Annotated in this window: 99 protein-coding genes, 1 tRNA gene, 1 pseudogene and 1 riboswitch (1 of these 102 running past the window's edge); of the genes and pseudogenes, 55 read left to right on the plus strand and 46 right to left on the minus strand. The window is 66.8% G+C overall.

Going from position 1 to position 101,100, the window contains the following annotated elements; all coding sequences use genetic code 11:
• Positions 1-1,168, minus strand: the 5' portion of a protein-coding gene (sucT, locus tag FBY28_RS25185) for an acetyltransferase SucT (RefSeq protein WP_174241748.1). 998 nt of this gene lie to the left of the window's left edge; only the first 1,168 of its 2,166 coding nucleotides appear in the window; it begins with the start codon at positions 1,166-1,168; its stop codon lies off the left edge, out of view.
• A gap of 92 nt (positions 1,169-1,260) precedes the next feature.
• On the opposite strand from sucT, the gene FBY28_RS25190 reads away from it, so the two are divergent.
• From FBY28_RS25190 to FBY28_RS25205, 4 genes are read left to right on the plus strand one after another with little or no spacing between them, the layout of a single operon-like run.
• The gene (locus FBY28_RS25190) at positions 1,261-2,553 is read left to right on the plus strand and encodes an adenosylmethionine--8-amino-7-oxononanoate transaminase (RefSeq protein ID WP_141869866.1); all 1,293 of its coding nucleotides are present in this window, start codon (positions 1,261-1,263) and stop codon (positions 2,551-2,553) included.
• A gap of 29 nt (positions 2,554-2,582) precedes the next feature.
• Positions 2,583-3,719 (plus strand): 8-amino-7-oxononanoate synthase, encoded by a 1,137-nt coding sequence (locus FBY28_RS25195; RefSeq protein ID WP_141869867.1) that lies wholly within the window; start codon positions 2,583-2,585, stop codon positions 3,717-3,719.
• Positions 3,720-3,729: 10 nt separating this feature from the next.
• A complete protein-coding gene (gene bioD, locus FBY28_RS25200) occupies positions 3,730-4,407 on the plus strand; it encodes a dethiobiotin synthase (RefSeq protein WP_141869868.1) in 678 nt (225 codons plus the stop codon).
• A gap of 15 nt (positions 4,408-4,422) precedes the next feature.
• A complete protein-coding gene (locus tag FBY28_RS25205) occupies positions 4,423-4,935 on the plus strand; it encodes a 2'-5' RNA ligase family protein (RefSeq protein WP_216847949.1) in 513 nt (170 codons plus the stop codon).
• Here the strand turns inward: FBY28_RS25205 and FBY28_RS25210 are convergent.
• Positions 4,925-5,509 (minus strand): TetR family transcriptional regulator, encoded by a 585-nt coding sequence (locus FBY28_RS25210; protein ID WP_141869870.1) that lies wholly within the window; start codon positions 5,507-5,509, stop codon positions 4,925-4,927. The genes FBY28_RS25205 and FBY28_RS25210 overlap by 11 nt on opposite strands.
• Positions 5,510-5,579: 70 nt before the next feature.
• On the opposite strand from FBY28_RS25210, the gene bioB reads away from it, so the two are divergent.
• Genes bioB through FBY28_RS25225 form a run of 3 tightly spaced genes read left to right on the plus strand, consistent with a single transcriptional unit; the run spans position 5,580 to position 7,526 of the window.
• Positions 5,580-6,575, plus strand: coding sequence for a biotin synthase BioB (gene bioB, locus FBY28_RS25215; RefSeq protein WP_141869871.1), 996 nt, complete (start codon positions 5,580-5,582; stop codon positions 6,573-6,575).
• A 25-nt stretch (positions 6,576-6,600) separates the two neighbouring features.
• Entirely contained in the window at positions 6,601-6,849 is a 249-nt protein-coding gene (gene bsaP / locus FBY28_RS25220) for a biotin synthase auxiliary protein BsaP (protein ID WP_141869872.1), read from the plus strand.
• Positions 6,846-7,526 carry a DUF2567 domain-containing protein gene (locus FBY28_RS25225; RefSeq protein ID WP_141869873.1) on the plus strand — a complete coding sequence of 227 codons (681 nt, stop codon included), beginning with the start codon at positions 6,846-6,848 and terminating at the stop codon, positions 7,524-7,526. Before bsaP ends, FBY28_RS25225 begins: the two co-directional genes overlap by 4 nt.
• Here the strand turns inward: FBY28_RS25225 and FBY28_RS25230 are convergent.
• Positions 7,462-8,811, minus strand: coding sequence for a lipase family protein (locus FBY28_RS25230; protein ID WP_141869874.1), 1,350 nt, complete (start codon positions 8,809-8,811; stop codon positions 7,462-7,464). The genes FBY28_RS25225 and FBY28_RS25230 overlap by 65 nt on opposite strands.
• 43 nt (positions 8,812-8,854) lie before the next feature.
• Positions 8,855-9,547 (minus strand): NUDIX hydrolase, encoded by a 693-nt coding sequence (locus FBY28_RS25235; RefSeq protein WP_141869875.1) that lies wholly within the window; start codon positions 9,545-9,547, stop codon positions 8,855-8,857.
• Positions 9,548-9,594: 47 nt separating this feature from the next.
• Here FBY28_RS25235 and nadA point away from each other — a divergent pair, with 47 nt between their 5' ends.
• From nadA to nadC, 3 genes are read left to right on the plus strand one after another with little or no spacing between them, the layout of a single operon-like run.
• A complete protein-coding gene (gene nadA / locus FBY28_RS25240; protein ID WP_141869876.1) occupies positions 9,595-10,644 on the plus strand; it encodes a quinolinate synthase NadA in 1,050 nt (349 codons plus the stop codon).
• Positions 10,641-12,251, plus strand: coding sequence for an L-aspartate oxidase (locus tag FBY28_RS25245; RefSeq protein WP_141869877.1), 1,611 nt, complete (start codon positions 10,641-10,643; stop codon positions 12,249-12,251). The genes nadA and FBY28_RS25245 overlap by 4 nt, the downstream gene beginning before the upstream one ends.
• Entirely contained in the window at positions 12,251-13,126 is an 876-nt protein-coding gene (gene nadC, locus FBY28_RS25250) for a carboxylating nicotinate-nucleotide diphosphorylase (RefSeq protein WP_174241749.1), read from the plus strand. The genes FBY28_RS25245 and nadC overlap by 1 nt, the downstream gene beginning before the upstream one ends.
• A gap of 76 nt (positions 13,127-13,202) precedes the next feature.
• Here nadC and FBY28_RS25255 read toward each other — a convergent pair whose 3' ends face one another.
• The 15 genes from FBY28_RS25255 to FBY28_RS25325 form a co-directional block, all read right to left on the minus strand.
• Positions 13,203-13,889, minus strand: coding sequence for a hypothetical protein (locus tag FBY28_RS25255; protein WP_141869878.1), 687 nt, complete (start codon positions 13,887-13,889; stop codon positions 13,203-13,205).
• A gap of 260 nt (positions 13,890-14,149) precedes the next feature.
• On the minus strand, positions 14,150-14,419 hold the full coding sequence (locus FBY28_RS25260; protein ID WP_216847950.1) for a 2Fe-2S iron-sulfur cluster-binding protein: 270 nt from the start codon (positions 14,417-14,419) through the stop codon (positions 14,150-14,152).
• Positions 14,420-14,475: 56 nt separating this feature from the next.
• Positions 14,476-15,825 (minus strand): oxygenase MpaB family protein, encoded by a 1,350-nt coding sequence (locus FBY28_RS25265; protein ID WP_141869880.1) that lies wholly within the window; start codon positions 15,823-15,825, stop codon positions 14,476-14,478.
• Between the two features lie 9 nt (positions 15,826-15,834).
• Positions 15,835-16,725, minus strand: coding sequence for an oxygenase MpaB family protein (locus tag FBY28_RS25270; RefSeq protein WP_141869881.1), 891 nt, complete (start codon positions 16,723-16,725; stop codon positions 15,835-15,837).
• Positions 16,722-17,519, minus strand: coding sequence for a DUF3298 domain-containing protein (locus tag FBY28_RS25275; RefSeq protein ID WP_141869882.1), 798 nt, complete (start codon positions 17,517-17,519; stop codon positions 16,722-16,724). The genes FBY28_RS25270 and FBY28_RS25275 overlap by 4 nt, the downstream gene beginning before the upstream one ends.
• The gene (locus tag FBY28_RS25280) at positions 17,516-18,178 is read right to left on the minus strand and encodes an Rv1363c family protein (RefSeq protein ID WP_141869883.1); all 663 of its coding nucleotides are present in this window, start codon (positions 18,176-18,178) and stop codon (positions 17,516-17,518) included. Before FBY28_RS25280 ends, FBY28_RS25275 begins: the two co-directional genes overlap by 4 nt.
• The gene (locus tag FBY28_RS25285) at positions 18,175-18,804 is read right to left on the minus strand and encodes an Rv1363c family protein (protein WP_216847951.1); all 630 of its coding nucleotides are present in this window, start codon (positions 18,802-18,804) and stop codon (positions 18,175-18,177) included. Before FBY28_RS25285 ends, FBY28_RS25280 begins: the two co-directional genes overlap by 4 nt.
• A gap of 16 nt (positions 18,805-18,820) precedes the next feature.
• Positions 18,821-20,050, minus strand: a complete 1,230-nt coding sequence (locus FBY28_RS25290) for an MlaD family protein (protein ID WP_141869884.1) — start codon at positions 20,048-20,050, stop codon at positions 18,821-18,823.
• Positions 20,047-21,147 carry an MlaD family protein gene (locus FBY28_RS25295; RefSeq protein ID WP_141869885.1) on the minus strand — a complete coding sequence of 367 codons (1,101 nt, stop codon included), beginning with the start codon at positions 21,145-21,147 and terminating at the stop codon, positions 20,047-20,049. Before FBY28_RS25295 ends, FBY28_RS25290 begins: the two co-directional genes overlap by 4 nt.
• Positions 21,144-22,259, minus strand: coding sequence for an MlaD family protein (locus FBY28_RS25300; RefSeq protein ID WP_141869886.1), 1,116 nt, complete (start codon positions 22,257-22,259; stop codon positions 21,144-21,146). Before FBY28_RS25300 ends, FBY28_RS25295 begins: the two co-directional genes overlap by 4 nt.
• Positions 22,256-23,311 carry an MCE family protein gene (locus tag FBY28_RS25305; protein WP_216847952.1) on the minus strand — a complete coding sequence of 352 codons (1,056 nt, stop codon included), beginning with the start codon at positions 23,309-23,311 and terminating at the stop codon, positions 22,256-22,258. The genes FBY28_RS25300 and FBY28_RS25305 overlap by 4 nt, the downstream gene beginning before the upstream one ends.
• A complete protein-coding gene (locus tag FBY28_RS25310) occupies positions 23,308-24,348 on the minus strand; it encodes an MlaD family protein (protein WP_141869887.1) in 1,041 nt (346 codons plus the stop codon). Before FBY28_RS25310 ends, FBY28_RS25305 begins: the two co-directional genes overlap by 4 nt.
• On the minus strand, positions 24,345-25,775 hold the full coding sequence (locus FBY28_RS25315; protein WP_141869888.1) for an MlaD family protein: 1,431 nt from the start codon (positions 25,773-25,775) through the stop codon (positions 24,345-24,347). The genes FBY28_RS25310 and FBY28_RS25315 overlap by 4 nt, the downstream gene beginning before the upstream one ends.
• 3 nt (positions 25,776-25,778) lie before the next feature.
• The gene (locus FBY28_RS25320; RefSeq protein ID WP_216847953.1) at positions 25,779-26,642 is read right to left on the minus strand and encodes an ABC transporter permease; all 864 of its coding nucleotides are present in this window, start codon (positions 26,640-26,642) and stop codon (positions 25,779-25,781) included.
• On the minus strand, positions 26,639-27,478 hold the full coding sequence (locus tag FBY28_RS25325; protein ID WP_216847954.1) for an MlaE family ABC transporter permease: 840 nt from the start codon (positions 27,476-27,478) through the stop codon (positions 26,639-26,641). The genes FBY28_RS25320 and FBY28_RS25325 overlap by 4 nt, the downstream gene beginning before the upstream one ends.
• Before the next feature lie 353 nt (positions 27,479-27,831).
• On the opposite strand from FBY28_RS25325, the gene FBY28_RS25330 reads away from it, so the two are divergent.
• Together FBY28_RS25330 and FBY28_RS25335 are read left to right on the plus strand one after the other, a co-directional pair.
• Positions 27,832-28,446, plus strand: coding sequence for a TetR/AcrR family transcriptional regulator (locus FBY28_RS25330; RefSeq protein ID WP_141869889.1), 615 nt, complete (start codon positions 27,832-27,834; stop codon positions 28,444-28,446).
• Between the two features lie 219 nt (positions 28,447-28,665).
• Entirely contained in the window at positions 28,666-29,886 is a 1,221-nt protein-coding gene (locus FBY28_RS25335; protein WP_216847955.1) for an ABC1 kinase family protein, read from the plus strand.
• Between the two features lie 64 nt (positions 29,887-29,950).
• On the opposite strand, the gene FBY28_RS25340 is transcribed toward FBY28_RS25335, so the two are convergent.
• Positions 29,951-30,634: a hypothetical protein gene (locus tag FBY28_RS25340; RefSeq protein WP_141869891.1), complete on the minus strand. Its 684-nt coding sequence runs from the start codon at positions 30,632-30,634 to the stop codon at positions 29,951-29,953.
• A gap of 52 nt (positions 30,635-30,686) precedes the next feature.
• Positions 30,687-32,063 carry a cytochrome P450 gene (locus FBY28_RS25345; RefSeq protein WP_216847956.1) on the minus strand — a complete coding sequence of 459 codons (1,377 nt, stop codon included), beginning with the start codon at positions 32,061-32,063 and terminating at the stop codon, positions 30,687-30,689.
• Between the two features lie 901 nt (positions 32,064-32,964).
• Here FBY28_RS25345 and FBY28_RS25350 point away from each other — a divergent pair.
• Both FBY28_RS25350 and FBY28_RS26460 read left to right on the plus strand, forming a co-directional pair.
• Complete coding sequence (locus FBY28_RS25350; protein ID WP_141869892.1) at positions 32,965-33,726, plus strand: nuclear transport factor 2-like protein; 762 nt, start codon at positions 32,965-32,967, stop codon at positions 33,724-33,726.
• 129 nt (positions 33,727-33,855) lie between these two features.
• Positions 33,856-34,074, plus strand: coding sequence for a ferredoxin (locus FBY28_RS26460; protein WP_141869893.1), 219 nt, complete (start codon positions 33,856-33,858; stop codon positions 34,072-34,074).
• Positions 34,075-34,306: 232 nt separating this feature from the next.
• On the opposite strand, the gene FBY28_RS25360 is transcribed toward FBY28_RS26460, so the two are convergent.
• From FBY28_RS25360 to FBY28_RS25380, 5 genes are all read right to left on the minus strand, one after another.
• A complete protein-coding gene (locus tag FBY28_RS25360) occupies positions 34,307-34,990 on the minus strand; it encodes a DDE-type integrase/transposase/recombinase (RefSeq protein ID WP_141869894.1) in 684 nt (227 codons plus the stop codon).
• A 283-nt stretch (positions 34,991-35,273) separates the two neighbouring features.
• Positions 35,274-36,368: a PrsW family intramembrane metalloprotease gene (locus tag FBY28_RS25365; protein WP_141869895.1), complete on the minus strand. Its 1,095-nt coding sequence runs from the start codon at positions 36,366-36,368 to the stop codon at positions 35,274-35,276.
• Positions 36,365-36,934 carry a hypothetical protein gene (locus FBY28_RS25370; protein ID WP_141869896.1) on the minus strand — a complete coding sequence of 190 codons (570 nt, stop codon included), beginning with the start codon at positions 36,932-36,934 and terminating at the stop codon, positions 36,365-36,367. Before FBY28_RS25370 ends, FBY28_RS25365 begins: the two co-directional genes overlap by 4 nt.
• A 162-nt stretch (positions 36,935-37,096) precedes the next feature.
• On the minus strand, positions 37,097-37,732 hold the full coding sequence (locus FBY28_RS25375) for a LysE family transporter (protein ID WP_141869897.1): 636 nt from the start codon (positions 37,730-37,732) through the stop codon (positions 37,097-37,099).
• A gap of 48 nt (positions 37,733-37,780) precedes the next feature.
• Positions 37,781-38,203 (minus strand): nitroreductase family deazaflavin-dependent oxidoreductase, encoded by a 423-nt coding sequence (locus tag FBY28_RS25380; protein ID WP_141869898.1) that lies wholly within the window; start codon positions 38,201-38,203, stop codon positions 37,781-37,783.
• A 66-nt stretch (positions 38,204-38,269) separates the two neighbouring features.
• On the opposite strand from FBY28_RS25380, the gene hisD reads away from it, so the two are divergent.
• The 10 genes from hisD to FBY28_RS25430 are packed head-to-tail and all read left to right on the plus strand — an operon-like array spanning position 38,270 to position 47,371.
• The gene (hisD, locus tag FBY28_RS25385; protein WP_141869899.1) at positions 38,270-39,625 is read left to right on the plus strand and encodes a histidinol dehydrogenase; all 1,356 of its coding nucleotides are present in this window, start codon (positions 38,270-38,272) and stop codon (positions 39,623-39,625) included.
• Entirely contained in the window at positions 39,622-40,752 is a 1,131-nt protein-coding gene (locus tag FBY28_RS25390; RefSeq protein WP_141869900.1) for a histidinol-phosphate transaminase, read from the plus strand. Before hisD ends, FBY28_RS25390 begins: the two co-directional genes overlap by 4 nt.
• Complete coding sequence (hisB, locus tag FBY28_RS25395) at positions 40,749-41,369, plus strand: imidazoleglycerol-phosphate dehydratase HisB (RefSeq protein WP_141869901.1); 621 nt, start codon at positions 40,749-40,751, stop codon at positions 41,367-41,369. The genes FBY28_RS25390 and hisB overlap by 4 nt, the downstream gene beginning before the upstream one ends.
• 2 nt (positions 41,370-41,371) lie before the next feature.
• Positions 41,372-41,998, plus strand: a complete 627-nt coding sequence (hisH, locus tag FBY28_RS25400; protein ID WP_141869902.1) for an imidazole glycerol phosphate synthase subunit HisH — start codon at positions 41,372-41,374, stop codon at positions 41,996-41,998.
• A 23-nt stretch (positions 41,999-42,021) separates the two neighbouring features.
• Positions 42,022-42,756 (plus strand): bifunctional 1-(5-phosphoribosyl)-5-((5-phosphoribosylamino)methylideneamino)imidazole-4-carboxamide isomerase/phosphoribosylanthranilate isomerase PriA, encoded by a 735-nt coding sequence (priA, locus tag FBY28_RS25405; RefSeq protein ID WP_141869903.1) that lies wholly within the window; start codon positions 42,022-42,024, stop codon positions 42,754-42,756.
• On the plus strand, positions 42,756-43,568 hold the full coding sequence (locus FBY28_RS25410; RefSeq protein ID WP_141869904.1) for an inositol monophosphatase family protein: 813 nt from the start codon (positions 42,756-42,758) through the stop codon (positions 43,566-43,568). Before priA ends, FBY28_RS25410 begins: the two co-directional genes overlap by 1 nt.
• Before the next feature lies 1 nt (position 43,569).
• Entirely contained in the window at positions 43,570-44,343 is a 774-nt protein-coding gene (gene hisF, locus FBY28_RS25415; RefSeq protein ID WP_141869905.1) for an imidazole glycerol phosphate synthase subunit HisF, read from the plus strand.
• Positions 44,344-44,374: 31 nt separating this feature from the next.
• Positions 44,375-44,719 (plus strand): phosphoribosyl-AMP cyclohydrolase, encoded by a 345-nt coding sequence (hisI, locus tag FBY28_RS25420; RefSeq protein ID WP_141869906.1) that lies wholly within the window; start codon positions 44,375-44,377, stop codon positions 44,717-44,719.
• A gap of 35 nt (positions 44,720-44,754) precedes the next feature.
• A complete protein-coding gene (locus FBY28_RS25425; RefSeq protein ID WP_174241750.1) occupies positions 44,755-46,374 on the plus strand; it encodes an N-6 DNA methylase in 1,620 nt (539 codons plus the stop codon).
• Positions 46,364-47,371, plus strand: a complete 1,008-nt coding sequence (locus FBY28_RS25430) for a hypothetical protein (protein ID WP_141869908.1) — start codon at positions 46,364-46,366, stop codon at positions 47,369-47,371. The genes FBY28_RS25425 and FBY28_RS25430 overlap by 11 nt, the downstream gene beginning before the upstream one ends.
• On the opposite strand, the gene FBY28_RS25435 is transcribed toward FBY28_RS25430, so the two are convergent.
• Positions 47,368-48,165: an ABC transporter ATP-binding protein gene (locus tag FBY28_RS25435; RefSeq protein WP_141869909.1), complete on the minus strand. Its 798-nt coding sequence runs from the start codon at positions 48,163-48,165 to the stop codon at positions 47,368-47,370. The two genes, FBY28_RS25430 and FBY28_RS25435, sit on opposite strands and share 4 nt — an antisense overlap.
• Positions 48,162-48,836 (minus strand): FadR/GntR family transcriptional regulator, encoded by a 675-nt coding sequence (locus FBY28_RS25440; RefSeq protein WP_286178473.1) that lies wholly within the window; start codon positions 48,834-48,836, stop codon positions 48,162-48,164. The genes FBY28_RS25435 and FBY28_RS25440 overlap by 4 nt, the downstream gene beginning before the upstream one ends.
• A gap of 189 nt (positions 48,837-49,025) precedes the next feature.
• Here FBY28_RS25440 and FBY28_RS25445 point away from each other — a divergent pair, with 189 nt between their 5' ends.
• Positions 49,026-50,663, plus strand: coding sequence for a 2-isopropylmalate synthase (locus tag FBY28_RS25445; protein ID WP_141870461.1), 1,638 nt, complete (start codon positions 49,026-49,028; stop codon positions 50,661-50,663).
• On the opposite strand, the gene FBY28_RS25450 is transcribed toward FBY28_RS25445, so the two are convergent.
• On the minus strand, positions 50,650-51,114 hold the full coding sequence (locus tag FBY28_RS25450) for a peroxiredoxin (RefSeq protein WP_141869910.1): 465 nt from the start codon (positions 51,112-51,114) through the stop codon (positions 50,650-50,652). The genes FBY28_RS25445 and FBY28_RS25450 overlap by 14 nt on opposite strands.
• A 52-nt stretch (positions 51,115-51,166) precedes the next feature.
• Between FBY28_RS25450 and FBY28_RS25455 the strand changes: the two genes are divergently transcribed.
• The 6 genes from FBY28_RS25455 (at position 51,167) to lgt (ending at position 58,480) form a co-directional block, all read left to right on the plus strand.
• Positions 51,167-52,720, plus strand: coding sequence for an anthranilate synthase component I (locus FBY28_RS25455; RefSeq protein WP_141869911.1), 1,554 nt, complete (start codon positions 51,167-51,169; stop codon positions 52,718-52,720).
• Positions 52,717-53,364 (plus strand): TIGR02234 family membrane protein, encoded by a 648-nt coding sequence (locus FBY28_RS25460; protein ID WP_141869912.1) that lies wholly within the window; start codon positions 52,717-52,719, stop codon positions 53,362-53,364. The genes FBY28_RS25455 and FBY28_RS25460 overlap by 4 nt, the downstream gene beginning before the upstream one ends.
• A gap of 68 nt (positions 53,365-53,432) precedes the next feature.
• Positions 53,433-54,248 (plus strand): indole-3-glycerol phosphate synthase TrpC, encoded by an 816-nt coding sequence (trpC, locus tag FBY28_RS25465; protein ID WP_141869913.1) that lies wholly within the window; start codon positions 53,433-53,435, stop codon positions 54,246-54,248.
• Positions 54,249-54,288: 40 nt separating this feature from the next.
• Complete coding sequence (gene trpB / locus FBY28_RS25470) at positions 54,289-55,542, plus strand: tryptophan synthase subunit beta (RefSeq protein WP_019512063.1); 1,254 nt, start codon at positions 54,289-54,291, stop codon at positions 55,540-55,542.
• Positions 55,539-56,327, plus strand: a complete 789-nt coding sequence (gene trpA / locus FBY28_RS25475; protein ID WP_141869914.1) for a tryptophan synthase subunit alpha — start codon at positions 55,539-55,541, stop codon at positions 56,325-56,327. The genes trpB and trpA overlap by 4 nt, the downstream gene beginning before the upstream one ends.
• The gene (gene lgt / locus FBY28_RS25480) at positions 56,324-58,480 is read left to right on the plus strand and encodes a prolipoprotein diacylglyceryl transferase (protein WP_141869915.1); all 2,157 of its coding nucleotides are present in this window, start codon (positions 56,324-56,326) and stop codon (positions 58,478-58,480) included. Before trpA ends, lgt begins: the two co-directional genes overlap by 4 nt.
• 6 nt (positions 58,481-58,486) lie before the next feature.
• Here the strand turns inward: lgt and FBY28_RS25485 are convergent, their stop codons facing one another.
• The gene (locus FBY28_RS25485) at positions 58,487-60,076 is read right to left on the minus strand and encodes a DUF222 domain-containing protein (protein ID WP_141869916.1); all 1,590 of its coding nucleotides are present in this window, start codon (positions 60,074-60,076) and stop codon (positions 58,487-58,489) included.
• A 348-nt stretch (positions 60,077-60,424) separates the two neighbouring features.
• Between FBY28_RS25485 and FBY28_RS25490 the strand changes: the two genes are divergently transcribed.
• From FBY28_RS25490 to FBY28_RS25500, 3 genes are all read left to right on the plus strand, one after another.
• A complete protein-coding gene (locus FBY28_RS25490) occupies positions 60,425-61,843 on the plus strand; it encodes a nitrate/nitrite transporter (protein ID WP_141869917.1) in 1,419 nt (472 codons plus the stop codon).
• Between the two features lie 120 nt (positions 61,844-61,963).
• Positions 61,964-65,920, plus strand: coding sequence for a bifunctional nitrate reductase/sulfite reductase flavoprotein subunit alpha (locus FBY28_RS25495; RefSeq protein ID WP_141869918.1), 3,957 nt, complete (start codon positions 61,964-61,966; stop codon positions 65,918-65,920).
• 80 nt (positions 65,921-66,000) lie between these two features.
• Entirely contained in the window at positions 66,001-66,210 is a 210-nt protein-coding gene (locus tag FBY28_RS25500) for a hypothetical protein (protein ID WP_019512056.1), read from the plus strand.
• A 7-nt stretch (positions 66,211-66,217) separates the two neighbouring features.
• Here FBY28_RS25500 and FBY28_RS25505 read toward each other — a convergent pair whose 3' ends face one another.
• The 3 genes from FBY28_RS25505 to ilvD all read right to left on the minus strand — a co-directional run bounded on the left by FBY28_RS25505 (position 66,218) and on the right by ilvD (position 70,102).
• Complete coding sequence (locus FBY28_RS25505) at positions 66,218-67,225, minus strand: ABC transporter substrate-binding protein (RefSeq protein WP_141869919.1); 1,008 nt, start codon at positions 67,223-67,225, stop codon at positions 66,218-66,220.
• Positions 67,225-68,007: a methyltransferase domain-containing protein gene (locus FBY28_RS25510; protein WP_216847957.1), complete on the minus strand. Its 783-nt coding sequence runs from the start codon at positions 68,005-68,007 to the stop codon at positions 67,225-67,227. Before FBY28_RS25510 ends, FBY28_RS25505 begins: the two co-directional genes overlap by 1 nt.
• Positions 68,008-68,064: 57 nt before the next feature.
• Positions 68,065-68,250, minus strand: a riboswitch (cobalamin riboswitch).
• 7 nt (positions 68,251-68,257) lie between these two features.
• Positions 68,258-70,102 (minus strand): dihydroxy-acid dehydratase, encoded by a 1,845-nt coding sequence (ilvD, locus tag FBY28_RS25515; RefSeq protein WP_141869921.1) that lies wholly within the window; start codon positions 70,100-70,102, stop codon positions 68,258-68,260.
• 88 nt (positions 70,103-70,190) lie between these two features.
• Here ilvD and FBY28_RS25520 point away from each other — a divergent pair, with 88 nt between their 5' ends.
• Positions 70,191-71,021 carry a helix-turn-helix transcriptional regulator gene (locus FBY28_RS25520; protein ID WP_141869922.1) on the plus strand — a complete coding sequence of 277 codons (831 nt, stop codon included), beginning with the start codon at positions 70,191-70,193 and terminating at the stop codon, positions 71,019-71,021.
• Positions 71,022-71,070: 49 nt separating this feature from the next.
• Here FBY28_RS25520 and FBY28_RS25525 read toward each other — a convergent pair.
• Positions 71,071-71,156 (minus strand) — tRNA-Leu (locus tag FBY28_RS25525).
• A 127-nt stretch (positions 71,157-71,283) separates the two neighbouring features.
• On the opposite strand from FBY28_RS25525, the gene FBY28_RS25530 reads away from it, so the two are divergent.
• Positions 71,284-72,615 carry a M20/M25/M40 family metallo-hydrolase gene (locus FBY28_RS25530; RefSeq protein ID WP_141869923.1) on the plus strand — a complete coding sequence of 444 codons (1,332 nt, stop codon included), beginning with the start codon at positions 71,284-71,286 and terminating at the stop codon, positions 72,613-72,615.
• A 16-nt stretch (positions 72,616-72,631) separates the two neighbouring features.
• Positions 72,632-73,165, plus strand: a complete 534-nt coding sequence (locus tag FBY28_RS25535; RefSeq protein ID WP_141869924.1) for a YbhB/YbcL family Raf kinase inhibitor-like protein — start codon at positions 72,632-72,634, stop codon at positions 73,163-73,165.
• A 12-nt stretch (positions 73,166-73,177) separates the two neighbouring features.
• Here the strand turns inward: FBY28_RS25535 and FBY28_RS25540 are convergent, their stop codons facing one another.
• The 3 genes from FBY28_RS25540 to FBY28_RS25550 are packed head-to-tail and all read right to left on the minus strand — an operon-like array spanning position 73,178 to position 75,494.
• Positions 73,178-74,230, minus strand: coding sequence for a quinone-dependent dihydroorotate dehydrogenase (locus tag FBY28_RS25540; protein WP_141870462.1), 1,053 nt, complete (start codon positions 74,228-74,230; stop codon positions 73,178-73,180).
• A gap of 11 nt (positions 74,231-74,241) precedes the next feature.
• Positions 74,242-74,484 (minus strand): DUF5703 family protein, encoded by a 243-nt coding sequence (locus FBY28_RS25545; protein ID WP_141869925.1) that lies wholly within the window; start codon positions 74,482-74,484, stop codon positions 74,242-74,244.
• The gene (locus FBY28_RS25550) at positions 74,481-75,494 is read right to left on the minus strand and encodes a YncE family protein (protein WP_141869926.1); all 1,014 of its coding nucleotides are present in this window, start codon (positions 75,492-75,494) and stop codon (positions 74,481-74,483) included. Before FBY28_RS25550 ends, FBY28_RS25545 begins: the two co-directional genes overlap by 4 nt.
• 108 nt (positions 75,495-75,602) lie before the next feature.
• On the opposite strand from FBY28_RS25550, the gene FBY28_RS25555 reads away from it, so the two are divergent.
• The 8 genes from FBY28_RS25555 to FBY28_RS25590 all read left to right on the plus strand — a co-directional run bounded on the left by FBY28_RS25555 (position 75,603) and on the right by FBY28_RS25590 (position 82,041).
• On the plus strand, positions 75,603-75,914 hold the full coding sequence (locus FBY28_RS25555) for a hypothetical protein (RefSeq protein ID WP_141869927.1): 312 nt from the start codon (positions 75,603-75,605) through the stop codon (positions 75,912-75,914).
• Between the two features lie 52 nt (positions 75,915-75,966).
• Positions 75,967-76,797, plus strand: coding sequence for an undecaprenyl-diphosphate phosphatase (locus FBY28_RS25560; RefSeq protein WP_141870463.1), 831 nt, complete (start codon positions 75,967-75,969; stop codon positions 76,795-76,797).
• Between the two features lie 25 nt (positions 76,798-76,822).
• Positions 76,823-77,506 (plus strand): histidine phosphatase family protein, encoded by a 684-nt coding sequence (locus tag FBY28_RS25565; protein ID WP_141869928.1) that lies wholly within the window; start codon positions 76,823-76,825, stop codon positions 77,504-77,506.
• A 33-nt stretch (positions 77,507-77,539) separates the two neighbouring features.
• A complete protein-coding gene (locus FBY28_RS25570) occupies positions 77,540-78,127 on the plus strand; it encodes an Rv2134c family protein (protein ID WP_141869929.1) in 588 nt (195 codons plus the stop codon).
• Positions 78,111-78,947 carry an Rv2133c family protein gene (locus tag FBY28_RS25575; RefSeq protein WP_174241751.1) on the plus strand — a complete coding sequence of 279 codons (837 nt, stop codon included), beginning with the start codon at positions 78,111-78,113 and terminating at the stop codon, positions 78,945-78,947. Before FBY28_RS25570 ends, FBY28_RS25575 begins: the two co-directional genes overlap by 17 nt.
• Positions 78,948-78,998: 51 nt before the next feature.
• Complete coding sequence (locus tag FBY28_RS25580) at positions 78,999-79,796, plus strand: 3'(2'),5'-bisphosphate nucleotidase CysQ (protein ID WP_286178474.1); 798 nt, start codon at positions 78,999-79,001, stop codon at positions 79,794-79,796.
• A 103-nt stretch (positions 79,797-79,899) separates the two neighbouring features.
• Positions 79,900-81,138 (plus strand): cysteine--1-D-myo-inosityl 2-amino-2-deoxy-alpha-D-glucopyranoside ligase, encoded by a 1,239-nt coding sequence (mshC, locus tag FBY28_RS25585; protein WP_141869930.1) that lies wholly within the window; start codon positions 79,900-79,902, stop codon positions 81,136-81,138.
• A 21-nt stretch (positions 81,139-81,159) separates the two neighbouring features.
• Positions 81,160-82,041 carry an SDR family oxidoreductase gene (locus tag FBY28_RS25590; protein ID WP_141869931.1) on the plus strand — a complete coding sequence of 294 codons (882 nt, stop codon included), beginning with the start codon at positions 81,160-81,162 and terminating at the stop codon, positions 82,039-82,041.
• An 87-nt stretch (positions 82,042-82,128) separates the two neighbouring features.
• Here the strand turns inward: FBY28_RS25590 and FBY28_RS25595 are convergent, their stop codons facing one another.
• Entirely contained in the window at positions 82,129-82,998 is an 870-nt protein-coding gene (locus FBY28_RS25595; RefSeq protein WP_141869932.1) for a PAC2 family protein, read from the minus strand.
• A 529-nt stretch (positions 82,999-83,527) separates the two neighbouring features.
• Here FBY28_RS25595 and metH point away from each other — a divergent pair.
• Positions 83,528-87,190, plus strand: a complete 3,663-nt coding sequence (metH, locus tag FBY28_RS25600; RefSeq protein WP_524912050.1) for a methionine synthase — start codon at positions 83,528-83,530, stop codon at positions 87,188-87,190.
• 319 nt (positions 87,191-87,509) lie between these two features.
• The gene (locus tag FBY28_RS25610; RefSeq protein ID WP_141869933.1) at positions 87,510-88,193 is read left to right on the plus strand and encodes an HAD family hydrolase; all 684 of its coding nucleotides are present in this window, start codon (positions 87,510-87,512) and stop codon (positions 88,191-88,193) included.
• Here the strand turns inward: FBY28_RS25610 and FBY28_RS25615 are convergent, their stop codons facing one another.
• On the minus strand, positions 88,194-88,997 hold the full coding sequence (locus tag FBY28_RS25615) for a serine hydrolase (protein WP_141869934.1): 804 nt from the start codon (positions 88,995-88,997) through the stop codon (positions 88,194-88,196).
• Positions 88,998-89,214: 217 nt separating this feature from the next.
• On the opposite strand from FBY28_RS25615, the gene FBY28_RS25620 reads away from it, so the two are divergent.
• From FBY28_RS25620 to FBY28_RS25640, 5 genes are all read left to right on the plus strand, one after another.
• Entirely contained in the window at positions 89,215-90,684 is a 1,470-nt protein-coding gene (locus FBY28_RS25620; RefSeq protein WP_141869935.1) for a sugar porter family MFS transporter, read from the plus strand.
• Positions 90,685-90,755: 71 nt separating this feature from the next.
• A complete protein-coding gene (locus tag FBY28_RS25625; protein WP_019512899.1) occupies positions 90,756-91,037 on the plus strand; it encodes a phosphoribosyl-ATP diphosphatase in 282 nt (93 codons plus the stop codon).
• A gap of 2 nt (positions 91,038-91,039) precedes the next feature.
• Positions 91,040-91,885 carry an ATP phosphoribosyltransferase gene (gene hisG / locus FBY28_RS25630; RefSeq protein WP_141869936.1) on the plus strand — a complete coding sequence of 282 codons (846 nt, stop codon included), beginning with the start codon at positions 91,040-91,042 and terminating at the stop codon, positions 91,883-91,885.
• A 79-nt stretch (positions 91,886-91,964) separates the two neighbouring features.
• The gene (locus FBY28_RS25635) at positions 91,965-92,465 is read left to right on the plus strand and encodes a DUF4126 family protein (protein ID WP_141869937.1); all 501 of its coding nucleotides are present in this window, start codon (positions 91,965-91,967) and stop codon (positions 92,463-92,465) included.
• On the plus strand, positions 92,465-93,841 hold the full coding sequence (locus FBY28_RS25640; protein ID WP_141869938.1) for an FAD-containing oxidoreductase: 1,377 nt from the start codon (positions 92,465-92,467) through the stop codon (positions 93,839-93,841). The genes FBY28_RS25635 and FBY28_RS25640 overlap by 1 nt, the downstream gene beginning before the upstream one ends.
• Positions 93,842-93,864: 23 nt before the next feature.
• Here the strand turns inward: FBY28_RS25640 and FBY28_RS25645 are convergent, their stop codons facing one another.
• Positions 93,865-94,476, minus strand: coding sequence for a TetR family transcriptional regulator (locus FBY28_RS25645; protein WP_141869939.1), 612 nt, complete (start codon positions 94,474-94,476; stop codon positions 93,865-93,867).
• Positions 94,477-94,602: 126 nt separating this feature from the next.
• Between FBY28_RS25645 and FBY28_RS25650 the strand changes: the two genes are divergently transcribed.
• Positions 94,603-95,673, plus strand: a complete 1,071-nt coding sequence (locus FBY28_RS25650; protein ID WP_160145529.1) for a phosphotransferase — start codon at positions 94,603-94,605, stop codon at positions 95,671-95,673.
• On the plus strand, positions 95,670-96,206 hold the full coding sequence (locus FBY28_RS25655; RefSeq protein WP_141869941.1) for a nuclear transport factor 2 family protein: 537 nt from the start codon (positions 95,670-95,672) through the stop codon (positions 96,204-96,206). Before FBY28_RS25650 ends, FBY28_RS25655 begins: the two co-directional genes overlap by 4 nt.
• A 457-nt stretch (positions 96,207-96,663) precedes the next feature.
• On the opposite strand, the pseudogene FBY28_RS26465 reads toward FBY28_RS25655, so the two are convergent.
• Positions 96,664-97,248, minus strand: a pseudogene (locus tag FBY28_RS26465) (lysophospholipid acyltransferase family protein); the annotation flags it as partial.
• Between the two features lie 135 nt (positions 97,249-97,383).
• Here FBY28_RS26465 and FBY28_RS25665 point away from each other — a divergent pair.
• Positions 97,384-98,130 carry a TetR/AcrR family transcriptional regulator gene (locus FBY28_RS25665; RefSeq protein WP_141869942.1) on the plus strand — a complete coding sequence of 249 codons (747 nt, stop codon included), beginning with the start codon at positions 97,384-97,386 and terminating at the stop codon, positions 98,128-98,130.
• 77 nt (positions 98,131-98,207) lie between these two features.
• Here FBY28_RS25665 and FBY28_RS25670 read toward each other — a convergent pair whose 3' ends face one another.
• The 5 genes from FBY28_RS25670 to FBY28_RS25690 all read right to left on the minus strand — a co-directional run.
• The gene (locus FBY28_RS25670; protein WP_216847960.1) at positions 98,208-98,810 is read right to left on the minus strand and encodes a flavodoxin family protein; all 603 of its coding nucleotides are present in this window, start codon (positions 98,808-98,810) and stop codon (positions 98,208-98,210) included.
• Positions 98,800-99,315: an SRPBCC family protein gene (locus FBY28_RS25675; RefSeq protein ID WP_141869943.1), complete on the minus strand. Its 516-nt coding sequence runs from the start codon at positions 99,313-99,315 to the stop codon at positions 98,800-98,802. The genes FBY28_RS25670 and FBY28_RS25675 overlap by 11 nt, the downstream gene beginning before the upstream one ends.
• Positions 99,312-99,623, minus strand: a complete 312-nt coding sequence (locus tag FBY28_RS25680) for a metalloregulator ArsR/SmtB family transcription factor (protein WP_141869944.1) — start codon at positions 99,621-99,623, stop codon at positions 99,312-99,314. Before FBY28_RS25680 ends, FBY28_RS25675 begins: the two co-directional genes overlap by 4 nt.
• A 50-nt stretch (positions 99,624-99,673) precedes the next feature.
• Positions 99,674-100,492, minus strand: coding sequence for a thioesterase family protein (locus FBY28_RS25685; protein ID WP_141869945.1), 819 nt, complete (start codon positions 100,490-100,492; stop codon positions 99,674-99,676).
• Positions 100,489-101,100, minus strand: a 612-nt coding sequence (locus FBY28_RS25690; RefSeq protein WP_141869946.1) for a RecB family exonuclease, incomplete at its 5' end; no start/stop codon positions are given. The genes FBY28_RS25685 and FBY28_RS25690, both read right to left, overlap by 4 nt.

Below are 101,100 nucleotides of genomic sequence, written 5' to 3' on the forward strand. Positions count from 1 at the left end.
CGGCAGTCGATCGCGCCGGTGCCCGGTAGCGCAGCGGGGTCTCGACATAGCGCATCGTCAGCCAGGCCAGCACACCGGAGACCAACAGCACCACGGCGCCGTCGACGAAATCGACGCGTTCCTTGCCGCTGTAGGCCAGCCAGAAGATCAGCAGCGGCCAGTGCCACAGGTACAGCGAATAGGCGATGGAGCCCAGCCAGACGAACGGCCGGGTCGCCAGCAGCCGGTTCGGCGCAGGCAGCGCGCCGTCGGTGCGCGGGTCGGCGGCGCGGTTGGCCGCCGACAGGATGAACAGCACGGTCGCGCCGACCGGCACCAGCGTCCACGGTCCGGGGAACTCGCGTACACCGTCGATGAGCCAACCGCAGGACAGGATGGCCGCCAGTGCGAGGGTCGCGATGATGGTCCGCAGCCACATCGGCCACCGGACGTAGGGGACCAGGGCACCGATCAACGCCCCGAGCGTCAACTCCCAGGCCCTGGCGAAGCTGTTGTAGTAGGCGATGGCCTGGTCGGTGTTGTGAGCGTGGATCGCGTACACGAACGAGGCGATGGTGACGGCGGCGAGCACCACGATGAACACGGTCCGCAGATGCCTGCCCAGCCTGCCGCGCAGCGCATAGGCCAGCGTCAGAATCAGGGCGAGGAAGGCGATGTAGAACTGGCCCTGCACCGACATCGACCAGATGTGCTGCAGCGGGCTGACGGTCTCACCCGCGCGCAGATAGTCGGCAGCGGTGTTGGCCAGTTCCCAGTTCTGGTAGTAACCGAGGCTCGCCAGGCTCTGGTCGGCGAACGTCTCCCAGCGAGTCTCGGGTTGGATCAGGATGGTCAGTACCGCGGCGGCGGCAAGCACCACGATGAGCGCGGGCAACAGCCGTCGGACCAGCCGGATGACCTCGGGCACCGGCCGGATGGCGGTCGCCTCGTCCAATGCCGAGCGCAGCAGCCGTCCGCCGAAGAAGAACCCCGACAGCGCCAGGAAGACGTCCACGCCGCCGGAGACCCGTCCGAACCAGACATGGAACACCGCGACGAGTGCGATGGCGACACCGCGAAGTCCGTCGAGGTCATGCCGATAGAAGCCCGAGGTGCGGGTGCCGGTCGTGGTGCCGGTGGGCACCGGGCCGTCGGTACGCGCAGGTCGGGCTGGAGCGAGGGTCATCATGGTCGGGGAGTCAATCTACCCAATTATTCTGGGTGCCTCAGGCCACGGGCGCGGCGTCACACCTGCCGGGCGAGGCGATAGTGTCCGGATCCATGCCCGCGTTGACGCCGGCCGAGATCGGCGCGATCGACTCCGCGCACATCTGGCACCCCTACAGCACCATGGGCCCCGCGGCGATGCCGCCGGTGGTGGCGACCGCCGCCCGCGGCGCCTGGCTCGAACTGCATCACCGCGGACGGCGTATCGACGCGTTGGACGCGATGAGCTCGTGGTGGACCGCGGTGCACGGGCACGGACACCCCCGCCTGGACGCGGCGCTGAGTGCGCAACTGGCCACCATGAACCACGTCATGTTCGGCGGTCTGACCCACGAGCCCGCCGCCCGGCTGGCCCGATTGCTCGTCGACATCACCCCGGCCGGGTTGGAGACGGTGTTCTTCAGCGATTCGGGCTCGGTCTCGGTGGAGGTGGCCGCCAAGATGGCGTTGCAGTACTGGCGCAGCCGCGGCCGCCCAGGCAAGCACCGGCTGATGACCTGGCGGGGCGGGTATCACGGTGACACCTTCACTCCGATGAGCGTGTGCGATCCCGCGGGCGGTATGCACGCCATCTGGAGCGATGTGCTGGTCCGGCAGGTCTTCGCGCCCGCGGTGCCCGGTCCGTTCGATACCTCCTATGTCGCCGCGTTCGAGGCACAGTTGACCGAACATGCCGACGAGCTCGCCGCGGTGATCGTCGAACCGGTGGTGCAGGGCGCCGGCGGGATGCGCTTCCACGATCCGCGCTACCTGGTCGAACTGCGTCGGATCTGCGACGAGAACGACGTCCTGCTGATCTTCGACGAGATCGCCACCGGATTCGGCCGCACCGGGGAGATGTTCGCCGCCGACCACGCCGGTGTCAGCCCCGACATCATGTGTGTCGGTAAGGCGTTGACCGGCGGTTATGTCACCTTGGCCGCGACATTGTGCACCGCCGAGATCGCCACGACGATCAGCAGCGGTGACCCGGGCGCGTTGATGCACGGACCGACATTCATGGCCAACGCCCTGGCCTGTGCGGTGTCGGTGGCCGCCGTCGAGCTGCTGCTGGAGGGGGACTGGCGCGGCGCGGTCGGTGGGATCGAGGCGGGACTGCGGGCCGGCCTGGAAGCGGCGCGCGAGCTGGCCTCGGTGGCCGATGTGCGCGTGCTCGGTGCCATCGGTGTCATCGAGATGGCCGAACCGGTCGACATGGCGGTGGCCACCGAGACCGCGCTGGAGCACGGATTGTGGTTGCGGCCGTTCGGCAGGCTCGTCTATGCCATGCCGCCCTTCATCTGTACGCCGGACGAGGTGAGTCAGATCGGTGCGGGGATGGTGGCGGTCGCGCGTGCATTAACCTGAACGGTGTTCAAGTGTCGAAAGGACGTCCAGTGACACGCACCGGTCTTTCCCCATTGGCCTGGCTGGCCGGTGTCGAGGAGCGCCGCCGCGCCCAGGGGCTGCGCCGCACGTTGCGCGCCCGCCAGCCCGTCGGTACCGAGCTCGATCTGGCTTCCAACGACTATCTGGGGTTGTCCCAGCACCCCGATGTGCTGGCCGGCGGCGTGCAGGCGCTGCGCACCTGGGGTGCCGGTGCCGGGGGCTCGCGCCTGGTCACCGGTAACACCGAGCTGCACGAGCAGTTCGAGGCCGCGCTCGCCGATTTCGCCGGATTCGAGTCGGCCCTGGTGTTCTCCTCGGGCTACACCGCGAACATCGGGGCGCTGGTATCGCTGACCGGTGCCGGCTCGCTGCTGGTGTCCGACGCGTTGACCCATGCCTCGATCGTCGACGCGTGCCGGCTGTCGCGGGCCCGCATCGCGGTGACCCCGCACCGCGATATCGCGGCGGTCGCCGATGCGCTGTCGGCCCGGTCCGAGGAGCGTGCCGTCGTGGTCACCGAGTCGGTGTTCAGCACCGACGGGGTGCTGGCCCCGCTGCTCGAACTGCACGAGGTGTGCCGCCGATTCGGTGCGCTGCTGGTCGTCGACGAGGCGCACGGTCTCGGCGTGCGCGGTGCGGGCGGGCAGGGTCTGCTGCACGAGGTCGGGTTGGCCGGCGCGCCGGATGTGGTCATGACCACGACGCTGTCCAAGGCGCTCGGCAGTCAGGGCGGCGCGGTGCTCGGCCCGGCCGCCGTGCGGGCACACCTCATCGACACCGCGCGCACCTTCATCTTCGACACCGGGCTGGCCCCGGCCGCCGTCGGTGCGGCGCTCGCGGCACTGCAGGTGCTGGTCGCGCAGCCGCAGCTGGCGGGTGCGGTGCTGGCCAGGGCAGCCGAGCTGGCCCGGATCTGCGATGTCGCCGAGGAACCCACCTCGGCCGTGGTATCGGTCATCCTCGGTGACCCCGAGGTCGCCGTCGCCGCGGCGGCGGCATGCCTGGATCGTGGCGTGCGGGTCGGGTGCTTCCGTCCGCCGACGGTGCCTGCCGGGACCTCGCGGTTGCGGTTGACGGCCAGGGCCGCCCTCACCGCCGAGGAGATGGCGCTGGCCCGTGCGGTGCTGACCGAGGTTCTCGGGTGAGCGAGAACGCATGAGCATCGTCATGGTCACCGGCACCGACACCGGGGTCGGCAAGACGGTCACGACCGCGGCGTTGGCGTGCGCGGCGCGGTTGGCCGGCCTCGATGTGGCGGTGTGCAAACCGGTGCAGACCGGAACCATCGACGGCGACGACGATCTCGGTGAGGTCGGCAGGCTCGCCGGCATCACGGCGCTGCACGGCGGTTGGCGTTATCCCGAACCGCTGGCTCCGGTCGCCGCGGCGAGCCGGGCCGAGCTGGCACTGCCGACCGCGCCCGAATTGCTCGACGCGGTGCGGGCCGCCGACGCTCCCGGGCGGCTGACCGTCGTGGAAGGCGCCGGCGGTCTGCTTGTCGAACTAGGTGCCGACGGCGTGACGCTGCGGGATCTGGCCAAGGCACTGGGCGCGCCGGTACTGGTGGTCGTCGCGCCCGGCCTCGGCACTCTCAATCACACGGCGCTGACCCTGGAAGCCCTCGCCGGGCACGGGCTGGACAGCGCCGGACTTGTCGTCGGATCGTGGCCGTCACAGCCCGGTATCGCCGAGCAGGGGAACCGGGCCGCGCTGGCAGAACTCGGGGAGATCCGGGCGGTGCTGCCCGCCGGCGCGGGGGGAGTGACTCCGCGGGAGTTCGAGACACTCGCCGCGCAGTCCTTCGACCGCCGCTGGCTCGCGGGACTGGCCTAGCGCGTGGTGCATTCGGTGGAGTTGACCCTCGACGACCTCGGCGATGCCGCGGTGCGTCGGATCTGGACAGCGTTACAGGATGCTGGCCTGCCCAGTCAGGCCGATCACACCGGTGCCAGCAACCGGCCACACACGACGCTGACCGTCGGTGAGGACATCTCGCGCGCGGCCGACACCGATCTGGTCGCGGCGCTCCCGCACCTCCCGGTGCCGTGCCGGCTCGGCGCACCGGTGGTGTTCGGTCACGGTCGCTACACGGTGGCGCTGCTGGTCGTCCCCTCCGCCGAACTGCTGGACCTGCATGCACAGGTACATCGAATTTGCTTGCCGCACATGACTTCCGGTGCGCTACCGCATACCGGTCCCGGTAGCTGGACACCGCACGTGACGGTGGCCCGGCGGATCGGGGCCGAGCAGCTGGCCGCGGTGTGCGAGATCGCCGCGGCGGCGCGAGAGATCGAGAGCGAGTTTGCGGGCCTGCGTCACTGGGACGGCAATGCCCGCATCGTCCAGCCGATCACCGGGTGAGGGACTTGTAGGCCGCCATCCCGTCGATCAGCAGGGTCAGGCCGAATCCGAATCGCTGGCCGGCATCACCGGCCAGTGCGGACTGGCATTCGGGAAGGTCGGCGCCCGCGGCGTCCCACTGCAGGCGGGACTGTTCGTCGACGGTGAATCCCAGCACGTAGTAGACGACGGTGCGGGCGGCGAGTTCGGACTGTGCCCGCGCCACGCCGGCCTCGGTTGCCGCGGTGCTCAGCCAGGAGACGATCTCTGCCATCGCGGCCGACTGGCCGGCCGCGAAACTCGCCGACACCAGTTCGGCGCCGTCGGTATGCGACAGCAGGGCGTCGCGCAGCCGGCGGCACGCCGTGTCCAGCTGCTCGCGCCAGGAGCCGCTGGTCGGCTGCTCCAGGGCGGGCTGCAGGATCCGGTCGGCAACCGCGCCGAGCAGTTCCTGCTTGTTGGCGAAATGCCAGTACAAAGCGCCGGGGCTGACGTTGAGCTCACGGGCCAACCTGCGCATCGTCAGATCGGCGATACCGAAATCGTCCAGCAGTGCCGTCGCCGCGTCGACGACATCCCGTTTGTGGAGCTGCACACGCTTACCTTAACCTGAACACCGTTCAAGCTTGAACGGTGTTCAAGGCATCCCCGACGGAGGTTCACCGATGACCGACATTCTGGCTGTGGCGCGCGAACAGGTACTCGATCGCGGAGTCGGTCTCGACCAGGACCAGACCCTGCAGGTGCTGCAGCTGCCCGATGATCGACTCGACGATCTGCTCGAGCTGGCCCACGGGGTCCGGATGAAGTGGTGCGGCCCGGACGTCGAGGTCGAGGGCATCATCAGCCTCAAGACCGGCGGTTGCCCCGAGGATTGCCACTTCTGTTCGCAGTCCGGACTGTTCGCCTCCCCGGTGCGCAGCGCCTGGCTGGACATCCCGAGCTTGGTGGAAGCCGCCAAGCAGACCGCCAAGACCGGGGCCACCGAGTTCTGCATCGTGGCCGCCGTGCGAGGTCCCGACGAGCGACTGCTCGCCCAGGTCGCCGCCGGTATCGAGGCCATCCGCAACGAGGTCGACATCCAGATCGCCTGCTCGCTGGGCATGCTCACCGAAGAGCAGGTGCAACGCCTTGCCGAGATGGGCGTGCACCGCTACAACCACAACTTGGAGACCGCGCGGTCCTTCTTCACCAATGTGGTGACCACCCACAGTTGGGAAGAGCGCTGGGACACCCTGCGGATGGTGCGTGAGGCCGGCATGGAGGTCTGCTGCGGCGGCATCCTCGGGATGGGCGAGACGCTGGAGCAGCGCGCCGAGTTCGCCGCCAACCTCGCCGAGCTCGACCCGCACGAGGTGCCGCTGAACTTCCTGAACCCGCGGCCGGGCACGCCGTTCGGTGATCTGGAGGTGCTGCCGGCCGCCGAGGCCCTCAAGGCCGTCGCCGCGTTCCGGCTGGCGTTGCCCCGCACCATGCTGCGCTTCGCCGGCGGACGCGAGATCACCCTCGGTGACCTCGGCGCCAAGCAGGGCATCCTGGGCGGTATCAACGCCGTGATCGTCGGCAACTACCTCACGACACTGGGCAGGCCCGCCGAGGCCGATCTGGAACTGCTCGACGATCTGCAGATGCCCATCAAGGCTCTCAACGCGACGCTCTAGGGCGCGCTGTAGAACTGACAGGGTGATGATCGACGAATCCCAGGCGCTGCCGGCACCGGTGGCCGCGGGTGTCTACAACCTCTACACCGGTGTCGAGCTGGGCGACGAGGCGGCCGCGGCCGTCCCGACAGCCGCCGCGTTGGGGCTGGAACCGCCGCGGTTCTGCGCCGCATGTGGGCGCCGGATGATCGTTCAGGTGCGCCCCACCGGCTGGTGGGCGAAATGCTCGCGGCACGGTGCGGTCGACTCCATCGATCTCGACGCGCGCCGATGATCGTGGCCGAGCAGGTGGCGCCGCCGCGTACCGCCCGGCGGACCGCCGCGTCGCGGGTCTTCCTCGCGCTGCTGGTGACCGGCGTGCCGATCGGTGCGTTGTGGGCATGGCTGGCACCACCGGCCAGGGGCATCGTCGCGCTCACCCGGTCCGGTGACCGGGTCAAGGCCTACCTGGGCAACGACTCCGACCAGCTGTTCCTCGGGGCGTTCCTGCTCGTCGGCTTCGTGGGCGTGGTCGCCGTCGTCGCCGCCGTGGCGGTCTGGCAGTGGCGGGCTCACCGAGGTCCGGTGCTGCTGGTCGCGCTGGCGGCCGGGGCGGCGGGCGCGACGGGGGTCGCGGCCGGAATCGGTGCGGTGCTGGTCCACTGGCGCTACGGCAGCATCGACGTGAACACCGCCCCGGTCAGTGAGACCGACCGCGTCCACTACGTGTTGGAGGCGCCCGCGGTGTTCTTCGGGCACGGTCCGCTGGTGGTGGCCGCGACCGTTCTGCTGCCCGCCGCGGTCGCGGCGATGACGTACGCGCTGCTGGCCGTGTCGGCCGCTCGTGATGATCTCGGCGCGTGGCCGCCGGCGCGCTATCCCGGGATCTACCCGCCGGTCGTGCCGGTCAGCGGTCCAGGACCGACAGCGGCAGCCGGCGAAGACGCCGTCCGGTCAGCACCTTCGCCGTGATGACCGCCAACCGCGCCATACCGCGGTAGGTCGACGGGTTGAACAGCGTCGGCCATGTGGTGCGCGCCAGGTTGGCCCCGAGCGGTCGGCCCGCGAAACGATCGGACAACCAGCGCAACGCCATCGGAGCCGACATCGGGTGCAACAGCAGATGCTCGCTGAACATGTCCCGGTGGTAGGTGACGTGTGCGCCACCGGATGAGTAGGTGTCGGCGAGCTCGTCGATACCGTCCACCGAGATGATCTCGTCGTGCACGGCCTGGATGATCAGCACCGGTGGGGTCGGCACCGCGGCGCCGAGCTTGATGTCGTCGAAGACGTGCTGCACCTCGGGTGTGGACAGGATCTTTTCCAGCGGTTGGTCCAGCAGATCGCCCATATCGGTGCGCCAGAACCGGATGATGGCTTCCACCGTCGTCATGTGGTGCAACCGGTCCAGCAGGTCACGACCGTATTCGCTGGTGTGTTCGGCGATGATCCGCTGCAGACCGGGGTAGACGTCGGCCAGCGCGGCGACCACCAGTGCGGGAAGTGCCGCGGCGAACGTGCCGTTGAGCTTGCGGAACGTGCGGCCCAGATCGCCGACCGGGGAGCCGAGCACCGCGCCGACGATATTGAGCTCGGGGGCGTAGGTCCCGCTCATCTCGGCGGCCCAGGCGCTGGCAAGTCCCCCGCCGGAGTATCCCCACAGGCCGATCGGCGCCTCGGGGGAGAGTGCGAGCTGCTCGGAGCCGATGGCCGCCCGTAACCCGTCCAGGATGCGGTAGCCGGGCTCGTATGGTGTGCCCCAGCTGCCGTTGACCCCCTCATGGTCGGGTACCGAGACCGCCCAGCCCTCGGCGATCGCGGCGGCCACCAGCAGCATCTCGAACTGCGGCACCGAGCCGGGCGCCACGGCATGGCGGCGTAGGGCGTAGGACGGGAAGCACCGCGAGGTGATCGCGTCGATCGCGCACTGGTAGGAGACCACCGGGCAGATCTGCTCGGGACCACGCTCTGCCGGGACGACGATCGTCGTGGCGGCGGCTTCGGGCCTGCCGTTCATATCGGTGGTCCGGTAGAGCAGCTGCACCGCCCGGATCTGCTGCGGGATCAGGCCGAGGAAGGCCAGCTCGACGTCCCTGCTGCGCAGGACGGTGCCCGGGGTGGCGTGCTGGAAGCCCTCGGGGGCCACATAGAACGGATCGTCCTCGGGCAGCTGCGGGCGGGCGCGTCGGTCGAGCGCCTCATGTGGGACGGCGCCGATCCACTCGGCGTCCGATACGGCGGAGCTGCCAAAGTCCATCCGGGCATTGTTACTTAAGAACCGTCTAAGAATCCAGTCCGACTCACCCGGGTGGCCGTAACGCCGCGAACTCGTCGGTCACCCGATACCTGTCCTCGGTGAAGCGGTACAGCGCCGCGGGTCGCCCGCCGCTGCGGCCGGAACGCGCCGTCGTGCCGGTCCTGAGGATCACCTGTCGACGCTCGAGCACACGCTGCAGATTGGTCACGTCGACCGGGTGGCCCAGTGCCGCACTGTAGATGTCTCGCAATGTGGACAGCGCGAATTCCCTTGGTGCCAAGGCGAAACCGATATTGGTGTAGGACAGCTTGGCAATCAGCCGGGCACAGGCGTTCTCGACCATGGTGCCGTGGTCGAAGGCCATCGGCGGAAGGTTCGACACCGGGTGCCAGCGGGTGTCCGGTGGTAACTCGGGGGTGGCGGGGGAGGGCACCAGGCCGAGGAAGGTCGATGCGATGGTGCGCGCACCCGGCACCCGGGCCGGGTCGGAGAACACCGCCAACTGCTCCAGGTGTGCCAGCTCGCGCAGGTCGACCTTCTCGGCGAGTTGACGCCGAACTGAACTGACCATGTCCTCGTCGTGTCGGAGTTGACCGCCGGGTAGGGCCCAGGCGCCACGTTCGGGATCCATCGCGCGTTCCCACAACAGGACGCTGAGCTGGGGGTTTTTGGTGTCCAGCCGGCGAACCTGGAGCACGACGGCGAGCACTTCGTGCGCGGTGCTACGATGAGCCATGTTTTCGATCATAAGTCGAAAACCTCGGTAGGCAAAAGGAGACTGCCATGACGGTCCTGGATCGCACCGGCGCACTCAACAGCGTGCTGGCTGCACGCATCGTCGACGGCCCCGGCGGATACGGCGGCATCGTGCCCGACGGGCACTGGGCCGCGGAGGTGCGCAGGCTCGCCGATCTGCGCAACGCGACGCTGCTGGCGCACAACTACCAGCTGCCGGCCATCCAGGATGTCGCCGACCACGTCGGTGACTCGCTCGCACTGTCGCGCATCGCCGCGGAGGCGTCCGAGGACACGATCGTGTTCTGTGGGGTGCACTTCATGGCCGAGACGGCGAAGATCCTCAGTCCCGACAAGACCGTGCTCATTCCCGATCAGCGCGCCGGCTGCTCATTGGCCGACTCGATCACGGCCGAGGAATTGCGGGCGTGGAAGGACGAGTACCCCGACGCCGTGGTGGTGTCGTATGTGAACACCACCGCCGCGGTCAAGGCGCTCACCGACATCTGCTGCACCTCCTCGAACGCGGTCGAGGTGGTGGCCTCCATTCCCGAGGACCGCACCGTGCTGTTCTGCCCCGATCAGTTCCTGGGTGCACATGTCCGCCGGGTCACCGGCCGCAAGAACCTGCACGTCTGGGCCGGTGAGTGCCATGTGCACGCCGGTATCAACGGCGACGAGCTGGCCGCGCAGGCCCGGTCGCACCCGGATGCCGAGCTGTTCGTGCACCCCGAGTGCGGTTGTGCCACCTCGGCGTTGTACCTCGCCGGTGAGGGAGCCGTGCCCGAGGATCGGGTGAAGATCCTGTCCACCGGCGGCATGCTCGACGCCGCCCGTGAGACCCGCGCCCGCCAGGTTCTGGTCGCCACCGAGGTCGGCATGCTGCACCAGTTGCGCAGGGCTGCACCGGAAGTCGACTTCCTCGCGGTCAACGACCGGGCGTCGTGCAGCTATATGAAGATGATCACCCCCGCCGCGTTGCTGCGCTGCCTCGTCGAGGGTGCCGACGAGGTGCACGTCGATGCCGATGTCGCCGCGGCCGGGCGTAAGAGCGTCCAGCGCATGATCGAGATCGGGCAGCCCGGCGGCGGGGAATGATCGCCCCCGGGGGCGGGAGCGCAGCGAACCGGGGGACCGGCTCATGCGGTGGTGCCGGCTTCTGGCAGCAGCGCGCTGACGTCGTCGTCATCGGGACCGGGGTCGCCGGATTGGTCGCAGCGCTGGCCGCGGCGCGTGCGGGCCGAAAGGTCGTGGTGCTCAGCAAGGTCGGTGAGACGGCCACCTTCTATGCCCAGGGCGGTATCGCCGTGGTCCTGCCGAGCACCGAGGATTCGGTGCAGGCGCATGTGGCCGACACGGTGGCCGCCGGCGGCGGGCTGTGCGATGCCGACGCGGTGGCATCCATCGTCGCCGACGGGTACGCGGCGGTGTCCGAGCTGGTCGCCGACGGGGCCCGGTTCGACGAATCGCGGCCCGGTCAGTGGTCGCTGACCCGCGAGGGTGGGCACACCCGGCGGCGCATCATCCACGCCGGCGGTGATGCCACCGGGGCCGAGGTGCAGCGCGCCCTCAATGCTGCTGCGGCGCAGCTGGATATCCGCCACCACCATGTGGCGGTGCAGATCTGCCGGGACGATGCCGGCGTCACCGGTGTGCTGGTGCACAGCGACGCCGGACTCGGCCTGCTGCATGCGCCCTCGGTCATCCTGGCCACCGGCGGGCTTGGTCATCTCTATGCCGCTACCACCAACCCGGTGGGCTCCACGGGAGATGGTGTCGCCCTGGCGTTGCGGGCCGGTGTCGCGGTCGGCGATATCGAGTTCGTGCAGTTCCACCCGACGATGCTGTTCACCGGCGCGGCCGGCGGGCGTCGACCGCTGGTCACCGAGGCCCTGCGCGGTGAGGGGGCGATTCTCGTCGACAGCCATGGTGACTCGGTGACCGCCGGTGTGCATCCGCTCGGTGATCTGGCGCCACGGGATGTGGTCGCCGCCGCGATCGATGCCCGCCTGCACGCCACCGGAGACTCCTGCGTCTACCTCGACGCGACCGGCGTACCCGATGTCGCCGAACGCTTTCCGACCGTCACTGCGGCCTGTCGGGCCGCAGGCATCGACCCGGTGCGCCGACCGATCCCGGTGGTGCCCGGTGCGCACTACAGCTGTGGGGGAGTGCACACCGATGTGCACGGTCGTACCGAATTGGCCGGCTTGTTCGCCGCGGGCGAGGTCGCCCGCACCGGTATGCACGGCGCCAACAGGTTGGCCTCCAACAGCCTGCTGGAGGGTCTCGTCGTCGGCGGGCGGGCCGGCCGAGCTGCGTCCGCGCACGCCGAACAGGCAGGAGCCACCCGCGCGGTGTTCGACGGACCGCCGCGCGCACCCATGCTGGAGCGCACCGTGTTGCAACAGGCAATGAGCCGCGAGGCCTCCGTCGTGCGCGATGCCGCGGGGTTGCAGCGGCTCACCGCGACCCTGTCCGGTGCCGTCGAACGGCCACTGACCGATCGGATCGGTGTCGAGGACGCGGCGCTCACCCTGACGGCGCGCGCCGTGGCCGCGACGGCGTTGGCGCGCAACGAATCCCGCGGTTGTCATCACCGCGCCGACCATCCCGATACCGATGCCGCCCAGTCACACAGCGCCACCGTGCGACTCGACGAATCCGGTGTGCCGCAGGCCGTCGCACCGTTGGGAGCAAGCTGATGAACGGAGTGCAGGTGCACGCACTGACCGATACCGAACGCGCCGAGGCGCGCGCGCTGATCGAGCGGGCGCTGGACGAGGACCTGCGCTACGGCCCGGATGTCACGACCGAGGCCACCGTGCGGGCGGACGCGGTCACCACCGCGGTCATGGCCTCGCGTGAGCACGGTGTCGCCGCCGGTATCGACGTGGCCGTGCTGGTGCTCGACGCCGTGCTGGGCACCGACGGTTACACCGTGTTGGAGCGGCTGGCCGACGGTACCCGGGTCCAGCCCGGTCAGTCGTTGCTGCGGGTGCAGGCGCCCACCAGGGGACTGCTGACCGCCGAGCGCACCATGCTCAACCTGGTCTGTCATCTGTCCGGCATCGCCACCGCGACCGCCCAGTGGGTCGACGCGGTGGACGGCACGGGTGCACGCATCCGTGACACCCGTAAAACCTTGCCCGGTATGCGCGCCCTGCAGAAGTACGCCGTACGGGTCGGCGGTGGCGTCAACCATCGGATGGGGCTCGGTGACGCCGCATTGATCAAGGACAACCATGTCGCCGCGGCCGGATCGGTGCTGGCCGCCCTTGCGGCGGTGCGGGCGGCGGCGCCGGATATCGCGTGCGAGGTCGAGGTCGATTCGCTCGAACAGCTCGACGATATCCTCGGGGCCGACGTCGAACTGGTGCTGTTGGACAACTTTCCGGTGTGGCAGACCCAGATCGCGGTGCAACGCCGCGACACTCGCTCGCCGGCGACCAAACTGGAATCCTCGGGCGGGCTTTCGCTGGAGTCGGCCGCGGCGTACGCCGCCACCGGGGTCGACTATCTGGCCGTGGGCGCGCTCACCCATTCGGTCCGAGTGCTCGACATCGGATTGGACAGCTAGCCCGAGACCGGGTAGGCCCGTGCGACGTTCGGCGGCAAGAAGTGCGTCCGTCACCCGATCGCGGCATCGGGGCCGGTCACCGGCCAGTTGTCGTGATCTGGATACCACGCACCATGGTGTCCAGGTCACGGCGGATGCGCTCCGATGAGGAGTTGGCGGGCGTGTAGCCGATCTGCACGCCATAGAACGTGCCGTCGACCTCGAAGACGCTTTGCGATTGGTAGCCGGTGGCGGGGTGCGCGTCGTCCTGCGTTGGCTTGGGGGTCGTCAGGAAGTATCGCAGTGCGTGGCCGCACGCTGTCGCCGACGACGGTCCCTCGACGGTGGCGCCGTCCGTACGCCCTTGGACGAAACTGTCGGCCAGATCGACCAGCGTGGCATCGACGGTCGGTGGCGAACCGAAGGGAACCACGCGATCTACGGACGCCAGGAAGACCGACGGCTTGGCGCCGTCTTCGGGTGTCGGACCGATCAAGAACACCGGCTCAGGCGGTGCCGTGCTCGGGTCGGACGCCATCGTCGCCCGGGCCCATCGTGAAATGTCCTCGTTGATCTCCCAACCCGGTGGCTGAGGTACCCGCACGGAAACCGGCCCGCTGCCGGGGACATCGAGCCAACGCTCGGCGTCGACGTCCTGGCAACCAACCTGGGGCAGCGCAATGACGGGTGCGTCGGCACCTCCGCACCCCACCATCGCGCAGGCGGCCATGGACACGGCGATGCCGAGTTTGCCGAGTCCGGTGCCAGTGGGCCTAGCCGTCATGAACCGAGCCTATGGGACGCAGGACGGAACCCACGACGTAAATTGCGGTCTCCGCGTTCGGGAGCACGACGCGTTGGCGAGATTGGTTGCCAGGCGGTACGAGTCTCCAATTCTTCTGGCGCGAGCAATGCGGCCGAGACATTGGCGCTGCTTCTCCGCTGCGCGATATCAATCCGCACTTTGTGATTGGCTGGCCCACAAAATCGTGGGCCCTTCGGGTCACCGTAAATGTCGACCATCCATGATCTTCGTTGCGTGAGTCAGAGATCCAGCACGAGTGGCGCGCTCGACGCGCTGCGTGACACGCAGGTGATCATCGAGTGTTGTCGGCTGGTTTCGTCGAGGCATAGGTCGCGGTGTTCTGGCTCGCCGGCGAGCACGGTGGTCTGGCAGGTGCCGCATGCGCCGAAGCGGCAGTGCGTGGGTACCGAGACTCCCGCGGATTTCAACGCTTCGACGATGGTGTCGTATTCGCTGACGTACACCGTGCGACCTGTGCGGGCCAGGGTGACTGTGAATGGTGCGCCCAACGGTCGGCTCCGACGGTGTCGTGGCGCGGGTGCTGGACGGATACTCCGTGCTTTCCTCAGCCAGCGGAGGCTGGGCATCCAGGCACCTGCGGCTTGTCATGCTGGGTGTAGTCGGCTTGAATGCCGAGACGTCGCGCCCGCGCCAGAGCGAGGCGGTATGCCGCGCCTTCGAAACGGTCACCGCGTCGGGCTCTGCGGGCTCGACGCCACTGGGCTCCGGGAAGTGTGTCATCGAGCTTGCGGATCGTCAGATCGGTGCGAACGGCGAGACCGGTCAGCATCCGGAACGGTTGCAGAGGCGTCTCAGCGAGCCGTGTTCCGGCAAAGAGGGCTCGCACGAGGGGTTCTCCGCTGAAAAAGGCAAGCGCACCCGCGACAGGCGTGAGGGCGGCACGGGTCAGCAGTCCGCGAGGTCCGCCCATGACGTCGACGCCCTCGATGGCGGCCTCGGTCATCGTGGGTGTCCACCGAGATGGTCCGCCGGCAGTGGCCACGCCGTAGTTCATCATCGCCAGCGCGTCGGATGCCGTATACGGAATGATTGCCGGGTCGGCGCCCAGCACATAGGAGATGTATGCCCAGTAATGGGTGACCGCGTCGAGCTCGTCCCAGGTGGCGCGCCGCCCGCAGCGGTGGTCGAACAGGACGGGTATGAGGCCGAAGGTCAGGCCGGCGATCATGGTCATGGCAGTGCTGATCGGATTGCCGTGGTGAGCGTATTCGTCTGCGTCCCAGGAGTTCAGGATCGCCAGCCGTACCTGGGAGTGCATGAGGCGGACGTGTACTGTCGCCATGAACTCTTCGCGGTCGCGATTCAAGGCGCCCGGTTTGGTGACATGGCAAAACCATTGGGCGGTTTCGACATTGCGTCGAACGAGGTCATTCACGAACCGTCCGGTGATCCCGACCGCAGTGGATACTTCGGTGCCGACGAAGGTGCCCATGGCGTCTTGGATGGCCATCGCGAACCGAGCCGACATGCTCGTGTTATTCCACATACGGCGCCCCATCTCCCACTTTACGGGGTCATACCAGGCCGGGGGGTGGTCGAGGTGCTCAAACAATGCGATCAGGCTCGGTGGCGGGTCGGTGACTGCGGTGATGCCGTGGGCGAGTGCGGTGTCGAGCATTCGGCGGCCGGCGCTTGGGCCCATCGCGCGGAAATCGGCGACCACGGGATCCATGAAACGGTCACCTTGCCAGAAGTGATCCTGCAGCAGCGGAAGCGAGGGGTGCTCGTGGATGTCGACGTCGTCGATCCAATCGGTGAGCATGGTGCGCCGCGGAGGCGTCCAGATCGGGTCGATGACGATGCGCGGCGGCGCGGGACGCAGGGGCTGATTTGCCGTCCGGAAGTAGTTGTAGGCGTGAGTCTCTGCGGACGATCGGTGGTTGATGTCGGTCATGTGCTGTCCTTAACGGGGCGTCATGGTGCGTTTGCGTGCGTGGGCTGCTTCGCTGTGCCAGCGAAGCGATTCGGGCACCAACGGCCAGCCGGCCCGAACGGTTGCGCGTAGCCCGCGGTAGGCGAGTTCGTCGCGTCGTGACCACCGGATGCCGAACCGATGGCGCACCGGTGCCGGGAGACCGCCGAAGATCGTCAATCGCATCGGTGGGCCGAGCACGGCGCGGAATCTGGGGTTGGGCAGCAGTCGGTCGGTGTAGGGCTTGAGTGCTGCTGTGGTGGGGTAGGAGGGTGAGGCGCTCATATCGGGGACGTCGCCGCGATCGATGAGGTCGATGAGGAAGTCCGAGGCAGGGTTTGGTTGCAGGATGTGGGTGCAGTAGGTGTGAAGCTTCTGTTCGAAGGCGTAGCGGTGCGGGGGAAGCGGGGTGGTGCTGACTCCATAGCGGCGATACCAGACGCAGCCTTCGAGGTAGAGCTGTTCGGATTCGGCAGTGGTGAGATCGTGATGGTCCCAGTGCTGGGCGACTCGGTCGACCATCCGTTGAAATGTGGCGTGCGCCCACCAGAATGTGTTGGGGGTCAGCGCGTGGTAGCGGCTGCCGTCGGGCAGTTCTCCGGTGATGGTGCGGTGGTAGTCCCGCACACTCGTTGCCGTCGTGTCCGCGTCTGCTCGGTAGACCGATCCCAGAATGCCCGGTAGAGAGCGGAACACGCGGTCGACGGGGTTGGCGAAGAAGTCTGAATGGTCGATGAGTGCGTGACCGATGGCAGGGTGCATTGTTTGCAGCAGGCCGGCGGTTCCACCTTCGAAGGTGATTCTCATGTCGCCGAGCCACCGCCATAGCAGTGAGTTCTCGTCGAGGACCGGCTGGCGCTCGAGGGAATGGTCCTCGGTCATGGTGTTCCTCCGTATTGAGGCCGCAACAGCGGGCTGAGTGCGGATAGCGGGAGGGTGAGGGTGATCGTCCCCCCATCCATGGACCAGGCGAGTTGCCTTTCAGGAGTCGGTTCTTCGCGTTGCATGGGCTGGTCGGGCATGTACAGGATCAGTCCGTCGGTGGTGAGCGCGAAGGCGCGGTAGTCGCCGCTGAATCCTGGTCCGTGACTGCCGGGTTGCCAATGCTCGGCAGTGAAGGGGTAGGTGTTGGGCAGATGCGGCGGCGGGGCGGCGTCGAGTGCCGCCTGCAGCGTGGGTCCGGCGGCGTCGGTGACTGCGCGGTACGGATCGATGCCGGCTTTGAACAGATCGGGCAGCGCCAGTTGTCTGCCGGTCGCGTTATCGAAGACGAACGAGCGGTAGGCGTTGTTGGGCTGCACACCCGCTGGGGCGAATGTTTCGTGGACGATCAGGTTCTCGACGGACCCTGGACCGGGGTGGGTGGTCGCGGTTGCCGTGGCGTTGCCATCCCGTGGAGTCAGTCTGCCGGTGGCGGTCCAGCCGGCGAACAGGGCTCGGTAGTAGTCGGTCAACTCTGTTGTGATCGAACGATTTTCCAGTACCGCTGGGGCGAGATCCACCGTGATTGTGAGCGTGGCCTTTCGTTGGGACTGCACGGTGACCGTGCACTGCGGAGGAGTCCACTTCCCGCCGACTTCGCCGCACAGCTGCTCCGCCGAGGCGTGCGCCGGAGAGGCGACTGTCAACGAGACCGCAAGCGCCATGGTGGTCGCGGCGCTGACGCGGGTGATCACGGTTGGTCCTGACCGCCGGCCAGTGCGACATCCGCGGCCAGCCATCGGCCGTCGATGTGACGCATCGTCATTGTCACGCTCAGGGAGTCCGTGCGCGGCTCGGGTGCCTCCGCGCTGGAGACGTCCTGCGCGACGGCCAGCAGTACCTCGACATCGTTGCCGTCGGCGCCGATCACGGCGGCGTCGGTGACAGTTCCCGTCGTGGAAACCTTGTTGTCGATCAGCATCTTTCGCAGCTGGGAAGCGGCGCGTCCGTAGGTGTCTTTGAAGTCGGCGGTGGCGCCGTCGAGCACCTGCTGGATGTTCTGGTCGATCGCCGATTGATCGGTGGTGGTCAGTGTTGCCGCGTAGGTGCGGGCAGTGTCGAGTGCCTGAGATGTTGCGGCTTGCTGGTGTCGCTGTTCGTAGAGCAGGTAGCTCGTATACGCCAGGGCCGCAAGTGAACCTGTCAGGAGGATGCACAGGACCCAGCGCCTGGCGCGACGCGCACCGACCACGAAAAAGGAGACCGCCCACAGCACGACCTGGCGGATCGCCGCGCGCCGTCTTCGCGCTTCCTTCGCATGGTCCGCGGGCGCCACGGTCGAGTGGACCGAGGATCGGCCCTCGGCCGATTTCACCTGCGGCGCTTCCCTCGTGGTGTCGCTGTCGGTGCTCACAGGATGTCGACCTTGCTGGCCAGCCAGCGGCCGTCGTTTCGTTGCATGGTCATGGCGATTCTGTTGCGGTCGATGCGCGGGCTGGGGTTGGCCAGGTTGGTGATCGACTGGTCGACGAAGAGTAGGACCTCGACGCGATCGACGGTCGCCGATTTCACTGCGGCGTCGACCACGATCCCGGTTCCGGTGGCCTTGTTGTCGATGAGGATTTGCCGCAGTTGAGTTGCGCCCTGGCTGTATGCATCTTTGAACTCGCCGGTAGCTCCGTCGAGGGTGCGGGTGTAGTTGTCGTCGAGGTGGGCGGAGTCCAGCGTGGTCAGGGTCAGGGCGTAGTCACGCGCGGCGTGTAACGCCGCATCTGCGGCGGCGTTGACGCGATGATTCTCAAAGAGATTGTATCCCAGATAGATTGAGGATCCCAGTGCCCCGAGTGTCACCAAAACCACTGCGGCCCGGCGTCGGGACAATCGGCGTGTGTGTGGCGGCGGGGTACCGTCGGCGGTGCCGTCGGGATCGGGACCGTGGTTCTCGTCGGTTGTCTGCTCGGCGTCTGCGGTCGCGTCCGAGCGGGCCTCGTCGAGGCGTACGGCGTCGAACACATCGGTGGTAGCGGCGTTCTTGGTCATCGTGTCCTGCTCTTGCTCAGTTGGGCGGCTGTTGGGGCATGGGGGGCCCGGCGTAATCGGTGGGCATTGTGTAGGGCGGGTACTGCGGGGTAGCTGCGGTCCGGGCCAGTGGGTCGTGTCCCGGCGGCGGGCCCGCAGTGTCGTCGTCCGGTGGACGTGGTGCGTTGCGAGCGCCGCGGACCAGAACGGACGGATCGGGGTTGTCGCAGTAGGTGTAGAGGTAGGGCTCGGGGAAGTCGGCTTGGGTGGGAGCGGCGCGGGGCAGGTCGTAGTCGCAGCGATACTTCGGGTAGATGTCGCCGACGCCCCAGATGCCGCCGTCGTGCAGTACCGAGGAGATTCGGTCGATCACGGGATCGCGGTCGGGTCGCCAGAGGTCTTCGAGGGCGGGGATGCGCTGATAGACGATCTGGGACAGCGTGGTCAAGTTGCCGAGAATCTGCACCACGTTCTGGCGGTTGTCGGTGATGAGGTCGTTGGCGGCGGTCAACTGCGGATTGCCGCGGAGCACCAGGGTGCGGAAGCCGTCGTCCATGGCGCCGACCCCGGCCAGGATGTGGTGGGCGTTGGCGGCCGTCTGCTGAAGACCTGCTCCGGAGTCGGCGAGGGTTCCGAAGACGATCTTCGTGGTGCTCAAGGTGCTGGTGAGTTCCGGTAGCACCGAGTCCACCGTCGTGGCCAGCAGCGTGGCGCCGTCGAGGATGGCCGCGAGTTTGCGCGGGCCGTCGTGGCTGACGCGCAGCTCGGCCATCATGGCGCGTAACTTGTCGGTGTCGATCTGGGCGAGCGCACCGCGGCTGTGATCGATGATGGTCGGCAGCGTGGTGGGAAGCGTCACCTGAGACCCTTCTATGACCGCGCCGTTGTTCAGGTAGGGGCCGTGGTCGTCATCGGGCCGAAAGTCGATGAACTGTTCGCCGCCGGCCGACAGTCCCGATACCCGGACCGGGCTGTCGCGAGGTATGCGAGCCGAGGACTGGATCTTCAGAACGGCCTGGACGCCGCGGCCGTCGAGGACTATCGACTGCACGCGTCCGATGGGGATGCCGCGGTAGGTGACTTCCTGCTGTGCCAACAGTCCGCCGGATTCTGGGATGCGCACGGTGATCGTCATGGTCGGGGTCAGGGGGTTCACCGTGGTGGTTCCGAATGCGATGTAGAGGCCGGACAAAACTGTGATGAATGCCAATCCGAGGCAGGACAGTGCGCCGCGATGCCGGCGTACCCGTGTGATGATCGACGTCATCGGTTGGCTCCGTAGATTCTGCCCAGTAGCAGATTCCACTGGTAGCGCAGGCCACCGACGAGCTGGTGCCAGTCGGTGCCGTCGGGACCGTGAAAGCCCGGATCGCCGGGGTAGTTCTTGTCCGGCCAAGGCACCAGGGCGAGCTTGGCGATTTCCAGGCGGGCGTGCGCCGAGGTGGAATTGGTGATCTTGGTGAAGATACCCAGTAGTCGGTTGAACGATGTCAGCGAGAGGTTGGGGTCGGTGGAGATGTCGTTGAGGATGGTCGACAGCTGATTCAGGTCGGCGGCCACGCTCGTGGTGTCGGTGCCCTGTAGCGAGGGGAATCGGGACAGTTGAGCGCTGATGCGTCCGACGCGGTCGGCCAGATCCAGTAAACTGCCGGTGTTTTCGGCGAGGACGGACAGTGCCGGTGCACCGGCCGACAGGGAATTCTCGATGGTGCTGCGGTGGACGCTGAGGTCAGCGGTCAAGTCCCGGGTGCTCTGCAGTGCGGCATCCAGTTGGTCGTTGCGTGCGCTGAGCCCGTCGAGCAGCGTGCGGGTGTGGCCGATCAGGTCGCTCAGTTTGGTGCCATCGGAACCGATGGCACGTCCGGCGCCGTTGATTCTGTCGGCCAGGGCGCGGATGGATCCACCGTTGGTCAACAGAGCCATCGAGCTGAGGAGTTCTTCCACCGTGGGTGCTGCGGCGGTGTCGCCGACGCTGATGGTGTCGCCGTCGTGCAACGGTGTGGTCCCGGGGCCCGGCCGCAGTTGGACGAACACATCACCCAGGGGTGTGGCTGAGCGCAGCTCTGCGGTCGATCCGGTCGGCAGTTCGATGCGTGCGCTGATTCTCATGCGGACCTGGGCGGTGAAGTCGTGGGCGGTGATGTCGGTCACCTCACCGATATCGGCGCCGTAGAGCCGCACCTTGGCTTTGGCCGGAAGGTTGAGTGCGTCCGTGAATTGGGCTGTCAGTTCATAGTTTTGACCGCTGGGGCCGGGGGAGGGCAGCGGTACTGCGTCCAGCCCGGAACCACATCCGGCGAGAAGTATCGCAGCGGAGCAGGCCAGGCTGATGCGGGCGGTGGACAGGATGTTGCCGCGGCTCATCGGGGTGCTCCGGTCACACCGTTGGCCATCAGGTCCAGTACTGATGACAGTCCGAAGTCGGGGCCGTAGTCCCGCAGTGTTCCGGAGGCGCAGCTGAGCTGTTTGAGGCCCATCAGATTGCAGACTTCCTTGGCGAATTGGCCATTGAGGACGATCTTGTCGATCATGAGGTGCACGCGCAGGCTGCCGGCCGCGGGATCGATGACATTGGCGACGTTGTCGACGGCCAGCGGCGCGACATCGAGGAGCTCCTTGAGTCCGCGTTGGTTGGCCGCCAGTGTGTCGGTGATCGACGATGCGTAGGTGAAGGTCTCGCGGAGTTCGTCGCGGTGGCGTTGCAGAAGGTCGGTGACTTGTTGGAGGAGTTCGTTGGCCTTGGCGCCGGTGTCGCCCGATCCGAGGTCCTGGTCGGCGAGGATATCGCTGAGTTGGCGGACATTGGAACCGAAGTGGCGAATGGCGGCGTCGTTGGTCGCGGCGCTCTGGGTGAGTTCACCGACACCGCTCAGAATGTCACTCATGCTCCGCTGCGTCTCCGCACCGCCATCGGGACCGACCTGCAGGGCCTGTGCGAGGCTGTCGAGAGTGGACTTGATTCTGTCGGAATCCTCGCTGGTGATCTGTGATCCGATGGCGACCAGGTCGCCGAGCGGTCCGCCACCGTCACCGTCACCGCGCAGTGCCGTTCCCAGCTTGTCCATCGTGGCCAGCGTCTGATCGAATTCGACCGGTGTGCGGGTGTTTCCGAGACCGATCTGGTCGCCATCACGCAGTGTCGGGCCGCCGGTGTAAGGCGGGGTGAGTTCGACGTGGCGGTCGGTGAGCAGCGAGGCCGATACGGTGACCGCCGAAACATCGGCGGGGATCTCGACGTCCTTGTCGATCTTGAGGGTGACATCGACATATCCGCCGCGGGGTTCGATCTTGGTGACATGGCCGATGGGCATGCCGAGGACGGAGACCGCGTTGTCGACGTACAGGCCCACCCCATCGGCGAAGTGCGCCGTCACGGTGATGTGACTGGGTAGCAGCCGCGGGACGAACAATGCGCCGACCACCGACGCCACAGCGAGAACGGTTGTGATGAGCACGATCTTGCAACGTCGTGTCATTGACAATCCTTGAAGTACTCGACCAGGTTGAACTGCCTGGCGCGGCCACTGAGCGCGCACATCCAAGAGTCGACGAAGGGGCCGGCGGGCACGTTGAGGCTCACGGAGTTTCCGCTGCCGGTGACGTTGGCCACGTTGCGTACGGCCACGGGTGCGGTCTCAAGAACGCTGCGCAGCAGTGCGTCATGTTCTGCCAGCATGCGGGTGAACTCGTGGGAATTTTCGATCAGTTCGTCGAGGTGCGGCTCGTCACGCAGGATCGTGTGGGCGTGCTCGACCAATGTGGTGACACCGTCGAACAGCCTCTGCATGGCTGCCCGTCGTGTGGTGATCTCGTCGAGGAGCTGATTGCCTTGCAGAACCAGCGATCCGAGCTCGGCCTTTTGCCGGACCAGCAGATCGACGACGGTGTCGACATTGGTCAGCAGGGTGGACAGCTGGCCGCGTCGAGTGGCGACGACATCGGTCAGGGAACGCAGATTGCCCAGGGCCTCGGGAAGTTGTTCGGGCAGGCCCTGCAGCGCGGTATTCATGACCTCCACCGACCGGGTCATCTGGGCGGCGTCGATGGAGCCCAGCGAGTCGGTGGCGTCGGCCAGGGTGCGCTGCAGGTCGTAGGGAACAGCAGTGCGCTCCTGGGGTATACGTCGATCCTGCAGCACGCCGTCACCGGCAGGTGTCAGTTCCAGATAGCGCGATCCCAAGATCGTGGTCAGTTTGATCGCGGCACGGCTGTCTGCGCCGATCCGGACATTCTTGTCGACACTGAAGGTGGCCAGCACGTGGGTGCCGGCCAGGGTGATGTCGTTGACCGTGCCGACCTCGATGCCGGCGATGGTGACGCGGTCGCCGGTACTGAGTTGGGCCGCCTGTAGGAACTCGGCGGTGTAGCGGATCCGGCCGATATCGAGGTGGCTGACGACCACCACCGAGACGAGCAGAGCAGCGCCGGCCAGGATGGCGGTCAGGCCCAGCCAGGGTCGGTTCCAGTTCTCGATGGGTCGGCGCAGGTGTGTCCGCAATGCGCGCTGGGTGGTGGTCATCGTGGTCATCGGCACACCGGGGAGTGTCGGGGTGCGTCGACCGCGCCAGGTGTGGCAGCGATGACAAAGGCGCGGAACCAGTGCAGCAGGCCCTGCCACAGGCCGAAGTCGACGTCGCAGGCGTAGGCGTTGACGTAGCTGCCTTCCTGGGTGATGCGGGCCAGCCCTTTGAGCAGTAGGGGGAGGTTGGCGGCCATGTAGGCAAAGCGCGCGCGGCCGTCGTTGAGTCCGTGCTGTAGGAAGCCGGGTTCGCGTCCCACGAGCGCCTGGACATCGGGAGTGATGGCGGCGACGATTCGGCCGAGTTTGTCCAGCGTGCCGGTGATCGAGGCCATGGAGGCGAGAAGACCTTCTCGGCGTTGCGCAATGTCGGCGACGATGTGATGTGACTGCGCCAGAATGGATTCCAGCGCGTCTGCCTGGCGGACTACCGCAGCCGTCAGGGCGTCGAGGTCGGTGATCATGACGGCCAGTGACTGATCGGGTCCGGCCAGCGTGGCGGCCAGGTGGGAGGCCTGCGAAGTCAGGGACGCAAGTGAGCCTCGGCCGCCTTGGAACGCCAGCACGATGGCGTTGGTCAGGTTGTTGACCTGGTCGGGGTCCAGCTCGGTGAACAGTGGTTCGAATCCGTTGAGCAAGGTGGAAATATCGAATGAGGGTGTGGTGTGGGCGATGCGGCCGCCGGCGGGAAGTATCTGGCGCTGACCGCCACGGTCTGACAAGCCGAGGTAGCGCTGGCCGATGACGTTTTGATAGGTCACCGATGCCAGAGTGGTGCTGTAGAGCGTTTGGGATTGCTGTGTACGAAAAGTGACCTGCGCCTGGTTATCGACGAGCTCGATCGCATCCACACGTCCGATGCGGACCCCGGCCACGCGGACGTCATCTCCGACGGCCAACCCGGAGACATCGGTGAATACGGCTGTGTAGGTCGAGGTGGGGCCAGAGACGCCTCGGTCGACGGTGGTGAAGACGAGCCAGGTGGCCAGGAGGCTGAAGGTAGTGAACAGCGCCAGTCCGAGCAGTGTGCGGCGATGCCGTGTCATCGCACCCCCCCTGCGGGGGTGACCTCGACCGTGGCGCCGCGGGTGATCGGTCCGAGCAGAAGCTGGGTCACCGAGGTTGCGGGCCCGCCGATGATGCGGCTGAGCTGAGCGCGCTCGTCGTCGCTGCCGACCGGCCCGACGGTGCCACCGAAGGCCGCAGGCTGCGCCGGACCGGCTTCGGTTGGGGCAGGAGGCTGGGCGGGGGATGCTGCAGGGGGCCCCTGGTCGATCGAGTCCCGCGGCGGCGCGAGATTGGGCCGGTTTTCGGGGACCCCTGGTGGCGCAGGCAGGCCCATCGAGTCCAAGGCGGGCAGCAGGTCTGGCGCGGTGGGGACCTCGGGGGCGGTCTGGCAACTGGGTCCGGCCAGCTGCCCGTAGCGGGGGCAGTCGGCACGCACATAGGTTCGGGTCGGCGCGAATCCGACGGCGGCCTTGATGGTGACGAGATTGGTCGCAGGGTCCCAGGCCTCGTCGTAGAACTTGTTGCCCAACGTCTGTAGTCGGGTTGCGACCCCGTGGAACTGGTCGGCGTGCTCGGCGATGACGCCCAGCGCGGGGCTGAGTTGAGTGCTGATGGTGATCATCCGGTCGCTTTGGTGGTCGAGGGCGTCGGCGATGGTGGACGTGGTGGTGAGTCCGCCGGAGAGGAACTCCGCCAAGGCGCTGCGCTGTTCGGCTAGCGTGCGCATCGGCTGCAGGGAGGCATCCAACGTTTCCGACAGTTCGGGTGCAGCGGCGCGCAGGACGTCGGCGGCATCCCGCAACGTCGACAGCGTGCCCTCGCCGGATGTGGGACCGGCCATCTGAGCGTTCAGCTGGGTCACGATGCGGTTCAACCCGCCTGCAGCGGCGATGATTTTGTCGCCTCGGCCCTGAGTCGCCTGAGTCAACGCCGTCAGGGCACCGACATCGTCGCCGTTGGGCGCTTGTGCGGCGGCATTGACCACTTCACGTAACTTGGCCAGCACGTTCTGAAACAGCACGGTGGGCAGTGTCCGGTCCTCGCGGATCACCGATCCGTCCCGCAGTGTGCCGAGTTCGCCGTCGTGATCAACCAGTTGCACGGCCGAGACGGCGAACAGGTTGGCCGGCACGACGCGGGCGGTCACGGAGCTGGGAATGTGGTTGGCATACTCGGGATCCAGGAACACCTCGACGGTGTTGGGACCGCGGCCATCTGGTGAGGCGGTGACCGCGGTGACCATACCCACCAATACGCCACGGAATTTCACGTCCGAGCGCACCGGCAGACCGTCGCCGATGTCGGTCAAATCGATTCGCACGCGGACGAAGTCGTCGAGGAGTCCGCGGGACTGGGCCACCATCAGCACGGCGGCGCACACGACGATGACGATCGAACACGCGCCCAGCACCGCCAGGCGTTGCTGGGAACTGGCTCGCGGATCTGGGTCCAGGGGATTGGGCATCTGTCACCCACCCAGCCGTGCACCCGAGACCACGCCCCACAGCGCCATGGTCAGCAGCATGTTGACGATCATCACGGCGGTGACGCTGGCGCGCATGGCCTTCCCGGCTGCAACTCCGACGCCCTCCGGGCCGCCCGAAGCGTAGAAGCCGTAGTAGTTCTGGATGGTCGAGGAGATGAACACGAAGATCGTCGCCTTGATGGTGGCGAAGAGAATGTCGCGTGCGGTCAGCACCATCGAGAAGTAGTGCAGGTAAGAGCCCGCTGATTGGCCGGCGATGAGACTGACGAATTGGCACGCTGCGTAGGCCAGTGCCAGTGCGGTCAGAAACAACGGGATCACGGCGATCACCGAACCCAGCACGCGAGTAGCCACCAGGTAGGGGATCGGTTTGATCGCCAGGGCATCGAGTGCGTCGATCTCTTCACTGATGCGCATCGCACCGAGCTGAGCCGTGCAGCGGCACCCGGCTTGCGCAATGAAGGCCATGGCGATCATCACCGGCGCCAGTTCCCGGGTGATGGCAAACGAGGACACCAACCCCATGGCGGGGCCCAACCCGAGCAGGTTGAGTGCGTTGAAACCCTCGACCGCCACCAAGCCGCCGGCGGTCAGTCCGAGCACCGCGGCGACGTTCAGTGTTCCCCCGCCGACGACGATCGATCCGTTTCCAAAGGTGACATCGGACAGCTGCCGGAGCAGCTCGGCGCGATAGCGCGTCACGACCACCGGGAGGGAGACCAGCACCCGAAACGCGAACTCCACCAGATGCCCGGCAGTGGTGACGATTCGGGTGATCGGCTGCCTCGCCGAGCGCAGGAATGCCAGTTGCGCTACAGCGTATTTCGACGGTGCGGAGGCGTTCACAGGGTAGCCCTGGGGAATACCAGGTCATAGACCTGGCTGAGGGTGAGGTTGACGATCATCATCAACAGCACGGCCTCCACCACCGCGGCGTTGACCGAGTTCGCCACGCCTGCCGGCCCACCGCGTGTCGTCAAACCCTTGTGACAGCACACCACCGCCACGATGACCCCGAAGACGGCAGACTTGCCGATAGCCAGCCACAGATCACCAATCGTCGAGAACGAGGCGAACGTCGCGACGAAGGACCCGGGTGTGCCCTCTTGGACGTAGACGGTGAACAGATAGCTGGCGATGAACCCGACGAAGGTGGTCATCCCGGTGAGCAGGATCCCGATCACCACGATGGCAACGAGGCGGGGTACCACCAACCGCCGCACGGGATCGATTCCCATCACCTGCAGCGCTTCGATCTCTTCCCGGATCGCCCGCGATCCCAGGTCGGCGCACACGGCCGAACCGACGGCGGTCGCCAGCAGGAGAGACGCCACCAGCGGTGCGCCTTGGCGGATGACTACCATTCCGGTTGCTGCACCGGCGAGCGAGGAAGCACCGACTTGCCCTGCAACCAATGCGAATTGGATCGACAGTGTGACACAGATGGGAATGGTGACCAGCACGGTGGGGGTGAACGCCGTCGCGGACATGAACGCTGCCTGCTTGAGAGTCTCGACGAGATCGGTGCGTAGCCGCACGCCGTCGAGCACCGTGTACTGCATGACGCGTACCCCCAGCGCGACCTGCGCGCCGACGGTCTCGAGTGCGGCGATCGGGTGAGCGTGCAGGACCCGTTTGATCACCGCGGGTGCACGGTCGAGGCCGCGGTCAACAATCGCCACTCAACACCTCGTTGATGTAGCAGTACACCTCGGCCCCCCGGGTCGTGACGCACGGCATCGGATAGGCCGCAAAGGCCGCTCACGTGCCGTACATCACTGAATCAAAGTTGATTCATTGTTACACACAACGCGCGGTGGTGGCGAGTGGGTATTGCGAATCGAAGCGATCCCGCATGGGCGGTAAAGCGTTGACCTGCAACAATGTTGCGAAGCGCTATGCATTTCGTGGGACACGCCCGCCACTGGTGTGTAGATATGTGCAGGAATCTGTGGCAGTCGGGTTGATGCCGAGAGGCGAGTGCGTTGCTTCGTAGTGCCGACGGTCGGGCACGCATGTCCTACCCTGGTGGACCATGGACCTCTCGGCGCTTGCGGCATCACTGACGGCGCTGGAGCAACGGCCGGGTACGTCGTCCAGGGAGCGCATGCTCGATGCCGCGTTGGCGGAGTTCGTCAACCACGGCATTGCGCGGACCTCGGTCGCCGCGATCGCCCACAGGGCAGGGGTATCGCGGCCCACGCTCTACCGCCAGTGCGGTGACAAGGACCAGATCGTCGCCGCCGTAACCCAACGCGAGGTGGTCGGGTTTTTCAGTCGCGCCTATCCCGCGGTCTCGGCGAAGACCTCGATCGAGGACAAGATGATCGAGGTATTCGTGATGGGCATGCGGGAAGTGCGCAGTCACCCGATGTTGCGTGCACTCCTGGAATACGAAAGCGACACGTTCACCCGCCGCATCCTGGACATGGATGCCTCGCGGTATCGCGATTATGTCAGTGCCGCGGCCACCATCCTCAGTGACGAAGAGTATTCGGCCGAGGCGATCGAGCGAGCGCTCGATGTGTCGTTGCGGATCACCGCGACACTCGTGATCTCACCGTCGCCCTATGTCGTCGTGGACGACGAGGCCACCGCCCGCGCCTTCGCCCACCGATATCTCATCCCCGTCCTACAGGCGTCGCGCTGATCTGGCGATACCCGAAACTTGCGGGCCGGTCATAGCAGCCCGTGATGAGCGGAAGGAAATGCCGCGAACATGGCGAAGCCGATCTCAGGTGGCCGCGTGGCCAGAGGTGTGACGCTGGGCAAACTCGCCGCCCGCCAGGCCGCACGCGGCGCCGGCGCTCGGCTGTCCATGGTGGGTCGGTCCGAACGCGCGAAAGAGGTGCTGGCTGATCGTGCCGCCATGGACGCCGCCGAGAATCTGGTCGACGTCCTGGGAAGCATGAAGGGGGTGGCGATGAAGGTCGGACAAGCCATGTCGGTGTTCGACCTCGGACTGGTGCCCGAATCGCGGCGAGAAGAGTTTCGCGCCAAGCTGGCAGCGTTGCGCGATCAGGCGCCGGTCGTGTCTGCTGCGGACATGCGCGGGGTAATCGAGGAGGACCTCGGCCCGATGAAGGCAGTGTTCTCAGACTTCGATGACTCTCCACTGGCGGCCGCCTCGATCGGCCAGGTGCATCGAGCACGCCTGCTCGACGGTCGTGACGTGGTGGTCAAGGTCCAGTATCCCGGGATCGACGCTGCGGTGCGCTCCGACGTGCGCAACATGGCGGCCGCCATGGTACTGATGCGCGCCCTGTATCCCTCTCTGAACACCGCAATGATCGACGAGATCACTCAGCAGTTGGAAGGTGAACTGGACTACCTGCGCGAGGCGCACACCCAGCACCAGGTCGCTGCGCGCTACCGCGATCACCCCTTCGTGCACGTTCCCGATGCCGTGGTGGCTCACTGCAGTCCCCGCGTCCTGGTGACCGACTACCTCGACGGTGTCGGTTTCGACGACATGAGCGCTGCTCCACAAGACGACCGAAACATATATGGGGAGTTGATCTTTCGGTTCTATGTCAGTTCGCTATACATCGATCACGAGTTCGGTGGCGATCCGCACCCGGGCAATGTTCTGCTGTGCCGCGACGGGCGCGTGGGATTCGTAGATTTCGGCCTTCACCAGCGGATGGATCCGGTGCACGTGGGGTTGGAAAAGGCGGTGCTATGCGGGGCCGTCGAGCGTCGCGCCGAGGACGTCTACCGTCTTGCCGTCGAGCGGGGCATCGTTGACCGGCGATCGAAGGTGGCCCCGCGTGACGTACTGGAATACGTGTGGTCCACCTGCGACTGGTTTCTGCGCGATGAGCCCGTGTGCATGACTGCGGAGCTGGCAACCACCTCGCTGGTGCTTGCCATGGATCCCACGTCATCGGAGTTCGCCGCCGTCACCCGTCAGCACCTTCCCCCTGAACACCTCTTCGCGCGCCGCGCGGCGTTCATGACCGCCGCCACACTTGGACAACTGGCGGCCACCAACAACTGGCACCGACTCGCTCGTGAATGGCTCTATGACGAGCCCTCACAGACCGACATCGGCCGCCAGATCGCGCGGTGGCGCTCGTCGTACCGATGACGCCACGGCCAACCCCGCGACGGCCGTGGCGTCATCGGATGCTGTCGAACAACTTGTCGGCTTCTCAGAAGGTCGGTGTACGGATTGGCAGCAGCTGCATGAGAGCTTGTGCAATGTCCCAATCGGTATCGATGCGGGCGATGCGCCATTCGTTGTTCTCGCGGCGCATGACATAGCGGTCCATCCCTGTGATCAACCAGGTCCGCCGCAGCGGCCCGAACTGCAGGAAGCGAGGAATCCAGCGGCTCCACGCGCCTTCGAAGGGGATGCCCCACGGCATCGCGATCCGCAAGGTGTCATCGTAGAAGCTGAAGGTGGGCAGATCATCGGGAGAATCGCTCATCGGTCCGAAGATCACTTCCCGGCTGCCGCCGTAGAGCAGGGCCGAGCATACCTTGGCCAGCCGCGAGCTACTCCAGCCCACTTTGTGATTACGCCATTGATACTTGAACGTCGCCGAGAGTGTGAACACCATGTCTTCGGTGACGCACGCCAATGCTCTGCGTAGATCGAACTTCGTGTCATCGTCTTGATCCCATGCATGCATATAGTCGCGCAGAAAATCGGTGATCCCGTCGGCTGGCACGCCGGCGGCACACATGGCTTCCTCCTGGGCTTTGACCCTGTCAAGGAACTGCGGCATGATCGCGAAGTACTGCTGGGCGATCGGCGACTCGAAACGGCTGACGAAACTGAACAGCTCAGGCGTGTATGGAGTTTCGGTAAACGCCTTGTGAACGAGAGTCATTGGAGCTTCCTTTCTGAGGTGGACGTACGGGGAGCATCTCTACGGTCAGCGCTCACACTCGGCTGAGCGTCACCGGCAGGCCGCCGTCAACGGTGACCGAGAAGGAGAACTTGTGCTGCGGTTGCCATCCCGGCTGCAGGTGCAAGCGATAGCGTTGAAAGATGATCGCCAGCAGGAATTGAGCATTCATGTAGGCAAGGCCGGTGCCGATGCAGTGGTGTGGACCTGAACCGAAGGGCATGAAGGCCAAACGTGGACGTGCCCGGACGACTGCCTCGTCGGTGAAGCGTCGCGGATCGTACACGTCGGGATCGGGCCACCACCGAGGGTCGCGGTGAATGGCATACATCGGAGCGCCCACCATCGTGAACTTGGGAAGGACGTAACCACCAAGCTCATTGTCTGCCATGGCGAAGCGTGGATTTAGCGGATGTCCCTGCAGCCGTTGACCTTCATCAAAGCAGGCCTTCGCCCAAGTCAATCGGGGAAGGTCATCGGGAGTCGGTACCGCACCGCCGAGCGCACTAATCTCGGCATACAACGTCGACAGGTGATCGGGCTCAGCCAACAACAGTGCCAGAGTCCACGACAACGAGGCCACCACGGTCTCATAGCCACCGCCGATCAAGGCCATCAGCTCCATGGCCAGGTCACGCTCGGACAGCGCGGAACCATCCTCATAGCGCGCCTCCAGCAGGATGCTGAGGAGGTCCCTGGTATCGACGGGATTCTCGCGACGTCGCCTAATAAGCCTCCGGACAAGCATGTAGAGCCTCGGAGCTGAACGAGGCACGCTCTGGCGACCCCACCACGGCAGGAGGTTAGGGAAAGGCATGAGCATCGACGCGCCGCCGACCAGCGCCATCATCATTCGGATGTCGATGTCGGTGTTGTGAATCTCTTCCTCGGTGATCGAGGAAGAGAACATCGCACGAAGGAAAGCAGGGAGCGTGACCTTGGCGATCTCATGCTGCAGGTCGACAACGCGTCCCGAGTCCGCCCATTCCCCCCACGTATCGACGCGGTTGACGAACTCGTCGGCGATCACGTCGCCAATCCGCGCGAGGTGCCGGCGGGAGAACATGGGCAGCAGCATCTTTCGTCGCTCGCGGAACTTGGGCCCTTCGAGCATCGGCACAGCTGCGCCGATGATCGGCCAGGCGAAGCTTGCCGGGCCGGCCATGCTGTATCGACCGGTCGACTCATCCATGAACGCGCTCACCAGATCGGGGTGGGTAACGGCGACCATATCGATCAACGGCAACGGCACCCGAAATACGTCGCCGTATTCTTGAGCGCTGCGGCGCATGTACTCGAAGGGGTTGCGCCGCAACTCGAACAGCGATCCTACGAAGGGCAGTCCCTTGGGTCCCGGTGGCAGCGGTGTCGGTCTGCCCACACCGCGGACCGCGCCGAGCAGAGTCGGCACCCCCATGCGTGTGGGCCAATAGGGATCCTGTCTCAAGGCACCCAGCACGCTCAGCCGACCTGCCGTGAACCGAGGGCGGAGTTGCGGTATCGCGCCAAGATCCCCGGCTCTCGCGTCAGATGTCGGCGGCACACCGGCATCAGTCGCGCTGAGACCCTGTGCGCTCGGCCCGACGGGGCAGGCGGGAATGGCGTCGACCGTCGGACGGCTCGGTGGCTCGGTCAATGTGTGGGTTCCTCTTCTGTGTAGGCGCGGTGATTCGACGAAGGCACCCGCGATCTAGATCTCGAAAGACGCTGATGTGCGCTGTCTTTCTGCCGGTAGGGCAGTCGGCGGCCTCGTCGTCGGTGGAGCGTTCGCCTGCGATGCGGTCGCGGGAACGCATCGTAGGCAGATCTCGCCGAGGACCGCAACGGTGAATCAGAAAACGATTGTTGATTCAACACTGGCTATGTCGCGGCGGCAATGATCTCTGTCCTGAGTCGCCTGCCCTGCCTGGCCCGCTCTGCAGCATCTTCTTCCCCATTTTCGCGTATAGCTGGTCATCGGAGGTGTCGCAGCTGGTGCCAACGAGGTGTGCGTCAACGATCTCCGAAGAAGGCAGCCAGTGCTTCTTGCCTCAGAATCAGTGATACATATACAGTTCATTGATGCACGATGGCGAACCGAAGCTTAGTACACCTCGGCGAGCCGCTACCTCTGGAGGCGGGCCCCGTGCCGCATGCGTTGCCCAGGGCTGGACTTCATGGTGATGTTGGTTGCTCCGTGGGACGACAGCGTGATCGCTGAAGCCTCTGTGGCGCCCAGCCTCAGCCGTCCTCGCCCGAGAGCCTGAAGCACGCGCCCGATCACCGGGGCAACACGCCCGTACCGTCGCCGTAGACCCGTAGAAAGCGAACCCATGACTGAAATCGACCAGACGCCCGCAGGGTCGACCCTCGCGTCGTCAGGCTGGAATGTGCATGCCCCAGCCGGCCGCGTGCACCCGCCCATCGAGGAATCGGAAGCCTTGGTAGAACCGTTCCTCAGCCGATGTAAAGCACAGGAAGACATGTACGTCGCTGCCGGGTTCCCGCTTGATGGCATAACCGACTTCTGGCGAAAGTGGTTCGCCGCGTGGAATGAAGAATCGCCCGAGGCGCTGCGAGACTGCTGGGCAGAGGATCTGGTGTGGACCATCTCCAGCACGGGACAGCTCGAGTACTACGGCCGCGAGAATACGCTCGACCTGGCTCGGTTCGGATACATGTTCGCTCGACAGATGAAGTTCTACCCCTGGGATGGCACCGACACCAATTTGCCGTACTACGACTTTCTCGACGGCCAGGTCCGTGCCGCATTCCCCTACAGCGGCGGAACCGGCTTCTTTTGGCAGCGGCTTCTGCCGTGGCCGCACAAGTCTGTACGCGGCTGCGGCGTCGACCGCTACCTCCTGCGCAAGATCGAGGGCGACTGGAGGATTACCCGAATCGACACCGACCAAGACGTTTTGGTCCCGCTGCTTCAAATGTTGCCCTTCGCCGACGCCATCGTTCGCCTTGGAGCTTGGGCGATCCGAACCCTTCCTCGGTGGGGTCGCCGGCTTGGGCTGTATGACAGAAGCTTTCCCTACAGTCGCCAGTTCGTTGAGGCGCGTATCGCGCATTCGATCCAAATAGACTAGCTGAATATATGAAATCAACTGTGCAAGAACGTAATTGATTGGAGTGGCGATGCGGTGTGCGGTGAAGTCGACCCAGTACGTCGCTGAACGCGTTGTTGCGTCGGGCGAGCCATCAGGAAGGGGTCTGGCATGACGGTGGCTCCTGACGACCACGATTCATTCTGGGTGGACGAAGACCTGTGTATGGGAGCCGGGTACTGCTACCGGTCGTTCCCCGAAGTGTTCGTCGAACAGGCAGACGGAACAAGCCGACCCTCGCAAGCGCTTGATCACGACCACGTACGAGTAGCGGCCCTGGCCTCAGCTGTATGTCCAGCGGGAGCCATCGTCATCCATCAGCATGGTTGAATGCGCTCGGTCAAGCTAGTGGTTCCACGTGTGCGGTTGCCGTTCATCAGCCAATGCCGCAGTGACAGAACGACGCCAGGGTGTGGTACCGATCCGGTCTGCTGCGCAATCAGGTGACAGTTTTCGGTCACGCGGCCCGACTGGTCCGCGTGGTCATGATTGCTTCGAACTCGGTCGTGGTCGACCGCCCGAGTCCGACTTGGCGCCGGCGGCGATGGTAGGTCCGTTTGATTCACGTGACGTTCGCGATCCTCAGTTCCTCCCTTGTGGTCCAACGGCGGCGATCGAGCACATTCTTCTGTAGGAGGCTGAAGAAGCTCTCCATGGCCGCATTCTCACCGGCCGCACCGACGCGGCCCATTGAGCCGACCATGTTATAGCGACTCATGGCGTGAAAGAACTTTCTGCTTCTAACTTGACTGCCGCGGTCGCTATGCACAATGCAACCGGCCACCCCGCCACGTCGTGTCACCGCGCGACTCAGCGCGGTCGTGCCACCCGGGATCTCGTCCGGGGAGTCGATCGAAGATCCAACGACATGATTGGAGAACACGTCCTTGATCGCGCAGGGATACAGCTTGCCTTCATCGGTGCGATGCCCGGTGATAGCACTGAGCCACAATTGATTTGGTCTCTTTGCTCTGAAGTCGCGCTCGACAAGATCGTCGTGCACCGGCGGTCCGGCTTTGCCGTACTCGCCGCGCTTCTTTCCGAACACGCTCCACCACTTGTTGTCGGTGCAGATCCGCCAGGCGGCGCGTTCGGCGATCGGCTCAACGGCATCGCGGGCTCTTCGACCAGGTAGCGATACCCGGAACCCCGGATCATCCTTATGGGCGTCGAACAGGGCGCTGGCACGGCAGTCCTCGATGAGTTCGGCGCAGAACCTAGCTCCGACAACTTGATCCGCCGCCACGCGTCCGGCAGCTCCGCAGACTCGCCGGTGCTCTTGCCGGGCCTGGTGCCTTCATCAATATCAGCTTGGCGCATCCACTTGTGCAGCGTCATCGGGTGCACACTAAAATCCGTCGCGATCTGTTCAATCATCGCACCGTCGTCGTGCACTGACATCCGTCCAGCTCACCCGTGCCAGTCATGCAAACTCAGATTCCACCTATTCGTGCCGCAAGCCCCATGGACCTACTTTTGGTGCGGGTGCCGATCGTCGTTCTGCGTACACCAGCGGCACCATCATCGACTCAGCCGGACTGCACCAGTTCCAGCGCCTCGTTCTGCGCCTGTCGCATGGCCTTCTTGGCGCGTCGACCGCCGCTGTGCCGTGCCTGCTTGCGCAGCCGGCGCCGTGCCTTGGCCGTCGGCAGTGAGTCGAGGACCTCATCGGGCACCGCGGCAAGGGTGCCGTCGGCGCGGCCGGCCGCGATGCGCTCGGTCACCCACTGACGTTCGAAACGCAGCAACCACAACACCGGGATCAGGAACACGACCAGGGTGACGGCGATCTTGACCAATGCGCCGCCGATCGGTGAGTCCCAGAAGAAATGCATGAAGGAGGCCGCCGCCATCAGTGGCAGAGCCAGCAGCACCCGACGGGCATAGGACCACTGCGGCGGTCCGGTGAAGGTGGGTAGCAGCAGCATGACGCCCACCGCGAACAACCCCGTGTACGCCCAATGCGCAGGAACGGCGGTCAGCACCCGCTGGATCAGATTCGGAATGGCTCCGGCGAGATCGGAATCGAGGCTGTAGATCGCTTCCCGGGTGGCGTATGTCAGATCCTCCATGACGTCGAAGCCGAACCCGACGAACATCCCGACCAGCAACGCGTGGGAAATCCGGTGGAACACCGACGAGCACAGCACCAGGATGACCGCCGCACACATGCCCTTGGACGCTTCTTCGATGATCGGCGCGGTGAGGGACGCTTCCCAGGCAGCCATCGTCTCCGGCGACAGATACCGCGACCAGACCCCGGCGAGTGCGGTGTTGCCGTTGACGGCCATCACCAACGCGGTGGTGCCCCCGAGTGCGGTTCCGGCGAGCAGCGCCTGCGGGTAGCGCCGCGCGCTGCGGTATGGGTCGAATTTGAACATCAACCAGAACAGAACGACGATGAAGCCGATCCACACCGGCGCCAGCCAGAGCTGCGCGTCCATCACCATGCCGAAGGCGCTGCCGTCGGCGCTCAGCAGCAGGTAGGTGCTCAGCACCAGGGTGATCACGTACAGCCAGAACACCGCCGAACGTGGCCGGTAGACCACCGGCACCCGGGCCGGTCCGGTCGGTCCCGGTGTGGCATTCGGTGTCGACGCGGCGGGTGCCTCGGTCTGGGTCACTGCTGCGTCTCCCTGCTGATCAGGCCGGCGATGGTCTCGATGTCGGGGCCCTGGCTCTCCGGGCCGGTGAGGGCGATCACCGATACGACGACATCGTCGTCGTAGAGGAAGGCGCAGGTGCCGGTGGTGTCGGTGGTCACCGCGACGCAGGTGTCTCCGGAGAGTGTGGCGCCGTTGCCGCTGATCACCCCGCCATCGAGTGCGGCGCTGACCCCTTCGAGACGGTTGGCCCGCATCAGGCGCTGGGCCACCGCCGCGGGGTCGCGGTCCATCCGGTCATAGGCCTGGATCATGACGACGCTGCCGTCAGCGTGCATCACCACCGACGATCCGCTGTCGATGATCTGCCAGCCGTCCATGACGTCGACAGCGACCTGTTCACCGCCATCGGTGGTCAACTCGACCGGCGTGACCTCCTCGGCGTCGGCCGACCAGTCCCGGTCAGGGAGGACCGCATTAGCTGTTACCGGTATAAGGGGCACCGCGAGGATGCCGAGCCCGAGCGCAAAGGCGGCTGGTTTCTGGGTCAATCGACGCCGGCGTGGCGGCGCTGTGGGATCGGCCATGCGCCAGAAGCTACGGCACACCAGCAGTTTCTGCGCGTATTTACGGTGGTGTCAGTTTGTGGCGTGCAGAGTCCGCGAAATGGGTGTCATCGCTGTCGCGATTCCTCGGCGCGGAAAAGGCTTCCTTGGGCAACGAAATGCGCCCAATTGGGATTTGCTGACTCAGGCAGGCGTGGCCCGGCGGACCAGTGACAGCGCGACGGCGGCCAGGGCGAACATCGTCGAGATGGCGCGGTTGAGGAGGGTCTGCTGCCGAGCGTTGTGCAGCCAGCCGACCATCCGTCCTGCCAGACCGGTATAAATCCCCATCACCACGATGTCGACGGCGAGCATCGTCATTCCGATCGTCAGACACTGCGGCAGCAGCGGCATGCCCGGGTTGACGAACTGCGGGAGTGCGGCCAGGAAGAACACCAGCCCCTTCGGATTGGTCGCGTTGACCAGAAATCCGCGCAATAGCAGACCGCGCCGGCTGCCCGGTGCCGCCGCGTCCATTTCCTCGCGCAGATCCCGAGGCGCCGTGCGCCATTGCCGGATCGCCAGGTAGGCCAGGTAGGCCACGCCGAGCCATTTGACGATCGTGAACGCGACCGCCGAACCCGCGACGACGGCACCGACACCGGCGGCGACCAACACCAGTTGCAGCATCAGGCCGATCTGCAGCCCGAGCACGCTATACCAGCCGCGCCGTAGGCCCTCGGACATCCCGGTGGCCATCGACTGCACCGCACCGGGTCCGGGAACGATGCTGATCGCGATCGCGGCGCCGAGGAACGCCAGCCACACCTGCCAGGTCATGACCGGGAATTGTCCCAGGCGGGTGCAACCGGGTCCGGCCGACCGGACTCAGGCGATGTCGGCGACGAACACCCCGGTCTTGCGCAGCATCACCCTGGCCAGGAACGGCAGCGACCGGTCGACCGTGCCTGCGGGCAGTACCCGTGGGTTGACCACGTGCAGATCCTTGCCGGATACCTTGATGTCGGCCGAGCCGGCGGCCAGCACGTTCTTCACCCAGTTGGTCTTGCCGTGGATCAGTCCGATGGCCAGGACATCGCCCTTGCGATAGGCGGTGACCGGCGTCTCGTAGGCGGTGCCGGAGGTGCGCCCGACGTGCCGGATGACGCTCATCCCCGGCATCTTGCGGCTCAGCGGCGTCATCAGCGGATTGATGTACTTGATCTGGAAATTCTCCAGCGCGGGCGGCACCAGCATCGGCACACCGGCGGCATTGTTGGGATGTTCTTTTCGTGACGGTGACGCGGACATGACGGCTCCCGAATTCGATTTGGCCTGCTCTGGGACAATAGTCCCGTGACGTCATCAGGATCGCTCATGTCCCGCATCGACCTGCGCGGTGCGGACCTTTCCGTGGCCCGGTTGCGTACCACCCTGCCGCGCGGTGGGGTCGACGTCGACGCCGTGATTCCCCGGGTCCGTCCCATCGTCGACGATGTCATGGCCCGCGGCGCGGTGGCCGCGCTGGAATACGGTCAGTCCTTCGACGGCGTGCGCCCCGACACCGTCCGGGTGCCCGCCGAGAAGCTGGCCGAGGCGCTTCGGGTCCTGGATGCCGATGTGCGGGCCGCCCTCGAGGTCGCCATCGAGCGAACCCGGGTCGTGCACGCCGACCAGCGCCGCACCGATACGACGACGACGCTGGCTCCCGGTGCCGTCGTCACCGAACGCTGGGTGCCGGTCGAGCGCGTCGGGCTCTATGTGCCCGGCGGTAACGCCGTCTACCCGTCGAGCGTGGTGATGAACGTCGTGCCGGCCCAGACCGCCGGTGTCGACTCGCTGGTGATCGCGAGCCCGCCGCAGGCATCGAACCCGCCGGCGTTCCAGGGTCTGCCGCACCCGACGATTTTGGCCGCGGCCGCGCTGCTGGGCGTCGACGAGGTGTGGGCCGTCGGCGGCGCGCAGGCGGTGGCGCTGCTGGCCTACGGCGGCGCTGGGGCGAGCGGAGCGACGGGAAATGGCACCGACACCTCGGGTGAAGAGCTGGATCCGGTCGACATGATCACCGGGCCCGGCAACATCTACGTCACCGCAGCCAAGCGCATCTGCCGATCCCAGGTCGGTATCGACGCCGAGGCGGGCCCGACCGAGATCGCGATCCTTGCCGATCACACCGCCGACCCGCGCCATGTCGCCGCCGATCTGATCAGCCAGGCCGAGCACGACGAGATGGCCGCCAGCGTGCTGGTGACCGACAGCGTGGCGCTGGCCGACGCCGCCGACGCCGAGGTGGCCGCCCAGCTGGAGACCACCGTGCACCGCGAGCGGGTCACCGTCGCGCTGACCGGTGCGCAGTCGGCGATCGTGCTCGTCGACGATGTCGAGGCCGGGTTGAAGGTCGTGAACGCCTACGCCGCCGAGCATCTGGAGATCCAGACCGAGGATGCCGCGGCGGTCGCTGCCCGGGTGCGCTCGGCCGGTGCGATCTTCGTCGGGGCATGGTCGCCGGTGAGCCTGGGTGACTACTGCGCCGGATCGAATCACGTGCTGCCCACCGCCGGGTGTGCTCGGCACTCCAGCGGACTGTCGGTGCAGACGTTCCTGCGGGGTATCCACGTCGTCGAATACGACGAGGCCGCACTCAAAGACGTGGCCGGCCATGTGATCACGTTGTCCAAGGCGGAGAATCTGCCCGCCCACGGCGAGGCCGTCCGGCGGAGGTTCGAACAGTGAGTGCGGCCAAGATCACCCTCGACGACCTGCCGCTGCGCGACAGCCTGCGCGGCAAATCCCCTTACGGCGCACCGCAACTGGTGGTGCCGGTGCGGTTGAACACCAACGAGAACCCGCACCCGCCCACCCAGGCGCTCGTCGATGATGTCGCCGAATCCGTGCGTGATGCCGCCGCCGAACTGCACCGCTACCCCGATCGCGACGCGGTGGCCCTGCGCGCCGACCTCGCCGAGTACCTGCGCACCCAGACCGGCGTCGAGGTCGGCGTCGACAATGTCTGGGCTGCAAACGGTTCGAATGAGATCCTGCAGCAGCTGCTGCAGGCGTTCGGTGGTCCTGGCCGGCGCGCCATCGGTTTCGTGCCGTCCTACTCGATGCACCCCATCATCTCCGACGGCACCCAGACCCACTGGCTGGAGACGGCCCGCGCCGAGGACTTCGGCCTGGACACCGACCGTGCCGTCGCGGCGATCACCGAGCACCGCCCCGACGTGGTCTTCCTGGCCAGCCCGAACAACCCCTCCGGGCAGAGTGTCACACCGGATGAGCTGCGCCGGGTACTCGATGCCGCGCCCGGGGTCGTGATCGTCGACGAGGCATACGGCGAGTTCTCCTCCCAGCCCAGCGCCATCGGGCTGATCGCGGACCATCCGGCCAAGCTCATCGTCACCCGGACCATGAGCAAGGCGTTCGCGTTCGCCGGCGGCCGGCTGGGCTACCTGATCGCCGACCCCGCCGTCATCGACGCGATTCTGTTGGTCCGGCTGCCGTATCACCTGTCCGCGCTGACGCAGGCAGGTGCGCGCGCCGCGCTGCGCCATGCCGATGAAACCCTGGGCAGCGTGCAGACGCTGATCGACGAGCGTGGCCGGATCGCGTCGGCGCTGACCGGCATGGGTTACCGCGTCATCCCCAGCGATGCCAACTTCGTGCTCTTCGGCGGTTTCGCCGATGCCCCGGCCGTCTGGCAGCGCTATCTCGATGCCGGTGTGCTGATCCGCGATGTCGGCGTGCCCGGCTACCTGCGGACCACCGTCGGCCTCGCCGAAGAAAACGATGTCTTCCTCGATGTGAGTGCCACGATCGCCGAATCCGGCGTCCTGAAGCAGAACCAAGGAGTCTCATGAGCCGCCGGGCCAAGGTCGAACGCAAGACCCGCGAATCGGACATCGTCGTCGAGATCGACCTGGACGGCACCGGTCAGGTCGACATCACCACCGGCGTGCCGTTCTTCGACCACATGCTGACCGCGCTGGGTAGTCACGCCAGCTTCGATCTCACCGTGCATGCCAAGGGTGACACCGAGATCGAAGGCCATCACACCATCGAGGACACCGCGATCGTGCTGGGCCAGGCACTCGGCCAGGCCCTCGGCGACAAGCGGGGTATTCGCCGTTTCGGTGACGCCTTCATCCCGATGGACGAGACACTTGCCCACGCCGCGGTGGACGTATCCGGCCGACCGTATTTCGTCCACACCGGCGAGCCGGATTACATGGTGGAGTTCACCATTGCCGGATCCGGTGCCGGTTCGACCGCGCCCTATCACACGGTGATCAACCGGCACGTGTTCGAGTCGCTGGCCTTCAACGCCCGCATCGCGCTGCACGTGCGCACCCTCTACGGTCGCGATCCGCACCACATCACCGAGGCCGAGTTCAAGGCCGTCGCCCGCGCACTGCGCCAGGCCGTCGAATACGATCCGCGGGTCACCGGCGTGCCCTCGACCAAGGGCACGTTGTAACCGTGGGAGTTTCCAAGAAGGTCACCATCCTCGACTACGGCTCCGGGAACCTGCGCTCGGCGCAGCGTGCCCTGGAGCGCACCGGCGCCGAGGTCGAGGTCACCGCCGATCGTGCCGCGGCGCTGCAGGCCGATGGTCTGGTGGTGCCCGGTGTCGGCGCGTACGAGGCGTGTATGGCCGGGCTGCGTGCGATCGACGGTGAGCGACTGATCGCCAAGCGCGTGACCGCCGGGCGGCCGGTGTTGGGGATCTGCGTCGGAATGCAGATCATGTTCACCGAGGGTGTCGAGTTCGGTGTGCAGACCCGCGGATGCGCCCAATGGCCCGGTGCGGTGACGCGACTGGACGCTCCGGTCATCCCGCACATGGGGTGGAACACCGTCGACGCGCCATCGGAGAGCACCCTTTTCAAGGGCCTCGACACCGACACCCGGTTCTACTTCGTGCACTCGTATGCGGCACAGACCTGGACCGGGGCCGCCGACGCGACGCTGACCTGGGCGACGCATGCGGTGCCGTTCCTGGCCGCCGTCGAGAACGGCGCGCTCTCTGCCACCCAGTTCCACCCCGAGAAGAGCGGCGACGCCGGTGCGACGCTGCTGCGCAACTGGGTCGACAGCCTCGATTGAGACGACAAGTAAGGTAACCGCACGTGTCATTGATTCTTCTTCCCGCCGTCGATGTCGTCGAGGGACGGGCGGTACGCCTCGTGCAAGGCGTGGCCGGCAGCGAGACCGAGTACGGCTCGGCCCTGGACGCGGCGTTGGGTTGGCAGCGCGACGGCGCCGAGTGGATCCATCTGGTCGATCTGGATGCGGCCTTCGGTCGCGGTTCCAATCGTGAACTGCTCGCCGAGGTCGTCGGAAAGCTCGACGTTGCCGTGGAACTGTCCGGTGGTATCCGCGACGACGAGTCGCTGCGCGCCGCGCTGGACACCGGGTGCCGGCGGGTGAACCTCGGGACCGCGGCGCTGGAGAACCCCCAGTGGTGCGCCGCGGCGATCGCCGAGCACGGTGACAAGGTCGCCGTCGGTCTGGACGTGAAACTGGAGAACGGCGAGTACCGGCTGCGCGGCCGCGGTTGGGAAACCGACGGTGGCGACCTGTGGCCGGTGCTGGATCGCCTTGTCGGCGAGGGCTGTTCGCGCTTCGTCGTCACCGATGTCACCAAGGACGGCACCCTCAACGGGCCCAACCTGGAGCTGCTGGCTGCGGTGACCGAGCGCACCGATGCCCCGGTGATCGCCTCCGGCGGCGTGTCCAGCCTCGATGACCTGCGGGCCATCGCCACCCTGACCGACCGCGGGGTCGAGGGCGCCATCGTCGGAAAGGCGCTCTACGCAGGGCGATTCACCCTTCCCGAGGCGCTCGGCGCGGTCAGCGGCTGATGCTCGAATCCGAGCGGTTGGCCGGCCTGGTCGCGACGGCCGCCGAGATCCTCGACGAGGCGTCGGGGCAGTTCGTGGCGGGCCACCGGGCCGATTCGGCGGTGCGCAAGCAGGGCAACGATTTTGCCACCGAGGTGGACCTGGCCATCGAGCGGCAGGTGGTCGCCGCGCTGTCCGAGCGCACCGGCATCGGGGTGCACGGCGAGGAATTCGGCGGAGAACCGCTGGATTCCGAGTTGGTCTGGGTGCTCGACCCGATCGACGGCACATTCAACTACGCGGCGGGCTCACCGATGGCCGCGATCCTGCTCGGGCTGCTGTACCGGGGAACTCCGGTGGCGGGGCTGACGTGGCTGCCGTTCGTCGGCAACCGGTACACCGCCATCGTCGGTGCGCCGTTGCGCGACAACGGCACCGAAATGCCCGCCCTGGGCACCACGGGGCTTGCCGAATCCATCATCGGTATCCAGACCTTCAACATCGATTCACAGGGCCGGTTTCCCGGTCGTTACCGCGTCGAGGTGCTGGCCAACCTGAGCCGGGTGTCCTCGCGGATCCGCATGCACGGGGCCACCGGGGTAGACCTGGCCTACGTGGCGTCCGGAATCCTCGGCGGGGCCATCAGTTTCGGTCACCATGTCTGGGACCACGCCGCCGGTGTCGCGCTGGTGCGGTCGGCCGGTGGGATCGTCACCGACCTGGCCGGCGAACCGTGGACCATCGAATCGAAGTCGGCGCTGGCCGCCGCGCCGGGTATCCACCAGGACATCCTGGAGCTGGTGGCCGCGGCCGGGGCCCCGGAGGATTACTGACATGGCCATTGCAGTCAGGGTCATCCCGTGCCTGGACGTCGACGACGGCCGGGTGGTCAAGGGTGTCAACTTCGAGAATCTCCGAGATGCCGGCGATCCGGTCGAGCTGGCCGCGGCCTACGACGCCGCCGGGGCCGATGAGCTGACCTTCCTGGATGTCACCGCGTCCTCATCGGGACGCAGCACCATGCTGGAGGTGGTGCGCCGCACTGCCGAACAGGTTTTCATACCGTTGACCGTCGGCGGCGGCGTCCGGACGGTCGCCGATGTCGACATCCTGTTGCGGGCGGGCGCGGACAAGGTGTCGGTCAACACCGCGGCCATCGCCCGGCCCGAACTGCTCGCCGAGTTGTCCCGCCAGTTCGGCTCGCAGTGCATCGTGCTGAGCGTGGATGCCAGGACGGTGCCCGCGGACCAGGAGCCGACGCCGTCGGGCTGGGAGGTGACCACCCACGGTGGACGCCGGGGCACCGGTATCGACGCCGTCGAATGGGCCCGCCGCGGAGCCGAGTTGGGGGTGGGGGAGATCCTGCTGAACTCGATGGACGCCGATGGCACCAAGGCCGGTTTCGATCTGCCGATGCTGCACGCGGTCCGCGAGGCCGTCTCGGTGCCGGTGATCGCCAGCGGTGGCGCGGGAGCGGTGGACCACTTCGCGCCCGCCGTGCATGCCGGTGCCGATGCGGTGCTGGCGGCCAGCGTCTTCCATTTCGGTGAGCTGACGATCGGTGAGGTGAAGGCCGCGATGGCCGCCGACGGCATCGAGGTGCGATGAGCGCTTGCGCGAAGAGCCGAGGACTGAGCTGATGGCTCTCGACCCCGCCATCGCATCGCGGCTCAAACACAACGAGGCCGGTTTGTTCACCGCGGTCGTCCAGGAGCGCGGTAGCGGTGATGTCCTGATGGTGGCCTGGATGGACGATGCCGCGTTGGCCCGCACGCTGGAAACCCGCGAGGCAACCTATTTCTCGCGATCGCGCGGCGAGCAGTGGATCAAGGGTGCCACCTCAGGGCACACCCAGTACGTGCACTCGGTTCGGCTCGATTGTGACGGCGACAGCGTGCTGTTGGAGGTCGATCAGGTGGGTGGCGCGTGCCACACCGGTGACCACAGTTGTTTCGACGCCGACCAACTACTCGGGGACGGCTGACCGGTTTTGTCGGTGCCATCGTTGAGAATGACGGGGTGACCGAAGATACCGCTGCCGCACGCAAGGCGCGCGGCGCGTTCTTCACCCCGACATCGATCACCAGGTACCTGGCCGACTGGGCCGTCCGCGGCCCCGCCGACACGGTGTTCGAGCCGTCCGCCGGCGATGCGGCCTTCCTGGTGGCCGCCACCGAACGGCTGCGCGGTCTCGGGGTCGAGACCCCCGAGCTGCACGGTGTCGAGATCCACGCCGCCAGCGCGGCCTCCGCCCGGCGCCGGGTGGCCCAGGCCGGTGGCAGGGCGACGGTCCGCACCGCCGATTTCTTCGATGTCACCCCGCGGCCCACCTACACGGCGGTGTTGGGAAACCCGCCTTATATCCGGTACCAGGATTTCCGGGGCAGGCAGCGGGCCCAGTCCCGCCGTGCGGCGCTGCACGCGGGGGTGACGCTCTCGGCGTTGGCGTCCAGCTGGGCGGCGTTCACGGTGCATTCCGCGCTCTTCCTGGCTCCCGGTGGCCGGATGGCGCTGGTGCTGCCTGCGGAATTGCTCAGCGTCAACTATGCCGCCGCGGTCCGCAAGTTCCTGTTCGACCGGTTCGCCAGCGTCGAGTTGGTGATGTTCGACGAGCAGGTCTTCCCCGGGGCGGAGGCCGATGTGGTGCTGCTGCTGGCAGACGGGTTCGGCGCGGGCCCATCCGGGCACGCCGTCATCCACCGTGCCCGCAACGCGGATTCGCTGAATACCGAATTGGTGCAACGACATTGGTCACCCGAAGACCCCTCGGACAAATGGGTCAGCGGTCTGATCGGGCAACGCCCCGTCGAGGTGTTGCACGGTCTGCAGGCCGCGGGGCATTTCGACGTGCTGGAACGTTGGGGTGAGACCACGCTCGGCATGGTCACCGGCAACAACGGCTATTTCGCGTTGTCCCCGCAGCGCGTCGTCGAACTCGGTCTCGACGACGCTGACCTGCTCACGTTGTCGCCGCCGGGCAGCGCACATCTGCGCGGGCTGGTGCTCTCGGCCCAGCAACTCGGTGCCCTCGGTGCGCAGGGCCGCGCGGTGCACCTGTTCCGGCCCGGTGAGAATCCCTCGTCCGCCGCGCGGCAGTACATCGCGGCGGGCCAGGCCGCCGGGGTGCACCTGGCCTACAAATGTCGCGTCCGCACACCGTGGTACCGGGTCCCGTTGCTCGCCCCGGCGGACCTGCTGTTGACCTGTATGAACGCCGATACGCCGCGGCTTGTCACCAATCGCGCGCACGCGCACCACCTGAATTCGGTGCACGGGGTGTACCTGCGCGCCGAACTCGCCGCGCTCGGTCGTGACCTGTTACCGCTGGCCGCGTTGAACTCGGTGACGGTGTTGCACGCAGAGATGGTGGGGCGCGCCTACGGCGGCGGCGTGCTCAAGATCGAACCGCGAGAAGCGGATCGCTGGCTGGTGCCCGCACCCGAGGTCGTGGTGGCGCGAGCGGCCGAGCTGCGGGCGGTGCGGCGCAGTGTGGCCGGTCTGCTGTCGCGCGGCAGGCTGCTCGATGCGGTGGCGCTCGTCGACGACGCGTTGGGTCTGGACGCAGATCTGGAATCGGTTCGGGCGGCTCGTCATTCGTTGGCAACACGCCGGGCGGTAAGGTCGCGTCGTGCCCGCTGAACCGTCCACGAAGGCCACCGCCTGGGCCATTTTCGATCGGATCGTCGCCGACGCCGCGCCCGATGGGCAGCACACCAACCCGTGGATCCGGACCGGTGACGCGCTGAGCTTCGAGCCCGACTTCCGGGTGTTGCGCAAGCTGCTGGGCGTGCCGTTGTATCTTGGTGCACCGTCGACCACCGGTGTGCCCGCCCTGGCGCTGGATGTGTGGATGGCCTACGAGTTGCGCCGTGCCGGCTTCGATCCCGATGCGGTGTGGCCGCGCGCGACCGACCCGCGCATCATGCCCGGTGCGATCGCGCATCTGCTGCAGGCACTGCCGGTGCGGGAGCGTCAGCTGATCGAGCAGCGGTTGCGGCGCTCGATGAAGGGCGTATCCGCTTCCAGCGCAAGTGTCTTGGGCAAGCACTACATGAAGCAGGTCGATGTCATCATGTCCGACTGGGACACCGGTCCAGAACTGCTGATCAGCACCAAGCGGATGGATTCCAGCTTCGGCAAGAACGCTGCGAACCGCGTCGAGGAGAGCTACGGCGATGCCAAGAACCTCCGGTTACGGCACCCGCTGGCCGCGCTCGGGTTCGTCTACGGGTTGCGCTCGACGATCCTGACCTCCGAGCCGGACAAGGCGGAATGGATGGTCGATCTGCTGGGCAAGCTCGGTACCGAGGATGACGCGTACCACGCGGTCGCGTTGGTGATGATCGACTATGAGGACGGAGTATCCGCTGTCGGGGAGACCCCCGGCGATGAGGTCGACAGCGTCGAGAAGGCGGACCCGGACACCCTGTTCGAGATCGTCGACGTCGAGACCGCGGCCGTCGATCAGGCCTTGGCGGCGTTGCCCAATGTCGTGATCCGCCACGATGCGGTGCCCGCCAACCTCCAGCCCGCGCGATTCCTGGCGACGATGGCCCATCGGGTCATCGACACCGCGCCCGTGACGCGCCACCGCGAGGCGCGGCGTCGCCGCAACGCCGCCGCGCCGCAGCACTAGCATCGCGCCCGTCCGCGGGTGGCCCGTGCGCTCCAGCGGCCGTCCTCGAACCCGACGGTCACCGGATGCCGGAATGCCGCGCTGACGTGCTCGGTGGTCACCGTCGTGATGGCAGGCCCGCTGGCCACGGTGCGACCCTGACCGATCAGCACGGCGTGGGTGGTGCTGATCGGCAGTTCCTCGAGGTGGTGGGTGACCAGTATCGACGCCATCTCCGGATGCGTGTGGGCGAGTGTGTCGATGGTTTCCAGCAGCTGTTCGCGCGCCGCGACGTCGAGGCCGGTGCTGGGTTCGTCGAGCAGTAGCAGCTTCGGATCGGCGATCAGGGCGCGCGCGATCAAGGTGCGGCCGCGCTCACCGTGGGACAACGTCGGCCACACCGCGTCGGCGCGGGCGGTGAGCCCGACGGTGTCGATCAGTTCGTCGGCGCGGCGGATCTGTTCGGCGCTCGGGGTCCAGCGCGCCGCGGTGTCGACGGTGGCGGTCACACCGGTCAGCACCACCTCACGCACGGTCAGAGGGTACTGCAGCCGGTGCCGGGGGTTGACGTGACCGATCGAGCGACGCAGGACCGTCAGATCGGTGGTGCCCATCCGCGCCCCCAGGATGGTGACCGTGCCGCTGCTCGGAAACGTCACTGCCGCACAGAAACCCAGCAGGGTGCTCTTACCCGCCCCGTTCGGGCCGAGCAGTGCCCAGTGCTCGCCGGCCTGCACCGTCAGCGAAATGCCGTCGATGATCTGCTTGCCGTCCCGACGGAACGTGACATCGGCGAGCTCGAGTACGGGCGTCATGAGAAGGTCTCCTGCAGTGTGCTCAGGTGGGTTCGGCTGGCCGCGGACGCGGCAGCGGCCGAGCGTGCGGTGATGGCGTCGGCAAGTTCCCGGTGGCAATCGTGGTCGGCGGCCGCGCTGGCGACGGGTGCGATCTTGAGCATGTCGATCATGGCGGAGCGAAGTCGCGGCAGGAAGGCGTCGAACAGGCCGAGCAGCACCTCGTTGTGGGCGGCCGCGATCACCGCCCGGTGAAACGCCATATCGGCGTCGACGTGGTCGGGGATGGAGCGGCCCTCGACTCCGCGGGCGGCCAGTGTGCGGCGGATCTCCCGCAGATCCGCGGGTGTCCGGCGGCCGGCGGCCAGCGCCGCGGCCTCGGCCTCGATGGCGATGCGCGCCTCGACGACGGTGGCGATGGTGGCGCGGCGCAGGACGACATCCCAGTCCTCGGCGGTGTCCAGCGCGGTGACGAATACGCCGGCACCCTGCCTGCTTTCGACGACACCACGGCCGGCGAGTTCTCGGATGGCCTCGCGCACGGTGGAGCGGCCCACGCCCAGTTGGGCGGCAAGCGTTGTCTCACCGGGTATCCGATGCCCGAGCGGCCATTCGCCGTCGCGGATCCGGTTCAACAGCAGTTCGGCGGCTTGCGCCGCCAGCGGGTGTCGTTGCACCTGGCTCACCATCATGGCGACCTCTCTACTTGTCTGAGGAGTCGTGTACAGTCTAGCCATCATGACGCACCAGCTTCTCCTTCGCCGCCTCGACGGGGTCTGACCGACCGGCCCCCTGTCGTGGGGCTTCGTCGCGCCGGTCGGAACTCCGCCCGACCGACAAGGGAAACGCTCGTGAACTGGAACCGTCAACAACCCTCTCCGATGCCGTGGCACCGCTATACCGATATCTACGATCGTGTGGAAGTGCCACTGCGGCAACGTCACTGGCCCGACGCCAGGCTCGTCCACGCGCCGCTGTGGGTGCCGGTGGATCTGCGTGACGGCAATCAGGCACTCGCCGAACCCATGGACCCCGCGCGCAAGAAACGGTTCTTCGAACTGCTCGTCGCCATGGGATACAAGGAAATCGAGGTGGGGTATCCGTCCGCGTCGCAGACCGACTACGACTTCGTCCGGCTCATCGCCGAATCCGATATCGCACCCTCGGACGTCACCATCGTGGTGTTCACCCCGGCCAGGCGTGATCTCATCGAGCGCACCGTGGAATCGGTGCGCGATATCGGCAACGACGTGGTCATCCACCTGTACGCCGCGACCGCGCCGACGTGGCGGACCACCGTGCTGGGCAGGGACCGTGCCGAACTGCGTGAGTTGATCCTCTCCGGCGGCCGCGATGTGCTCGAGCTGGCCGCAGAACACCCCGGGATTCGCTTCGAATTCTCCCCGGAGGTGTTCAACCTGACCGAACCGGACTACGTCCTGGAGATCTGCGATGCCATGACCCAGCTGTGGTCGGCGACGCCCGATCGCCCGGTGATCCTGAACCTGCCGGCCACCGTCGAGGTCGCCTCACCCAACGTCTATGCCGATCAGATCGAATACATGCATCGCAACATCGCCCGCCGGGACAGCGTCATCCTCTCGGTACACCCGCACAATGATCGCGGAACCGGGGTCGCCTGTGCCGAACTCGCGGTGCTGGCCGGCGCGCAGCGGGTGGAGGGGTGCGTTTTCGGCAACGGCGAACGCACCGGCAATGTCGACATCGCCACGCTGGCGCTCAACCTCTACGCCCAGGGTGTCGACCCCGAGATCGATTTTTCCGATATCGACGAGATCGCCCGCACGGTCGTCCATTGCACCCGGATGCCGATCCACGAGCGACACCCGTACGTAGGCGATCTGGTGCACACGGCATTCTCCGGCACCCACCAGGACGCCATCAAGAAGGGGCTGGCCGAGCACCGGGACCGGGCCGCGGCAACCGGCCGGCCGGAAGGTGACATCGAGTGGCGGGTCCCGTATCTGCCGATCGACCCGGCCGATATCGGGCGCACCTACGAGGCGGTGATCCGGGTCAACTCACAGTCGGGCAAGGGCGGTATCGCCTATCTGCTGCAGGCAGACCACGGGCTGGACCTGCCGCGCCGGTTGCAGATGGATTTCGCCCGCCGCGTGCAGACACGCACCGAAAACAGCGGGGTGGAGATCGACTCCGATGAACTGCTGGAGTTGTTCGAGGATGCCTACCTGCGGGCAGACGGTCCGGTACAGCTGAAGGACTGGCGCACCGGCGCCGATGGGAGCACCGCGATCACCCTCGTCGTCGACGGGTGCGTGCACACCGGCGCACACGACGGCATCGGGCCGGTCGAAGCGCTCACCCGGACGCTGGCCGCCGCCGGACGTCGCGTCGACATCCTGAGCCTGACCCAGCAGTCGATCGGCGCGACGGCCATCAGCTATCTGGAGCACCGGGCCGGCTGGTCGTGTGGGCGCGGCGACTCGGTGCTGGGTGCCTCGATGGCCGCGGTTATGCACGCGGTCAACGCGACCTGAGCACCTCGAGTGCCTTGTCGGCGTGGGTGTCCATGCTGAGCTCGCTGGAGATGACGTCGAGGATCCGGCGGTCGGTGTCGATCACGAAGGTCGTGCGCTTCACCGGCATGAACTTGCCCAGCAGGCCGCGCTTGACGCCGAAGGCGGTGGCGACGGCGCCGTCGGCATCGGAGAGCAGCGGGTAGTCGAAACGCTGCTGCTCGGCGAACTTGGCCTGTTTGTCGACCGGATCGGTACTGATGCCCACCCGGGAGGCGCCGACGGCGGCGAACTCGCCGGCCAGGTCGCGGAAGTGACAGGCCTCCTTGGTGCACCCCGGCGTCATCGCTGCGGGGTAGAAGAACAGCACAATCGGACCGTCGGCCAGCAGCGCGGTCAGACTGCGGGCAGTACCGGTCTGGTCGGGCAGTTCGAACTCGGCCACCTGGTCGCCGGTCTTCAGATGAGTCACGGCTGCCCACGCTACGCCCGGTGCGGGTTCGGCGTCTGGGAGGATTGGCCCCGTGCAACGACCAACGCCCGCCGACACCCTGGCCGTCACGACCGCGCGCGCGGACTTCCGGGACCTTGCCGCCGGCCATCGTGTGGTGCCGGTGACCCGCAAGGTGCTCGCCGACAGCGAAACCCCGCTGTCGGCCTACCGGAAGCTGGCCGCCAACCGGCCGGGCACCTTCCTGCTGGAATCGGCCGAGAACGGCCGGTCCTGGTCGCGCTGGTCGTTCATCGGAGCCGGCGCACCGTCGGCACTGACGGTGCGTGACGGCGAGGCCGTCTGGCTGGGCACCACCCCGCAGGGGGCGCCGTCGGGTGGTGACCCGCTGACGGCGCTGCGGACGACGCTGGATCTGCTGGCCACCGCGGCACTGCCCGGGCTGCCGCCGCTGTCCTCCGGGCTGGTCGGGTTCTTCGCCTATGACCTGGTGCGGCGGCTGGAACGGCTGCCCGAGCTGGCCACCGACGACCTCGGCCTGCCGGACATGCTGCTGCTGCTGGCCACCGATATCGCCGCCGTCGACCACCACGAGGGCACCATCACCCTGATCGCCAACGCGGTGAACTGGAACGGCACCGACGAACGCGTCGACGAGGCCTACGACGATGCGGTGCGGCGCCTCGACGTGATGACCGCCGCGCTGGCCGAGCCGCTGGGCTCCAGCGTCGCCACCTTCAGCAGGCCGGTCCCGCAGTACCGGGCCCAGCGCAGCGTCGAGGAGTACACCGCCATCGTCGAGAAGTTGGTCGGCGATATCGAGGCCGGCGAGGCCTTTCAGGTGGTGCCCTCGCAGCGTTTCGAGATGACCACCTCCGCTGACCCACTCGACGTCTACCGGATGCTGCGCGCCACCAACCCCAGTCCGTACATGTACCTGCTCAACGTGCCCGACGCCCAAGGCGGGCTTGACTTTTCGGTGGTCGGGTCCAGTCCGGAGGCGCTGGTCACCGTCGTCGACGGCAAGGCGACCACTCATCCGATCGCCGGTACCCGGTGGCGCGGGGACACCGAGGAAGAGGACCTGCTGCTGGAAAAGGAGCTGCTCGCCGACGAGAAGGAACGCGCCGAGCATCTGATGCTGGTGGACCTGGGCCGCAACGACCTCGGGCGGGTGTCGGAACCGGGCACGGTCCGGGTCGAGGATTACAGCCATATCGAGCGCTACAGCCATGTCATGCACCTGGTGTCCACGGTCACCGGGCAGCTCGCCGAGGGCAGCACCGCGCTCGATGCCGTCACTGCGTGCTTCCCGGCGGGCACGCTGTCCGGCGCGCCCAAGGTGCGGGCCATGGAGCTCATCGAGGAGGTCGAGCTGACCAGGCGCGGCCTCTACGGCGGGGTGCTGGGATATCTGGATTTCGCAGGCAACGCCGACTTCGCCATCGCCATCCGGACCGCGCTGATGCGCAACGGCACCGCCTATGTCCAGGCCGGCGGGGGAGTCGTCGCCGACTCCAACGGCCCCTATGAGTACAACGAGGCGACCAACAAGGCCAAGGCGGTGCTGGCGGCCGTCGCTGCCGCCGAGACGCTGCGCGAGCCGCTGCAGACCGAGTCGTCATGATCAGGGCCGCGCAGGGGTTGCTGGTTCTGGGCGCTCTCGCACTGTGGGTGGCCTCGCGGTTGCCGTGGGTGCAGATCAGTTCGGCCGACGGTCTCGGCCAGCCGAAGACCACGACGCTCAACGGGGCCGCCTGGTCGACCGCGCTGGTGCCGCTGGCGCTGGTGCTGCTGGCCGCCGCCGTCGTCGCACTGGCGGTGCGCGGGCGGCTGCTGCGAGCGGTGGCGGTGCTGGTGGCCGCCTGCAGTGCCGGGATCGGCTACCTGGGGGTCAGCCAGTGGGTGATTCACGACATCGCGGTGCGCGCCGCCGGGCTGGCCGGGGTGCAGGTGGCGGACCTGGTGGGATCGCAGCGGTTCCATGCCGGCGCGGGCACGGCGCTGCTCGCGGCGGTGATCACGCTGGTCGCAGCCGTGATCTTGATGCGCTCGGCGGGTACCGGCACGACGGCCGGGGCGCGCTACGCGGCGCCGGCGGCGCGTCGCGAGGCGGTACGCGGTGAGGCGGCCGACGGTACCGCGGGCATGTCGGAGCGGACCATGTGGGACGCCATCGACGAGGGGGCCGATCCCACGGTGGCCCCGGCCCCGACACCGGCCGATGAGCACAGCGAGCCGGGCGGCGAACCGGACAACAAGGGTCGGTGATGGCAGGTGCAGCGATGCCGACTAACCTTCATGGGAACGCTCCGACCGATCGCAAAGGACCAAGGCCAATGACGGCGACCGTGCTCGACTCCATCATCGAAGGAGTCCGCGCCGACGTTGCCACCCGGGAAGCCGCGGTCAGCTTCGCCGATATCAAGCAGCGGGCCAAGGACGCGCGCCCCGCGCTGGATGTCATGGCGGCGCTGCGGGCGCCCGGTATCGCGGTGATCGCCGAGGTCAAGCGGGCCAGCCCGTCGCGCGGGGAGCTCGCCTCCATCGCGGATCCGGCGCAGCTCGCGACGGCCTACGAGGACGGCGGCGCCCGCATCATCAGCGTGCTGACCGAGGAGCGCCGTTTCCACGGCTCGCTCGACGATCTGGACGCGGTCCGTGCCGCGGTGTCGATCCCGGTGCTGCGCAAGGATTTCATCGTCGGGCCTTACCAGATTCACGAGGCGCGCGCCCACGGCGCGGACATGCTGCTGCTGATCGTCGCGGCGTTGGAGCAGCGGGCCCTGGAATCGATGCTCGACCGCACCGAATCGCTCGGGATGACCGCCCTTGTCGAGGTGCACACCGAGGAAGAGGCCAACCGCGCGCTCGATGCCGGGGCCACCGTCATCGGTGTCAATGCCCGTGACCTGAAGACCCTCGAGGTCGACAGGGACTGCTTCGCCCGGATCGCTCCCGGTCTGCCGACCGACGTGATCCGGATCGCCGAATCGGGCGTCCGCGGTACCGCCGATCTGCTGGCCTATGCCGGTGCGGGTGCCGATGCGGTGCTGGTCGGCGAGGGGCTGGTGACCAGCGGCGACCCGCGCGGGGCGGTATCAGAGCTGGTCACCGCGGGTGCGCACCCGTCATGCCCGAAACCTTCCCGCTGACTCAACCGATGAGCCGCTCACTCGAAGAGGCGTTGTGAACATGGGCGATATCTCCGGATTGCCGAACACCAGTGCTGCACTGGCCGAACCGACCAGCCACGACCCGGATGCCAGAGGGCATTTCGGTGCCTACGGGGGCCGGCTGGTTCCCGAGGCGCTGATGGCCGTCATCGAGGAGGTGACCGCCGCGTATGAGAAGGCGCGCAGCGATCAGACCTTCCTCGATGAGTTGGACCGGCTGCAGCGTCACTACAGCGGGCGCCCCTCGCCGATGTACGAGGCGGAGAACCTGAGCCGCCACGTCGGTGGCGCGCGGATCTTCCTCAAGCGAGAAGACCTCAACCACACCGGATCTCACAAGATCAACAATGTGCTCGGGCAGGCGCTGTTGGCTCGCCAGATGGGCAAGACCCGGGTGATCGCCGAGACCGGGGCGGGCCAGCACGGAGTCGCGACCGCGACGGCGTGTGCGCTGCTGGGGTTGGAGTGCGTCATCTACATGGGCGCGGTCGACACCGCCCGGCAGGCGCTCAACGTGGCCCGGATGCGCCTGCTTGGTGCGCGGGTGGTCGCGGTGGAGTCGGGTTCGGCCACGCTCAAGGACGCCATCAACGAGACCTTCCGTGACTGGGTGGCCAACGCGGACAACACCTATTACGCGTTCGGCACCGCCGCCGGACCGCACCCGTTCCCCCTCATGGTCCGTGATTTCCAGCGGATCATCGGTTTGGAGTCGCGGGTCCAGATCCAGGAGCAGGCCGGCAGGTTGCCCGACGCGATCGCCGCGTGCGTGGGCGGCGGTTCCAACGCCATCGGCATCTTCCACGCCTTCCTCGATGACCCGGGCGTGCGGCTGATCGGTTTCGAGGCCGCCGGTGACGGTGTGGAGACCGGGCGGCATGCGGCAACCTTCGCCGGTGGTTCCCCCGGTGCGTTCCAGGGATCGTTCTCCTACCTGTTGCAGGACGAGGACGGCCAGACCATCGAGTCGCACTCGATCTCGGCGGGCCTGGACTATCCGGGCGTGGGGCCCGAACACGCGCTGCTCAAGGATGTCGGACGCGCCGAGTACCGGCCGATCACCGATACCGAAGCGATGGACGCCTTTTCGCTGTTGTGTCGCACCGAGGGGATCATCCCGGCCATCGAATCGGCCCATGCGGTGGCCGGTGCGGTCAAGCTTGCCGCCGAGCTGGGTCCGTCGGCGATCATCCTGGTGAATGTGTCGGGCCGCGGCGACAAGGATGTCGAGACGGCCGCCAAGTGGTTCGGATTGCTGGGGGATGACGCGTGAGCCGATTGTCGTCGGTGTTCGAGACCTGCCGTGCCGAGGGTCGTGCGGCACTGATCGGTTATCTCCCCACAGGATTTCCCGATGTGGACACCTCCATCGAAGCCATGACGGCGCTGGTCGAATCCGGTTGCGATATCGTCGAAGTCGGCGTTGCGTACTCCGATCCCGGGATGGACGGACCGACGATCGCCCGCGCCACCGAGGTGGCACTGGCCGGCGGGGTGCGGGTGCACGATGCGTTGCGGGCCGTCGAGGCGATCAGCAACGCCGGTGGTGCCGCAGTGGTGATGACCTACTGGAATCCGGTGCTGCGCAAGGGCGTCGAAACGTTTGCCCGCGACCTGGCCAACGCCGGCGGGCTCGGTCTGATCACCCCGGACCTGATTCCGGACGAGGCCGATGACTGGATGGCGGCATCGGAGTCCAACGGTCTGGACCGCATCTTTCTGGTGGCGCCGTCCTCGACACCGGAGCGGCTGGCCGCGACAGTGCAGGCCTCCAGCGGATTCGTCTACGCCGCATCGACGATGGGCGTCACCGGCGCGCGTGACGCGGTCTCCAACGCCGCACCGGAGTTGGTGAGTCGGGTCAAGGCCATCTCGGATATCCCGGTCGGGGTCGGGCTCGGCGTGCGTTCCGGACAGCAGGCCGCCGAGATCGCGGCCTACGCCGACGGTGTCATCGTCGGTTCGGCGCTGGTATCGGCACTGGATGACGGCGTCGATGCGCTGCGGACATTGACCACCGAACTGGCCGATGGCGTGCGGCAGGCGGTTCGCGCATGACGGTGACCACGCTGGCCTATATCCCCAGTCCGGATCAGGGTGTGTGGTTCATCGGCAGCGTGCCGCTGCGGGCGTACGCGCTGTGCATCATCGCCGGCATCGTCGCCGCGTTGGTGATAGGTGATCGCCGCTGGGCGGCGCGCGGTGGTGAACGCGGCGTCATCTACGACATCGCACTGTGGGCGGTGCCGTTCGGTCTGGTCGGTGGGCGGCTCTATCACGTGATGACCGACTGGCCCACCTATTTCGGTGAGGGTGGCGCCGGTCTGGTCGCTGCCTTCCGCATCTGGGACGGCGGCCTGGGGATCTGGGGCGCGGTCGCGTTGGGTGCGGTGGGCGCGTGGATCGGGTGCCGTCAGCGCGGGATTCCGTTGCCGGCGTTCGGTGATGCGATCGCACCGGGCATCATCCTGGCCCAGGCCATCGGTCGGCTCGGCAATTACTTCAACCAGGAGCTGTACGGTCGCGCGACGACCGTGCCGTGGGGCCTGGAGATCTACGAACGTCGTGATGCGGCCGGCTTCCGGGACACGCTCAACGGTGTGTCGACCGGACAGGTCATCGGTGTGGTGCACCCGACGTTCCTGTACGAGCTGTTGTGGAACCTGTTGGTGTTCGCGCTGCTCATCTGGGCCGACCGTCGGTTCAATCTCGGCCATGGCCGGTTGTTCGCGCTGTATGTGGCCGGGTACTGCGTCGGTCGGTTCTGCGTCGAGCTGTTGCGCAGCGATACCGCGACCTTGATCGCCGGGATCCGGATCAATTCGTTCACCTCGACGTTCGTGTTCATCGGCGCGGTGGTCTACATCATGGTCGCGCCCAAGGGACGCGAGGCGCCCGAGACATTGGTGGGTAAACAGGCACAGCAGGTGTCGGTGGACGACCTGGATACCGACGACCTGGACACCACGGTGATCGCGACGGCTGGTGCCGCAGGTGGTGCCGCCGCCGCGGTGGCGGTGGCGGATCCGCCGGACACGAAGGTGGCTCTCGACGAGCAGGCGACCGAGGTCGCCGAAGCGGCCGACCGTGCCGATATCGACGAGGTGGCCGTCGAGACCGCGGTGCTCGAGATCGCCGAGCCCGACGGTGAGCCGGAACCGGCCGATGACGATCTCGCGGGCGAAGAGGTCGAGGGCGAAGAGAGTGAAGGCTCTGCCGAGGCCGAGGCGGCCGATGAGTTCGAGGCCGAGGCTGCCGCCGCGGACACGTCCGTTGAGGACGCAACGTCCGACGAGGGTGAGCCTGCGGCCGGGGCGGCTGCCGGTGACGCCGATGCAGCCGATGAAGACGGTGCGTTGCCGTCGGGTCCGGAGGCCGAGCTGCTGGCGGTGACCGATGTCGAGCCGGATACCGCGGGTGAGGGCGAGGTTGTCGACGAGGCTGACGAGGCTGAGGCTGAAGCGGTTGAATCCGATTCCGCCGCTCAGCCGGTTTCGGAGCCCGCCGACGCGGCCGAGGCAGCTGCCGATGACGACGCAGCCGTCGATGAAGACGCGGTAGTCGATGAAGACGGTGCGTTGCCGTCGGGTCCGGAGGCCGAGCTGCTGGCGGTGACCGATGTCGAGCCCGATACCGCGGCTGAGGATGAGGTTGCCGATGAGGTTGCCGATGAGGCTGACGAGGCTGAGGCTGAAGCGGTTGAATCCGATTCCGCCGCTGAGCCGGTTTCCGAGCCCGCCGACGCGGCCGAGGCAGCTGCCGATGACGACGCAGCCGTCGATGAAGACGCGGTAGTCGATGATGACGGTGCGTTGCCGTCGGGTCCGGAGGCCGAGCTGCTGGCGGTTACCGATGTCGAGCCCGATACCGCGGCTGAGGATGAGGAGTCCTCGGAGTTCGAGCCTTCGGAGGCTGAACCGGCGGAGTCCGACTCCGATGCTGATGCAGCCGCAGAAGAGCCGGCTGCCGAAGCCGAAGACAGCACCGAAGCCGAGGACACCACCGAAGCCGAGGACACCACCGAAGCCGAGGACACCACCGAAGCCGAGGACAGCACCGAAGCCGAAGACAGCACCGAAGCCGAGGACAACACCAAAGCGGACGACAGCGCCGGAACCGAAGCTGCTGCCGCGCCGACTCAAACCCCGTTTTCGACAACCCCACTCACAGCTCGTGAACCCCGCAAGAGGTTCTGGCAGCGCCGGCGCTGAGTACGCCTACCGCTCCTCACCGGAGTCGTCCTCTCGACGTCGGAGGAGTTGTTCGGGGTGGTGGTAGTGGTTGACGGTGTCCTGGCCGATATCGAGTAACGGCGGCGGATGCCAGTGCACGCGGCCGTCCGGGCCGATGCTGGTGGTCCACCCGGTATCGAAAGCCAACTGATTATCTGCGGCACAACCCAATCCGAGTCCCGTGATATCCGTCTGTCCGCCTGCGCTCCAGTCTTGTTCGGCGTGCATGCCCTGGCAACCCGCTCCACTGACCGGGCAGTTGGGCATGGTGCAGCCTCGGTCACGGCTGATCATGACCAGTCGTTGAGCTTTGGAGGCCAGGCGTTTGGAGCGGGCCAGGTAGAGCGGTTCGGCGGTGTGCTCGCGGTAGATCAGCAGGTAGTGGTGCGCATGTGCGGCGAGGCGGATGAGGTCGCGCATCGGCATCGTGGTGCCCACCGAGGTGTGGGCGATCCCTGCCGCGTCGTGTAGCTCGGCCAAGGTGGTGGACACCACCACGGTGACCGGTAACCCGTTGTGCTGGCCCAATTCTCTGGACATCAACGCGTTGCGGACGACCGCCTTGAGTGCATCGTGATAGCGCTGGGAGGCGCCACGGGTATCGCGACCGGCCGCGCTGCGGGGGTCCACATCCAGTGCGGCGCGGCGCCCCTGCAATTCCTCGAACGGCACCGGTGCGGGGCTCGGGTCGGCCAGTGCCGCGTCCAAGTCGGCACGGCGCTGCTCGAACGGTTCGGCCGTGGGCGCCATGGCCGGCGTATCGGGTTGAACCTGCACAGCGGGTGCCGGTGCGGGCAGACCGTCTGCACCGTTCAATGGGTTCGGCGAGGGATTGGGAATCGGCGCTTCGTCGGCGGGATTGTTGATCCCCGGAGCGCCCCACACCTGATTCACCGTCTTGAGGTAGGCGCCCAGCTCCGGATCGACCCACCCCGAGATGCGGATCAACCCGTCGGGATCCTGGCGTCCCAAGGTGATTCCGCGCTCGTGGGCGGCGATATCAGGACCATCGCCATCGGGGTTGAGCGCACAGATCGCGTAGTCGGCGACCTCACGCAAGGTGCGCGGGGTGATCCGGGTAGCCGCCTCGACCAGATCCGCCTCCAGTTGTCCGCACCGCTGCCGGTCGGCGTAGCGGCCCGCCCGCTCCACCGCGGTGCGGATCTCCTGCACATGCTCAAGGTTGATGGTGCCCTCGGCCAGGGCCGCGGCGCATGCGGGCAAGGTCGGTCCCAGCACCTGCCCGTCGAGGCTGTGGCGTGGCCCGAGGTCGGCGGCATCACGTAGCCGGTGGGCGGCCTCGGCCTCCGAGATCCGCAGCCGGATGGTCAGGATCTGGGCCCAGGTGCGGGCACCGATCTCTTTGGGCGTGCTCTGGGCCTGTAGCGCGGCCAGGATGCGGTGGTCGAGCACGGCGGTGGTGCGGGCGCGGTGCTCGCGCTGAGATTGCAGCGTCAACAGATCAGCCGGCGACAGGCGGGTGACGTCGAGGGCGGCCAGCTGCTCACAGGCGGAGTCGTATGCGTCGAAGACCGCCAACACGGCCTCTCGATCCGCCACTCCATTCGCCAACATGTTCGAATTCTATCGACAAGCACCGACACGGACACGCGTTGTCCACAGGCCTCTGAGCTATCCACAGATGCAGAAAAACTACTGGCGCCCAATCGGTTTCAGGGGTACAAGCATGCCGTTCGGAGCGCGAGTCACGCCGGCGGCATCGCGTGCGGCGGGCCACCGAGAACACACGTCGATTGTTTCCGACCAGTTTCGTCGATGCTGCGGTCGTGAAACCCCGGGCGCACCAGCACCATCGGACTCGATGTGAGTAGGTGTTGACAGCCCCGACATGGTGGGGCAACCGGTGCGGAATGGCCGAGCCATAACTTCTGTCTCAACCGTTTCCATTGCTGGGAGGAATCCGTGCTCAACACACGCCGCAACCGCGATATCGCGCACTGGGATGCCGAAGACGTCGACGCCTGGGAATCCGGCGGGAAAGACATCGCCAAGCGCAACCTGATCTGGTCGATCTTCGCTGAGCACGTGGGCTTTTCGGTGTGGTCGATCTGGTCGGTGATGGTGTTGTTCATGCCGCAGGACGTCTACGGTATCGACGCCGCGGGCAAGTTCTATCTGGTGGCGATGCCGACACTGGTCGGGGCCTTCATGCGCATCCCGTACACCATCGCCCCGGCCCGGTTCGGCGGACGCAACTGGACCATCGTCAGCGCCCTGCTGTTGCTGATCCCGCTGGCGCTGACGCTGTGGGTGATGTCGCAGCCCGGCACGTCCTACACCACGTTCATGCTGGTGGCGGCGTTCGCCGGCCTCGGCGGCGGCAACTTCGCCTCCTCCATGACGAACATCAATGCGTTCTACCCGCAGCGTCTCAAGGGCTGGGCGCTCGGGCTCAACGCCGGCGGCGGCAATATCGGTGTGCCGGTCATCCAGCTGATCGGACTGCTGATCATCGCCACCGTGAGCAACACGGCGCCCTACCTGGTCTGCGCGATCTACCTGGTGCTCGTCGGCCTCGCGGCCCTCGGCGCCGCGTTCTTCATGGACAACCTCGGTAACCAGCGCTCCAATCTGGGCGCCATGGTCGAGGCGATGCGATTCAAACACTCCTGGGTGATGAGCTTCCTCTACATCGGCACGTTCGGCTCGTTCATCGGATTCAGCTTTGCATTCGGCCAGGTGCTGCAGATCAACTTCCTCGCCGGCGGTGACACCCCGGCTCAGGCATCGCTGCACGCCGCGCAGATCGCCTTCCTCGGCCCGTTGCTCGGATCCATCTCGCGTCCGATCGGCGGTAAGCTCGCCGACAAGATCGGTGGCGGAAAGATCACGCTGTACGTGTTCGTCGCCATGATCTTCGCCGCCGGAATCCTGGTCGCCGCAGGCGTTCTCGACGACAGCGCGGCCGGTGCACCCACCGGCGGTCAGATGATCGCCTACGTGGCCGGTTTCATCCTGCTGTTCATCCTGTCGGGCCTGGGCAACGGTTCGACCTACAAGATGATCCCGTCGATCTTCGAGGCCAAGGCGCAGGGCCACGACGAGTGGAGCCGCGAGGAGAAGGCGGCCTGGTCGCGGAGCATGTCCGGTGCCCTCATCGGCTTCGCCGGCGCGGTCGGTGCACTGGGTGGGGTGTTCATCAACATCGTGCTGCGGATGTCCTATGTCAGCGACGCGAAGTCGGCGACCAACGCCTTCTGGGTGTTCCTCGGCTTCTACGTGATCTGCGCCATCGTCACCTGGGTCGTGTTCCTGCGGTTGTCCTCGTCGAAGACCGCGGTCAGCCCGGCGCCGCTACCGGAATCGGTGGCCACCGCGTAACCGGACGAACTCGGCCTCACGAGGCGCTCACCGCGGGGATGAGCGTCTTGTGAGGTCGAGTTTTCCTTGCCATAACGTCGCCTCAAAGGAGCCGGAACAGTGCCAGCACACGATGGTGGCATGTCGGTGACCACGCGGACCGCCTGCTCGTACTGCGGTGTCGGCTGCGGTATCGAGGTCACCACCACGGCCGATCGCAACACCGGTCTGCCGGTGATCGCCAAGGTCAGCGGCGACAAGCTGCATCCCACCAACCGCGGCAGATTGTGCACCAAGGGTGCCACCCACGCCGAGTTGATGGCCGCGACCGAGGGCAGGATGACCGCCGCACTGGTGCGACCCGAGCGCGGCGCGCAGCCGGTGGAAACCCCGGTCGAAGAAGCCGTGGCGCAAGCCGGGAACCGGCTGCGCGCCATCGTCGACGAACACGGACCCGACGCGGTAGCGCTGTACGTATCGGGCCAGATGTCGCTGGAGGCACAGTATCTGGCGACCAAGCTGGCCAAGGGTTATCTGCGCACCGTGCACATCGAATCGAACTCTCGGCTGTGCATGGCCAGCGCGGGCACCGGTTACAAGCAATCGCTCGGCGCCGACGGCCCGCCCGGCTCATACACCGACTTCGATTCGGCGAACCTGTTCTTCGTCATCGGCGCGAACATGGCCGATTGCCATCCGATCCTGTTCCTGCGCATGGCCGACCGGCTCAAGGCAGGTGCCAAGATGATCGTGGTGGACCCGCGGCGCACCGCCACCGCCGACAAGGCCGACCTGTACCTGCCGATCGCACCGGGTACCGACCTCGCACTGCTCAACGGGCTGTTGCATCTGCTCGTAGTCAACGGCGACATCGACGAGGAGTTCATCGCCGAACACACCGAGGGCTGGCGGGACATGCCGGCGTTCCTCGCCGATTACCCGCCCGCCCGGGTGGCCGCCATCACCGGACTGGACGAGGCCGACATCCGCACCGCCGCATCGATGATCGCCGCGGCAGGGGAGTGGATGTCCTGCTGGACCATGGGCCTGAACCAGAGCACCCACGGCACCTGGAACACCAACGCCATCTGCAACCTGCATCTGGCCACCGGTGCGATCTGCCGGCCGGGTAGTGGGCCGATGTCACTGACCGGACAACCCAACGCGATGGGCGGCCGCGAGATGGGGTACATGGGACCGGGTCTACCCGGCCAGCGTGTGGTCCTCTCGGCCGAGGACCGGGCATTCTGCGAGGAACAGTGGGGGCTGGAGCCGGGCACCATCCGATCCGAGGTCGGCCCGGGCACGGTGGCCATGTTCGAACAGGCCGCCGCCGGTGAGATCAAGGCCTGTTGGATCATCTGCACCAATCCCGTTGTTTCCGTGCCGAATCGATCAACCGTCATCGCCGCCCTCGAATCGGCCGAACTCGTCATCACCCAGGACGCCTACATCGACACGGCGACCAACCGCTACGCCGATATCGTGCTGCCGGCCGCACTGTGGTCCGAAAGTGACGCGGTGATGGTCAACTCCGAACGCAACATCACCTTGCTGCAGCAGTCCGTCGCGCCGGTGGGCCAGGCTCGGCCGGACTGGGAGTTGATCTGCGGGGTCGCCGAGCATCTGGGTTTCGGCGACGATTTCGCCTACAAGTCCAGCGCGCAGATCTTCGACGAGATCCGTCGCTTCGCCAATCCCCGCACGGGTTATGACCTACGCGGGGTCAGCTATGACCGGCTGCGCGAGACGCCCGTGCAGTGGCCCTGCCCGCCCGCCGATGCCGACGACCGCCACCCCATCCGTTACGTCAACGACGGTGTGTCGCAGACCCTGCACATCGACGCCGACGGGCACCGTCCCCGGCTGGCATTTCCGACACCGTCGCGGCGGGCGCAGTTCCTCGCCCGGCCGCATATGGACCCGCACGAACTGCCCGACGACGATTATCCGATGGTGCTCAACACCGGTCGGCTGCAACATCAGTGGCACACCATGACCAAAACCGGTCGGGTGGCCAAACTCAACAAACTCGACGCCTCGCCGTTCGTCGAGATCCATCCCGATGATGCTGCGGCGCTGGGCATCACCGCTGCCCACCACGTCGAGCTCACCTCCCGGCGCGGCCGCGCCGTGCTGCCGGCATCCCTCACCGACCGGGTGTGCCGGGGCAGCGTGTGGGCGCCGTTCCACTGGAACGACGAGCACGGTGAGTACCTCGCCGTCAACGCCGTCACCAACGACGCCGTCGATGCGGACTCCCTGCAACCCGAACTGAAAGTGTGCGCCGTACGGCTCCGGCCCATCGAGGTGGCGGCCCCCGATCCGCTCGGTCTGCCCACGGCTGCACCACAATTCACCGACGACGAGAAGCTCTACCTGTCCGGGTTCTTCACCGGATTGGACGCGACACCGGGCGGCGTCCCGGTCCTGCCGCTCTCGGCGCCGGTGCGCCCGGCGGTCCGGCTGTGGGTCGACGGACTCCTGGCGGGCACCTACTCGCGCGCAACCGAGCAACCCGCCACCGGACCACTGGTGCTGTGGGCCTCCCAGACCGGCAACGCCGAGGAGTTCGCGACCGGGCTGGCCGCACGGATCACCGGTGCCCGGTCGGTCACCATGGACGAGGCATCGTTGGACGAGGTCGCCGCGGCGACCGAGGTGTTGGTGATCACCAGCACCTTCGGTGACGGCGGGCCACCGGACAACGGCGCGGACTTCTGGGACCGGCTGTGCCGGGCCGACGCGCCGCCGCTGACCGGGGTGCGTTACGCGGTGCTCGGGATCGGGGACAAGGCGTATGCCAACTTCTGTGGTCACGCGAAATCCCTGGATGCCCGGCTGGCCGAGCTGGGTGCCGTCCGGACACACGAACTGGTCGAATGCGAATCGCACGACGAGGCGCCGATGGCCGCCTGGGCCGACGCGGTCACCACCGCACCCGCCGACGCCGCGCCAACAGCCGCACCACCCCGGCCCGGGTCACCGCTGACCCGCGGCAATCCGCTGTCGGCGCCGGTGAGCCGCAACACTCGCCTGACCCCGGTGGCGGCCGCCAAGGAGGTGCGCCACATCGGGTTCGACATCACCGAACACGTCGCCGAACATGGCGTGAGCTATGCCGCCGGGGATTCCCTCGGGGTGTTCGTCGACAACGGTGCCGATTCGGTACGCGCCTGGCTGGCAGCCACCGGACTGTCCGGCGATGAGATCGTCGAGGTCGACGGCGCCGAGGTCGACCTTCGCACCGCCCTGACGCATTCCTACGACCTGTGCAAGGTGACCCCGAACCTGCTCGGGTTCGTCACCGAACGGTGCCCACAGGCGAAGGTGTTGCGACGATCCGGTGCGAAACTCGACAGCTGGCTGACCGGCCGCAACGGGCTGGACATCGTCGAGGAGTTCGCCGTCCGGGCCGATCCCGCCGAATGGCTGGACGCCCTCGTCCGGCTCACACCGCGGCAGTACTCCATCTCGTCGAGTCCGTTGGTGAGCCCACACGAGGTGCAGCTGACGGTGTCGGTGCTGCGCTACCGCACCGGCCGTGGCATCGCGCGCGGTGGCGTCGCCTCGACATTCCTGGCCGACCGGGCGCAGGCCGCGCCGGTGTTCGTGCAGCGTTCACCGAACTTCCGCCCGCCCGAGGACTCGGCAACGCCGATGATCATGGTCGGCCCGGGCACCGGGATCGCACCGTTCCGGGCGTTCCTGCAGGAGCGTCGCGCACAAGGCCACCGCGGCCGTAACTGGTTGTTCTTCGGTGATCAGCACCGCGACCAGAACTTCTACTACCGCGACGAGGTGCAGGCCATGGTCGACGACGGCTTCCTCAGCAGGCTGGACCTCGCCTTCTCGCGCGACCAGTCACGGCGGGTGTACGTCCAGCACAAGATGACCGAACGCGGTGCCGACCTGTGGCGCTGGCTGCAGGACGGTGCGCATTTCTACGTCTGCGGTGACGCGACCCGAATGGCCGCCGATGTCGATGCGGCGCTGCTGGCGATCATCCGCAAGCACGGATCGCTGTCCGTCGAGGCCGCCAATGACTACAAGAAGGAGCTTGTCGCCACCAAGCGATACGTCCGTGACGTGTATTGATCGATCACCGTGAATAAAAATCCACTCACGGTCGTTGCATCTCACGTACGAACCAGAACTTGGATCAGGAGACACGCAACATGAGTTGGCAGACCGGTGACTTTGTGACCGCCAGCCGCGAGATCGACGAGATGGATGTTCAGACGGTGCCTGAAGGTGCCGTCGGCACGGTGGCCGAGACCACGGTCTTCGGCAAGCCCAAGGTGGTCTGCTTCACCGTCCCCACGGTGTGGGGGCCCAAGCGCGCCTGTGTGCACGTGCACCGCGGCGATGTGGAATTGGCCGGCTGACGCCCGCTCAGCTGTCCTGACGCAGGGCGTCGGCGATGAGCTCGACGGCGTCGACATTGCGCAGTGATGGGTCCAACGCCGTGCCGGGCACCACGACATAACGTTGTTCGCGGACGGCGGTGAGCTGACGTGCCAACGGATCGTTTTCCAGGAATTCGATCTTGGCGGCCGCGGTATCACCGTCGTCACCGCGTGTCAGGTCGGCCAGCACCAGCACGTCGGGATCGCGGTCCAGAATCGCCTCCCACGAGGTTTCCGGCCACAGCTGACGGCTGTCGGCGAACGCGTTTCGCGCGCCCACGGCATCGGTGATAATCCCGGGGGCGCCGCAGCACCCGGCGATATAAGGCGCCCGGGTGGCCGAGTACCAGTACATCAGGCTGGTGTCGGAGGTGTTCAGGTCGGCGGTCGCGGACCGTACTCGATCCTTCAACGACGCCACGAGTCGGTCCGCATCGCCATCGGCCCCGAATATCCGCGCGATATCCCCGATTTCGGTATAGATGTCCTCGAAGGTCAAGGCGCGGTGCTGTTCTGCCTGCTGCCCGCTGCACTCGCTCGCCGACAGGTAGGTGGGAATGCCCAGGTCGGCAAAGCGTTCGCGCGACGCGATGCCCTGGTCGGAGAACGTGTAGGCGAATGTGGCGTAGACGAAGTCGGGTTCGGTGTCCAGAACGGTTTCCAGCGAGGGGAAATCGGCGCTCAGTTCGGGGACCTTCGCGTTGGCCTCGGCGAGGTGCGCCGGCACGGGTTCGTTCCACGATGCGGTGCCGACCATCCGATCGGCCAAGCCGAGAGTGAGCATCAGCTCGGTGGCGGGTTGATTGACCGAGATGGCGCGTGCGGGCGCGGCTTCCATTTCGACGTCGATGCCGCAGTTCTTCAGTACGACCGGGAATCCCGCGCCGGCGGTCGGCGTCGCCGAGGTGCCGACCGGGTCGGGAATCCGGGTGCCGCATCCCGAGACCAACATCGACACCGCGCCCAGAGCGCCGATGACGCGCTGCCACGACATCACTTGACCCCCATGACCACGTAGTCATCGAGCAGTTGCCAGACCGTGCCCACCTCGGAGAATCCGGCCTGTGCCAAGGCGGCGAGATGGAAGTCCACCGCGGTGGTGGGCGGCGGATTTCGGTGCGCGAACCGCTGATCGCGCAGTATCGCGAGGTCGGCAACCCCGTCGCGGGCCGTCGCCGCGGCCCACCACTGATCCCAGGTAGGCGATCCCGCGACGTGTGCGCGCGCCTGGGTGCCGGCGTCGTGGGCGGCGGCCAGCCTGCCAAGGGTCGGCTGGCGCCCGTCGAACCGGAAGTGGTCGCCGTTGAGCAGGATGCCGTTGTCGGAGAGCATTTCTGCCGCGGCGGTGTACACGCCCAACAAGGTCTGCGGGTCCAGCCAGTGCAGCGCGGTGGTGGAGACGAATGCCGATATCGGCGTTCCTGCCGTTGCCGCTGCCACCGCATCCGGCCAGGTGTCCTCGGCAAGGTCTGCCTCGACCACACCGAACCTGTCATGGGCGCCGAGCGTTCGGGTGGCCAGGTCGAGCAGCAGGGGGTCGAAATCGAGGGCGATCACCCGGGCACCGGGAAGTGCGTTGAGGATGCGGGCGCTCAGCGATCCCGGCCCGCAGGCGAGATCGACGACCACGGGTTCGTCACCGCAGGCCAGTCCGATGACGTCGGTGATGGCGCGAAAGCGGGATTCACGGCCCGCGATATAGGCCGATTGTTGGTCGTCCCACGCCTGTACGAGGGAGTCTGAATCGATGAGATCGGCGGGCTGAGATGCGGACATGAGGGATTCCTTCGGCATCTGGGGCCTGATCAGCGAGACCCGGTGACAAGCCGCGACACACCGTCGCGGATGCCAGCAGGTATTCGGACTCGGGGGTCGTCCTCGGCGGGCCGCCTTCCCAGGAGCATGCACTCCCAGTGGCATGTGGCCCGCCTCGTCATCCCCTCACCGCTGCGCGTCAGTCCCGGATTCACACCGGGTTCCCTACTCCCTGCGGAGGTGACTGGCCCGCACAGGCTAGCAGGGTGAACTACACCGCATCGATGTCTCGGGCCGCACCCTTGTCTGCCGAGAGCGCCAACGCGGCGTACGCACGCAACGCCGCCGACACCGTGCGCCGCCGATCCCTGGGCCGGTATCCGCCGGCGGCCTCCAGGGCCGCGCGTCGACGCTCCAGTTCCTCGCCTGGCACCTCGACCTCGATGCTGCGGCGCGGGATGTCGATGGTGATCAGGTCACCGTCGGCCACCAACGCGATGGTGCCGCCGGCGGCCGCCTCGGGGGAGACGTGGCCGATGGACAGACCCGACGTACCGCCGGAGAACCGACCGTCGGTGATCAGCGCGCACTGCGCGCCCAGCCCGCGGCCCTTCAAATAGGCAGTCGGATAGAGCATTTCCTGCATGCCCGGCCCGCCCCTTGGTCCCTCGTAACGGATCACCACCACATCGCCGGGTTGCACCCGGCCGGACAGGATGGCATCCACCGCGTCCTCCTGCGATTCCAGCACCACGGCCGGACCGGAGAACGTCCAGATGGATTCGTCGACGCCCGCGGTCTTGACGATGCAGCCGTCCACCGACAGGTTGCCGCGCAGTACCGCCAGCCCGCCGTCGGCGGAATAGGCGTGGGCCACATCGCGGATGCAGCCGTTCTCGGCGTCGGTGTCCAGGCTGTCCCACCGCTCGGACTGCGAGAAGGCCGATGCCGACCGCACACACCCCGGTGCGGCGTGGAACAGTTCGACGGCCTCGGCCGACGGCGACCCGCCGCGGATATCCCACGCGCGCAGCCATTCCGCCATCGAGCCGGAGTGCACGGTGTGCACCGTCTCGTGCAGATGACCGCCGCGCCACAGCTCGCCGAGGATGGCCGGGATACCGCCGGCGCGGTGCACATCCTCCATCAGGTAGTGACCATTGGGGGCCACCTTGCACAGGCACGGGATCAGCCGGCTGCGCTTCTCGATGTCTTCCAGGGTGTAATCCAGCTCGGCCTCCCGGGCGGCGGCCAGCAGGTGCAGCACGGTGTTGGTCGACCCGCCCATCGCGATATCGAGTGCCATGGCGTTGTCGAATGCATCGCGGGTGGCGATGTTGCGGGGCAGGACCGAGGCGTCATCATCGTCGTAGTAGGCCCGCACGATGTCCATCACCGTGCTACCCGCCTTTTCGTAGAGGGCGCGCCGCGCGGTGTGGGTCGCCAGCACCGAACCGTTGCCGGGCAGGGCCAGCCCGAGTGCCTCGGTGAGGCAGTTCATCGAGTTGGCGGTGAACATGCCCGAGCACGAGCCGCAGGTCGGGCAGGCGGCCTCCTCGATCCGCGAGATGTCGTCATCGGAGACGTCGGTGTTCACCGCATCGGCGATGGCCGACACCAGATTGAGCCGGGTCTTGACGGTGCCGTCGACGAGAACGGCGGTGCCACCCTCCATCGGGCCGCCGGAGACGAAGACGGTCGGGATGTTCAGGCGCAGTGCGGCCATCAGCATGCCGGGAGTGATCTTGTCGCAGTTCGAGATACACACCAACGCGTCCGCACAGTGCGCGTTGACCATGTACTCCACCGAGTCGGCGATGAGTTCGCGGGACGGCAGCGAGTACAGCATTCCGCCGTGGCCCATCGCGATGCCATCGTCGACGGCGATGGTGTTGAACTCGCGCGGCACACCACCGGCGGCCGAGATGGCCTCGGAGACGATGCGGCCGACGGGCTGCAGGTGCGTGTGCCCGGGCACGAACTCGGTGAAGCTGTTGGCCACCGCGACGATGGGCTTGCCGATATCGGAGCCGGCGACTCCGGCGGCCCGCAACAGCGAGCGTGCTCCCGCCATGTTGCGACCGTGGGTGACCGTGCGGGACCGCAGTTCTGCCATAACACACAGCGTGGCAGCAAGGGCGTCTACGTGGGTAGACGGTCCTCATACTAGTATTGGCACTACTACCATGGCATACCATTTCAGGATGGACACACGCGGCAGGCAGCGCCGGGCGTTGGGGGAGTTCCTGCGGGCTCGCCGGGAGGCCGCCGCCCGCGCCGACCTGGGCTATGCCCCGATGCCGCGGATGCGGACCAGCGGCCTGCGCCGTGAGGAGGTCGCTCTGGCGGCCGGGGTGAGCGTCACCTGGTACACGTGGCTGGAGCAGGGCCGCGAGATCAACCCGTCGCGCCAGGTTCTCGATGCGGTCAGCACCGCCCTGCGGCTGACCCCGGCCGAACGTGACTACGTGCGCAGCCTCGGCGGCCATGCCCCGGAGCCGATTCCGGCGGACGTGCCGACGCCGCCGCATGTGCAGCGCTTCCTGGACGCACTGGGCGGGTACCCGGCGTTCGCGATCGGGCCGTTCTGGGATATCACCGCGTGGAACAGGGCCTACGCCGCGCTGTATCCGAACATCGCGGTGACCGCCGAGGCCGACCGTAACCTGCTCTGGCTGATGTTCATGGACCCCGCGATCCGGGAGTTGTTGCCGGACTGGGAAAACGACAGCAGCCGCTTCCTGGCCGAGTTCCGGGCCGAGGCGGGATCACGGGCGGGCGAACCGGCCCACTCGACGTTGGTCGACCGGCTTCGCGCGGCCAGTGAGCATTTCGAGTCGCAGTGGCGCCGGCGCAGCGTGCAGCGGTTCACCTCGCGGGAGCGGCGTTTCTTCCGCGCCGGGATCGGGGAGATGCGCCTGGAACACCATCAGTTGGCGCCGGTGGATGTGCCGAACATCCAGATCGTGGCGTACCTGCCGGTGCCCGACAGTGGGGCGGCCGAACGGCTGGCCGCGCTGGTGGCTGGCGCCTGATGAATAGATACGGCCCCGGTTGAGCAACCGGGGCCGTATCGAGAAACTGTGTCCGAGGGGGGACTTGAACCCCCACGCCCGTTAATAGGGCACTAGCACCTCAAGCTAGCGCGTCTGCCATTCCGCCACTCGGACATTTCTCCGCGCCGTCGGCGAGGAGCGACTAAGGCTAACGGATAGGGGCGGTCGGACCCAAACCAGCCCGTCGGCGCCGGTGCGCCACCCTGTCCGGGCGGGCACCGGCGATGGTACGAATGGGGTTGTGACCGTCCAGCCCAGCGCCGCCGACGAGGTGGTCGACCTCGTCAGCACCCTCATCCGTTTCGACACCTCCAACACCGGAGATCCGGCGACCACGCGGGGCGAGGCGGATTGCGCGCAGTGGGTGGGCGACCGCCTCCGCGAGGTCGGCTACACCACCGAGTACGTCGAGGCCGCCCCCGGCCGCGGCAACCTGTTCGCCCGGTTGCCGGGTGCGGACCGCTCGCGCGGCGCCCTGCTGATCCACGGCCATCTGGACGTCGTGCCCGCCGAGCCGGCCGACTGGAGCGTGCACCCGTTCTCGGGAGCGGTGAAGGACGGCTATGTCTGGGGCCGCGGCGCGGTCGACATGAAAGACATGGTCGGCATGATGATCGCCGTCGCACGCCACTTCAAACGCGCGGGCATCGTGCCCCCGCGTGATCTGATCTTCGCCTTTGTCTCCGACGAGGAGCACGGTGGCACCTACGGTGCCCAGTGGCTCGTCGACAACCGGCCCGATCTGTTCGACGGCGTCACCGAGGCGATCGGTGAGGTCGGTGGCTTCTCGCTGACCGTGCCCTCGCGGCACGGCGGCGAGCGCAGGCTCTATCTGGTGGAGACCGCCGAGAAGGGCATCGCCTGGATGCGGCTCTCGGCGCGGGGCCGCGCCGGGCACGGCTCGATGGTGCACCAGGACAACGCCGTCACCGCGGTCGCCGTAGCCGTCGCCAAGCTCGGCAGGCACCAGTTCCCGCTGGTGCTCACCGAACCGGTCGCACAGTTCCTGGCGGCGGTCGCCGAGGAGACCGGCTACGAATTCGACATCGACTCACCCGATCTCGACGGCACCATCGCCAAACTCGGTGATATTGCCCGCATCGTCGGTGCCACGCTGCGCGATACCGCCAACCCGACGATGCTCAAGGCCGGCTACAAGGCGAACGTGATCCCGGCGACCGCCGAGGCCGTCATCGACTGCCGGGTGCTGCCCGGGCGCCGGGAGGCCTTCGAACGCGAGGTCGACGAGCTCATCGGCCCCGACGTGGTGCGCACCTGGGAACGCGATCTGCCGTCCGTGGAGACCACCTTCGACGGTGATCTCGTCGATGCGATGAACGCCGCGCTGCTGGCCATCGATCCCGAAGCGCGGATCGTGCCGTACATGCTCTCCGGCGGAACCGATGCAAAAGCGTTCTCGCGGTTGGGTATTCGCTGTTTCGGCTTTGCCCCGCTGCGGTTGCCGCCGGATCTGGATTTCGCCGCGTTGTTCCACGGCGTCGATGAACGGGTACCCGTCGAAGCACTACAGTTCGGCACCGAGGTGCTCGAGCATTTCCTAACCAACTGCTGACCAGAAGAGGGGCGATATGACCGCAACACCCGCAGATCCCTACGCCAACCTGCCGCAACTGCCGACCTTCGAGCTGACCTCGGAGACCTTCACCGACGGCCAGCCCGCAGGCAACGATCAGGTCAGCGGCATCATGGGCGCGGGCGGCAAGGATGTCTCACCCCAGCTGAGCTGGTCGGGCTTCCCCGAGGAGACCCGCAGCTTCGCGGTCACCGTCTATGACCCGGACGCACCGACGCTGTCGGGGTTCTGGCACTGGGCCGTCGCGGATCTGCCCGCCACGGTCACCTCACTGCCTGCCGACGCCGGTAACGGCGATCCGTTGCCCGGCAACGCGGTGACGCTGACCAACGACGCGGGACTCAAGCGGTTCCTGGGCGCCGCGCCGCCCGCCGGCCACGGCCCGCACCGCTACTACGTGGCCGTGCATGCGCTCCCGGTGGAGTCACTGGAGTTACCCGAGGGCGCGACGCCGGCCTTCCTCGGGTTCAACCTCTTCGGTCAGGCCATCGCTCGGGCCGTGCTGCACTTCACGTACGAACAGAACTAGAAGCAGACAGAACTAGAAGCGGGTCTCAGCGCCGACTGCCTCCGACAGCGAGGCGAACCCGCCCTCGCGCAGTCGGCGTGCCAGACCGTCGTGGATCTGCTTGGCGTACAGCCCACCGCCGTAGACGAACCCGGTGTAGCCCTGCAGCAGCGATGCGCCGGCCAGGATGCGTTCCCAGGCGTCCTCGGCGGTCTCGATACCGCCGACGCTGATCAGCACCAGTTGATCACCCACGCGCGCGTACAGCCGACGCAACACCTCAAGGGCGCGTCGGGCGACCGGCGGACCGGACACCCCGCCCGCGCCGAGCTCGTCCACGCCAGGGGTCCGCAAGCCGTCCCGAGAGATCGTGGTGTTGGTCGCGACGATGCCGGCCAGGCCCAATTCGACGGCCAGATCGGCGATATCGTCGATATCGGAGTCCGACAGGTCGGGCGCTATCTTGACCAACACCGGCACCGTGACGACCTCGCGGACGGCGGCCAGGATGGGCCGCAGCGACTCGACCGCCTGCAGATCGCGCAGCCCCGGGGTGTTCGGTGAGCTGACGTTGACCACCAGATAGGACGCCAGCGGGCCGACCAGTCGTGCGCTGGTGACGTAATCGTCGACCGCCTGCTCGGCTGGAGTGGTCTTGGTCTTGCCGATGTTCACCCCGATCGGTACGTCGGATCGGTGCGTGCCGAGCTGCCGGGCCAGCGCCGCCGCCCCGCGGTTGTTGAAGCCCATTCGGTTCAGCAGACCGCGGTCGGCGGGCAGCCGGAACATCCGCGGTGCGGGATTTCCTGGTTGTCCCTGGGCCGTGACCGTGCCGATCTCGGCATACCCGAAGCCCAGCGCGCCCCAGGTCTGCAAACCGTGCCCGTCCTTGTCGAAACCGGCGGCCAGCCCGAGCGGCGCCGGAAAGCGCACACCGGCGACCGTGCTGGCCAGGATCGGGTCCGACGCGCCCAACTTGGCCGACAGGACGCGACGGCTCCACGCGGTGGAGGTGGCCAGCCGCAGTATCGCGAACACGACGGCATGAATACGTTCGGGCGCGACGAGGAAGAACGCGCGCCGCATCAAGCGGTAGATCACAGGACCGGCTGCTCTCCGAGTGTCGTCTTCTTGCGGCGTAACAACACGCGCCTGCTTCCGTCGGTATAGAGCCGCACCTTGGTCAACTCCCAGCCGCGATACTGCGCCTCGATGGACAAACGCACCGACGCCGACAATCGGGTGACATCGGGGGGTAGGCGCAGCGGCACCCATTCGTAGTCCTCGGAAAGGTCACCGGCCCAGCCTGCGGGCATCCTGCCGCGTGCCACCGTCGTCATGACCTACTCGCCCCCTTGATCACCTGCACCCCGGCACCGGAACCGGAGACCACGTACAGGGTGTCGCCGGCATCGTCGAAGGCCAGGGTATTGGGTTGCTGCACAGTCCTATAACGCACCTTTTCAACGGGTATTCCGGTAGCCAGATCGTAGCCAATGACGGTGTTGGTCGCCGTCTGTGACACCCAGGTCATCTTCGCCGACCCGGTCACGCCGTAGGGTGCCTCGCCCACCGGGTACCGCTGCCGCAGGATCAGCGGATCGGTGCCGAAGACCAGCAGTGCTCCGCCGCGGGTATCGGTGACCAGCACCCGTCCCGCGGGGTCTACGGTCATCGACGTGGCCCCCTCGCCGGCGCGCAACGCCTGCTCGGGTTTGGTCCCGCCCTCATCGATCTCGGTGACCGAGGTCTGGCCGCGGTCCAGGACGATGATCGAATCGTTCTGGGTGACAAGGGCATCGACGCGCGCGAAGTTCTTCAGGCTCGTGCCGACCTCGGTGTCGGAGCGCAGTGTGAACACCGTGCCGTCGGCGCCGCCGAGCACCAGCGTCCCGTCGGCATGCCGGCCGATCGCGGTGAAGTCGGTGTCGGCGTGGTCCTTGACCTCCACCGGGGTGGCGGCGCCGGCTGCGACGTTCGCCCGTACATAACCACCGCGGATGGACAACCAGACCTCGCCGGAACCGTCACCGGTGATCGCGGTCGCGGCCGAGGGCAGCGCGATGGTGCGCGCCGGCCCGTCGGCGGGCACCACGGTCAGGCGGTCGGCGGGGCCCAGCACAACCGCCGAGGAGGTGCGGATATCGAAGACGGCGGCGATTCCCGGTGCCGACAGTGGCTTGACGACGCCGTCGACGGCACCACTGACCTGTGGCGACACGGCCGGTGTCGCAACCGGAATGGTCGGTGGTGGCGAATCGGCGGGCGTCGACGAGCACGCGGAAACGACGCCGACAGCCAGTGTCAATGCCGAGAGGGAACGCACCCGGAATACGGATTTCGTGGTCATGGGCCTTCAAAACTCCTGATTCCGCATTCCGCCTGCGTTCGTGTTCGCAGTTTGCGCAAAGTTTGCCAATGGGGACGTAACCGTCAATTTGTGGGTATGGTGCGAGCTATGGCACTGGCTCCGGAGACCGAACTGTCGGCAGACGAGTTTGCCATCGAGCACGTCTCGACCGGCGTGCACGCCAGCGGGTTCGGAACCCTGGGTGATGGCCGCAGCTTCTCCTTTCACGTCGAGGACCGGCAGAACCTGGTCGTCGAGGTGTACCGGCCCCGGCTGAGCGGTCCCGTTCCGCAGAGCGAGGACATCATCGCCCGCACGTCCCGCAGTCTGAAAGATATCGATCTCGCCGATGAGCGCAGCGTAGCGGCCACCGTGCGCGATGCCGTCGCCGGAGCGGAGCCGGTGCGCGCGACGCGCTGACCCGACCCCCACGGTACGGTCGTGCGCGTGATGAGAGATGTCCATGCCTGAGATGTCCTGGTTGCAGGTCGTCGTGCTTGCGATCGTCCAGGGGCTGACCGAATTCCTCCCGGTGTCCTCTTCCGGTCACCTCGCGATCGTGTCCGAGGCGTTCTTCGGCGCCGACGCCGGCGCGTCGTTCACCGCCGTGGTGCAGATCGGTACCGAGGTGGCCGTCCTGCTCTATTTCGCCCGCGATATCGGGCGCATCGTCACGGCCTGGTTCGGCGGATTACGGCACCCCGACCGGCGCACCCCGGATTACTGGCTGGGCTGGTGGGTCATCATCGGCACCATCCCCATCGGGATCTTCGGTTTCACGCTGCAACATTTCATCCGCGATGACGTCCGCAATCTCTGGGTCATCGCCACCGCACTGATCGTGTTCTCCTTCGTCATCGCCGCGGCGGAGTACTTCGGGAAACAGACCCGTCCCATCGAACAGTTCACGCTGCGCGACAGTCTGCTCATCGGTTCGGCCCAGGCGCTCGCGTTGATCCCTGGCGTGTCGCGTTCCGGGGTGACGATCAGTACGGGGCTGTTCCTCGGACAGAAGCGCGAGGCCGCGGCGCGGTTCGGCTTCCTGCTGGCCATCCCGGCGGTGTTGGGCTCCGGGCTCTACGAACTGAGCCACGTGTTCGAGCCGGGGGACACCGGGATGAGCGCGACCGTCGCGCAGATCGTGCTGGGCACCGTCATCGCCTTCGTTGTCGGGTATGCCGCCGTCGCGTGGTTCCTGAAGTTCCTGGTCAACCACAGCATGTACTGGTTCGTGGGGTACCGGGTCACCCTCGGCGTCGTCGTGATGATCCTGCTGGGTACCGGAGTACTCGCCGCGAAATGACGCCGCCGACCCGAAGGGCCCGCCCGTGACCGTCATCCTGCTGCGGCACGGCCGATCCACCTCCAATACCGCGCACACCCTGGCCGGCCGCTCGGCCGGCGTCGATCTCGACGACACCGGGCGCGAGCAGGCCGAGGCGGTGGTCGCCCGGATCGGCGCACTGCCGGTCAAGGCGATCGTGCGCTCACCGCTGCTGCGCTGCGCGACCACCGTCGCCCCGCTGGCCGCCGCCCTGGGTATCGAGCCGGTGGTCGAGGACCGGATCATCGAGGTGGACTACGGCAGCTGGACCGGGCGCAAGATCTCCGAACTGTTCAAAGAGCCGTTGTGGAAGGTGGTGCAGGCTCAACCCAGCGCGGCGGTCTTCCCCGACGGTGAGGGCCTGGCCCAGGTGCAGTCCCGCGCCGTCGCGGCGATCCGCGAACACGACCGGCGGCTGTCGGAAACGCATGGCGGCGATGTGCTGTGGGTCGCCTGTACCCACGGCGATGTCATCAAGTCGGTGCTTGCCGACGCGCTCGGCACCCATCTGGACAGCTTCCAGCGCATCACGGCCGACCCCGCGTCGATGAGCGTCATCCGCTACACCGAGACGCGGCCGTTCGTGCTGCATGTCAATCACACCGGCAACGGATTGACCGCCGCGCTGAACGCCGCTCCGGACGCCGCCCCCGCCGGTGACGCGGTCGTCGGTGGCTCCACCGCTTGAGTCCGGCCGCTACCGGCTATTTTGAAAGGTGCCATGGCCCGCGCAATTCATGTCTTCCGCTCACCCGACCGTTTCGTGGCCGGGACCGTCGGGCAGCCCGGGAACCGCACGTTCTACTTGCAGGCCGTCCACGACAAACGCATCGTGTCGGTGATGCTGGAGAAACAGCAGGTGGCCGTTCTCGCCGAGCGCATCACCGCCCTGTTGGTGGAGATCAATCGCCGGTTCGGCACCCCCATCCCGCCCGACACCGGCGAGATCGACGACCTGCAACCCCTCCAGATGCCGGTGGATGCCGAGTTCCGGGTGGGCACCATGGGGCTGGGCTGGGATGCCGAGGCGCAGACCGTCGTGGTCGAACTGCTCGCCGTCTCCGACACCGAGTTCGACGCCTCGGTGGTGCTCGACGATGCCGAGGAGGGCCCCGACGCGGTCCGGGTCTTCCTGACCCCGGAATCGGCACGGGAGTTCGCGACCCGGTCCAACCGGGTCATCTCGGCCGGGCGGCCACCATGCCCGCTGTGTGACGAACCGCTCGATCCCGAAGGCCATATCTGCGTGCGCACCAACGGGTATCGGCGCGGTGCCTTCGGCGGGACAGATGATGAACCGCCCTTCTGATGCCGATCTCGCGGAACTGCTTGCCACCGGCGAGCTGAACGTTCTCGGGCGCATCCGCTCGGCGAGCAACGCGACGTTCCTGTGCGAGTCCACCCTCGGCGAGCGGACCGTGCATTGCGTGTACAAGCCGGTCGCCGGCGAGGCGCCGCTGTGGGACTTCCCGGACGGCACGCTGGCGGGCCGCGAGCGGGCGGCCTATCAGATCTCGGCAGCGCTCGGCTGGGATATCGTGCCGCATACCGTCATTCGAGGCGGCCCTGCCGGTATCGGGATGGTGCAGGTGTGGGTCGATCAGCCCGGCGACGGATTGACCGACCACCCGGCAGAGGATGACCGCGACGCCGGTCCGGACCTGGTGGACCTGGTGCCTGCGGGCAAGGTGCCCGCCGGTTATCTGCCGATCCTGCAGGCCTATGACCAGTCCGGTGACCCCGTGCTGTTGGTGCACGCCGACGATGACCGGCTGCGGCGGATGGCCGTGTTCGACGTGCTGATCAACAATGCCGACCGTAAGGGCGGGCACATCCTCGCCGGTGTGGACGGCCGGGTCCGTGGCGTCGACCACGGTGTGACCCTGCACACCGAGGACAAGCTGCGCACCGTGCTGTGGGGGTGGGCGGGCAAGCCGGTCCCCGACGACGCGCTGACCGCCGTCGACCAGTTGCGAGTCCGGTTACGCGACGGGCTGGCCGACCAGCTGCAAGAACACCTGACCCCCGCCGAAGTGGCCGCGCTGGGCGCGAGAATCACTGCGCTGCTTGACGATCCCGTGATGCCGTCACCGGATCGGCACCGCCCGATCCCATGGCCCGCCTTCTAGCCGCGGGTACCCGACCCGGCAGCGCCCTGGGCACACCGCGATACTTGTCCGGTGACTCTCGCCGCGCATACCGACGCCGAGGTGGCCGCGATGGTGGCCGCCGAAGCCGGGGAGCTGCTGCTGGCCGTCCGCGAGGAGGTCGGTTTCTACGACTCCTACGAACTCGGTGACGCCGGCGACCGCCGGGCCAACACCTTCATCCTGAAACGCCTGGCCGAACTTCGCCCGGGTGACGCCGTGCTGTCCGAAGAGGCCGTCGACGACCTGTCCCGGGTGCATGCCGACCGGGTGTGGATCGTCGATCCCGTCGACGGCACCCGCGAGTACTCGATGGCGGGGCACGCCGACTGGGCCGTGCACATCGCGCTGTGGCAGAGGCACGGCACGACCGGAGCCGCCTCGGCGGCGACCGATGTTCCCGGTGCCATCACCGACGCCGCCGTCGCCCTGCCCGCGCTGCACCAGGTGTATCGCACCGACACCGTCACCCCGCCGCCACCGCGACGCGACGGGCCCATCCGGATCACCGCCAGCACCTACCGCCCACCGGCCGTGCTGTGGTGGTTGCGTGAACATTTGGACGTCGAGGTCGTCCGGATCGGCTCGGCGGGCGCGAAGGCGATGGCCGTGGTGCGCGGCGACGTCGACGCCTACATCCACGCGGGAGGCCAGTGGGAGTGGGATTCGGCCGCCCCGGCCGGTGTGCTCTGGGCCGCCGGCCTGCACGCCACCCGGCTGGGCGGGGCGCCGCTGGTCTACAACCGGCGCGATCCCTACCTGCCGGATCTGCTGATGTGCCGGCCCGAGCTGGCAGGCCCCTTGCTGGACACCATCCGGTCGGCGTTCTAGAGGATGCGGCCGGGGAATGAACCGACCCGTCAGCTTGTCGGTTCCTGGCGAAAGGCAGATCCAACGGAGGGCACCGGTGAGCCAACAACCTAGAGTCGACGTCATGCAGTCCTGGCCGGCGCCGACCGTTCCCACATTGCCGGGCGCCGGTGTCGCGCTGCGGCTCTACGACACCGCCGACCGCCAGGTGCGGCCGGTTTCGCCGGGGCCCACAGCGACCATGTACGTCTGCGGGATCACCCCCTACGACGCGACCCACCTGGGGCACGCCGCCACCTATCTGACCTTCGACCTGGTCAACCGGGTGTGGCGGGACGGCGGCCATGAGGTGCACTACGTCCAGAACATCACCGATGTCGACGACCCGCTGTTCGAGCGGGCCGAGCGCGACGGTATCGACTGGCGCGAACTCGGCGACCGCGAGACACAGCTGTTCCGCGAGGACATGACGGCCCTGCGGGTGCTGCCGCCGCGCGACTACGTGGCGGCCACCGATGCCATTGCCGAGGTGGTCGAGCTCGTCGAGAAGATGCTGGCCGCCGGGGCCGCCTATGTCGTCGACGACCCGCAGTATCCCGACGTGTACTTCCGTGCCGACGCGACCCGGCAGTTCGGCTACGAGTCCGGCTACGACCACGAGACCATGTCCCGGCTGTTCGCCGAGCGAGGCGGTGACCCGGAGCGTCCCGGCAAGGCCGATCCGCTCGATGCGTTGCTGTGGCGTGCCGAACGTCCCGGGGAGCCCAGCTGGCCGTCACCGTTCGGTGCGGGCAGGCCCGGATGGCACGTGGAGTGCGCCGCGATCGCGCTGACCCGTATCGGTACCGGCCTGGACATCCAGGGCGGTGGATCGGACCTGATCTTCCCGCACCACGAGTTCTCGGCCGCACACGCCGAATCCGTGAGTGGCGAGCGGCGCTTCGCCCGGCACTATGTGCACTCCGGGATGATCGGCTGGGACGGCCACAAGATGAGCAAGAGCCGCGGCAACCTGGTGCTGGTCTCGCGGTTGCGCGCCGACGGGGTGGATCCCTCCGCGGTGCGGCTGGGGCTGTTCGCCGGTCATTACCGGCAGGACCGGTTCTGGAGTGACGACGTCCTGGCACAGGCCCAGACCCGGCTGCAGCAGTGGCGGGCAGCCGCCGCGCTACCGGCAGGTCCCGATGTCACCGATCTGCTGAGCCGGGTCCGCGGTTACCTCGCCGATGACCTGAACACCCCGAAAGCCATTGCCGCCATTGATGGTTGGTGTACCGACGCATTGACCTACGGCGGCAGCGATCCGACGGCTCCGCGACTGCTTGCCGATCTGGTCGATGCGTTGCTGGGAGTGCGGTTGTAACCGCCGAGTAGGTTGGCGGCCATGAGCTCACTGCACGGCAAGGTCGTCTTCATCACCGGGGGAGCGCGCGGGGTGGGCGCCGAGGTGGCCCGCAGGTTGCGCCGCAAGGGCGCCAAGTTGGTGCTCACCGATCTCGATGCGGCGCCGCTGGACGACCTGGCCACCGAACTTGGTGGTGATGCCCACGTATTGACGGTGCTGGCGGACGTCCGCGATCTGGCGGCCATGCAGAGCGCCGCGGATGCCGCCGTGGCACATTTCGGCGGTATCGACATCGTGCTCGCCAACGCGGGTATCGCCAGCTTCGGCTCGGTGCTCGCCGTCGATCCCGAGGCCTTCAGACGCGTCATCGACATCAACATCATGGGCGTGTTCAACACCGTGCGGGCGACGCTGCCCTCGATCATCGAGCGGCGGGGCTACGTCCTCGTGGTGTCCTCACTGGCCGCGTTCACCTCGGCGCCGGGCCTGGCGGCCTATCACACGTCCAAGGCCGGTGCGGAGTACTTCGCGAACACCCTGCGCCTGGAGGTCGCCCATCACGGCGTGGACGTCGGCTCTGCGCACATGAGCTGGATCGACACCCCGTTGGTGCAGGATGCCAAGGCCGACCTGTCGGCGTTCCGGGAGATGTTGTCCAAACTGATGCCCCCGCTGAATCGGACCACCACCGTCGAGGCGTGCGGGGCAGCCTTCGTCAAGGGCATCGAGGGCCGCAAGAAGCGGATCTACTGCCCGCGGTGGGTCGGTGCGTTCCGCTGGATCCGGCCACTGGTGTCCAGCCCGCTCGCCGAACGCGACATCCGCACATTCACCCCGGAACTGCTGCCACGCCTGGATGCCGAGGCCGCCGCACTGGGTCGGTCGGTCAGCGCGCGGATCGAGGCGCTGGAGAAGCCCTGAACCCTGCCGAGTGGCCGGTTACTGCACGCGAGCAGCGAGAACGCGTGTCATAAGTGGCCACTGGGCCGAAAGAATGGGTAGACCGGCCTACCGGCCTCGGCGCCGCAGGTACCGCTCGAACTCCGCGGCCAGCGCATCCCCGTCGATCTTGCCGAGCGCGTCGTTCATATCGACCTCGGCGTCCCCGCGTTCCTCAAGGGACTGCACGTACTCGGCGATCTCGTCGTCCTCGGCGGTCATCTCGGTAACGGCCTGTTCCCACTCCTCGGCCGCACCGGGTAGGTCGGCCAGCGGCACCTCGATGTCGAGCACATCCTCGACCCGGCGCAACAGCGCCACGGTGGCCTTGGGGTTCGGCGGTTGTGACACGTAGTGCGGCACCGCCGCCCAGAACGTCACCGCGGGTATCCCGGCCTGCACGCAGGCGTCCTGGAACACTCCGGCTATCCCGGTCGGTCCCTCGTAGCGGGTCTCTTCCAGACCGAAGAACTTGGCCGAGTCGGCGGAATAGGCGGCACCGGAGACCGGGACCGGACGGGTGTGCGGGGTATCGGCCAGCAGCGCACCCAGGATCACCACGGTGTCGACGTTCAGCTTGTCGGCGATCGCCAGCAACTCGGCGCAGAACGTGCGCCACCGCATGTTGGGTTCGACGCCGTGCATGAGCACGATGTCGCGGTCACTGCCGGGTGGGCGGCAGTGCGAGATGCGCATCGACGGCCAGACGAGCTCCCTGGTCACGCCGTCGATCTGCCGGATCACCGGGCGATTGACCTGGTAGTCGTAATACGTCTCGTCGTCGATCTCGACGATGGTCTCGGCCTCCCAGATGGAGTCGAGGTGTTCGAGCGCACCGCTGGCCGCATCACCGGCGTCGTTCCAGCCCTCGAAGGCCGCGACGATGACGGTGTTCTGCAGGTTCGGCAGGCGGGGACCACTCGCATCCGACGGTGTCACTCTGCCAGCGTAAGCCCTGACCGGCGGTCATGAGTCCTGCTGGGCCGCGTGGCGAGCGGGCATCGGTCGCCTGCGTGCGCTCGGGCGGGGGCCGAACCCGGTTGACGGGCCCGATTACCCTGTTCCCATGGTTGCCGACACCGTCGTCGGCGAGCCCGTCGAGACGAAATATGTTCGGCGGCAATCGCGTTGATCATGATTGCCGCGTGGTTGCCGACAAGGCCCTGGTCAGGGTCGGTGTCGGCGACGTCATGGGCGTCCGGACGTCGTTTGGGGGACGACGTAGACTTTTCTCCGTCGAGAGGCGTTGCAACGGCTACCAGGGGGTCGAAAGCCCCGGTATCCGCCACGCTCGGCAGAGTCAAGGACGCCTTCCGTCATGGAAGGAGTGCACGTGACCGCTGCGACATCTGGCACCTCAGCGACGCCGACCGGCACTGGAACGACCGGCACTGGAACGACCGGGTTCCCGCCGAACATCCGGCCCGACTGCACCGCCGAACTGACGGCCGCACTCGACCAGCGGATCATGGTGATCGACGGCGCGATGGGTACGGCAATCCAGCGTGATCGCCCCGACGAGGCCGGATACCGCGGCGACCGGTTCACCGAATGGCCGACGGCGCTGCAGGGCAACAACGACCTGCTCAACCTGACCCAGCCGCAGATCATCGAGGGCATCCACCGCGAGTACCTCGAAGCGGGTGCGGACATCCTGGAGACCAACACGTTCAACGCGAACGCGGTCTCGTTGGCCGACTACGACATGGCCGCGCTGGCCTACGAGCTCAACTACGCCGGTGCCGCGCTGGCGCGTACGGCCGCCGACGAGTTCAGCACGCCCGAGAAGCCCCGCTACGTCGCCGGGGCCATCGGGCCCACCACCCGGACGGCGTCGATCTCGCCGGACGTCAACGATCCCGGTGCCCGCAATGTGTCCTACGACCAGTTGGTCGCGGCCTATCTGGAGGCTGCCAACGGTCTGGTCGACGGTGGCTCGGACCTGCTGATCGTCGAGACGATCTTCGACTCGCTGAACGCCAAGGCCGCGGTGTTCGCCATCGAGACCCTGTTCGAGCAGCGCGGACGCCGGTGGCCGGTGATCATCTCCGGCACCATCACCGATGCCTCGGGCCGCACCCTCTCCGGGCAGGTCACCGAGGCGTTCTGGAACGCGATCCGGCATGCCAAACCGCTGGCCATCGGTCTGAACTGCGCGCTGGGCGCGCCCGAGATGCGGCCCTACATCGCCGAGATGGCGCGCATCGCGGACACCTACGTGTCCTGCTATCCCAATGCCGGGCTGCCCAACGCCTTCGGTGAGTACGACGAGTCCCCGGAGCGCCAGGCCGGCTATATCGCCGAGTTCGCCGATGCCGGGTTGGTGAACCTGGTCGGCGGCTGCTGTGGCACCGCGCCGCCGCATATCGCCGAGATCGCCAAAACGGTGGAGGGCAAGCCGCCGCGCGAGCTGCCCACCATCGGGGTGGCCACCCGGCTGTCGGGTCTGGAGCCGCTCAACATCACCGACGATTCGCTGTTCGTGAACATCGGCGAGCGCACCAACATCACCGGATCGGCGCGGTTCCGCAACCTCATCAAGGCCGAGGACTACGACACCGCGCTGTCGGTGGCCCTGCAGCAGGTCGAGGTCGGTGCCCAGGTCATCGACATCAACATGGACGAGGGCATGATCGACGGCGTCGCCGCGATGGACCGGTTCACCAAGCTGATCGCGGCCGAGCCGGATATCAGCAAGGTCCCGGTGATGATCGACTCCTCGAAGTGGGAGGTCATCGAGGCGGGCCTGAAGAATGTGCAGGGCAAGCCGATCGTGAACTCGATCTCGCTGAAGGAAGGCGAGGAGAAGTTCATCCGCGAGGCCCGGTTGTGCCGCAAATACGGCGCCGCCGTGGTCGTGATGGCCTTCGACGAGCAGGGCCAGGCCGACAACCTCGAGCGCCGCAAGGAAATCTGCGGGCGGGCCTACCGCGTGCTCACCGAAGAGGTCGGATTCCCCGCCGAGGACATCATCTTCGACCCGAACTGCTTTGCGCTGGCCACCGGTATCGAGGAGCACGCCACCTACGGGATCGACTTCATCGAGGCCTGCGCCTGGATCAAGGAGAACCTGCCGGGTGTGCACATCTCCGGCGGCATCTCCAACGTGTCGTTCTCGTTCCGGGGCAACAATCCGGTCCGCGAGGCCATCCACGCGGTGTTCCTCTTCCACGCCATCAAGGCCGGCCTGGACATGGGGATCGTCAACGCGGGCGCGCTGGTGCCGTACGACTCGATCGATCCCGAACTACGGGACCGGATCGAAGACGTGGTCCTCAACCGGCGCGAAGATGCCGCCGAACGACTGCTCGAGATCGCCGAACGGTTCAACAAGACCGAGAAGTCCGAGGATCCCGCCGCGGCCGAGTGGCGGTCACTGCCGGTCCGTGAGCGCATCACACATGCTCTGGTGAAGGGCATCGACGCCAACGTCGACGCCGACACCGAGGAGCTGCGCGCGGAAATCGAGGCCGCCGGCGGACGGCCGATCGAGGTCATCGAGGGACCGCTGATGGATGGCATGAACGTCGTCGGCGACCTGTTCGGTTCGGGAAAGATGTTCCTGCCTCAGGTGGTCAAATCCGCGCGTGTCATGAAGAAGGCCGTGGCGTACCTGCTGCCGTTCATCGAGGCCGAGAAGGAAGCCAACGGCACGGCCTCTACCAAGGACACCAACGGCACCATCATCATGGCGACCGTCAAGGGCGATGTGCACGACATCGGCAAGAACATCGTCGGGGTTGTGTTGCAGTGCAACAACTTCGAGGTGATCGACCTGGGCGTGATGGTACCCGCGCAGAAGATTCTGGACGCCGCCAAGGAGCACGATGCCGATATCATCGGGTTGAGCGGCCTGATCACCCCGAGCCTCGACGAGATGGTGAATTTCGCGGCGGAGATGGAACGCGAGGGCCTGGAGATCCCGCTGCTGATCGGCGGTGCGACGACCTCGCGCGCGCACACCGCTGTCAAGGTCGCGCCGCGCCGTAAGGGTCCGGTGGTGTGGGTCAAGGACGCCTCCCGATCGGTGCCGGTGGCCGCCGCGCTACTGGACGACAAGCAGCGTCCCGCGCTGCTGGAGGCGACCGCGGCCGACTATGCCTCGCTGCGGGAACGGCACGCCCAGAAGAACGAACGTCCCATGTTGACCCTGGAGAAGGCCCGGGCCAACCGCACTCCGATCGAGTGGGAGGGCTACACGCCGCCGGTTCCTGCTATTGGGACGCTCGTACGAGACTTCCAAGACTACGACCTGGCCGAGCTGCGGGAGTACATCGACTGGCAGCCGTTCTTCAACGCCTGGGAGATGAAGGGCCGATTCCCGGACATCCTCAACAATCCGGCATCGGGTGAGGCCGCCCGCAAGCTCTACGACGACGCGCAGCAGATGCTCGACACGTTGATCAAGGAGAAGTGGCTGACCGCCAGCGGTGTCATCGGTTTCTTCCCGGCCAACGCGGTCGGTGACGACGTCGAGGTCTACACCGACGAGACGCGCGGCGAGGTGCTCACCACGCTGCACAACCTGCGCCAGCAGGGCGAGCATCGGGACGGCATCCCGAACCGGTCACTCGGCGATTTCATCGCGCCCAAGCAGACCGGGCTGGCCGACCACGTCGGCGCATTCGCCGTGACGGCGGGCCTGGGCAGCGCGGACAAGATCACCGAGTTCAAGGCCGATCACGACGACTACAGCGCCATCCTGCTGGAGTCGCTCGCCGACCGGCTCGCCGAGGCGTTCGCCGAACGTATGCATCAGCGCGTCCGCACCGAGTTCTGGGGTTACCAACCCGATGAGGATCTCCCCAACGAGGCGCTCATCGGCGAGAAATACGTCGGCATCCGACCGGCCCCCGGCTACCCGGCGTGCCCCGAGCACACCGAGAAGACGACCCTGTTCGAGCTGCTGGACGTGACGAAGCGGACCGGTATCGAGCTGACCGAGTCGATGGCGATGTGGCCGGGTGCGGCGGTCAGCGGGTGGTACTTCTCGCACCCGCAGTCGCAGTACTTCGTGGTCGGTCGGCTGGCGCAGGATCAGGTGGCCGACTACGCCAAGCGCAAGGGGTGGACGCTGGCCGAGGCCGAGCGCTGGCTGGCGCCCAACCTGGGCTACAACCCGGAGGACTGATCTCCCAGGCCGGCATCTGTCAGACGACACATCGGGGTGACGGGTGCACGTTAGACCCGCTCGACCCCGTATAACACCGCGGGTAACGAAGCAGGCTTTCCCGGGTAGCCGGTGACGGCGGTCACCGGATCGGGCAGCGCGGCCTACGCCGGGTTCACCGTCGGCGCGCGGATATCGTTGGCGCCCAGTGCGATCAACTCATCGACCACCTGCCTGCCGATGGTGCCGGTTGCGCCCGTCAGCGGAATTGTCATGCCGGCACGGTATCCACGGGATCGGACAATTCGGGCCGCGTCGGCGTCGATGAGACACTGGTTTCATGCGTGCGGTGTTGTGGGATATGGACGGAACGCTCGTCGACTCCGAAAAGCTCTGGGACATCGCAATCCAGGACCTGTACCGCAAGCACGATCGCGAACTGACCGCCGAGGTGCGCACCAGCACGATCGGCGGGTCGAGCGAGAACGTCTTGGCGATCGTCTACGCGGATCTCGGTTTGCCACCCGATCCCGAGGACATGGCGCGCACCGCGGACTGGATGCACGATTACGTCGGTGAGCTCTTCGCCGAGGGCCTGCCGTGGTGTGCCGGCGCCCGGGAGATGCTCGATGCGCTGACGGTCGCCGACGTCACGATGGGGTTGGTGACCAATACGCGCCGTGTGCTCACCGAGAAGGCCCTCGACAGCATCGGGCGGGACTACTTCGCGGTGACCGTATGCGGTGACGAGGTGCCCAGCGGCAAGCCCGCGCCGGATCCCTATCTGCGCGCCGCCACGCTGCTGGGCCTGGACCCGTCCGCGTGCCTGGCCGTCGAGGACTCCGTCACGGGGGCGGCCGCTGCGGAGGCGGCCGGTTGCGCAGTGCTGGTCGTACCCAACGAGGTCGCGGTGCCCGGCGGGCCGCGGCGCCGGCACGCCGCATCGCTGGCGGACCTCGATGTGCACGCACTGCGCGATATCCACACCGAGCTCGGCGTGGTCAGCGGCGAACGCAGCGCCTGATCACGGCGTTCCGGACGGGAAAAGCGTGCGCACGGCGCGCGTCATGGTGTCCCTGGCGCCGGCGGCGCCATTGGGATCCAACGAGCTGATCGCCAGCACGTAGCGGCGGTCGGCGCCCACGATGCCGGTGGAGACGTGGAGTTGGTTGTCCCCGTTCCAGCAGCAGAACCAGCCCTGCTTGACGGCCAGCGGGGTGCCCGACAGCCCGTCGGGCAGCCCGAACCGTTGCGGGTAACCATCGGCCCCCTGTGGTGTGAAGCCGGCCAGATTGCCGATGATGATCTCGGTCTGCTTCGGCGGGAGCCCGCCGGAACCGTTGAGCAGCATGTCGTAGTAGTGCACCAGATCGGCGGCCGTGCTCTGGGTGACATCCCAGTGTCCGTTGGCAGGCGCGTTCGTTGCGGCCAGTCCGTATCGCCGTGTGACGCGGTCGATCACGGCGTTGCGGCCACCGCGGTCCCAGAACATCTGGGCCGCACCATCTTCGGACGATCGCAACATGGCGTCCAGCGCGGCGTGATCGGACTCGGACAAGGTCGACGATCCCGTCGACTCGCGGTACAGCGCATCGTCGGCGATGAACAGCTTGACCACCGATGCGATGGGAAAGGAGGTGTTGCCGTTGGACACGAGCCGGCCGGTGTCTCGGTCGAGTATGGCGAGCTCGAGGTCGGCACCGGAGGAGGCGGCCTCGCTGGTGGCCATCTGTACCCGTTCGTCGATATCGCCGGGCTCGGCCCCGGCCGGACTCAGCGGGACCCACAGCAGTCCGGCGAGCGCGAGGATGGACAGTTTGCCGAACATGGGTCTCCCTGCGAGCTGATCCGAACCGAACCGAAGATCTTTCCGCATTACCCCTGCTGCGGCACGCCCAATCGGATACCGCTCATGATCACCCGGCGGCCGCCATCGGCTGATTGCGGCAAAGAGGCCGAAACGCCGCGGATTATCGACCCGCCACGGCCACGTCTGTGCCATCGTGAAGTGACACGCATCACGGTGCCGGGGAAGGACGATCTCGATGACGCACGGTCCGGTCGGAGGCGACGAAGCCTCGTTGTTCGATGGTGACGCCAGTTTCAATTCCGGCCGAACGGCGGTACGGATCGCCGCGGTGGCCGCACTCGGCGGCCTCTTGTTCGGTTATGACAGCGCGGTGATCAACGGCGCGGTGAGCTCGATCCAGGAAGACTTCGGGATCGGCAACGCCGAACTGGGGTTCGCGGTCGCCTCCGCGCTCCTGGGTGCCGCGGCGGGCGCGATGACGGCCGGACGTATCGCCGATCGGATCGGCCGGATCGCGGTCATGAAGATCGCCGCGGTCCTGTTCTTGATCAGCGCGTTCGGCACCGGCCTGGCGCACGATGTGTGGACGGTGGTGCTGTTCCGAATCGTCGGTGGCCTCGGGGTGGGCGTGGCCTCGGTGATCGCACCGGCCTATATCGCCGAGACCTCACCGCCTCAGATTCGTGGCCGGTTGGGTTCGCTGCAGCAGCTGGCCATCGTGTTGGGCATCTTCGCCTCGTTTGTCATCAACTGGCTGCTGCAGTGGGCCGCGGGCGGACCCAACGAGGTGCTGTGGCTGGGCCTCGACGCGTGGCGCTGGATGTTCCTGGCGATGGCCGTGCCTGCGGTGCTCTACGGTGCGCTGGCCTTCACCATTCCGGAATCGCCGCGCTATCTCGTTGCCAGCCACAAGATTCCGGAAGCGCGCCGGGTCTTGAGCATGTTGCTCGGCCAGAAGAATCTGGAGATCACCATCACCCGCATCCAGGACACCCTGGAACGCGAGGACAAACCGTCGTGGCGCGACCTGCGCAAACCCGCCGGTGGGGTCTACGGCATCGTCTGGGTGGGTCTGGGACTATCGATCTTCCAGCAGTTCGTCGGCATCAACGTGATCTTCTACTACTCCAATGTGCTGTGGCAGGCCGTCGGATTCAGCGCCGACGAGTCGGCGGTCTACACCGTGATCACCTCGGTGATCAACGTGCTGACCACCCTCATCGCCATTGCCCTCATCGACAAGATCGGCCGCAAACCGCTGCTGCTCATCGGGTCGGCCGGGATGGCGGTCACCCTGGCGACCATGGCGGTCATCTTCGCCAATGCCACGGTCAACCCCGACGGCACTCCCAGCCTCCCGGGAGCTTCCGGCGTCATCGCGCTCGTCGCGGCCAATCTCTTCGTGGTCGCGTTCGGCATGTCCTGGGGCCCGGTGGTCTGGGTGCTGCTCGGAGAGATGTTCCCCAACCGCATCCGTGCCGCCGCGCTGGGCCTTGCCGCCGCGGGGCAATGGGCCGCCAACTGGGCCATCACCGTGACGTTCCCGGAGCTGCGCAACCACCTGGGGCTGGCCTACGGCTTCTACGCGCTGTGCGCGGTGCTCTCCTTCGTGTTCGTGTCCAAGTGGGTGCGTGAGACCAAGGGAGTGTCTCTGGAGGACATGCATGCCGAGCTGTTGAGTACCGACGACGCGGTGGGGAAGTGACCTTTCGGGGTTGAATCAGCGAGGCGCACGTGCCGCCGGGGCGCAATCCCGTTGGGAGTTGGGTTCGGCGCATGAAACAATCGCTGTCCGTGAAGACCTTCGAGGCCCTGTTCGCCGAGCTCAGTGAGAAAGCCAAGACCCGTCCCGCCGGGAGTGGGACGGTCGCCGCACTGGACTCCGGCGTCCACGGCCTTGGCAAGAAGATCCTCGAGGAAGCCGGCGAGGTGTGGCTGGCGGCCGAGCACGAGAGCGACGCGGCACTGGCCGAGGAGATCAGCCAGCTGCTGTATTGGACCCAGGTGCTGATGCTGTCGCGGGGGCTGAAGCTCGACGACGTCTACCGGAACCTGTGACCATGTTGCGCGTCGCGGTGCCCAACAAGGGTGCACTCAGTGAATCGGCGTCGGAGATCCTCTCGGAGGCCGGCTACCGCCGCCGCACCGATCCCAAGGATCTGACCGTCGTCGACCCGGCGAACAACGTCGAGTTCTTCTTCTTGCGACCCAAGGACATCGCGATCTATGTGGGCTCGGGGGAGCTGGATCTCGGCATCACCGGCCGTGATCTGGCCGCCGACGCCGATGCGCCGGTCAAGGAACGGCTCGCGTTGGGCTTCGGTTCGTCGACGTTCCGCTACGCGGCCCCGGAGGGTCAGGACTGGCAGGTGGCCGACCTCGCGGGCAAGCGGATCGCCACCGCCTATCCGAATCTGGTCCGTCGTGATCTGGCTGCCAAGGGAATCGAAGCGACGGTGATCCGGCTCGATGGTGCGGTGGAGATCTCGATCCAGCTCGGGGTGGCCGATGTGATCGCCGATATCGTCGGGTCCGGACGCACGCTGCGGTTGCACAATCTGGTCGCCTTCGGTGAGTCGCTGTGCGATTCGGAGGCCATTCTGATCGAACGGTCGGACTCCGAAGCCGACCCGGCCCGCGACCAGTTGGCGGCCCGGGTGCAGGGCGTGGTCTTCGGCCAGCAATACCTGATGCTCGACTATGACTGTCCGCGCACGGTTCTGGACCAGGCGACCGCGGTCACACCGGGTCTGGAATCGCCCACCATCGCGCCGTTGGCCGATCCCGATTGGGTGGCGGTGCGCGCGCTGGTGCCGCGCCGGACGGTCAACACCATCATGGATCAGCTCGCCGCGATCGGCGCCAAGGCGATCCTGGCCTCCGATATCCGCTTCTGCCGGTTCTGATCGGCTGCCGGATCACCCGGCTCATCAGCGTCATGCGTGTTAGCGTCCGGAGGTCAGCTGGTCCAGCGCGGAGGTGCTCATGACGGTGGTCCTGGTTCTGCTGCTGGCGCTGTTGATCGGCGTGGTGGCCGGTCTGCGCGCACTCACGCCACCGGCTGCGGTGGCCTGGGGCGGTCTGCTCGGCTGGATCGAACTCGACGGGACCTGGGCGCAGTGGCTGGCTCACCCGATCACGGTCACGGTGCTCACCATCCTGCTGGTGGTCGAACTGGTCACCGATCAGCTGCCCGCCACACCGCCGCGCACGGTCACCATGCAGTTCGTCGCGCGCCTGTTCACCGGCGCCTTCGCCGGTGCGGTCTTGGTCAGCGGCGTCATCGGTGATGCGTCCGCTGGCAACGTCATCTCCGGTATCGGTGCAGGCCTCGTCGGCGCGGTGCTGGGCACCATGGGCGGCTACCGGGCCCGCAAGGCAGTGGTCGAGCGCAACGGCGGCAAGGATCTCCCGGTGGCCCTCGTCGAAGACGTGATCGCCGTGGCGGGTGGATGTGCGGTGGTCTACCTCGCGTCGCTGATCTGATGCCGCAGACAACGGCCTTCGACGCCATCATCGTCGGCGCGGGGCAGGCCGGTCCGCCGCTGGCCGGCCGGCTCACCGACGCCGGCCAACGCGTCGCGGTGATCGAGCGCAAGCTGGTCGGCGGCACCTGCGTGAACTCCGGCTGCATCCCCACCAAGACGCTGGTGGCCAGTGCGCACGCGGCCCATATCGCGCGCCGCGGAGCCGATTTCGGCATCGATAACGGCTCGGTCACCGTCGATATGGCCAAGGTGAAGGCGCGCAAGGACGACATCGTCGAGTCCGACCGCCATGGGGTCGAATCCTGGATCGAAGGGATGAACGGCGCGATACTGCTGCGCGGACACGCCCGTTTCGTCGATCCGCACACCATGGACGTCGACGGCAAGCTCATCAGCGCGGACCGGATCTTCCTCAATGTCGGTGGCCGGGCGGTGGTGCCCGACCTGCCCGGCCTGTCCGATATCGACTATCTGACGAATGTGTCTGTGCTGGAACTCGATACCGTTCCCGAACACCTGGTGGTGATCGGCGGCAGCTATATCGCGCTGGAGTTCGCGCAGATGTACCGTCGATTCGGGGCAGCGGTCACCATCGTCGAACGTGGGCCGAGACTGACCTCGCGCGAGGACGAGGATGTGTCCGCCGCCATTCGCGGCATCCTGGAGGCCGAGGGGATCGTCGTGCACACCGCCGCCGACGATATCCGGTTCACCAAGCGCGACAACGGGTTCGAAGTGACGCCACGGGCCGGCGCCGAACCCATCAGGGGCAGCCACGCGCTGATAGCCGTGGGGCGGACACCCAACACCGACGATCTGGGCCTGGACAAGGCCGGGGTGCGCACAGATCACCGCGGTTATATCGAGGTCGACGACCGGCTACGTACCTCCGTCGAACATATCTGGGCGATGGGGGACTGCAACGGTAAGGGTGCGTTCACCCACACCTCCTACAACGATTTCGAGATCGTCGCGGCCAATCTGCTCGACGATGATCCACGCCGGGTCAGTGACCGGGTGCCGACCTATGCGCTCTACATCGACCCGCCGCTGGGCCGGGCCGGGATGACCGCGGACGAGGTACTGCGCTCGGGCCGGAAGGCGTTGGTGGGCACGCGTCCGATGACCAGGGTCGGCCGGGCAGTGGAGAAGGGTGAGACCCAGGGCTTGATGAAGGTGGTGGTGGACGCCGAGACGCAGCAGATCCTCGGTGCCTCGATCCTCGGCGTCGGTGGCGATGAGGTGGTGCACTCGATCCTGGACGTGATGACCGCGAAGCTGCCCTACACCGCGATATCGCGCACCATGCACATCCATCCCACGGTCAGCGAGTTGATTCCGACCCTGTTGCAGGATCTCAAGCCGCTGACGTAGCCGAAACCAGCACAGCATCCGCCTCAAGAATCCTGTGTCGAGAACGTGCTGACCACACCGAGGACCATGTCGAGGATTGCATTTTCGGCGGCAATGCGCAGCTCGGGTGACTGGCGGTCTTGGCGTTCCAGATCGGCAAGCAGCGCGAACACGATGGTGATCAAACCACGAATGCGAATCGAGCGATCCACGCCGGATTCTGGTGCGATGGCGGTGAGGCGACCGACGATCAAAGTCGTCGCAGCCCAATCGGGTCGACCGACCAGTTCGATGCCGGGGTAGTCGCGGACCTTTTCCATGAAGCGAGCGTGGTAGCTGTTCGGATTTACGCGCTGGTATTCGAAGACCGGTCCGAGTAGCGCCTCGAGGAGTCCGTGCGGGGTCGGGGTCGCCATCGCCTCAAGCGCGGCGAGCCGCTCCAGGCGTAGGGGTTCGAAGATCTTCTGCCGCTCGTCGATGACCGCTGCGATCAATTCGTCGCGAGTGCCGAAGTGATACCGGATGGCGGCACTGTTGCGCTGGCCTGCCTCGGTGACCACTTGTCGCAACGACACCGCAGGTCCCTGCGTGGCGATCAGACGTTCAGCGGCATCGATGAGCGCGGCGCGTCCGTGCCGCTGACCGCCATCGTCCATGCGCCAAGAGTATCACGAACGTATTGTATGAATAACCCATTTGTATTAGCTTCGGTGGGATAGTTGGCGTGAACATGTGGAGGTGCGATGTCTGGTTTGGGTGCGATACCCGCTGATGCGAGAGAATTGACCCCCGATCTGCTGGAGCGGCTGATCGGCACCCTCAATCCCGGGGTTTCGGTGCGCGATGTCAGGGTGCGCCGAGTGTGGCAATGGGGTGAGGGGGACGCAGTCTCCACCGCGGGACGAGTGGATCTGGAGCTGACCTACGGCGCGGATGAGAATGGACTGCCCACCAACGTCGTGCTCAAGGTGGCGCGTCCGGAGCTACCCGCTTTCCCGCTGTACCGCAACGAAGTTGCCGCATACAGTCGGCTGCGGCCCTGGCGATTCATCCGAACGCCGCGATGCCTCGGCGCCTGGTTCGACGAGCAAACTGGAAGCTTCGGGTTGGCCCTCGACGACCTGACCACCTCGGGTGCTCGATTCGTTTCGGCCGCTGTCTCACCCTCGATGGCGAGCATCGAAGACGCCATCGCGCAGCTGGCAGCGCTGCACGCCCGGCACTGGGGCAGTGGTGCCGATTGGTCGTCCCCGGAACTGGAATGGGCGCAAACTCATCTGGCGGGCGAGTTGCATGACCTGTTCAACTATCCCGATCTGGTGCCTGCGATGATCGCCGACGAGGTGGCCAGTACCGGTCACAAGCGCGAGTTGGTGCAATCGGTCGGTGAGAGCGCGGAATCCCTGTTCGACAAGGTTCGGCTGGTTCAACAGCACCAGTCGAGACTGCAACAGACGCTCGTGCACGGAGATTGCCATGTGGGCAACGCTTTTGTGCTCCCCGACCAGACGATGGGTTTCATCGACTGGCAGCTGAGCGTCCGCGGCCACTACATGCACGACCTCTCCTATTTCATCACCACCGGGCTTGACGTGACCTTGCGGCGCGAGCACGAAAGGCGGCTCGTCGAACTGCACCGCGAACTGCTCCGCCAACACGGCGTCGACGATCTTCCGACGCCGGCCGAGGCATTCGACGAGCATCGGCGTGCCCAGGCATGGAACGCCTACATCGGTTGGTTGACCTGCCCGGTGGCCAATTACGGGTGGGAAGTCAATGTGGCCAATCATATTCGTATCCTTACCGCATATCGCGATCTCGATAGTGCGGCGGCGATCGAGGATATTCGGTGAATGCGCACGAGCGACTACAGGCCCTGATCGATAAGGACGAGATCCGGGAACTGGCGCTGCGGTATTGTCGCGGTGTCGATCGCAAGGACCCGGCATTGTTACGATCACTGTATACCAATGACGGTATCGATAATCACGCCAACATCTTTCGAGGCAGCGCCAGTGCCTACGTCGACTTTCTGGAGTCGTCGTTTCAGTTCATCCAGATCGGCGCGCGCTATGTCTGCAATCATCTGATCGAACTGGATGGTGACGAGGCCAGCGGTGAGGTCTACGCGCTCGGCTATCACATTCTGCCCATCGCCGACAGTCGACCGATCGAGTCGTTCGTTGGTGTGCGCTATCTGGACCGATACCGGCGAGAAGATGGGCAATGGCGCTTTGCCAGTAGGGAAGTGGTCATCGATCTGGACCGAAGTCGCACCGTCGAACACCGTGGGGCGAAACCCATGGACCCCGAGGAGGATCTGTCCTACCGAGTATTGGCCGGTGAACACTTCCAGCGCAGGAGCACAAACCCCGTGCCGGATTGAACGTGCTCGCCGGCGACGTTGACCGAAGCGCTGTCGGTGGGTTCACCGCAGCTGTGTGCCCCGCGCATCGGCTGGTCGCGCGCTGTTGGTCAATCGCTGGTCGGGTGGACGCGTGGCACGCGCATCCGGTCCACGTCACCGCATCGGCTGCGGAGATCGAAGCGCCCGATTCCACGCCATCGGATTGAGATTTCGGTACGGATCGGTCTCGCGCAGTCGCCGTAACGAGGCGAGCTCGTGCTCGAGAGCGCGCTTGGTCTGCTCCTTGACGCTGGCCTCCCATGTGCTCGCCGAGTCGTCCGTCCGAGTTGTGCTGATTGGCGGCCCGAACCGCAGATACATGCGCTTGGGGTCTGGAATGAGGGTGGGGCCCAAGCCGCGCATCAGGGGGGATGGCCACATCGGAACGTCCGAACAGTTGCTTCCCGACGAGCTGGCCGGCTCGGCCCAACAAGCCGTCTCGCCGAATCGTTGCGTGGTAGATATCGTCGCCACCAACGGACGCGGCGGGCACAATCGGATAGCCGTGCGCGATCGCCAGTCGGGCAAAGCCGCTACGCCCCTCCCAGTTCAACTGGTACTCCTCGCCTTTGAACTTGGGCATCTCGCGTCCGCCGCCCGGGAAGACCAGCACCGTTTCCCCGTTGGCCATCAGGGCGGCGCCATTGGCGGGCGTACCGACGACGGCGCCGGCTGCCTCGAAGATATCCGCGACAGGACTGGGCATTCTCGTCATCGCTTTGTCGGCAAGGCCTCTGACCCGGACTCCGAGCTCCCGGTGCACGACATAAGGGATCATCACCGTCTCGGCCATGGAGCCCACAACGGTGTGGTTTCCGACCAAGAGGAAGCGGCCGTCGCGCGGCAGATTCTCGAGCCCGTCGACATACGGGCGAGCGAAATCGATGAACGGGTTCAGGCGATCGGCACCCGCGAAGATCGCTTTCTCCCAAGCGGTAACCCGGGCCGACTGATCAACCGGGTTTCTGCCCTCGCCGGCCGCGATCGAACGCTCCGATGCCGAACCCTGTGCGTCGTTCATCAATCTTCCTCTGCTCGTTGACGTTCGTGGACGTCACACGATGATAGCCGCAAAACTGACCAAACGACCATTCTGGTCATATGGTTCTGAATGTGTGCAGCGTGCCGGGCCGTTATCATCGTGGCGATGAGCTCGATGGTCTTCGATCTGCCCGAAAACAGCTCGGCAAGGGCCGCGCGGCTCCTGGCCGCAGCCAACGAACTTCTGGTCAGTCGCGGAGCCAAGGGATTCACTGTTGCCGACGTTGCCGCCCGCGCACACGTGGGAAAGGGCACCGTCTATCTCTATTGGCCGACCAAGGAAGATCTGCTGCTGGGTCTGATCGGAAGGGAGTTTCTGCGTCAGGTCGAAGCAGTGATCCAACTCCTGGAAGCGGACGGCGATCTGGCCCGGCCATCGCGGTTCTGCTCGACGATCGTCGGTCTCGCGACCAGTCAACCGCTGATCGCTGCGCTCCAGCGCAACGACCATGACCTGCTCGGCATGCTGACCGATGATCCCCGTTCGCGCAGCTTCCACGCGGAGTTGGGGCCGGCCGCCATGCTGCGTGTCATCCTTCCACTGTGGCGTGAGAGCGGACTTGCTCGCACCGACTGGGAGCTCGAGGATCAAGTGTTCGCGCTGAACGGCCTGATCGGCGGATTCACCATGGCCATCCTCGATCCTTCGCCGGGGCCGGTGAAGGCGGATGATCCATTGGCTGTGCTCGGCAAAGCGGTCACTGCGCTACTGGGTCCAGAACGCGCCACCAAAAAAGCGATTCGGTCCACCGCGGATCGGATCGACGACCACATGCGCACTTGCGCGACGATCGCCATGCGGATGATCACTTCATCGGAGGCACGCAAGGCGAACGGCAAGGGCGCCTCGGGAGCGAACTGACCGGCATCCGTTGACCGGACGGGGTATGCGTGACATGGAATCGCTGTGCGAGTCGAGTCCGACGCTGTTACAAGATCTCAAGCCGCTGACGTGACCGCGCGCCCCGCGGCGAGCTGGGCGGTAACCTGCGCGACGCGCCCGCCCAGATGGGTGAAGGTCGCCAGATCGGCGGCATGCACATCGTGGCGATCGGCGTCGACATCGGTCTGGGCGCCGGCTCCTAGCCAGAATCCCAGCCGATTGAGGTCGTGCTCGCTGCCCGCGGAGCTGTTCCAGCCCGGACCCAAACCCAGGTTGACCCAATGCATGTGGTGCTGGGCGGCGAAGACGGACAGCGAGATCAACGCGGTGAGCTTGTCACCGCTCTTGGCCCCGGAGTTGGTGAATCCGGCGGCCACCTTGTCCCGCCAGGCCCCGGTCACACAGCGCCTTCCGGTCTGCTCGGCGAATGCCTGGAAGCCTGCCGAGATGTTGCCCATATAGGTGGGTGCGCCGAAGATGATGGCATCGGCGTTGTCGAGGGTGGCCCACGCGGTCTCGGTCAGCTCGCCGAGGTCGACCATGTCGACGCGGGCACCCGCCTCGCGGGCGCCGTCGGCGACGGCGCCCGCCAACGTGGCGGTGTGGCCGAAACCGGAGTGGTAGGCCACCGCGACGGTGGACGGGGTGTCAGACATCATGGTTATCTCCTCCGTGGTAAATCGTCTGTGCCAGTTGGCGATAGCGGTTGCGCCAGGGTGGGAGCGGCGCTCCGTCCAGTAGCGCGGTGAGTCGGTCCAGGAACGCGTGGGTGCCCGGTCGGAAGCCGCCGGCGTTACGCACGCCGAGGCCGCGGTGGGTGAGCACCAACCGCGTGCCGGCGTTCTCGGGGTGCAGTTCGTAACGCACGTATCCCGGTTCGGCGATCCGCTGGTTCCATTCGTGTTCGAGCACGTGCGGTGGGTCCCAGACGGTGATCCGGCCGGTCATCCGCTTGGCGGCTTCGGGGGTCGGGGGATCGGTGGGAACCATGTCGATGCGTCCGCCGGCACGCGGTTCGATGACGGTGGGGCCCATCCACCGGACGCGCTGCGCGGGTTCGGTGAGCGCCGCCCAGACCGTGGCCGGCGGATGTGCCAGCCAGCGATCGAAGCGCAGCGTGGCGCGGTCCCCGTCGATGATGAGATCGCCTGCGGTGTCGCTCATGACTGCTCCGGGTTGTCGAGATGGCGCTCGAGTGCGTCCAGGTGGGCCGTCCAGAACTGCCGGTAGCGGTCCAGCCACTCGTCCATCTCGACCAGACCGTCGGCGCGCAACGCGTAGATCCGGCGCTGCGCATCCGAACGCACCTCGACCAGGCCGACCTCGCGCAGTACGCGGAGGTGGCGCGACACCGTCGGCTGGGTCAGCTCGGGCAGGCTGGCCACCAGTTCGCCTGCCGTGCGCTCACCTTCGCGTAATACGTCCAGCAGTACCCGGCGGCTGGGTTCGGCGACCGCTTCGAAGACATCCACGTCCATCAGTATCGCATTTCATCTATATAGACGCAATGCGATATTTGGGGTCAGTGGGCGCGCTGTACCAGCAGGGTCTGCGCCGAAGTCCCTATGAAACCGTCGCGGTCGAAGATCTCGGCCGTTGTCACGCCGACACCGTCCGGGCCGATGGACGCCCGTGCGCGCAGGCCGAAATCGTTCCCGCGCGGTACTCGGTGCAGGTATACGGCGGTGTCGGTATTCATGAAGGCGAAGTCGGTGGGATCCAGCACGGCGCCGATCCCGTTGGCCGAGTCGACCACCTGGGCCAACCGCTGCAATGGGGTCGTCGGCTCGTCGTCGACCAGCGGCACCAGCGGACTCATCCAGGCCTGGGCGGCCACGCCCGGTTCGGTGGCCTGGTTACGCCAACTCACGGTTTCCAGATAGCCGGGAGCTCCGAGCCAACCGTGGGCGCTGTCGACGGCCACCCCCTCGGTCAGCGGGGCATATCGGTCGGTGCAGACGTCGGCGGTGTCACTGATGGCCAGTAGCCATGCGCTCATCCGGGCCACCGGACGGTCCGGCGCGTCCGCCGGACACATCTCGGCGACCGCCAGGCTGATCCGTGCGCCCGGCCGTTGCACCCACGCGCGCACCCGTACGGGTGCGACCGGAATGGCGCCGAGGATGTCGAGCAGGAGTCGCCCGACCCGCAGCTGGGGCCGGTCGAAGTACAGCTCCTCGATGGTCTTTGTCAGCAGGGCCAGCGGCGGGGAGCCGTGCTGGATGGCGGTACCCCAGTTGCTGGCCGTGCTGATGGTCGACTCGAACAGCTGAACCCCGCCATCGGATCCCAGCCGACGGTAGTGCGGTGCCAACGAAGTATCGGTATGTGCGGCGGTCATTCGGCGGGCACCTCCGGCCAACCCGGATACGGCGGCGGCGCGCCACCGAATTCGGGACACCGCGCCTGGTGCGCGCACCAATCGCACAGCTTGGATCGCTTGGCCCGGAAATCGCCGGTGCGCCCGGCCGATTGGATTGCGCGCCAGATGGCGGTCAGGGTGCGCTCGAACCGGACCAACTCCTCGGGATCGGGGGAGTAGTCCAGAACCTGGCCGTCGGCCAGATAGATCAGCCGCAACCGGGCGGGTAACACGCCGCGAGATCGCCACAGCGCCACCGCGTAGAACTTCATCTGGAACAGCGCCTTGGCTTCGGCCAGCGCCCAGAGCTCCGACGGTGCCTTGCCGGTCTTGTAGTCGACCACGCGCATCTCGCCGGTGGGGGCCACGTCGATGCGGTCGACAAATCCGCGCAGCAGCGTGCCGTCATCGAGCTCGACCTCGACCCGTTGTTCGCAGCTGTGTGGGTCGAACCGGGTCGGATCCTCCAGCCGGTAGTAACCCGAGAGCAGCTTGCGGGCATCGCGCACGAGTGCGGGGCGCAGCTCGGCATCGAGTTCCTGGCCGCCGGCGGCGTGCTCGGCGGCGATCCGTTCCAGCGCGGGATC

The sequence above is a fragment of the Arthrobacter sp. SLBN-53 genome (genome assembly GCF_006715585.1).
In the GTDB taxonomy this organism is placed as follows: Bacteria; Actinomycetota; Actinomycetes; order Mycobacteriales; family Mycobacteriaceae; genus Mycobacterium; species Mycobacterium neoaurum_A.

Coding starts and splice junctions, on each gene's coding strand:
- FBY28_RS25230 (WP_141869874.1), bottom strand. CDS start 8,811: ATGGACTTTGGCAGCTCCGCCGTATCGGACGCCGAGTGGATCGGCGCC.
- bioB (WP_141869871.1), top strand. CDS start 5,580: ATGACCGACATTCTGGCTGTGGCGCGCGAACAGGTACTCGATCGCGGA.
- FBY28_RS25495 (WP_141869918.1), top strand. CDS start 61,964: ATGTCGGTGACCACGCGGACCGCCTGCTCGTACTGCGGTGTCGGCTGC.
- FBY28_RS25520 (WP_141869922.1), top strand. CDS start 70,191: ATGGACACACGCGGCAGGCAGCGCCGGGCGTTGGGGGAGTTCCTGCGG.
- FBY28_RS25505 (WP_141869919.1), bottom strand. CDS start 67,225: ATGTCGTGGCAGCGCGTCATCGGCGCTCTGGGCGCGGTGTCGATGTTG.
- hisI (WP_141869906.1), top strand. CDS start 44,375: ATGGCTCTCGACCCCGCCATCGCATCGCGGCTCAAACACAACGAGGCC.
- FBY28_RS25375 (WP_141869897.1), bottom strand. CDS start 37,732: ATGACCTGGCAGGTGTGGCTGGCGTTCCTCGGCGCCGCGATCGCGATC.
- FBY28_RS25245 (WP_141869877.1), top strand. CDS start 10,641: ATGATCGCCCCCGGGGGCGGGAGCGCAGCGAACCGGGGGACCGGCTCA.
- hisF (WP_141869905.1), top strand. CDS start 43,570: ATGGCCATTGCAGTCAGGGTCATCCCGTGCCTGGACGTCGACGACGGC.
- FBY28_RS25670 (WP_216847960.1), bottom strand. CDS start 98,810: ATGATGTCTGACACCCCGTCCACCGTCGCGGTGGCCTACCACTCCGGT.
- FBY28_RS25560 (WP_141870463.1), top strand. CDS start 75,967: ATGTCCTGGTTGCAGGTCGTCGTGCTTGCGATCGTCCAGGGGCTGACC.
- FBY28_RS25590 (WP_141869931.1), top strand. CDS start 81,160: ATGAGCTCACTGCACGGCAAGGTCGTCTTCATCACCGGGGGAGCGCGC.
- FBY28_RS25370 (WP_141869896.1), bottom strand. CDS start 36,934: ATGGCCGATCCCACAGCGCCGCCACGCCGGCGTCGATTGACCCAGAAA.
- FBY28_RS25625 (WP_019512899.1), top strand. CDS start 90,756: ATGAAACAATCGCTGTCCGTGAAGACCTTCGAGGCCCTGTTCGCCGAG.
- trpB (WP_019512063.1), top strand. CDS start 54,289: ATGGGCGATATCTCCGGATTGCCGAACACCAGTGCTGCACTGGCCGAA.
- FBY28_RS25265 (WP_141869880.1), bottom strand. CDS start 15,825: ATGACCGACATCAACCACCGATCGTCCGCAGAGACTCACGCCTACAAC.
- FBY28_RS25235 (WP_141869875.1), bottom strand. CDS start 9,547: ATGGCTCATCGTAGCACCGCGCACGAAGTGCTCGCCGTCGTGCTCCAG.
- bsaP (WP_141869872.1), top strand. CDS start 6,601: ATGATCGACGAATCCCAGGCGCTGCCGGCACCGGTGGCCGCGGGTGTC.
- FBY28_RS26460 (WP_141869893.1), top strand. CDS start 33,856: ATGACGGTGGCTCCTGACGACCACGATTCATTCTGGGTGGACGAAGAC.
- FBY28_RS25485 (WP_141869916.1), bottom strand. CDS start 60,076: ATGTTGGCGAATGGAGTGGCGGATCGAGAGGCCGTGTTGGCGGTCTTC.
- FBY28_RS25510 (WP_216847957.1), bottom strand. CDS start 68,007: ATGTCCGCATCTCAGCCCGCCGATCTCATCGATTCAGACTCCCTCGTA.
- FBY28_RS25270 (WP_141869881.1), bottom strand. CDS start 16,725: ATGACCGAGGACCATTCCCTCGAGCGCCAGCCGGTCCTCGACGAGAAC.
- FBY28_RS25535 (WP_141869924.1), top strand. CDS start 72,632: ATGACCGCAACACCCGCAGATCCCTACGCCAACCTGCCGCAACTGCCG.
- FBY28_RS25410 (WP_141869904.1), top strand. CDS start 42,756: ATGCTCGAATCCGAGCGGTTGGCCGGCCTGGTCGCGACGGCCGCCGAG.
- trpC (WP_141869913.1), top strand. CDS start 53,433: ATGACGGCGACCGTGCTCGACTCCATCATCGAAGGAGTCCGCGCCGAC.
- FBY28_RS25330 (WP_141869889.1), top strand. CDS start 27,832: ATGGACCTCTCGGCGCTTGCGGCATCACTGACGGCGCTGGAGCAACGG.
- FBY28_RS25550 (WP_141869926.1), bottom strand. CDS start 75,494: ATGACCACGAAATCCGTATTCCGGGTGCGTTCCCTCTCGGCATTGACA.
- nadC (WP_174241749.1), top strand. CDS start 12,251: ATGAACGGAGTGCAGGTGCACGCACTGACCGATACCGAACGCGCCGAG.
- FBY28_RS25620 (WP_141869935.1), top strand. CDS start 89,215: ATGACGCACGGTCCGGTCGGAGGCGACGAAGCCTCGTTGTTCGATGGT.
- FBY28_RS25290 (WP_141869884.1), bottom strand. CDS start 20,050: ATGACGTCGATCATCACACGGGTACGCCGGCATCGCGGCGCACTGTCC.
- FBY28_RS25665 (WP_141869942.1), top strand. CDS start 97,384: ATGGTCTTCGATCTGCCCGAAAACAGCTCGGCAAGGGCCGCGCGGCTC.
- FBY28_RS25380 (WP_141869898.1), bottom strand. CDS start 38,203: ATGTCCGCGTCACCGTCACGAAAAGAACATCCCAACAATGCCGCCGGT.
- FBY28_RS25435 (WP_141869909.1), bottom strand. CDS start 48,165: ATGACGCCCGTACTCGAGCTCGCCGATGTCACGTTCCGTCGGGACGGC.
- FBY28_RS25575 (WP_174241751.1), top strand. CDS start 78,111: ATGAACCGCCCTTCTGATGCCGATCTCGCGGAACTGCTTGCCACCGGC.
- metH (WP_524912050.1), top strand. CDS start 83,528: ATGGTGATCGACGGCGCGATGGGTACGGCAATCCAGCGTGATCGCCCC.
- FBY28_RS25440 (WP_286178473.1), bottom strand. CDS start 48,836: ATGATGGTGAGCCAGGTGCAACGACACCCGCTGGCGGCGCAAGCCGCC.
- FBY28_RS25305 (WP_216847952.1), bottom strand. CDS start 23,311: ATGACCACGATGACCACCACCCAGCGCGCATTGCGGACACACCTGCGC.
- FBY28_RS25335 (WP_216847955.1), top strand. CDS start 28,666: ATGGACGCCGCCGAGAATCTGGTCGACGTCCTGGGAAGCATGAAGGGG.
- FBY28_RS25300 (WP_141869886.1), bottom strand. CDS start 22,259: ATGACACGACGTTGCAAGATCGTGCTCATCACAACCGTTCTCGCTGTG.
- FBY28_RS25460 (WP_141869912.1), top strand. CDS start 52,717: ATGATCAGGGCCGCGCAGGGGTTGCTGGTTCTGGGCGCTCTCGCACTG.
- nadA (WP_141869876.1), top strand. CDS start 9,595: ATGACGGTCCTGGATCGCACCGGCGCACTCAACAGCGTGCTGGCTGCA.
- FBY28_RS25500 (WP_019512056.1), top strand. CDS start 66,001: ATGAGTTGGCAGACCGGTGACTTTGTGACCGCCAGCCGCGAGATCGAC.
- hisG (WP_141869936.1), top strand. CDS start 91,040: ATGTTGCGCGTCGCGGTGCCCAACAAGGGTGCACTCAGTGAATCGGCG.
- FBY28_RS25340 (WP_141869891.1), bottom strand. CDS start 30,634: ATGACTCTCGTTCACAAGGCGTTTACCGAAACTCCATACACGCCTGAG.
- FBY28_RS25190 (WP_141869866.1), top strand. CDS start 1,261: ATGCCCGCGTTGACGCCGGCCGAGATCGGCGCGATCGACTCCGCGCAC.
- FBY28_RS25310 (WP_141869887.1), bottom strand. CDS start 24,348: ATGACACGGCATCGCCGCACACTGCTCGGACTGGCGCTGTTCACTACC.
- FBY28_RS25645 (WP_141869939.1), bottom strand. CDS start 94,476: ATGGACGATGGCGGTCAGCGGCACGGACGCGCCGCGCTCATCGATGCC.
- FBY28_RS25315 (WP_141869888.1), bottom strand. CDS start 25,775: ATGCCCAATCCCCTGGACCCAGATCCGCGAGCCAGTTCCCAGCAACGC.
- ilvD (WP_141869921.1), bottom strand. CDS start 70,102: ATGGCAGAACTGCGGTCCCGCACGGTCACCCACGGTCGCAACATGGCG.
- hisB (WP_141869901.1), top strand. CDS start 40,749: ATGAGCCGCCGGGCCAAGGTCGAACGCAAGACCCGCGAATCGGACATC.
- lgt (WP_141869915.1), top strand. CDS start 56,324: ATGACGGTGACCACGCTGGCCTATATCCCCAGTCCGGATCAGGGTGTG.
- FBY28_RS25615 (WP_141869934.1), bottom strand. CDS start 88,997: ATGTTCGGCAAACTGTCCATCCTCGCGCTCGCCGGACTGCTGTGGGTC.
- FBY28_RS25285 (WP_216847951.1), bottom strand. CDS start 18,804: ATGACCAAGAACGCCGCTACCACCGATGTGTTCGACGCCGTACGCCTC.
- FBY28_RS25445 (WP_141870461.1), top strand. CDS start 49,026: ATGCCGTGGCACCGCTATACCGATATCTACGATCGTGTGGAAGTGCCA.
- FBY28_RS25555 (WP_141869927.1), top strand. CDS start 75,603: ATGGCACTGGCTCCGGAGACCGAACTGTCGGCAGACGAGTTTGCCATC.
- FBY28_RS25610 (WP_141869933.1), top strand. CDS start 87,510: ATGCGTGCGGTGTTGTGGGATATGGACGGAACGCTCGTCGACTCCGAA.
- FBY28_RS25635 (WP_141869937.1), top strand. CDS start 91,965: ATGACGGTGGTCCTGGTTCTGCTGCTGGCGCTGTTGATCGGCGTGGTG.
- FBY28_RS25255 (WP_141869878.1), bottom strand. CDS start 13,889: ATGACGGCTAGGCCCACTGGCACCGGACTCGGCAAACTCGGCATCGCC.
- FBY28_RS25570 (WP_141869929.1), top strand. CDS start 77,540: ATGGCCCGCGCAATTCATGTCTTCCGCTCACCCGACCGTTTCGTGGCC.
- FBY28_RS25540 (WP_141870462.1), bottom strand. CDS start 74,230: ATGCGGCGCGCGTTCTTCCTCGTCGCGCCCGAACGTATTCATGCCGTC.
- FBY28_RS25350 (WP_141869892.1), top strand. CDS start 32,965: ATGACTGAAATCGACCAGACGCCCGCAGGGTCGACCCTCGCGTCGTCA.
- FBY28_RS25685 (WP_141869945.1), bottom strand. CDS start 100,492: ATGACCGCCGCACATACCGATACTTCGTTGGCACCGCACTACCGTCGG.
- bioD (WP_141869868.1), top strand. CDS start 3,730: ATGAGCATCGTCATGGTCACCGGCACCGACACCGGGGTCGGCAAGACG.
- FBY28_RS25640 (WP_141869938.1), top strand. CDS start 92,465: ATGCCGCAGACAACGGCCTTCGACGCCATCATCGTCGGCGCGGGGCAG.
- FBY28_RS25545 (WP_141869925.1), bottom strand. CDS start 74,484: ATGACGACGGTGGCACGCGGCAGGATGCCCGCAGGCTGGGCCGGTGAC.
- FBY28_RS25675 (WP_141869943.1), bottom strand. CDS start 99,315: ATGAGCGACACCGCAGGCGATCTCATCATCGACGGGGACCGCGCCACG.
- hisD (WP_141869899.1), top strand. CDS start 38,270: ATGTCCCGCATCGACCTGCGCGGTGCGGACCTTTCCGTGGCCCGGTTG.
- FBY28_RS25295 (WP_141869885.1), bottom strand. CDS start 21,147: ATGAGCCGCGGCAACATCCTGTCCACCGCCCGCATCAGCCTGGCCTGC.
- FBY28_RS25225 (WP_141869873.1), top strand. CDS start 6,846: ATGATCGTGGCCGAGCAGGTGGCGCCGCCGCGTACCGCCCGGCGGACC.
- mshC (WP_141869930.1), top strand. CDS start 79,900: ATGCAGTCCTGGCCGGCGCCGACCGTTCCCACATTGCCGGGCGCCGGT.